Consider the following 112,858-nt stretch of genomic DNA (forward strand, 5'->3'; position numbering starts at 1 on the left):
CCTGCGTCTCGGCGGCGGCATCCGCGCGCAGGCGGCGGCGCTCGGCGGCGGCGGCATCCGCCGCGGCCAAATCGCGCCGGCGCAGCTCCACCGCGTGGACCGCCCCGGCGATGCGCGCCTCCAGCTCGGAGAGAACGCCCTGGCGCGTGCGGGCCTCGGCGAGCTCCGCCTCGTCCTGCCGGTCGCGGGCGGGGGCGGAGAGGCGCGCGAGCCGCTCCTGCGCCGCCTCCAGCGCCTCCAGGGTCCGGGAGAGGTCGGTGCGGCGGGCGGTGAGCACGGCGATCTCGCCGGCGAGCGCCTCGGCCGCCTCGTTGGCCTTGAGGTAGGCGCCGCGCGGCTTGCCGGCCTTGGTGAGCAGGTCGTCGCGCTGCTCCTCGATGGCCTGCGGCAGCGCCAGCCCGCGCTTGCCGCCGAGCACGGCCCCCACCTCGCTCTCCAGCGCCTCGTGGAGGCTGGAGCGCGCGGTCTCCGGCAGCGCGAGGTCGGCGAAGGACAGGCCCTGCTTCACCCACAGCACGCTCCACATGCCGAGCGTGCCGGCCTTGGCGCCGGTCTTGCCCGGCTCCTCGAAGCGCAGCAGGCCGCGCAGCGCATCCTCGGCGGCGTCGCCCTCCAGCGTGCGGCCGTCCGGGCAGTCGAGCCGGGCATAGGGCTTCTTCAGGAAGCGCTTGGTGATGCGATAGAGGCCGCCCTCCACCTCGAACGTCAGCTCCACCACCGGCGCGGCTTGGTTGCGGTCGTTCTGCAAGGCGACGATCTGCTGCGCCTTCGAGGCATGGCGCTCGAACAAAGCGGCGTGGAGCGCGTCGAGCAGGGTGGACTTGCCCATCTCGTTCGCGCCCACCACCACGCTCAGCCCGTCGCCGATGCCGGCAAGGCGCGCCGGGGCGGTGAATTTCTTGAACTGGTTCACGGCGAGCGATCGCAGCTTCATCTGCGTCCCGCCTCCAGCTTCATGTGCTCCACATAGAGCTTCTGCAGCGCCTCGGCGGCGAGCGCGCCCTCGGCGCCGCCGCCTGCCGCCAGCGTGCGCAGGTGCTCGGCCGCCGCGCGCACGAAGCCGCCGCGGTCGATGCGGTCGAGGTCCTCCGCCGTGGGGCTCGGGAACAGGCGGCGCTCGTCCACCCGGAGCACGCACAGGGCCGCCGAGACGCCCTCGACGATCTCGGCCTCGAACGCGCTGCGGTCCTGGAGCGAGAGCGCGCCCTCCACCTCCAGATGCACCAGAACCTTGTCGAGCGCCCCGCCGAGCGCGCGCAGGCGGGCGGCGAGATGGTCGATGTCGGCGCGCGCGTTGAGCTGCGCGTCGAGCGCGAGCCAGCGGAACTGGCCGGTCTCGAACGGGGTGACGCGCGGCCCCGCGCCCGGCCCGTCGATCTCCACCAGCAGCGCCTTGCCCGCCTCCACGTCGAAGGCGTCGGGCTCGGGCGTGCCGCTGTACCAGCAGCGCGGGCCGATCTGCTGCTGCCGGTGCCAGTCGCCCAGCGCGAGATAAGCGAGGTCCGCCGCCTGCGGCCGAAGGGGGGAGATGTAGTTGGGCTGGTCGGTGCCCTCCGGCCCGAACCCGGTGACCGAGCCGTGGGCGAGGCCGATGCGGACCGCCCCCTCTGGCGTCGCCGCACTGTCCATCCAGGCGGTGGGGTCGTCGAGCGTGTGACGGTGGAACAAGGGCGCGGGCAGCAGGAAGGCGCCCGCCTCCAGCGCCACCGGTGCGCGCGACAGGTGGGCGTGGACGTTTTCGGGCAGGCCGCGCCGCACCAATTGGTCCCACAGGCCGTTCGGCCGGTGCGGGTCGTGGTTGGCGGGAATGAGGTGCCAGCGGACGCCAGGGAAGTTGCGCATCCGCTCCAGCGGCTGGTTGAGCGAGCGGGTGGAGAGCGCCTCCATGTCGTAGACGTCGCCCGCCACCAGCACGTGGGTCGCCCCGCGCGCCTGCGCCTCGCCGCCGAGGCGCGTGATCGCGGCAAGGCGCGCCTCCTGGAGCAGCCCCATGGTGGCGGCATCCAGGAAGCGGAAGACCTTGCCGATCTGCCAGTCGGAGGTGTGGATCAGCCTGAGGGGCACCGGTCATCCCGGGTGGCGAGGAGGATTCGCCGCGATCCTAGAGCGCGACCCGAGCAGATGGAACAGACCGCTGCCGTCTCCCGCCGATCTGCCCTTCTTCGCCGCCGGAAACCGTCCTGCCGCTGCACCGAGGGGGACAGCTCACGGCGCAGAAGACGACGCGCGGCGGGGCGAAAGGCCGCGTTCTACCCCAAATGGGTCATGTAGGCTCCCGGCTCCCCCCATACGATGCAGCCCTATTCAGCATTAGGAGGATGCGGTGCGTACTCTTGTCATCGCAATACTGGCGATCCTGGCTCTCTCGGTGGCGCCCGTTCGCGCGGATCCAGGCAGTTCGACCACCCTATCCCTGGCTCAGATCAAGGACCGCATTGCAACGTCACCGTCACCGTCTGACAGCAGGACAAAGGTTGCCGAGCAGGTCTGCTACGGAAAGGGTGGCCGCTTTACCTGCAATGGCGACAAGTGCTGCTACAACGGCAAAGCCAATTGGTGCTGCAAGCCTGGCCAATGGTGCGGCGAGCATTTGGAGTGCGTCTGGCCGCGATAGGCGCGGGGAAAGGCGGGCCGGCGGCTCGTTTGCGTGACGGGCCCTTCCTGCTGCGGAAGGGTGGGCCACCTCCTTGACCCGCCAGGCGCGGCGCATCCGCCGCCGCATTTTGGACGCGGTTGCCTGTCAGCGCGGTCGCCTCCATGGCCGCCACCGATCCTCCTCCCCGCCGCCGCGCCCGCAATCCTCTCCTGAGGGCGCTCGGGCTCGTGTTCCGCATCGTCGCCGGCGCGGTGATCGTGCTCGACGAACTGGTTCGCCCGCTCTACCGCCCGCTGCTGCGGTGGATCGCCGGGCTGCGCCTGATGCAGGCGCTGGAGCGCTGGGTGTCCTCGCTCTCGCCGTATCTCGTGCTGGTGCTCATCGGCGTGCCCTATCTGGTGGTGGAGCCGCTGAAGTTCGTGGCGCTGCTCAAGATTGCCGACGGCCACGTGAAGACCGGCACCATCGCCTTCCTCCTGGCGCACCTCGTCTCGTTCGTGCTGATCGAGCGCATCTTCACCGCCGGGCGGACCCAGCTGATGACGCTGCGTCCGGTGGCCTGGATGGTGACCACCGCCGCCTCGGTGCGCGACGCCATCGCCGCCTTCGTCCACCTGGACCGTCTCAAGGCCCGCCTGCGGGCGCTGGTGCGCTGGGCGCGCATGCACATGCGCTGAGGGGGCGCCCGGCCGTCCGGTCGGCCGAGACCGGCGCGCGAGCGGGGAATTTCCGGCAAGCGGGAACGGGACCGGGGTTCCCGCGTTTCCGCCCTGCCGGGCGGTGGGTCAGCGCGCTGGATACCCCCGCCATCCGCACGAAAGGGACCCCGTCATGCCCACTCCCGCCAAGGAGCGCCGCAAGGCCGCGCTGCGCACCCCCACCGACCTCGGCGACAACGCCACCAAGGACATCGCCGGCGCGCTCACGGGCCTGCTCGCCGACATGTTCGCGCTCTATCTGAAGACCAAGAACTTCCACTGGCACATGTCCGGCCCACACTTCCGCGACTATCATCTGATGCTCGACGAGCAGAGCGAGCAGATCTTCGCCACCACCGACGATCTTGCCGAGCGCGCCCGCAAGGTGGGCGGCACCACGCTGCGCTCCATCGGCCACATCCACCGCCTCCAGCGGCTCGCCGACAACGACGCGGACTTCGTGACCCCCGAGGACATGCTGGCCGAGCTGATGGAGGACAATAAGAGCCTGATCGGCTTCCTGCGCGAGGTCCACGACGTGTGCGACGAATTCAACGACGTCGCCACCGCCAGCCTGATCGAGAATTGGATCGACGAGGCCGAGCGCCGGGTGTGGTTCCTGTTCGAGACCACCCGGACCCGCTGAGGCCGGCCTGCTGCCGGCCCTGCGAATGGCCTTCGCCGCGCCCCGCGGAGCGGCGGAGGCCCGGCTCAGGCGGCGGTCTTCAATTCCGCCGCCAGGGCCTCGACGAACAGCCGCACCTTCGCCGGCACCATGCGGCGGGTGGGATAGACCGCCCAGATGCCGAGCGGCACCGGCACCGCATCGGCGAGCGCCACCTCCTTGAGGGTGCCGGCCGTAAGGTCCGGCCCCACGTTCCAGAGCGAGAGCATGGCGATGCCGAGTCCGCCCCGGCAGGCCGCGTGAAGAGCGTCGATGGAATTGGCGGTGAACCGCCCGGCCACCCGGACGCGGGCGACCTCGCGCCCGCCGCCGAAGCTCCAATGGGTGGCGCCGCTCATGGTCAGGCACGCGTGCCCGTGCAGCGCGGCCAGCGTGGCGGGGGCGCCGTGGCGGGCGATGTAGTCGGGCGCGGCCACCAGCACGCGCGGGCTGTCGCCGAGCCTGCGGCCCACCAGTTCGCTGTCCGCCGGGGTGGCGATGCGGATGGCGAGGTCGATGCCCTCGGCGACGATGTCCAGAACCCCGTCGGTCAGGTGCAGGTCGACCTCGACCTTGGGATGCGCGAGCATGAAGCGCGCCATGAGCGGCACCAGCACGCGCCGGCCGAAGGCGAACGAGGTGGTGACGCGCAGCAGCCCGTGCGCCTCCGCATCGCTGCCGCGCACGCTGGCGCGGGCGGCGGCCTGCTCCTCCAGCATGGCGCGGGCGTGGGGCAGGAGCGCCTGGCCTTCCTCGGTGAGCGAGAAGGCGCGCGTCGTGCGATGGGCGAGCCGCACGCCCAGCTCGCGCTCCAAGGTGGCCAGGAGCCGGCTCGCCGTCATGGGCGAGAGCCGCAGCCGACGGGCGCCTGCCGCGAGGCTTCCGGCCGACGCGGTTTCCACCAGAAGGGCGAGGGCGGTGAGATCGAGCATATCGAATTTAGATATATCAGTGCATCGTTAGCAGAGATTATATCCTGAATTAGGTCAACCTATCTTCCATCCCGACACCGCGGCCCGCGCCGATGCCCTGGCTGGCATCCGCCCGGATGACCGCGGCCGGGAGACCGACATGACAGCGCACAATCCTGCGCCGGCGGACGCGAAGGCGGCCGGTCCGGCCCTCACCTTCGCCATGGCGGCTGCGGCAGGCCTCGCGGTCGCCAACATCTACTACAACCAGCCCATGCTGGCGCAGATCGAGCAGGAGCTTCCGGGCGCGCTCGGCGGCGCGATCCCCACCGCCACGCAGCTGGGCTACGCGCTCGGCCTGTTCCTGCTGGTGCCGCTGGGCGATCTCGTGGAGCGGCGGCGCCTGATCGTCCTGCAGTTCGTGCTGCTCGCGGCGGCGCTGGTGCTGGCGGCGACGGCCCCGAGCGCCGCGGTGCTGGTGCTCGCCTCCCTTTTGGTGGGGCTCGGCGCGACCGTGGCGCAGCAGATCGTGCCCTTCGCCGCGCACCTCGCCGCCCCCGAGCGGCGCGGCGCCACGGTGGGCACGGTGATGGCCGGGCTTTTGTCCGGCATCCTGCTCAGCCGCACGCTCGCGGGCTTCGTCGCCACCCATGGCGGCTGGCGCGAGATGTTCTGGTTCGCGGTGCCGCTCGCGCTCGCCATGGCGGGCGTGATGGCGCTGGTGCTGCCGCGCAGCGCGCCCGACGCACGCATGGGCTACGGCCGCCTCATCGCCTCCATCGGCGAGTTGTGGAGCGCTTTCCCGGCGCTCCGGCTCGCGGCGGCGACGCAGGCGCTGATCTTCGCCGCCTTCTCGGTGTTCTGGACCATCCTCGCCTTCCGCCTGGAGGCGCCGCGCTTCGGGCTCGGCCCCGATGTGGCCGGCCTGTTCGGTCTGATCGGCGCGGTGGGCATCCTGGCGGCGCCGCTCGCCGGGCGCTTCGCCGACCGCCACGGACCGACCGGGGCGGTGCTGATGGGCACGGCGGTGGCGCTCGCCGCCTGGATCGCGCTCGGCGCCTTCGGCACGCTCGCCGGGCTGGTGCTGGGCTGCGTGCTTCTGGATTTCGGCATGCAGAGCGCCCTGGTCGCGCACCAGCACATCGTCTACGCGCTGAAGCCCGAGGCGCGGGCGCGGCTCAACACCGCCTTCATGGGCGTGATGTTCCTGGGCGGCGCCGCCGGCTCGGGCCTCGGCACGCTGGCGTGGGATGCGGGCGGGTGGGAGCTGGTGAGCGCGCTGGGCATCGGCTTCGCACTCGCCGCGGCCCTGCTCCAGGCCCTCGCCTGGCGTGCGCGCCGCGCCAGGCGGGCCGGCGCCGCGGCCGGCTGACGCGCTCAGCCGCGGCGGCGATAGGCGCCGGGGCTCTGCCCGGTCCATTTGCGGAACGCGCGGTGGAATGCGCTCGGCTCGGAAAAGCCCAGATCGGCGGCGATCTCGCCCACCCCGCGCCCGCCGGCGCCGAGCCACTCCAAAGCGAGGGAGCGGCGCACCTCCTCCTTGATGTCGCGATAGGTCTGCCCCTCCGCCTTCAGCCGGCGCCGAAGCGTCAGTTCGGACAGGCGCAGGCGGGCGGCGATGGCGCCGACGCCCGGCCAGGCGGTGGGCGGCGCGGCGCGCAGGTGCACCCGCACCCGCGCGGCAAGCCCGGCATCGTGGCGGTAGCGCACCAGGATGTTGGCGGGCGCGCGGCGCAGGAACTCCGCCAGCGCCTTCTCGTCGCGCCGCGCCGGCAGCTTCAGGAAGGCGGCGTCGAAGGCGAGCACGCTCGCCGGCTGGGAGAAGCGCACCGGCGCGCCGAAGAACAGGCCGTAGTCCGGCCCGTGCGCCGGGCTCGGGGCGCGGAAGTCCACCCCGCGCAGCGGGATGCGCCGGCCCACCAGCCAGCAGGTGATGCCGTGCACGATCACCCAGAAGGTGCGGTAGGCGAAGGCCGAGCGCGCCGGCCCGTCGTCCTCCAGCACGATCCGGGCGAGGCCGTCCGCGACCTCAAGCCGTCCGTGGGGCGCGTCGAGCACCAGGCGCAGGAAGCGCAGCGCACGCTTCAGCGCCTCCTCCAGCGTCGCCGCATGGAGGATGACCTGGCACAGCATGGCGAAGCTGCCGGCGCGCATGGGCCGCGCGCCCATGCCGAAATATTCGTCGTCGAGCGCGCGCGCGATCTCGCGCCACAGCGCGCCGTACTGCTCCGCCGAGACCGAGGCGCCCACGGGGTCGGGAATGCCCGCGCGCGCCAGCAGCGGCGCCACGGGCAGGCCGGCGCGGCGCACCCCGGCGAGGGCGTCCTCGACGAAGCCGGCCGAGATCATGCGCCGCTCCATGGGGCCTCCTGCGGGTCGCGCTCGACATGGCAAAATCAATCAATGAATTATGCCAATAGCGTCATCGCTTGCCATATGAAAGGGCGGCTAGATCGCCGCGAATGCTGGCGCAGAACGCCGCCAAGGCCGCCGGGAGGGCCACAGGATGCAGATCAGGGATCATGTCTTTCTCGTCACCGGCGCCGGCTCCGGGCTCGGCGCGGCGGTGGCGCGCATGCTGGTGGGCGAGGGCGCGCGCGTGGTGATCGTCGACGTGAACGCCGAGGCCGGCGCCGCGGTGGCGGCCGAGCTCGGCGATGCCGCCCGCTTCCAGCGCGCGGACGTAACCAGCGAGGACGACGGCATCGCCGCGGTGAAGCTTGCCCGCGACGCGTTCGGCCACGTCCACGGCCTCGTGAACTGCGCCGGCGTCGCGCCGGGCGAGAAGGTGGTGGGGCGCGAGGGGCCGCATCGGCTGGACAGCTTCGCCCGCGCGGTCGCCATCAACCTCGTCGGCACCTTCAACATGCTGCGCCTTGCAGCCGACGCCATCGTCAAGGAGGCGCCGGACGCCGAGGGCGAGCGCGGCGTGATCGTCAACACCGCCTCCATCGCGGCCTATGACGGGCAGATCGGCCAGGCGGCCTACGCCGCCTCCAAGGGCGGCGTCGCCGCGCTCACTTTGCCGGCGGCGCGCGAGCTGGCGCGCTTCGGCGTGCGCGTCGTGACCATCGCGCCGGGCATCTTCGAGACGCCGATGATGACCGGCATGCCGCAGGAGGTGCAGGACGCGCTGGGCAAGAGCGTGCCGTTCCCGCCGCGCCTCGGCCGGCCGGCGGAATATGCCGCCATGGTGCGGCACATCCTTCAGAACACCATGCTGAACGGCGAGGTCATCCGCCTCGACGGCGCGCTGCGCATGCCGCCGCGCTGAGCGGCACGCGGGACGGTGCGCTCTCTGTCCTGGACTTCACGTCCCGCCGTCATCCCCCCGCCTCGTGCGGTGGATCCCCCCGGCGGCGGGGCGGGTGCCTGGGTGACAAAGGCAGAGCAAGCGGCCCGGTGGATGCCCCGGACGAGCCGGGGCATGACGGAGCTGAAGGGCGGCTGGAGAATCCCGCGCACCGTCATCCCCCCGCCTCGTGCGGTGGATCCCCCCGGCGGCGGGGCGGGTGCTTGGGTGACAAAGGCAGAGCAAGCGGCTCGATGGATGCCCCGGACGAGCCGGGGCATGACGGAGCTGAAGGGCGGCTGGAGAATCCCGCGCACCGTCATCCCCCGGCTTGTCCGGGGGATCCACTCTGCGGCCAGGCGGGTGCTCGGGTGTTGAAGCCGGGGCAAGCGGCCCGGTGGATGCCCCGGACGAGCCGGGGCATCCACCGGCTTGAAGGTACGAGGCCCGTGACCCATGAGGGGCAAGACCGCCTCTCGTCCGGTCTGGAATTCAGGGAGGACCAGAAAATGAGCCACTCCGATCCTATCGTCATCGTCGGCGCCGCCCGCACCCCCATGGGCGGCTTCCAGGGCGACCTGAAGGACGTCGCCGCCCCGGCCCTCGGCGCCGCCGCCATCGCCGCCGCGCTCACGCGCGCCGGCCTCGCGCCGGACCAGGTGGAGGAAGTGGTGTTCGGCTGCGTGCTGCCGGCCGGCCTCGGCCAGGCGCCGGCGCGCCAGGCGGCGCTCGGCGCCGGGCTGCCGCTCGCCACCGGCGCCACCACCGTCAACAAGATGTGCGGCTCCGGCATGAAGGCCGCCATGTTCGCCCACGACCTCCTCGCCGCCGGCTCGGCGCGGGTCGCGGTGGCGGGCGGCATGGAAAGCATGACCAACGCGCCGTACCTCCTCGACCGCGCGCGCGGCGGCTACCGCATGGGCCACGGCAAGGTGCTCGACCACATGTTCCTCGACGGGCTGGAGGACGCCTATGACAAGGGCCGCCTCATGGGCACCTTCGCCGAGGATTGTGCCGAGGCCTACCAGTTCACCCGCGAAGCGCAGGACGCCTTCGCCATCGGCTCGCTCACCAAGGCGCAGAAGGCGATGGACGGCGGCGCGTTCGAGGCCGAGATCGTCCCGGTGACGGTGAAGGCCGGCAAGGCCGAGCGCGTGGTGGCGGCTGACGAGCAGCCGCCCAAGGCGAAGCTCGACAAGATCCCGACGCTGAAGCCCGCCTTCCGCGACGGCGGCACGGTGACGGCGGCCAACTCCTCCTCCATCTCGGACGGCGCGGCGGCCCTGGTGCTGATGCGCCGCTCGGAAGCGGAGCGGCGCGGCCTCGTCCCGCTCGCCGCCATCGTCGGCCATGCCACCCACGCCCAGGCGCCGAACCTGTTCACCACCGCCCCCATCGGCGCGGTTCAGAAGCTCGCCGAGAAGACCGGCTGGGCGCTGGGCGATGTCGACCTCTACGAGATCAACGAGGCGTTCGCCGTGGTGCCCATGGCGGCCATGCGCGACCTTGGCTTGCCGGCGGAGAAGGTGAACGTCCATGGCGGCGCCTGCGCGCTCGGCCATCCCATCGGCGCCTCGGGCGCGCGGGTGATGGTGACGCTGCTGGCGGCGCTCCAGCGCTACGACATGAAGCGCGGCATCGCCTCGCTGTGCATCGGCGGCGGCGAGGCCACCGCCGTCGCCATCGAGCGCCTGCAATAGGCGCCTGCCTGCGCGCCGCGTTCAGCGGATGCCGGCGCGCAGGAAGGCCTGGATGAACTGGCGCTGGAAGATCAGGAACGCCATCATCAGCGGCGCCACCACCATGAGTGTCGCGGCGCTGATGATGGAGATGTTCACCCCGCTCTCCGGCGCGCCGAACAGCGACAGGCCCACCGTGAGCGGGCGCGTCGCCGGCGCGTTGGTGACGATCAGCGGCCACAGGAAGTTGTTCCAGTGGGTCGCCACCGACACCAGGGCATAAGCGAGATAGACCGGCCGCGCGGCCGGCACGTAGACCCGCCACAGCACGCCCATGAAGGAGCAGCCCTCCACCCGCGCCGCCTCCTCCAGCTCCAGCGGCACCGACTTGAACGCCTGGCGCAGCAGGAAGATGCCGAACGCGCTCGCCACATAGGGCAGGCCCATGCCGGCGATGGAGTCGATCAGGCCGAGCCGCGCCGCCATGGCGTAGTTCTCGACGATCAGCACCTCTGGCAGGATGAAGAGCTGCAGCAGCACCAGCACGAACAGCGCCTCGCGCCCCGGAAAGCTGAAGCGCGCGAAGGCGTAGCCCGCGAGGGTGCATAGCACCAGCTGGCCGGCGAGGGTGAAGCTCACCAGGAGCAGCGTGTTCAGCGCGTAGGTGGGCCAGGGCGCCGCGGCCCAGGCGGCGCGGTAATTCTCCAGCGTGAAGGGCGCGTCGAGCGAGAAGTCGAGCGCCTGTCCAGGCGCATGCAGCGAGGCCCAGGCGGCGAACAGCAGCGGCGCGATCCAGACCAGCGCCAGCAGCCAGGCGCCCGCCGCCTCCAGAATGTCGCCGAAGGGGATCGGCCGGGTGGCCTTCACGGACGTCATCGGTAATGAATCCTCTTGTCGAGGACGGCGAACTGGAGCACCGCCACCGCGCCGAGCACCGCCAGCACCAGCACCGTCAGGGCGGCGGCGTGGGCGCGGTCGAAATAGGAGAAGGCCATCTCCCAGATCCAGTAGAGCACCAGCTTGGTGGTGTTGTTCGGCCCGCCTTTGGTGAGGATGAACAGGTGGTCGATCAGCTTCACCGAGTTGATGAGCGCGTTGATGAAGATGAAGGCGGTGGTGGGCATCAGCAGCGGCAGCAGCACGCGCCGCAGATAGGTGAGGCGCCCCGCGCCCTCCACCAAAGCCGCCTCCTTGAGGTCCGGCGGGATGGTCTGGAGCGCGGCGAGGTAGAAGATCATGAAGAAGCCCGCCTCCTTCCACACCGTGACGGCGATCACCGCCCCGAGCGCGGTCTGCGGCTGGCCGAGCCAGTTGACCGGCGGCAGGCCGAAGAGGCCGGTGACGCTGTCGATCACGCCGAGGCCGGGCGTGTAGAAGAACAGCCACAGGTTCGCCGCCGCGATCATCGGCAGGATGGTGGGGGTGAAATAGGCCCCGCGCACGAAGCCGCGCAGCGGCAAGTGCCGGTCCGCCCACAGCGCCATGAGCAGCGCCAGCGCGATCGAGACCGGGATGGTGATGCCGGCATAGACGAGGTTGTTGCCGAGCACGGTCCAGAAGGTGGGATCGGCGAGGAGATCGGCATAGTTCTCGGCGCCGTTGAACATCGAGGGGCGCCGCGCGGTGCCGCGGGAATGGACGCTGGCGATCAGGGTCGTGGCGGTGGGCAGGAAGGCGAACAGCGTCAGCAGGATCAGAGCGGGCGCGAGCAGCATCCAGCCATAGAGCGCATGCAGGCGCCGCTGCCGGGAAGCGATGGGATCAAGCGCGCGGGCGGTGGGCATGGGCTTTCTGGGGTGCTCCGGTGGTGGGTCTGGGAACCGGGCGGAACCCTCCCGCGCATGCGGGGGAGGGCAGGGAGAGGGAACCTGCTGCGCTTGCCTGGCGGTGGGGATGGGGATGGCGTCCCTGCCCCCTCCCCAACCACGCGGAACCCTCCCCCGCGTGCCCGGCGGTGGGTCTGGGAACGACGCGGAACCCTCCCCCGCGTGCGGGGGAGGGCAGGGAGGGGGAACCCTCTGCGCTTGCCCGGCGGTGGGGATGGGGACGGCGTCCCTTGCCCCCTCCCCAACCCTCCCCCGCAAGCGGGAGAGGGAGTCCCGCCGGTGCCCGCCTCCAAGTCCGGGCCAGGCGCCTGCTTCGTCATCCCTCACAACCGTCATCCCTCACACCCGTCATCCCCCGGACAAGCCGGGGGATGACGGTGGTGCAGGCCAGGCGCGGCTCAGCGCTTGTAGGGCTTGAGCAGCTGGGTGGCGGTGGCCTGGGCGTCCTTGAGCGCGTCGGCCGGGCTCTTGGTGCCGGTCAGCGCCGCCTGGATGGCGTTGTTGAGCGCCTCGCGCACGCGGGCGGTCTCCCAGGTGGAGAACTCGGCGATGGCGACCTTGAGCTGGTCGCGCGCCACCAGCGCCTGCGGGAAGTCCTTGCCGTAGGCCTTCAGCTCCTTGGTCTCGTAGGCCGCCGGGCTCACGCCCACATAGCCGGTGGCGATCGACCACTCGGCCGCGCGCTCGGGCGCCGTCATGTAGCGGATCAGCTTGAGGGAGGCGGCGCGCTCGGCCTCCGAGGCGTTGCGGAACAGGTAGAAGTTGCCGCCGCCGGTGGGCGAGCCGGGCTGCTTGTGGGCCGGTAGCTCGGCGACGCCGAAGTCGAACTTCGCCTCGTTCTTCACGGCCGTAAGGTTGCCGGTGGTGTGCCACATCATGGCCGTCTGGCCCTGCACGAAGGCCTGGCGCAGGGTGCCCCACTCGACGATGCCGGCGGGCGAGATCTTGTGCTCGCTGGAGAGCGACTTCCAGAACGCGAGCGCCTCGATCACGGCCGGATCGTCGAAGGCGACGCTGGCGCCGTCCTTGCTCATCAGCTCCTTGCCGTTCTGGATCGCGAAGCACTGGAACATCCAGTAGGGATAGCCGGTGGACGGCACCATCAGGCCGTAGCGGCCGTCCTTGGCGAGTTTCTTGCCGGCGGCCACCATCGCGTCCCAGGTCTTCGGCGGCGCGTTCGGGTCGAGCCCGGCCTCGCGGAACATGTCCTTGTTGTAGAACATGACGATGGTGGAGCGCTGGAACGGGATGCCCCAGGTCTTGCCGTCGATGCGCCCGTTCGCCATCAGCGCCGGGTAGAAGCCGTCGAGCCAGGCCTTGTCCTCGGCGCTCTTCGCCACGTCCTCGAACGGCACGATGAGTTCCTGCTCGATCAGGTCGTAGGCGTCGATGGAGAACAGGACCGAGAGCTGGGCCGGCTGGCCGCTCTTGAGCGCGGAGAGCGCCCGCACGCGGGTGTCGTCGTAATTGCCGGCATAGACCGCCTTCACGGCGACGTCGGGGTTCTCCTTCTGGAAGCCCTCGATCATGCCGTCGATCACCTTGGTGAGCGGCCCGCCCACGGCGATCGGGTAGAACATGGTGAGCTCGGTCTTGGTCGGCTCATTCTTGGCGAAGGCCGGCACCGTGGCGGCGGCGAAAAGGCTCGCCGCCGTCACGGCGGCGGTGAAGAAGCGTCTCATGGTCAGTGTCCTTCTGGCCTTGGGGGAACGCGTACGCGGGTGGAAGTGGGGCTCACACCGCCGCACGGGCGACGGGATCGGCGGCCGTCGCCGGCAGGTCGGGGAAGGGCTCGTCCGGGACGCGCCGGCCGCTGTCGCGCTCGAACCAGTGGGTGGCGGCGGGGTCCCAGCCGAGCGACACCGCCGCGCCGGGCGCCGGCTCGTTGCGGCCGGGCAGGCGGGCGATCACCTGGGCACCGTTTTGCGCGCCGCCGGCGAGCCGCAGATAGACGAAGGTCTCCGCGCCCAGGAACTCGCTCGCCTCCACGGTCGCCGGCAGGAGGCCGGCGCTGGGCGCCGCGAGGCACAGCGCCTCGGCGCGCACGCCGGCCACGAGGCGCGCGGGCGCATGGCCGGGCGGCGGCGGCAGCGGCACCAGAGCGGCCGGCAGCAGCGTCATGGGCGGCGTGCCGACGAAGCCGGCGGCGAACAGCGAGGCCGGGCGCTCATAGAGCGCGGCGGGCGCGCCCTGCTGCTCGACGCGGCCGTCGCGCATGAGGATCACCTGGTCGGCCATGCCCATGGCCTCGGTCTGGTCGTGGGTGACGTAGATCACCGTCATGCCGAGCCGGCGCTGCAAGGCGCGGATGTCCTGGCGCACCGCGTGGCGCAGCTTGGCGTCGAGGTTGGAGAGCGGCTCGTCCATCAGGCAGAGCGGATGATCGGCGACGATGGCGCGCGCCAGCGCCACGCGCTGGCGCTGGCCACCGGAAAGCTGGGCTGGCCTGCGCGCGCCGAGGCCGTCGAGCCCGGTGAGCGCCAGCGCCTCGGCGAGCTTGCGGCCTCGCTCGGCGCGCGGCACCCGGCGCACCTTGAGGCCGAACACGATGTTCTCCTCCACCGAAAGATGCGGGAACAGCGCGTAGGACTGGAACACCACCGAGAGCCCGCGCGCGGAGGGGGCGAGCGCGGTCACGTCGCGCCCGCCGATCTCCACCCGGCCGCGGTCCGGCGTCTCCAGCCCTGCGATGAGGCGCAACGTGGTGGACTTGCCGCAGCCGGACGGGCCGAGCAGCACCGTGAAGCCGCCGCACGGCACCGCGATGGACAGGTCCGCGACGCCCCCGCCGCCGGGGAACAGGCGGGTCACGCCGTCGAGGCGCACGAAGTCGGGGCCGAGCGCGCTCATGCAGCGGCTCCGGTGGCGACGCGCAGGCGCCGGGCCTGGTCCTCGCCGGCGAACAGGGAAACGAATTCGGGCGGGGGCGGCGCATCCACAACCAGCAGGTCGATGTCGGTGAGCCGTCCGCCGCGCGCCGGCGCCGGCCGGCCGAACTTGCTCACGTCCGCTACCAGGATGGAGCGGCGGCAGCTGCCGCGCATGGCGGCGCGCACCAGCACCTCGGCGCGGTCGAAGTCCACCAGCGTGCCGTCCGGCTCGATCCCGCCGACGCCAAACACGCAGACGTCGACCCGGTAGTCGCCGAACATCTCCTCCACGTGCGGCCCGAGCATGTCGCGGTCCGGCAGCCGCACCGCGCCGCCCGGCAGGATGATGCGGTTCGAGCGCGCCACCGAGAGCGCCATGGCGACGTTGAGATTGTTGGTGACGACGGTGAGGTCCGCGTGGCCCTGCATGGCGAGGGCGACGAATTCCGGCGTGGTGCCGATGCCGAAAGAGACCGAGGCGCCGTTCGGGATCATCCCCGCCACCAGCGCGCCGATGGCCTGCTTGGCGAGCGGGTGGATGATGCGGCGCGAATCGTAGGGCAGGTTGATCCGCGGCGCCTCCACATATTCCGCCCCTCCCCGGCGCCGGCGCAGCAGATTGGCGTCGCACAGGGTGTTGATGTCGCGGCGGATGGTCTGCGGCGTCACCGCGAAGTGCCCGGCCAGCATTTCGATGCTGAGGAACCCGCCCTGGCGGGCGATATCGACGATACCGTGCTGCCGCGGTGTGATGTTCATTTCCGTCCGTCGCCATGTTCGTTCGAACATCGGCGGGACCGTAGTCGGGCTCGTTGAAGCTGGAACGTCAGTTCTGTGACGCTCGAATGAACCCGCGGCGCGCCCTCAGCCGCGGGCCTCGGCGAGGATGTCCTTAAGCACCGGCGCCACCCCGGCGCGGAACGCGCGCACCGCGTCGCGCACGATGGGGCCGAGGTCTTCCGGCGTCGTCGTGCCGTACACGTAGCGCCGGATGGCGAGGTAGAAGATGCGCCCGTGCAGTCCCCAGAACAGTTCCGCCTCTCGCTCGCCGATCGGCACCTCGTCCGGCGGCGGCAGCTTCAGCTCGGCGCGCAGCTCGGCGCAGGCGGGCAGGATGATCTCATCGCGCACGATGGCGAGGTAGCGGCTGGTGATGTCGAACGACTTCAGGCCGGAGAAGGCGAAGATGCGGACCCAGTGATAGTCGAACACCCGCTCCACATATTCGAGGTAGAACTGGGTGAGGCGCTCTTCCAGCGGACGTGTGCGGTCGGTCACGAGGAGCGCCCAGCTCGCCTGCCAGCGGCTGAGATAGACGTGCTCGTAGACCCGCTCGATGAGCGCTTCCTTGCTGGGGATGTAGCGGTAGATGGCCGAATGGGTAATCCCCATGCGTTTCGCCAGTTCGCGCGTCTGCCCCTCGAACCCGCGCTCTGCGAAGAAGCGCACCGCCTCCTCGATGATGGCCTGCTCGCGGTCGGCGGCGCGCATGTGGCGCCGGGGCGGGCGCGCGGCGCCGGCTCGATCCGGCTTCTCGGGCAATGGCTTCACCGCGTCTTCCGTCCTTGAACCGCACACGGCGCGCGCCGCGCCACCCCTTGCGATAGCGCAAGCAGCCGCCGGGACCAAGGGGACAGCGGTTCGCGCGCGGTTGAGGAAAAGGCATCGCTTCCACTTGCGGGAGAGGGCGGGGCAGGGGGCAGGACGCTGGGCAGGACGCCCGGCCGGGAGAAACCGCAAGAACTGGCCATGAAAAACGTTATATCCAATTGAATATAACGGCATTCTTCTTCCGTAAAAACAGGCTATTTGCGCACCGCAGCAAGCTTTTCCGCAGATGTCCCGCAAATCCTGTTGACAGGGAAGGGGCGTGGACGTCATGTTGTGACCAAGTGGTCACAAATAGGCCGCGACACCGGGAGAAGCGTCGTGAAGGCTCGCGCTTTCGCATATGTGCGTCCGCGCACGCTGGAGGAGGCCCATGCCGCCTTCGCGGCGGCGGATGGCGATGCCAGCTTCATTTCCGGCGGCCAGAGCCTGGTTCCCGCGCTCGCCATGCGCCTCCAGGCGCCGCAGGTGCTGGTGGACCTTGCGGGCGTGGACGCGTTGCGCGGCGTGCATCTGGACGGGGACGTGCTGCGCATCGGCGCGCTCACCCGCCATGCGGACGCGCTGACCGACCCGCTCATCCGCCGCCATGCACCGCTGCTGGCCGCCGCCGCGCCGTTCGTGGCGCATCCGGCGATCCGCAATCGAGGCACGCTGGGCGGCAGCGTCGCGCTCGCCGATCCCGCGTCCGAATTCCCCGCCATGATGCTGGCCATGGGCGCCGAGATGGAGATTTCCGGCGACGCAGGCCTGCGGCGCGTGCCGGCGGACGAATACTTCCTCGACCTCTACCAGACCGCCATCGAGCCGGGCGAAATCCTGGTGGCGCTCCATGTTCCCGCGGCCGGCCCGCACGCGTGCTGCGCGTTCGACGAGATGGCGCGGCGCAGGGGCGACTATGCCATGGTCGGCGGCGGGCTGATGGCCGAGCGCGACGGCGATGCGCTGCGCGCCGTCCGCATCGCCTTGTTCTCGGTCGGGCCGACGCCGGTGCGCGCCAGGGGCGCCGAGGCGGCGCTGGAGGGCCGCGCGCCCGATGCCGACACCATCGCCGCCGCCCAGCGCGCGCTCGACGGCGACATCGACCCCATGGACGACGCGGAAGTCCCCGCCGCCATGCGGCGCCACCTCGCCCGCGTGCTGCTCGGCCGGCTCATCCGCAAGCTGGAGGCGGACCAATGACAGTTCCGGCCCCGGGTCTCGTCCCGCTCACCCTCACCGTCAACGGCGACGAGGTCGCGCGCATGGTGCCGCCGCGCACCACGCTCGCCGATTTCCTGCGCGCGGAATTGGAACTGACCGCGACCCATGTGGGCTGCGAGATGGGCGCTTGCGGTGCCTGCCTGGTCCTGCTGGACGGCGTGCCGGTGCATGCGTGCCTCGTGTTCGCGGTGCAGGCGGAGGGGCAAAAGGTGGAGACCGTGGAGGGCCTCGTGGCGCGCGGCGCGCTGGCGCGGCTCCAGGCGGCATTCCATGAGCGCAACGCGCTCCAGTGCGGCTTCTGCACCCCCGGCATGCTGGTGAACGCCTACGCGCTGCTGGAGCGCGGCGACGTGCCGGACCGTGAGGAGATCCGCGACGCCCTGTCCGGAAACTACTGCCGCTGCACCGGCTACGAGGCGATCGTCGACGCCATCGAGACCGCCGCCCGCGCGGCGCAAGAGGAAAGCGTCGGATGAACGCGCCCCTGGCCTTCGACCGTCCCGGCCGCCCGTCGCCCGAGGGCGCGGAGCACGCGCCCGCCTCCGGGCGCCATGTGGGCGCGCCTCTGCCGCGCCCGAACGCCAAGCGCCTTCTGGCCGGCCGCGGAGCCTATGTGAGCGACCTGAAGCTGCCGCGCATGCTGCATGCGGCCTTCGTGCGCGCGCCCTTCGCCCATGCCCGCATCGTCCGCATCGGCCTGGATGCGGCGCGTGCCGCGCCGGGGGTCGTGCTGGTGGCGACCGGGGAGGACCTCGCCAAGCTGTGCACGCCCTGGGTCGGAACGCTCGACCATTTCAAGGGCATGAAGTCCGCGCCCCAATTGCCGCTGCCGCTGGAGCGCGTCACCTGGAGCGGGCAGGCGGTGGTGGCCGTGGTGGCCGAGAGCCGCGCCGCCGCCGAGGACGCGGCCGAACTGGTCGAGGTCGGCTACGAGGAACTGCCGGTTCTGGCGGACCTCGACACGGCGCTCGCCCCCGACGCGCCGCGCATCGCGCCCGGCTTCGCGGACAATATCTGCTTCCGCAGCGTGGTGGAGACCGGCGAGGTGGACGACGCCTTCGCCGCCGCCGCTCATGTGGTGGAGGCCGACATGGCGTTCGGCCGCCACACCGGCGTGACCCTGGAGCCGCGGGCGCTGATCGCCGACTTCGACGCCAGCGAGCGCCGCCTCACCGTGCACCACGCCACCCAGACGCCGTTCCAGTTCCAGGACCTCTATGCCCGCCATTACGGCCTGCCCGAGGCCCGGGTGCGGGTGGTGGCGCCGGACGTGGGCGGCTCGTTCGGCATCAAGCTGCACGTCTATCACGAGGACATGGCGGTCATCGGCCTGTCCATGCTGGCGGGCCGGCCGGTGAAGTATGTGGCCGACCGGCTGGAGGCCTTCGTCTCCGACATCCACGCCCGCGACCACCGGGTGCGGGCCAGGGCGGCGCTGGACGCCAACGGCCGCCTCATCGCCATCGCCGCCGAGGACGAGACCGCCATCGGCCCTTTCTCCACCTATCCCCGCACCAGCGCGGTGGAGGGCAACCAGGTGATCCGCCTGATCGGCGCGCCCTACCGGCTCGATGCCTATCGCGGCGACCTGAAGGTGGTGTTCCAGAACAAGACCCAGACCAGCCAGTACCGCGCGGTGGGCCATCCCATCGCCTGCGCCGTCACAGAGCACCTGATGGACCGCGCGGCCGCGCGCCTCGGCCTCGACCCGTTCGACATCCGGGCCCGCAACCTGATCCCGGACGACGCCTATCCCTGCGCCTCCGCGACCGGCTACCGGTTCGAGAAGCTCTCGCACGAGGCCTGCCTCGCGCGGCTGAAGGGGCTGATGGACTATGACCGCCTGCGCGCCGAACAGGCGGAGCTGCGCGCGCGCGGCGTTCATCGCGGCATCGGCATCGCCGCCTTCGTCGAGATCACCAACCCGACGCCCGCGTTCTACGGCGTCGGCGGCGCGCGCATCTCGGCGCAGGACGGCGCGGTGATCGCGATCACGCCGTCCGGCGAGGTGCGCTGCACCATCTCGGTGACCGAGCAGGGGCAGGGGACCGAGGCCATCATCGGCCAGATCGTCGCCGACTATCTCGGCGTGCCGCAGGAGGTCGTGCGCGTCATCACCGGCGACACCGAGACGACGCCCCATGGCGGCGCCACCTGGGCCTGCCGCGGCGCCGGCATCGGCGGCGAGACCGCGCTCCAGGCGGCGAAGAAGCTCAAGGCCAACGTGCTGAAGGTGGCCGCCGCCATCCTTCAGGCGCAGCCGGGCGACCTCGACCTCGTGGACGGCCAGGTGGTGGCGGCGTCCGGCGGCGCGGCGCGGCTGTCGCTTGCCGAGGTGGCGCGCATCGCCTTCTTCCGCTCCGACACGCTGCCGCCGGGCACCGACGCGCAGCTCACCGTGGCGCACCACTTCGCGCCCTCGGGCTATCCCTTCGCCTTCACCAACGGCATCCACGGCTGCCATGTGGAGGTGGATGCCGAGACCGGCCTCGTGAAGATCCTCCGGCACTTCGTGGTGGAGGATTGCGGCCGCATCATCAATCCGCTTCTGGTGGACGAGCAGGTGCGCGGCGGCGTGGTGCAGGGCCTCGGCGCGGCCTTCTTCGAGGAATGCCGCTACGACGGAAACGGCCAGCTGCTCAACGGCTCGCTCGCCGACTATCTCGTGCCCATGGCGTGCGAGATGCCGGACATCGCCATCGCCCACATGGAAACGCCGACCAAGGACACCGAGCTCGGCGCCAAGGGCTGCGGCGAGGCCGGCACCGCCGCCGCCTCCGCCGCCGCGCTGAACGCCGTGAACGACGCGCTGGCGCCCCTCGGCGCGGTGCTGACCCAGATCCCCATGACCCCCGCGCGCATCCTGACGGCGCTCGGGGCCTTTTGACCAGACCATGACCAGAACCAAGAAACGCCACTCCGGGAGGATGACATGACAGGACCCTTCGAGCGTCCCTTCTCAAGCGTATCCCGCCGCGCCGTGCTCGCCGGCATGGGTGCCGGCGTCGGCCTGCTCGCCGCGCCCGCCATCGTGCGCGCCCAGGCGGACACCATCCGCATCGGCTTCCCCACCCCGCTCACCGGCCCGTTCGGCGCCGAGGCGAAGGACCAGGTGAAGAGCGCGGAGCTCGCGGTGAAGCTCGCCAACGACAAGGGCGGCATCGCCGGCCGCAAGGTCGAGCTTCTGGTGCGCGACGACAAGCTGAATGCCGGCGAGGCGGCGACCCGCACCCTCGAACTGATCGAGAAGGACAAGGTCCACGCCGTGGTGGGCGCGCTCTCGAGCGCGGTCCAGCTCGCCGTGAACGAGGTGACGCGCGCCCGCAAGGTGATCTACGTCTCCATCAGCCAGTCCGACACCATCAACGAGGTGAAGGACTTCTCGCGCTACACCTTCCACGAGGCGCTCAACCCGCACATGACCACCGCCGCGGTGGCGCGCGCGACCTTCAAGAAGGGCTCGAAGGTGGCCTTCCTGGTGGCGGACTACGCCTACGGCCACGAGATGCTGCGCGGCTTCAAGCGCGCCGCCGCCGAGATGGGCGCCGAGGTGGTGGGCGAGATCCTGCACCCGTTCGGCACGCCCGACTATTCGACGCTGATGCCGCGCCTGCGCGCCATGAAGCCGGACATCCTCGCGATCTGCAATTTCGGCCGCGACCAGGCCAACGCCATCAAGCAGGCCAACGATTTCGGCATGAACAAGCAGATGCAGATCGTGGTGCCGGTGCTGCTGCACAACCAGCGCATCGCGGTGGCGCCCGAGGTGTTCGAGGGCGTGATCGGCGGCGCCAACTATTATTGGCAGCTGGAGCAGACCGTGCCCACCGCCAAGAGCTTCAACGCCGCCTTCAAGGCGGCCTATGACGACGCCGTGCCCACCGACTACGGCGCCTACGGCTTCACCGGCGTCTCCTCCCTGCTGCTCGCCATGGAGAAGGCCGGCGGCACCGACACCGAGAAGGTGGTCGATGCGCTGGCGAGCCTCAAATACGACGTGGCCAAGGGCCCGCAATATTACCGCGCCTGCGACCACCAGTCGGTGCAGTCGGTGCTGGTGCTGAAGTCCAAGCCCAAGGCGGCGATGACGAGCCCGGTGGACCTGTTCGACATCGTCGCCAACGAGCCCGGCTCGGAGCAGATGCTGCGCACCTGCGCCGAGCTGGGCTTCCCCACCTGAGGGGGCGCCCGGGCGGTTTCGGCCGCCTTCGGCGGAGTTCTTGCGCTGGGCCCCGGCTCTCCTTCCACGGCGCGGTGCGCCGTTGCAGTCGGCCGGGGCGCGAGGCAGGAGCCTTGTCCCTGCCGGCAGCGGTCCCTGGCCAAGCGACGGCGCAGCCGGAGCGCCGAGCCGGGGTCCAGGGGAAAGGTCCTGCGCAGCAGGCGAAATTCCCTTCTCCCCGTGCGGGAGAAGGTGGATCGCGGCGCAGCCGCGAGACGGATGAGGGGGCGGGCGCGCGGGCATTCCGGGCGGCGCGAGCCCCTCACCCCCGACCCCTCTCCCGCAAGGGGAGAGGAGAGAGTGCATTGTCGCTGAAAGAAGCCCGATGGACCTTGAACTCATCCTGATGCAGCTGTTCTCCGGCCTCGCCCTCGGGGCGATCCTGGTGATGGTGGCGCTCGGCCTCACCATCGTCTTCGGCATGCTCGGCATCGTGAACTTCGCCCATGGCGCGCTGTTCATGGTGGGCGCCTATGCCGGCCTGTGGGTCGCTGCGCAGACCGGCAGCTTCTGGTGGGCGCTCCTCGTCGCGCCCATCGCCATCGGCGTGCTGGGCATGGCGATCGAGCGCTTCCTCATCCGCCCACTCTACGGCCGCTCGCCGGACGACCCGCTGCTGCTCACCTTCGGCCTCGGCTATGTGCTGGTGGAGAGCGTGCGCATCACCTTCGGCACCGACGGCATCCCGTTCTCGGCGCCCGAGGCGCTCCAGGGCGTGGTGGACCTGGGCGTCGGCTATTTCCCGCTCTACCGGCTGTTCGTGGTCGGCGTGGTGGCGCTCGTCCTGCTGCTGCTCTGGGTCGCGCTGGAGAAGACCCGCTTCGGCCTGATCGTGCGGGCCGGCGCGCGCGATCCGCTCATCATGAAGGTGCTGGGCGTCGATGTCGGCCGGCTGTGGCTGCTGGTGTTCGGCCTCGGCGTCGGCCTCACCGCGCTCGGCGGGGTGCTCGCCGCGCCGATGCGCAATGTGAGTCCGGAGATGGGCACGCTGGTGCTGGCCGAAGCCTTCGTCGTCACCGTCATCGGCGGCATGGGCTCCCTGCTGGGCGCGGTGGTGGCCGGCCTCCTTGTGGGCATCGCCGTGAGCATGACGGCGCTGTTCGCCCCCGAGATGGCGACCATCGTCATGTTCGCCTTGATGGCCCTCATCCTCCTGGTGCGTCCGCAAGGCCTGTTCGGCCGGCCCGGCGCGGGCGCGTGAGGAGGCGGCGCGTGAGCGGAGACCCCATGATGTCCACCACCGAACTTGCCGCGCCGGGCGCGCTCCCCGCCCACGGCCCGGTCTCCGCCGGCCGCGCGCTCGACCGCTGGCGCGTGCCCCTGACCGTGGCCGTGCTGTGCGTGCTGCCCTTCGTCCTGCCCTCGCAGGCGCTGGCGGTGAACGTGCTGATCTACGGGCTGTTCACGGTCGGCTTCAACCTGCTGTTCGGCTATACCGGGCTGCTCTCCTTCGGCCATGCCGCCTTCTTCGGCGCCGGCGCCTATCTCACCGGCATGTCCATCGTCCATTTCGGCTTCGGCTGGCTCGGCGCCATGCTCACCGGCGTGGTCGGGGCGAGCCTCCTGTCGGCGGTGATCGGCGCGCTCGCCATCCGCACCCGCGGCATCTATTTCTGCATGGTGACGCTGGCGCTGGCGCAGCTCGTCTACTACCTCGCGCTCCAGGCCTCGGGCTGGACCGGCGGCGAGAACGGCCTGCGCGGCTTCACCGTGGCGCGGGCGGAGCTGATCGGCGGGTTCTCGGTGAACCTGCTCGATCCGCTGCAGAAGTACTACTTCCTCATGGTGTTCGCGGCGTTGGCGCTGTGGTTCGTCTCGCGGGTGCTGAATTCGCCGTTCGGCGCCGCCATTGAGGCGGTGCGCGAGAACGAGACGCGGGCGCGCGCCTGCGGCTTCGACGTGGAGCGCACCAAGCTCCTGTCCTTCATCCTCTCCGGCGCGCTGTGCGGGCTCGCCGGCACGCTCTCGGCGCTGCATCTGTCCATCGTGCCGCTCGACGCGCTCAGCGTGCACACCTCGTCCATCGTCGTGATGATGACCATGCTGGGCGGTGCCGGCTCGTTCTTCGGCCCGTTCGTGGGAGCGCTGGTGTTCCTCCTGATCGAGGACGTGGCCTCGCTGTGGACCTCCCACTGGCAGCTGATCGTCGGCATCGTCTTCATCCTGTTCGTGCTGTTCATGCCCAAGGGCATCTGGGGCAGCCTGATCGCGCTCGCGCGCCGCGAGGGGAGGGCGCCGCGATGACCGCCATCATGAGCGTCACGGACGTCGGCCGCTCGTTCGGCGGCTTCGTCGCCCTCGCCGGCATCACCGCGGAGTTCGAGCGCAACAAGGTGACGGCGGTGATCGGCCCCAACGGCGCCGGCAAGAGCACCTTCTTCAACGTGCTCTCGGGCGTGCTCGCGCCCTCCACCGGCTCGATCCGCTTCAAGGGCCAGGAGCTGAAGGGGCTGAAGCAGCACCGCTTCGCCCATCTGGGCATCGCCCGCTCCTACCAGATCACCAACCTCTTCCCGCATCTGTCGGTGGAGGAGAACGTGCGCGTCGCCGCCCAGGCGCTTCGCACCCGCTACGACATCCTGCGCCACCGGGAGAGCTATCCGGAACTGCCGCAGAAGGCCGAGGCGGCGCTCGCCCAGGTGGGGCTGCTCCACCGGCGCGGCCGGCGCGCGCGCGACCTCGCCCATGGCGAGCAGCGGGCGCTGGAGATCGCCATCGCTTTGGTGGCCGATCCCGAGCTGCTGCTGCTCGACGAGCCCACCGCCGGCATGGGGCCGGAGGAGACCAAGGACATGGTGGCGCTGATCGAGCGCCTCGCGGCCGATCGCACCATCCTGCTGGTTGAGCACAAGATGAAGATGATCCTCGGCCTGTCCGACCGCATCCTGGTGCTGCATCACGGCCGGCTCATCGCCGACGGCACGCCGGCTGCGGTGCAGTCCGATCCGGAGGTCCGGCGCGTCTATCTGGGACAGAACGATGGCTATGCTTGAGGTCGAGAAGCTCAACGCCTGGTACGGCCCGAGCCATGTGGTGCACGACCTCTCCTTCGCCGTCGAGGAGGGCGAGATCGTCGCGCTGGTGGGCCGCAACGGTGCCGGCAAGACCTCGACCCTGCGCGCCATCATGGGGCTGATGCCGCGCGCCGAGGGGCGGGTCGCGTTCGACGGTACGAGCCTTCTGCCGCTCGGCGCCCATGCCCGCTTCCGGCTCGGCCTCGGCTACGTGCCGGAGGACCGCCGCATCGTGCCCGGCCTCACCGTGCGCGAGAATCTGGAGCTGGGCCTCGTGGCCGCCGGCCGCACCGACGTGGGCGCCGCCATCGACGAGATCGCCCGGAGCTTCCCGCGCCTCAAGGAGCGGCTCAACCAGCAGGGCACCACCATGTCCGGCGGCGAGCAGCAGATGCTCGCCATCGCCCGCGCCATCATCTCCCGCCCGAAGATGGTGCTGCTCGACGAGCCCTCCGAAGGCATCATGCCGGTGCTGGTGGAGGAGATGGGCACGCTGTTCCGCACCCTGCGCGACCAGGGCACGACGCTGCTGCTGGTGGAGCAGAACGTGGAATGGGCGCTGAAGCTCGCGGGCCGCGCCATCATCATCGACCAGGGCGAGAAGGTGTACGAATCCAGCGCCGCCGCTCTGCTCGCCGACAAGGACATCCAGGACCGCTACTGCGCAGTCTGAGGAGGCCCTTCGGCCTCCGGAAGGAGCACGAGATGGAGATCACCGGCGAATACCGCATCGCCGCCCCCCGCGACGTGGTGTGGCGGGCGGTGCTGGACCCGCAGGTGCTGGCCGCCTGCATCCCCGGCTGCAAGGAGCTGGAGCAGACCGCGGAGGGCGCCTATGCCGCCAAGGTGCAGCTCAAGGTAGGGCCGGTCTCGGCCACCTTCACCGGCACGGTGGAGCTTTCTGACCTCGATCCGCCCGCCGCGTGCCGCATCGTCGGCCAGGGCAATGGCGGCATCGCCGGCTTCGCCAAAAGCGAGGCGAAGGTGACGCTCGCCGAGGACGGCGCCGAGACGGTGCTTTCCTACGTCGCCGACGCGCAGATCGGCGGCAAGCTCGCCTCGCTCGGCGGCCGGCTCATCCAGGCGACGGCGCGGAAGCTCTCCGACCAGTTTTTCTCCGCCTTCGCCGCCAAGGTAGGGGCGGGCGAGACGGCGGCCCCGCCGGCGGGATGACGCGTCCGGCCGGCGCGGGACCAGGCGGGACGAGACTAGGCGGGACGAGACCAGCGGGATTTGCCCGTTGTGCGGCAGGATCAGGCCGGTCCGTCCCGGCGGTCCTCAGGCGCGGCCTACGGCGCGCGGCGCACGGGGCGAAGGGCTGCCCGCGTCGGCGGTCGGGTGGAAGGCCGCCACCTGCGCCAGCTCGCGCTCCACGAAGTCCCCCAGATGCTCGGCGGCGGCGCTCAGCGCCATCGGCCGGCGGTGCAGCACCAGCTCGATCGCCGGCAGGTCCGGCAGCCCGTCCCTCGGCCCCGGACACCGCATCCCCGGCTGCACCGCGCAGCGCGGAAACACCGACACCGCAAGGCCTGCGAACACCGCGGCCTGAAGCCCGGCCAGGCTTTCGCTGAACGAGGTGATGGTCCATCGCCGCCCCGCCCGCCCCAGTGCCTCCAGCGCCCGCTGGCGGTAGACGCTGCCCGGCGGTAGCACCGCGAGCGGCACCACCTCCTCCGCCTCCGGCCGGTCGTGGAGCCCCGCGACCCAGGTCAGGGGCTCCCGCCGCACCACGGTTCCGGTCTTCAGGTCCGGCTGGAGGGTGGCGATGACGAGGTCCAATTCGTCGCGCAGCATCGCCTCGTAAAGATGAACGCTCCGCATGCACCGCATCTCGATTTCCACATGCGGATGGGCCCTCGCGAAACGGCGCAGGAGCTGGGGCAGGAGATAGGCGGCGTAGAGGTCCGGCACGCCGAGGGTGACTGTGCCGCGGATTTCGGACGCATCGAAGCGGGCGCGCGCCTCGTCGTTGAGGCGCATGATGGCGCGGGCATATTCGAGGAACACCTCGCCGTCGGCGGTGAGCTTCAGATGCCGGCGGTCGAGATCGAACAGCGGCCGCCCCAGCGCGTCTTCCAGCCGCTTGATCTGCTGGGTCACGGCCGGCTGCGTTCGGCCCACCACCCGACCGGCCGAAGTGAGGCCGCCCGTGTCGACGATGGCGAGGAAGGTGCGGACCAAAGCGATGTCGAGGTCGGGGATCATAACCATAAGGATCGCGAATGCCGACGATTAGCACAATAGATTTCGGCTAATCGCAGCGCGGATGTACCGTTCGGAAGTCTACCTCGTTGTCGCGTCGGGTCTCAGGGTCACGCCAAGGCATAACGCCAAACCCTCAGGCCATATTCGGACTTTCGGTCAGGAAGCCGGCTGCGCAATCGCAGCTGGTGCGAGTCGCGCATAAATATTCCGGGCAACATCACGCTAGGTAAACCTGCGGATGACAAGGACCCGGAGAGGGAGGAAAGCCAGATGGATCTTTCACGACGCCATTTTCTTTATGCCAGCGGCGCCTTTGTCGCTGCCGGCGCACCGCTGTGCGGCACCGCCTTTGCGGCCGATCCCAAGTATCCGGTGCGGCCGATCGAGATGATCGTGCCGTGGGGCCCGGGCGGCGGCGCCGACCAGCTTGCCCGCCAGGTCGGCAAGCTCGCGGAGCCCATGCTTGGACAGGGCATGCCGGTGGTGAACGTGCCCGGCGGCACCGGCGCGACCGGCATGGCGAAGCTGCTCGCCGCGCCGGCGGACGGCTATTCCGCCGCCATCTACATCGCCGACGCCCACGCGCTGCTGGCCGGCCCGAACCCGCGCTGGCAGCTCTCCGACATCACGCCCGCGGCGGTGATGATCCAGGCGCCGTCCTTCATCTTCGTGGCCCAGGACAGCCGCTTCAAGACCTGGGCCGACTTCGAGAAGGAAGCCCGCGCCAACCCCAACAAGCTCAAGGTGGCCACCCTCGGCTTCGACAGCGTCGACGACTTCTCGCTGAGCTATCTGGCGGGCAAGGGCGTCAAGGTGGTGCAGGTGCCGTTCTCCAAGCCGAGCGAGCGCTACATCTCGATCCTCGGCGGCCATGCCGATGCGCTCTACGAGCAGGCGGGCGACGTCGGAAGCTTCCTCAGCAGCAAGCAGATGCGGCCGCTGATGGTGTTCGGCAAGGAGCGCTTCCCGGACTTCAAGGACATCCCCTGCAGCTACGAACTGGGCTTCCAGGTGGCGCTGCCCCAGTTCCGGGCGGTGGTGATGCGCGCGGGCACGCCGGCGGCAGCGCTGGCGGAATTCGACCAGGTGATGGGCAAGGTGGCGGCGAGCGAGGAATACAAGAAGTTCCTCAAGGATCAGATCGCCGATCCCAAGAGCTACCTGTCGGCGAGCCAGTCTTCGGCCTTCCTCGCCCAGCAGCTCACAGAGATGAAGGCGCTCGCCAAGCCCTCCTGAGCGCACCCGCGTCCCGGCCGCACCGGCCGGGACGCTTCGCCCTTCGTACATTCCCCGCGTCGAGGAGGGTCGCATGACCGCGCTCGCGATGAAGAGCCGTGTCTCGGCTGGACTGCCCTATGTCCTTCTGCTGGTGGTTTCGGCGGTGCTCTGGTACTACGCAAACCACATCGATGTCGCCGCGCGGCCCGGCCAGCTCGGCCCCGATTTCTGGCCCAAGCTCGCCATCGGCCTCATGGCCATCGTCAGCCTGATCGAGCTGGCTCGGGCGGTGGTCTCGCCGAACCATAAGGAGGCGCACGGCATCACCGACCAGCTCGAGTCCGCCGAGCCGTTGGCCGATGCCGACGAGCAGGGGGACCGAAGCCTGCCTCTGCTGCTCGGCGGCATGGCCATGAGCGGCGGCTACGCGCTCTCGCTCGGCATCATCGGCTTTCCGCTCGCGACCTTCCTGTTCCTCGCCGGGTTCATGTATCTCGGCCGGTTCCGCCGCCACACCATGATCTGGACCTCGTCCTTCATCGGCGCCGCGGTGTTCAGCGTCCTGTTTCTGAAGGTGGTCTACGTCTCGCTGCCGCGCGGCATCGCGCCGTTCGACACGATCACCGATCTCATCGTCGGCCTGCACTGAAATCGCGCGGTCCCTGAAAGGGCGTTTCACATGCTCGATACTCTCTCCCAGCTGGGCGCGGGCTTCATTGCCTGCCTGTCGCCGGTCCACATGCTGATGCTGTTCGTCGGCCTCCTCGTCGGCTTGCTGGTGGGCATCCTGCCGGGGCTCACGCTGGTGATGGGCGTGGTGCTGTTCCTGCCCTTCACCTACCAGATGGAGGTGACCTCCGCGATCATCCTGCTGACGGCGATGTATGTCTCCGGCACCTATGGCGGCGCCTTCACCTCGATCCTGTTCCGTATTCCCGGCGAACCGATCCACGTGCCCTTGCTTTGGGACGGCTACGCCATGGCGAAGAAGGGCCAGCCGGCGAAGGCGCTGGGCTGGACGCTGGTGGCGGCGCTCATCGGCGGCCTCGTCTCGGCGGCGATCATGGTGGTGCTCACCAAGCCGGTGGCGCAGTTCGCGCTGCGCTTCTCGTCTCCAGAGTACTTCGCCATCGTCCTGCTCGGGCTCGCCAGCGTGATCTCGCTCGGCAAGGGCTCGCTCTCCTCGGCGCTCATCAGCCTTTCAGTGGGGCTGCTGGTCGCCAGCGTCGGCACGGACGCCATCTATGGTTCGTACCGCTTCACCTTCGAGTCCCCGATCCTCGCCGACGGCATCGAGTTCCTAGTGGTCATGGTGGGCGCCTACGGCGTCGCCGAGGTGCTGGCGCGGCTGGAACTGGGCTTCACCTCCGCCCCGCTCCAGGGGGTGAGCGACACGCGCACCCAACTGCCGAGTCTGAAGGAGATTTCCGGGCTGAAGGGCATGCTGCTGCGCTCGACCCTGCTCGGCCACGTGGTGGGCATCATTCCGGGCGCGGGCGCGACCATCGCCTCGTTCGTGAGCTACGGCGTCGAGAGCCAGTTCGGCCGCCAGCGCGGCCGCATGGGCTCCGGCGTGCCGGAGGGCATCGTCGCGCCGCAGTGCGCGGCCACCGCCTCGGTGGGCGGGGCGCTGATCCCGCTGCTGGCGCTCGGCATTCCCGGCAGCGGCGCCACCGCGGCCATCCTCGGCGCCTTCATGCTGCACGGCGTGCAGCCCGGCCCGCAGGTGATGATGACGTCGCCGGCCATGGTCTACACCATCTTCGCCTCTCTGTTCGTCGGCATCGTCTTCATGTGCGTGCTCGGCTACTTCGCCATCCGGCCGCTGGTGAAGATCATGGACTTCCCGGAGGCCGTGGTCTCGTCCTTCGTCATGGTGTTCTGCTTCATCGGCGCGCTGTCGATCCGCTCCAACGTCACCGACCTGTGGCTGATGCTGGGCTTCGGCGTGGTCGGCTACCTGTTCGAGCGCATGCGCTTTCCCATCGCGCCGATGGTGCTGGGCGTGATCCTCGGCCCGCTCGCCGAGGAGGCGTTCATGAACTCCATGATCTCGTTCCAGAACGACTGGACGGTGTTCTTCACCCGCCCGATCTCCGGCTCGGTCCTGGTGCTCGTGGCGCTGACCCTGCTGCTGCCGGTGATCGGCACCCTGATCCCCCGCCGGCGCGCCGCGCCCGCCGAATAGGGACGCTGGCGACGCGAGCCGTCGCCGGACCTGACGCTCAGCGCTCTGAGGGCGCGTGCAGGCAGCCGAAGGCGGCCGGCATCGAGGAATAACGCAAGGAGGAATTCACATGTCACAGGCCGTCATCATGCCGCTCGACGCGGCGGACGACGCGATCGCCGCGGTCGAGCGCACCATGCGGGCCGCGCGCCGGGCGCAGGAGAGCTTCGCCGACGTGAGCCAGGAGCGCGCCGACGAGGCGGTGCGCGCACTCGCCTGGGCGATCTACGAGCCGGGACGTGCCCGCGAGCTGGCCGAGCTTGCGGTGGACGACACCGGCCTCGGCAACGTGCCCGACAAGGTCGTGAAGAACCAGCGCAAGACCTTCGGCACCCTGCGCGATTTGCTGCGCGGCCGCTCGGTGGGGGTGATCGAGGAGGACCGGGCGAAGGGCATCGTGAAGTACGCCAAGCCCATGGGGGTGATCGGCGCGGTGACGCCGTCCACCAACCCCGCGGCGACGCCCGCCAACAAGGCGATGATGGCGCTCAAGGGCCGCAACGCCATCGTCATCGCGCCGTCGCCGCTCGGCTACCGCACCACGGCGCGGGTGGTGGAGATGATGCGCGCGGAGCTGGCCCGCATCGGCCTGCCGGAAGACCTCGTGCAGATTCTGCCCGAGCCTGTGACGAAGGAGAGCACCACCGCGCTCATGCGCATGGCCGACCTCGTCGTCGTCACCGGGTCGCAGGACAATGTGCGGCGCGCCTATTCGTCCGGTACGCCGGCCATCGGCGTCGGCGCCGGCAACGTGCCGGTCATCATCGACGCCAGCGCCGATCTCGCTGACGCCGCCCGCAAGATCTGCGCCTCGAAGATCTTCGACAATTCCACCTCGTGCTCGTCCGAGAATTCGGTCGTCATCCTCGACGAGGTGTACGACGCGGCCATCGCTGCGCTGGAGGATGCCGGCGGCTTCATGTGCACGGCCGATGAGAAGGAGCGCGTGCGCGCCAATCTGTGGGCCGGCGGCAAGCTGAACCGCAATCTCATCGCCCGCGGCGCGCCGACCCTTGCCGAGGCGTTCCGCTTGCCGGAGGCGGCGCGGGCGGCGAAGTTCTTCATGGTGGAGGAGACCGGCATCGGCCGGGACCATCCCTTCTCCGGCGAAAAGCTCTCGCTGGTGCTGACCGTCTACCGCGCGCGCGACTTCAAGGACGCCAAGCGCCTGGTGCGGGACATCCTCGACCATCAGGGGCGCGGCCACTCGCTCGGCATCCACACCACCGACATGAGCCATGCCCGCGAACTGGCGGAAGACCTCGACGTGGTGCGGGTGCTGGTCAACTTCGCCCACACCTTTGGCAATGGCGGCGGCTTCGATTCCGGCCTCGGCTTCACCCTCTCCATGGGCTGCGGCTCCTGGCAGAAGAACTCGATCTCCGAGAATCTCAGCTTCCGCCATTTCCTGAACATCACCCATCTCGTGACGGTGATCCCGGAGGACAAGCCCTCCGAGGAGGAGCTGTTCGGGCCCTTCTGGGCAAAGTACGGCAAGTGAGGGCTGCGCCATGAACCTCGTCGAACAGGCCGCGAAGGCCCTCGTGCTCGCGCCGGCGGGCATTCCGATCCCGCCCGGCATCCTCGCCCGCTCGCCGCAGGAGGCGGCGGAGGCCTGCCGCGAGATCGGCGCCTGCGTGGTCAAGGCGCAGGTGCCCACGGGCAAGCGCGGCAAGGCCGGCGGCATCAAGGTCGCCGCCACGCCCGACGCCGCGGCCGCTGCCGCAGAGGCGATCCTCGGCATGTCCATCGACGGACATCCCGTCGAGAGCGTGCTGGTGGAGGCCTGCGCCGAGATCGCGCGCGAATTCTACGCCGCCGTGCTGTCCGATTTCGCCAGCCGGCGCCCGCTGGTGCTGTTCTCCACCGAGGGCGGCATGGACATCGAGGAGGTGGCCGCCTCGCAGCCGGACGCGCTGCGGCGCGCGGTGATCGATCCCGAGGCCGGGTTCAGCCGCGAGGATGCCGCCGCCTTGCTGCGCGGCCTCGATCTCGGCGCGGCGCACGACCAGGTGGTGGACATCCTCGCCCGGCTCTATGCCGCCTATGTGGCGAGCGATGCCGAACTGCTGGAGATCAACCCGCTGGCGGTGCTCGGCGACGGGCGCGTGGTGGCGCTCGACTGCAAGTTCACGCTCGACGATTCCGCGGCCTTCCGCCAGCCGGAACTGGCTGGCGCGGCAGCCAGCGACCCCGCCACCGAGCTGGAGCGGCGCGCCGCCGCGGCCGGGCTGAAGTTCATCCAGCTCGACGGAAACGTGGGCGTGCTCGCCAACGGCGCCGGGCTGACCATGACCACCATGGACGCCATCGCCCATTTCGGCGGCCGGCCCGCCAACTTCCTGGAGATCGGCGGCGAGGCCTACACCAAGGCGGAGACGGCGCTCGACCTCGTGCTCTCCAATCCCGGCGTCAAAAGCCTGGTGGTGAACTTCTGCGGCGCCTTCGCGCGCACCGACGTGATGGCCGAGGGCGTGGTGAAGGCCTGGGAGACCCTGCGGCCGACCCTGCCGGTCTATTTCTCGATCCACGGCACCGGCGAGGACGAGGCGGTGCGCCTGGTGCGCGAGCGCCTCGGCATCGAGCCGTTCGATTTCATGGAAGACGCGGTGAAGGCCGCGGTGGAGGCAGCCCGATGATCATCTTTCGCAAGCACCACCGCGTGCTCGTCCAGGGCCTCACCGGCAAGCAGGGCTCGTTCTGGGCCGAGAAGATGATGGGGCAGGGCACCCGCATCGTCGCCGGCGTCAACCCCAAGCGGGCGGGCGAGACCCATCTCGGCGTGCCGCTCTTCGCCAGCGCGCGCGAGGCGGCGCGGGCCCAGCCGTTCGACGTGGCGGTGATGTTCATCCCGCCGGCCGCGGCGCGCGACGCGGCGCTCGATGCCATCGATGCGGGCGCGGGACTGCTGGTGGTGCTCACCGAGCACATCCCGGCGCACGACGTGATGGCCATGCACCGTGCCGCCGCGCGCAGCGGCACCCGCATCGTCGGCCCAAACACCGCCGGGCTGGTGACGCCGGGCGAGGGCTTCGTCGGTATCATGCCGGGCCACAACCCGAACATCTTCCGTCCGGGGCGCATCGGCGTGATCTCGCGCAGCGGCAGCCTCGGCACGCTGGTCTGCCTCAACCTTACCCGCGCCGGGCTGGGCCAGTCGGCCTTCCTCGGCATCGGCGGCGACCCGATGATCGGCACCACCACCCGCGACGCGCTCCAGGCGCTCGACAAGGACCTGGGCACCGATGCGGTGGTGATGGTGGGCGAGATCGGCGGCGCCATGGAGGAGAAGGCGGCCGAGTATGCCGCCGGCATGGAGAAGCCGGTGGTGGCCTTCATCGCGGGCCGCGCTTCGCCGCCCGGCAAAAAGATGGGGCATGCGGGCGCCATCGTCACCGGCAGCGCCGGCGGCTATCCGGCCAAGCGCGCGGCGCTGGAGGCGGCGGGGATCACCGTGGTGGACACCCCCTCGCAGCTCACCGAGACACTCGCCGGCCGGCTTTCGGCGACCCAGCCGAGAGCCATGGCGGCGACCTGAGCGGGGGAGGCGCGGCCGGCCGTCCTGCGAGGGTCGGCTGCGTCTGCCCGCCGGGTCGATAGGGAAGGCCGGGGCGGCTGCGCGGCGCGCTCAGGGCTCGATGCGCTCGATGATGGTCGCGGTGCCGATGCCGCCGCCGCAGCACATGGATTGCAGGCCGAAGCGGCCGCCGCGGCGTTCCAGCTCGCCGATCAGCAGCGTCATCAGCCGCGCCCCGGTCGACCCCAGCGGATGGCCCATGGCGATGGCGCCGCCATTCACGTTCACCCGCGAGAGGTCTGGCTCCAGCTCCTTGATCCAGGCCCCCAGCACGGAGGCAAACGCCTCGTTGATCTCGAACAGGTCGATGTCGCCCAGCGCCATGCCGGCACGGGCCAGGATGCGGCGGGTGGCCGGGATCGGCCCGGTGAGCATGATCTCGGGATCGACGCCGACGACCAGTTGCGCGTGGACGCGGGCGCGGGGCGTGAGCCCCAAAGCGCGCGCCTTGCCCGCGCTCATCAGCAGGAGCGCGGCCGCCCCGTCGGACACCTGGCTGGCATTGCCCGCCGTGATACGTCCCTCCGGCCGGAAGGATGGCTTCAGCGTGGCGAGCTTCTCTACGCTGGACCCCGGCCGCACGCCCTCGTCGTGCGCCAGCGTCACGCCGTCGGCCCCCTCGATCGGGATCATGTCGGCGGCGAACCGGCCGGCCTCCTGCGCGGCGGCGGCGCGCCGGTGGCTCTCGACGGAGATCTCGTCGAGATAGGTGCGGTCGAGCTGCCAGCGCTCGGCGATGCGCTCCGCCGCCTCGCCCATGCTGGGCATGGAGAACCGCTCCACCAGCTCCTTCGGATAGCGCGACCCGTAGCGCGTGTCGTCATTGCCGCCGCGGGTGGCGGACATGACCTCGACGCCGCCGGCCACCACCACGTCGCAGACGTTCGAGCGGATCAGGGTGTCGGCGAAATGCACCGCCTGCTGGGAGGAGCCGCACGCGCGCTGCACCGTGGTGCCCGGAACCTCAACCGGCATGCCCGCCATGAGCAGCGCCGTGCGCGCCACGTTGCCGGCCTGCATGCCGACCTGGGTGGCGCAGCCGGCCACCACGTCGTCCACCTGCGCCGGATCGAGGCCCGTGCGCGCCATGAGGCGGGTGAAGACGTGGCCGAGCAGGGCCGCCGCATGCCATTCGCGCAGGGTGCCGTCGCGACGCCCCACCGGCGTGCGGATGGCATCGATGATGACCGGCTCGCGATCGCCGACCTCGTGAAACCTCATCTCGTCATTCCCCGTCCTGCCGCGTCGTCCGCGCCCGCCTGAGGCGGTTCTCCACATTCACCTGTTCGGCGGCGTCCATGGCGCTTGCCTGGTCGGAGCGGTCGCTGGTGCGCACCATGCGCTTGACCGCGGCAAGCAGTTCCGGCGGGTGGGCGGCAAGCTCTGCCGCCCGACGCGCGACGTCCGATGCGGCATCCGTGCCCGCGGGCAGCACCACGAGGCCCGGAATGGCCGCCTCCGTGGCGGTGAAGATCCGCCCGTTGGCCAGGAGGTCGAAGGCCAGCAGCGGACCGGCGCGCTGCACGATGCCGGGCACCACCAGCGCCGGCACGACCGCATGGCGCATCTCGGGAAACCCGAGCCGTGCGTCGGCGGTGCACACCACCACGTCGCAGGCGAGCGCCAGCGCGCAGCCGGCGCCGAGCGCGAAGCCGTGGACCTGCGCGATCACCGGCTTGTCGATCTCGCCCGGCGCGTCGAGCAGAAGCCGCATGCGGTGCGCATGGGCTGCCGCTGCGGCAGGATCGCTGATGCGGGCCGTCTCCTTCAGGTCGGCGCCGGCAGAAAATCCGGCACCGGCTCCGGCGAGCACCACCACGCGGACCGAGGGATCGGCGCCGGCCGCCGCGATCGCTTCCGCAAGCGCGGCGGCGAGCGCGCCGTCGAGCGCGTTGCGGGCCTCGGGGCGGTCGAGAACGAGCCGCCTCACGCCGTCCGCGTCTTCGACGCGCAGCCTGTCGTCACGGGACATCATTGCCTCCAGCCGGACACCCGCGCGGGGCCGGCAGGCTTGCCGCGGGACCGGACGCGGCCCCGCGGCACCGCCTCACTTGATGGGGTTCTGCACGTCGACCTTGGAATAGATTTCCTCCCACAGGAGGCGCTTGAAGGTCGCCGGGTCGCGGCCGTTCTTCTCCAGCAGGCCGCGCCACTTGTCGGCGAGGCGGGTCAGCTCTGCCGCGATCTTCGCCGGGTCCTTCACGCCGACCTTGCCGCCCTTTTCGACCGCCGTGGCAGTGTACTTCTTGGCGAAGTCCTGGATGAAGGCGCCGAATTCGGCATCGCCCTTGTAGAACTTCGTGCCTTTCTTCGTGTACTCCGCCACGACCTCCTCATCCTCGCGGATGTAGTTGAAGATCGAGTCGGTGACGAGCTGGGGCAGGTTCTCGACGATGGCCTTGCGCTGGTCGACGCTGAGCGCGTTCCACTTATCGATCCGCAGGTCGAACAGGGCCGCGCCGAGGAAGCCGCCGAGGGGATCGAGCAGCACGAACTTCGCCGCCTCGCCATAGGAGCGCGCCTTCTGGGCGGCGATCGAGTGGAGCGCGCAGTCGATGATGCCGCGGTCGAGCGCCTCGTAGGCCTCGTCCGGGCTTACGTTCACCGGCACCGCGCCGAGCGCGCGGGCGAGGTCCGCATAGGCGGAGATGCCGCGCACGCGCTTGCCCTTGAAGTCCGAGAGCTTCTTCAGCTCGGTGCGGCAGTGGTAGACATAGGGCGTCAGCGCGTAGGTAGCGAGGAAGCGGGTATTGAACTTCTTGAATTCCTCGGTGCACTGCGGGCAGTTGAACAGCTCCAGCTCGTTGAGCACCGCCGTCATGACGAGCGGCTCGTCGTTGAGCAGGCTGAACTCGGCGAGGAAGTTGTCCACCGGCATCTCGGTCGGAATGTAGGCGCCGACGAAGTAGCCGGCATCGGCGATGCCGTCGCGCACGCCGCCGGGAATGTCCTTGCCCGACAGGAGCGAGGAGCCGAAGTGATACTCGAACTTCAGCGTGCCCTTGGAATCCCGCTCCACGTCCTGGAAGTAGCGCAGGAGCACCGGATTGGTGATGTGCTTGGGGTTCAGGTAGTTGGCATAGACGATCTTGGTGGGATCGGCTGCCAGGGCCGGCACCGCAAGCAACGGGGCCGTGCCGCAGGCTGCCGCCAGGCCGGCGGCGAGGAGTGCGCGTCTCATCGTGGGTCCTCCCAGTTTTATTTTCATTTCATGATATTCGGCAAGAACAGCGAGATCTGCGGAAAGGAGATCAGCAGGATGAGCGTGATGATGTCCGTGGCGATGAACCACATGACGCCCTTGAAGATGGTCTCCAGCGGCACCGTCTTTCCGACCACGCTCTTGATGACGAAGACGTTGAGGCCCACCGGCGGCGTCACGAGCCCGATCTCCAGGTACTTGATGACCAGGACGCCGAACCAGATGAGGTCGAGGCGGGCGGCCTCCAGCACCGGCAGCATGATCGGCAGGGTCAGCAGCATGATGCCGATGGAATCCAGGAACATGCCGAGGATGATGTAGACCACCGAGGCGCCGATGATGATGGAGAGCCAGTGCAGCTCCATGCCGTCGACCACGTGCGCCACATAGGCCGGCAGGCCGGACACCGCCATGAAGCGCGAAAGCAGGAAGCCGCCGAGGGCGATGAACAGGATGGTGGCGGTGGAGTTCACCGATTCCACCACCGATTCCTTGATGACCTTCCAGTTCAGGCCGCCGCGCAAAGCGACGATGACGAAGGTCATCAGCGCGCCGCCGGCGGCGGCTTCGGTGGCGGTGAAGACGCCCACATACATGCTGCCGATCACCGCCAGCACCAGCACCGGAAGCGGCCACACCGCCGCGAGCACCGCCCAGCGGTCGGCCCAGCTCACCTCCTCCTCGATCGGCGGGGCGAGGGACGGATTGAGCTTGCAGCGGATCGCGATCATGGTCGCGAACATGATCGCCGACAGGATGCCGGGGATGACGCCCGCCACCAGCGCCTGGCTTACCGAGACCTCGGCGAAGATGGCGTAGAGCACCATGAGGATGCTCGGCGGAATGAGCGAGCCGAGCGTGCCGGCGGCCGCGACCGCGCCGGTGGCGAGGCCGGGATCGTAGCGGTAGCGCAGCATCTCAGGGATCGCGATGCGCCCCATGGCCGACGCCGTGGCGACGCTGGAGCCCGAGGCGGCGGCGAACATGGCGCAGGCGGCGGTGCTCGCCACCGCGAGCCCGCCGGGCAGGGCACTCAGCCACAATCGCGCCGCCCTGTAGAGGCTCTGGGTGAGCCCGCCGTGGTAGGCGACCGTGCCCATGAGGATGAACATGGGCACCGCCGACAGCGACCAGTGGGCGATGAAGTTGTAGGGCTGCTCGGCGAGCACGCTGAGCGCCGCGGCCGGCCCGCGGATGACGAGCATCCCCACCACCGACACCGAGGCCAGCGCGAAGGCGATCGGCACGCGCACGGCCAGCATCAGCAGCAGGATTGCGATCGCGAGAATGCCGACGGTGATCGATGACATGGCTGGCCCTTGAAGACGTCGGTTCGGGGAAAGGCGACGGAGTGCGCGGCGTCAGTCGACGTCGAGGGCGTGGCCATGGCGGGTGCCGCCCGGCGCTGCCCTGCCGGTGATGGCGGTGCGCACTTCCTCCGCGGCGTTCAGCAGGAGATAGAGCGCAAGCACCAGCGCGCCGGCCACCACCAGCCAGCGGGACGGCCAGATGGTGACGATCACCGTGCCGACCGCGTATTCGCCGGCCCGCGTCATGGCGAGGGCCTTGAAGTAGGTCGCGTAGCAGAACACGAGCGTCCCTGCGGCGCAGGCGAGATAGACCACCGCGTCGATCGAGGCCACGGCGCGCGGCGGCATCCAACTGGTGAACAGCTCGATGATGACGTGGCCCTTTTCGCGCTGGACGCAGGCGAGCGGCAGGAATGTCACCGCGACCATGAAGTAATTGGCGGTCAGTTCCTGGCTGCCGGGCACGGTGCCGTTGAACAGGCCGCGCATGCCGGCATCGCCGACGACGATGACCATCATCAGCACGATGCTCACGCCGGCGGCGAGCAGAAGCACATTCGCTATCGGATCGAGGATCCTGCGTGCCAATCCCATCGGTCCCTCCCGGGTGCGCCGACTGTGCCGGTCGCATCTTCGTTGTTCCGAACTATAGCAAAGCCTTGATCCAGATCAATACAATTTGTCCGTATTGATACTTAGTCCGGTGGTGATAATTCCGGAATGGATGCCGCGTGGGCTGCGCGGCACGTCGCCGCTCAGGCCGGAACGGAGGCGCCTTGCGTCGCCGTGACCAGCCCAGACCCGTTGCGGACAATGAAATCCGTGGTGGCCGTCCCATTGCGGAATTCCGGATGGGCGAGCACCGCGCGCAGGAATGCCAGATTGCACCCCACACCATCGATACACGTGGCCGCCAACGCGTCGTCGAGGCGGCGGCGCGCGGTCTCCCGGTCCTCGCCCCAGGCGATCACCTTGGCGATCATGGGATCATAGAAGGGCGTGATCTCGTCGCCAGCCCGGACCCCGGCGTCGATCCGCACGCCGTGCCTGGAGGACGGAAGATCGAGCCGCGTCAGCCGTCCGGGTGTCGGCAGGAAGCCGCGCTCGGGGGCTTCCGCATAGAGGCGGGCCTCGATGGCGTGGCCCTGCGCGCGCGGCGCATCGGGGATCGCAGCCGAGAGGTCTTCGCCGGCCGCGAGGCGCAGCTGCAGCGCCACGAGGTCGAGCCCCGTCACCATCTCCGTCACCGGATGCTCCACCTGGATGCGGGTGTTCATCTCCAGGAAGTAGAACCGCCCCGTCGCGGCATCGACGATGAATTCCACCGTGCCCGCGCCGAGATACCCGACCCGCTCCGCAAGCCGGGCGGCGGCATCCCGCAGCCCCTGGGAGACGACGTCCGGCAGGTTCGCCGCGGGGCTCTCCTCAATCACCTTCTGGAAGCGCCGCTGCACCGAGCAGTCGCGCTCGGGAAAGGCGACCGCCCGGCCCGGCGCGGTGCCGAACACCTGCACCTCCACATGGCGCGCTGCGGCGACGAAATGTTCGAGATAGACGCCGTCATCGCCGAAGCTGCGGGCCGCCTGTTCGCGCGCGCGCTCCACGGCGGCGGCGAGGTCTGCCGGAGCGTCCACCCGGCGCATGCCGATGCCGCCGCCGCCGCCCGTCGCCTTCACCAGCAGCGGGAAGCCGACGGCGGCGGCGCAGACCAGGAGGTCGTCGCCCGTCTCCTGCGGGAGCCGTCCCGATCCCGGCAGAACCGGCACGCCGGCGTCCTCGGCACGGGCGCGGGCCCGCCCCTTGTCGCCCATCTCGGCGATGATCGCGGCGGCCGGCCCCACGAAGACGAGGCCGGCTTCCGCGATCTGCCGCGCGAAGGCGGCATTCTCGGACAGGAAGCCGTAGCCGGGATGTATGGCATCCGCGCCGCCGGCACGCGCGGCGGCAAGGATTGCGCCCGCGTCGAGATAGCTCCGCCGCGCCGGGGCCGGGCCGATGTGAACGGCCTCGTCGGCCAGCTCCACATGCAGCGCGTTGCGGTCGGCATCGGAATAGACCGCGATGCTGCGCAGCCCGAGGCTGCGGCAGGCGCGCACGACGCGGCAGGCGATCTCGCCGCGATTTGCGATGAGGACGCTCTTCATCGATCCTTTCCCGATCTGGCGGAGGTGGCGCCCCTGGCGCAGGGATGGCGGTGGCGACTCCCCTAGCGGGGAAAGGCGAGCGTGGCCGTGCCCTGGAACACGCGCCGTCCTCCGGCCTCGCCGACGATGGCGAGATCGCAGCAGGGCGTGCCATCCCGCATTTCCTTCGCTGTCACCTCGACGCTCATGACCACCACGTCGCCCGGCCGGACCGGGGTGAGGAAGCGGCCCTCGATGTCGCGCACGAATGCACCGGGGCCACCGAACGCGCACACGCTGCGCCCGGCGATCCCCATGGTGAGCATGCCGTGGGCGATGACGCCGCCGAGCCCGGCCTCCTGGGCGTAGGCCTGGTCGTAATGGATGCGGTTGAAGTCGCCGGAGGCGCCCGCATACATCACCAATTGGCGGGTGGTGATGGGATCGCTCGCGAGCGTGTCCTTGTCCCCCACCGCCACATCGTCGAAGCGCCGCATCGCCACGCCTTCGCCCTCAGCGCTGGAGGGTGGAATCGAAGGTTTCGTTCAGCACCGCCTGGCCGACGATCTGCGCCGTGCGGTCATGCCCGGCATGGAGCACATGGGTCTCCAGGTCGCGCAGGTAGCGGGCGAGCGGATATTCGTCGAACAGCGCCGTCGAGCCGACCGCGTGGATCAGCTTGTGGGACAGTTCGAAGGCGACGTGCGCCGCCGTGGACTTGGCGCTCATGGAGAGCAGCTCCGCCTCCACCACCGAGCGCGTCTTGAAGGCGCGGATGGCGTCGTGGAACAGCGCGCCGGCCGCATCGAGGGCGATGCGCATCTCGCCCATGCGCATCTGGATCAGCTCCGCCTTGCCGCGGCCGCGCTCGATCAGATACTGGCGGCACCATTCGTACATGCCCTCGGTGGTGCCGAGATAGTTCGCGGTGAAGCCGAGATGGAACCGGCCCTGCCAGCGGCCGCGCGGATAGGCGCCGGGCTCGCCCAGCACGTGGCTGTCGGGAATGAACACGTTGTCGAGGGTGATGATCGGGCTCGCCGCCGCGCGCATGCCGTTCGGCCGATACCAGTCGTTGTCGATCGTCACGCCGTCCATGCCGGGCTCGACGATGAGCATCTGGTGATTGTCGAGATAGTTGTTCACGCCCTCGATGGCCGCGAAGATGATGGCGAAGCTCATCATCGGCCCGTTGGTGGCGTAGTTCTTCTCGCCGTTCAGGATGAAGCCGCCGTCCACCCGCTTGGCGGAGGTGTTCATCATGTACATGTGCTTGCGCTTGGCCTCGGAGCCGACGAAGCCGGTCAGGGTCGGGCGCGCGAACATGGGCTTGATGAAGCGCTCGCGCTGCTCCGGCGTGCCGAGGTCGTTCACCGCCCAGGCGGTGTGGTTCTGCACCTGGTAGCAATGGGCCGTGGAACTGCAGCCGCGGGCGATGACGCGCAGCGCCTGGAGATAGGTGGAGGGATCGTTCGTGGTGAGGTTCGAGCCCTTGCCGCCCATCTCCTTGGGCAGCGTGGTGGTCAGCCAGCCGCGGGCGAAGAGCGCCTCGATGTTCTCGCGCGGCATGTCGCAATTGGTGTCATAGCGCGCGCCGCGCGGGCGGAACTCGCCGATGGCGAGCGCCTCCAGCTCCTTGATGTCGTCGCGCTCCAGCGCCTCGACGGGATCGATCATCGTCTCCTCCACTTCGTTCTGATTGTTCTTGGCTATTGGGCACTGATGGCGGCATCAGCCGCGCCGCGTCTCCGGGCCGCCGCTGGCATAGACCACCTGCCCGTTGACGAAGCCCGCCTCGTCCGAGCACAGGAAGCAGACGAGGTTCGCCACGTCGCGGGGCACGCCCACGCGGCCGATGGCAATGGTCTTGGCCCGCATCTGGCGATAGGCCTCGGGCTCGTGGCCGAGCCGGCGGGCGGTGATCTGCGTCATCTCGGTGTCGATGAAGCCGGGGGCCACCGCGTTCACATTGATGTTGAAGCGCCCGAGTTCCAGAGCGAGCGTGCGCGTGAAGCCCTGGAGGCCCGCCTTGGCGGTGGAATAGTTCACCTGCCCGCGATTGCCGAGGGCGGAGGTGGAGGAGATGTTGCAGATCTTGCCGTAGTTCTGCGGCACCATGTGGCGCTGGGCGGCGCGGGTGCATAGGAAGGCGCCGCGCAGGTGGACCCCCATGACGAGGTCCCATTCCTCGTCTTCCATCTTGTGGATCAGGTTGTCGCGGGTGACGCCGGCATTGTTCACCAGCACGTCGACGCCGCCGAGCCGCTGCGCCACCTCTTCCACCATGGCGTCCACCCGCTCGCGCACCGCCACGTCGCAGGCGATGCCCACCGCCTGGGTGCCGTAGGCCGCGGCGATCTCCGCCGCCGTGGCCTGCGCGGCCGCGGCATCGAGATCGACGATAGCCACCGCGGCGCCGTCCTCGGCGAACCGTTCCGCCGTCGCCCGGCCGATGCCGCGCGCCGAGCCGGTGACGATCACCCGCCGCCCGGAAAAACGCTTCTCCCCCATCGCGAGCCTCTCCCGTCGGGCACCGCTCCGCAGGTCGGCGGACGCGGCGTCTCCTTTATTGTTGATCTATTCTGAGCACGTTCAAATTAGATTGTCACCAATAATATGGTGATAATAGACGCAATTGATGTGATGCGATGGTAACAATATCGCCGCGCCCTGATCCCGCTTCCGGGGCCCGTCCGCTCACGCCGACGCCGGCTGGGCCGGCGCGGGCGCGGCGAGCCCCAGGCGTTCCAGCGCATCGGCGCGCAGCTTGAATTTCTGCACCTTGCCGGTCCCCGAGGTCAGCGGCAGCGCGTCGATGGAGAACACGCGGGCGGGCATCTTGTAGGAGGCGATCTGCGGCTTCAGGAAACCGAGCAGTTCCGCCTCCTGGGCCGTCGCGCCGGCGGCGGGAACCACGAAGGCGATGCCCACCTCGCCGTGCTGCGTGTCCGGGACGCCGACGATGGCGCAAACCTCCACCGCCGGGTGGCGCTGCAGCACGTACTCCACCTCCGCCGGAGAGACGTTGAAGCCGCGCGACTTGTAGGTGTCGCCCAGCCGGCCGAGCAGCGTCACGCGGCCGGTGTCGTCCTGGCGCCCCCAGTCGCCGGTGCGCAGCCAGCCGTCGGGAGTGAGGGCGCGGGCGGTTTCCTCCGGCTTCTTGTAGTAGCCGAGCATGATGGAATAGCCGCGCACCCAGATCTCGCCCGGCTCGCCCGCCGGCATGGGGGCGAGCGTCTGCGGGTCGACGATGGCCACCTCAAGATCCGGCAGCGGCCAGCCCTGGGTGGCGTGGCGCACCTCGCGCGGATCGTCCCAGCGGTTGCGGGTGACGACCGTGGTGGTCTCGGTCATGCCGTAGCCGGTGATGGTGCCGGGCACGCCCAGTTCGTCCTCCACCTGGGCGAGGATGTCGGGGTCGATGCTGAGCGTGTAGGCGAGGCGAAGGGACGACGTGTCGGTGGTGCGGAAATCCTTGTGCGCGAGGAGCTGGCGCAGGATCGGCGGCAGCACGTGCATGCCGGTGACCTTCTCCCGCGCGATCGCGGCGAGGCAGGCGCCGGCGTCGAACTGCTCGCCCAGAACCACCTTGGCGCCGCGCACCCAATAGGGGGCGATTCCGTTCATGGTGGCCATGGAGCCGAACATGGGAATGGCCAGATAGAGGCAATCCTCGGCGGTCAGTTCGACCCGGATGCCGATGTCCCAGGCCTTGCGCCACAGGCAGTGGGAGATCATCGCCCCCTTGGGCAAAGCGGTGGTGCCGGAGCTGTAGGAGATGATGGCGGGGGAGGCGGGATCAGCCGCTAATCTCGGTATTTCATGCCCGGTCCCCTCAAGTCCGGTCCCCTCAAGTCCGGTCCAGGTGACGGCGCCGGCATAGCCGCGGGTCGTCTCCTCGCAGACCACCACGAAGTCGAGCATCGGCAGCGCCGCGCCGGCGATGGCGCCGGGCGACCCCTCGCGCAGGCCGGGGCACAGCTCCGCCAGCGTTTCGAGGAAGTCCGGGCCGTCCCCCGCATCGGCCACGACCACCGCCCGGCAGTCCGACTGGCCGAGCTGGTAGGCGATCTCGTCGCGCCGCAGCCGGGTGTTGAGCATCACGCAGACCAGCCCCATCTGCGCCGCGCCGAGCCAGGACCAGACGAATTCCGGCCGGTTCGGCATCAGGATTCCGACCTTGTCGCCTGCCTTCAGCCCCAGCGCGGCGAACCGCCGGGAAGCGGCGTCCGCCTCCCGCTTGAGGTCGGCGAAGGAGAAGCGCCGGTCGCGGAACACCAGCGCATCGCGCGCGCCGAAAACCGCCTCCAGCTGCGCCAGGGCCTGGGCATAGGTCGCGTCGCGGAACGGATTGCTCATTGTTGATTCCTTCCCTTCTGTCGGCGCGGCTCGCAATCAGGGGCGGCGCGCCAATTGCTTGATTCGGCCCGAAGCGCCGGCGGCGGCGGGACGCAGGCGGGTGCGGCATGAGGCTGCGCCATTTTCCCGCGCGGGGTGGGAGGACGGACGCTGCGCCCGCAGGGGCGTCCGGCTCCGGAACATCCCTGTATCAATGTAGCCGTCAGATGAGTTACATTAGCCGCCATATTGATCGTCGACCGGAGCACCCGAACGCCATGACTGACGCCGCCGGCGCGGGGGTATGGACACCCGACATTTCGAAGTTCGAAGGCCCCCGCTACCTCGCGCTGGCGGGCGCCATCGCCGAGGCCATCGACAGCGGCGAACTGCCGCTCGGCGCCCAGCTTCCACCGCAGCGCGACCTCGCCGAGCAGCTCGGCGTGACGGTCGGCACGGTGGGGCGCGCCTACAACATCATGAAGCGGCGCCAGCTGGTCTCCGGCGAGGTCGGGCGCGGCACGTTCGTGTGCCGCGGCGTCGAGGCCACCATTCCCAACTATTTGCCCGAGCGCATGCCCGGCACCATCGACTTCGCGTGCTACCGCTCGCCGGTCGCGGGCCTCTCCGAAGAATTGGCGAAGGCCATGGCGCAGGCCACCGCGCGCGCGGCCCTCATGCCGGTGCACAAGTATCCGCCCGCCGAGGGCCTGCTGACCCACCGCACCGCCGGCGCGCAGTGGATCCGCCGTTCCGGCCTCCAGGTGACGCCCGACCGCGTGATCGCCTGCGGCGGCGGCCAGCAGGCGCTGCTGGTGGCGATCAGCGCCACGGTCGGCCCCGGCGAAACGCTGCTGTCCGAGGCGCTGACCTATTCCGGCGTCAATTCCCTCGGCGCGCTGCTCGGGCGCCGCCTGGCGCCGGTGGCCATCGATTGCGAAGGCATCGTGCCCGAGGCGCTGGAGGAGGCGGTCGCCGCCACCGGCGGGCGCTGCCTCTATCTCCAGCCCACGGTGCACAACCCGACCTCGGCCATGATGTCCGAGAAGCGCCGCCAGCGCATCGCCGACCTCGCGCGCCGGCTCGATCTGGTGCTGATCGAGGACGACGCGGCGATCAGCGGCATGACCGAGCGGCCGCTGCCGATCGCCCATTTCGCGCCGGAGCGCACCATCTATCTCAGCTCGTTCGGCAAGAGCGTCACGCCGGCTTTGCGCGTCGCCTACATGGCGAGCCCGCCGGCGCTGTGCGAGCGGCTGGTCCACACCCTCCACGCGCTGATGCTGGCCAACGCGCCGCTGCCGTTGGAGATCGCCGGGGCGATGATCGCGGACGGCTCGGCCGACGCCATCGCCCGCCACAATCTCGCGGAGCTGCGCGCCCGCCACGAGGCGGCGCTGAAGCTGCTGGAGGGCTGGAAGGTGTCGAGCCACCCGGCGGCGTTCTTCCAGTGGCTGCACCTGCCGGCCCACTGGCGGGCGGCGGAATTCTGCGAGGCGGCCCATCGCGAGGGCGTTTCGGTGGTGCCGTCCGAGAACTTCACCATCGGCGGCGCGACGCCGCCGCGGGCGTTCCGCATCTCCGTCAATCCGGCGCAGAAGACGAGCGTGCTCGCCAAGGGCCTCGACATCCTGACCCGCCTCGCCCGCGAGCGTCCGCAGCCGCGCATGGCCGTGGTCTAGGCCGCGCGCCACCGGCGCAGGTGGGCGGCCGAGCCGGGCGCTCATGCCTGCGGTTCCGGCGCGCCGGCAGGACCATGCAGCGCGATTTCCCAGTCGAGATAGGCACGCATGCCGGCGAGGCCGCGCCGATAGGGCGGCTCCACCACGTCGTCGGCGGCCGCGCCATCCGGCAGGCCATCGGCCACAGGCAGGCCTGCCGCGCGCCATGCGGGAACGCCGCCGTCCAGCACCTGGACCTGCGCGAAGCCGAGGCGCGCCAGGGTGCGCGCGGCGAGGATGGACTGCGCCGGCTCGGCAGAGGCGAGCACCACCGCCCGGCCCTGGGGAAGCCCCGGCGCAAGCGCCTCCAGCGAGCCGCGCGGCAGCCAGAGCGCGCCGGGCAGGCGGCCCGCCATCACGTCGCGGCTCGATCCCACGTCCACCACCACCGGCCGGTCTCGCGGCGCGCCTTCCAGGCGGCCCGCGAGGGTCGCCGCATCGATGAAGGCGGTGGCGGCGCGCGCCGCCGCAAGGCCCAAAGGCGCGGGCCGCGGGCGGCCCTTCTCCTCGCCATGGCCCGAGGCCCGCCAGGCGGGCATGCCGCCGGCGAGCACGTGCACGCGGGGAAAGCCCATGCGCCGATACCAGTAGGCCGCGAGCAAGGCGCGGGCGTCGCCATCGTCCACGAACACCATGTCGGCGCCCGGCACGGCGATGAAATCGTCCGCCCGCTGCACCGCCTGCCCGCCGGGCGTGAACGCGGCGCCGACGATGTGCCCGGCGGCGAAGGCCTCTTCCGTCCGCACGTCCAGGATGCGCGCCCCCGCCGAGGGATGCGCCAGGAGCGCCGCGAGCCCCGCGGGCGGGAGCAGGCTCACGCCGACGTCGCGCGCGAGCGCTTCGGCGCGGGCGGCGGCATGCGCGCAACTGGCGGGGGAGGGGGGCGCCGTCGGGGTCTCGCCGTGCGCCAGGGCGCGGCCGGCCAGCCGCCAGCCCATGGTGCCGTTCTCAAGCGCGAACACCGCGCGCGCGCCCAGCAGGGCCAGAGTGGCTGTGCCGATGATGGAGCGGGTGCGGCCGGCGCAATTGACCACCACCGTGTCGCAGTCCGCCTCCAGGTCCGCGAGCCGGAGCGCCAGCTCGAAGCCGGGCGCCGAGTGGGCGGCCGGGATGTGGGCATCGACGAACTCTTCCGCCGTGCGCACGTCCCAGACGGCGATGCGCGCGCCGGCCGCGCGGCGGGCATCGAGCGCCGCCGCATCGAGGTGGCGCACCCCGTCCTCCGCCAGCACGCGCTCGCCGAAGGCCTTGCACGGCACGTTGACGCCGGTGGCCGGCACGCCGCCCAAGGCGCGCCAGCCGTCGAGGCCGCCGTCGAGCACGCTCACGCGGGCGTAGCCGAACGCCCTGAGGTCGTCCGCCGCCAGCCAGGCGCGCCGGTCGTCCCCGCCGTCGTCATAGAGCACCACGGGCGTGGAGCGGGCGGGAACCAGCTCTTCCATGCGGAATTCGAGCCGGCGGCGCGGCAGCGAGGTGGCCCCGGGGATATGGCCGCGTTCGAAGGCGCCGTGCTCGCGCACGTCGAGCAGCGCCCAGTCGCGGCATGGCCAGGTGTGGCGCGGATCGGCCAGCGCCGCGGCGAAGGCGTCCGCCGCCATCAGGGGCGCGGTGGCGATGGCGTCCATCGCTCAGCTCGCCGGGGCGGCGCGATAGACCATCACCCGCCGGTGGCGGTAGACCGGCGCGCCGGAGGCATCGCGGCCGTCGATCTCCTGGATCAGCAGCTCCATGGCGCCGGAGCGCGCCTGCTTCTCCTCCACGCCGACGAAGGTGATGCGGCAGGTGAGGACGTCGCCCACCACGATCGGCCGCACATAATGGAAGCCCTGCTCGCCCGCGAGCACGCGCCGCCGGTCGAGGGGACGCGTCCATGGCGGCTCCTCGGGCGCGAGGAAGGAGACCGGGAAGGTGGGCGGCGCGATGATGCCGGCATAGCCCTGCGCCCGCGCCGCATCGGCGTCGCGGTACACGGGGTTGGGATCGCCGATGGCGTCGGCGAAGCGCCGCACGGCGCCCTTCTCCACCTCGACGACGTAGGGGGCGCTGCGGCTGCCGATGAGCGAGCGGTCGATCTCGACGGTCACGGCGACCTCCCTCAGGCCTTCTTCCACTGGCTGTTTTCGCGCTCCAGGATGGCGGCCGCGATCATGTTCTTGTGGATCTGCATGGTGCCGCCATAGATCGAGCCGCCGCGCACCTCGGCGTAGCGGTGGGCGAGGGGATATTCCTTGGTGTAGCCGTTGGCGCCGAGCACCTGGATGGCGTCGTCGCAGATCTCCTTCGCCGCCTTGGCGGTGAACACCTTGGCGATGGACGTCTCCAGCGGGGCGGGCAGGCCGGTGACCTGAGCCGTCGAGGCTGCTCGCATCACCAGGAGGTGGGCCGCGTCCAGCTTCACGCGCATGTCGGCCAGCATCCACTGGATGCCCTGGAAATCGCAGATCTCGCGGCCGAACTGGCGCCGCTCCTTGGAATAAGCCAGCGCATATTCGTAGGACGCGCGGGCCGAGCCCAGCATGCGCGCCATGCTGCCGAGCCGCTCGGCATTGTAGACGCTGATGAGCTTGCCGAAGGCGCCGCCATCGAGCAGCACGTTCTCCTTCGGCACCCGGCAGTCGTCGAAGTAGAGCTCGAACAGAAGCTCGTCCGCCATGTTGAGCGTGCCGCTGGAATGGCGGAAGCCGGGCGCATCGTGCGGGACGATCACCGCGCCGATGTCGGACGCCTTCCCGGACGTGCCGAAGCGGCAATAGACCAGGGTGAACTCGTTGATGTTCACGAAGCTCACGAACTGCTTCGAGCCGTTGAGGACGACGTGGTCGCCCTCGATGCGGGCGCGGGTCTTCAAAGCGGTGGCGGCCGAGCCCGCCTCGGGCTCGGTGATGCCGATGGAGATGCCGATCTCGCCGCGGCACAGGGGCTCGACGAAGCGCGCGCGCTGGTCGGGCGTGCCGTATTCCGCGACGGCGCCGATCGCGCCGGTGGAGGTGCGGTGGCAGAGGCCGCCGACGATGGGGGCGCAGGCCTGGAGCGTCTGGATCACCAGCAGCGTGTCGAGCAGCGGCAGGCCGAGGCCGCCATGCTCGGGCGGCAGGTTCAGCCCGAGAAGGCCCTGCTCGGCCATGGCGCGGCGCAGGCGGCGCACGCCCTCGACGCTGGTGTCGGCCACCAGCGGCGCGAGCTTGCGCTCATAGGCGCCCTTGGCGGCGTCCATGAGCTCCTTCTGGCGATCGGTCAGCTGAAAATCCATCCCGGCCCTCTTCCTGCCCTGCCGGCGCCTCGTCGGAGGTGGCGCCGAAATGTATCTATTTTTATCGTCACATTGTGTCTTGAACGTTACCCTACATCAAGGCAAATTTGAGTGGATCGCGGGATTGTACCCCCGCCATCCAACCCAGAACGGGAGGACCTGTCCCATGCCGCGCTTCGACGCCGTGCCGGAGGATGACTTCAAGCGCGGCATGCGCCGCCTCGCCGCCGCGGTGAACGTGGTCTCGACCCTGGACGAGGGGCGCCCCGCCGGCCTCATCGCCACCGCGGTGTGCTCGGTGAGCGCCGGGCCGCCGAGCCTCCTGGTCTGCGTCAACCGGGGCACGCGCACCCACGGGCTCATCGTCGAGGCCGGCGTGTTCTGCGTGAACGTGCTCGCCGCCGACCAGATGCCGTTCGCCCGGCAGTTCCTGGCGCGCGACCCGGCGGAGCGGTTCGCGTCCTGCCGCTGGTCCACGCTCGCCACCGGCTCGCCGGCGCTCGACGAGGCGATGACCAATTTCGACTGCGAGGTGTCGTCCCAGTTCAGTTCGGGAACCCACGACATCCTGGTCGGCCATGTGGTGGCGATGCGGCAGCGGGAGAGCGGCAATCCCCTGCTCTATTTCGAGGGGGACTACCGCCACATCGGCCATGGCGAGAGCGCCTGAGCGCGCTCAGTCCTCGACGACCGCCACCACCTGGCCCTCGTCCACGCCGTCGCCGGCGGCCATCAGGAGGCGGGCGACGCGGCCTGCGCGGGGGGCGACGACGGGGATCTCCATCTTCATCGATTCGACCACCACCAGCGTATCGCCCGCCGCCACGGTCGCCCCTTCGGCCACCGCCACCTCGAACACCACGCCGGTCACGCTCGACACCACTTCATGCTGCGCCATGGACCTCATCCCGCCTGTCTGTATGGGTGCGCCCCGCCGAAAATTACCGAGACGAGACGATGACAATATGATCTAAATGAATTGATATTTGAAGGAACAATCAGACCAATTCGCCGCGAAAGACGGCGGCGGCCCGACGGCCGCCAAGCGAGACGGGAGCGAAGCCGGCCCACATGGACGAGGACACGCTGAAGGAACTCGACGCGCGCCGCGCCGCCGCCCGCGCCATGGGCGGCGCGGCCGCGCTCGCCAAGCTGAAGGCCGCGGGCAAGCTCGATGCGCGCGCGCGGGTGGAGCAGCTGCTCGACCCCGGCTCGTTCCGCGAGATCGGCCTGCTCGCCCGCAGCCAGCACGGCGCGCTCAAGGCCCGCACGCCGGCCGACGGCCTCGTCGCCGGCTGGGGCACCATCGACGGGCGCGAGGTCTATGTGGCTTCCGAGGACGCCTCGGTGATCGCCGGGACGCGCGGCCGCGTCGCCGAGGCGAAGAGCCAGCGCGTGCGCGACCTCGCTCTGCGCCACCGCCGCCCCTTCATCGCGCTGATGGAGGCCGGCGCCGGCCGCTTCCAGGAGAACAACGGCGCCATCGCCGCCGGCCTCGGCGCCCGCTTCAAGGAGCATTTCCAGCTCTCGGGCCGGGTGCCGCAGGTGGCGGCGGTGATGGGCGCGTGCTTCGGAGGGCCGTCCTTCACGGCGCTGCAGTCCGATCTCGTCACCATCGTCGCCGGCTCCGGCTTCATGGGCATGTCGGGGCCGCCGGTGGTGAAGGTGGGCATCGGCAAGGAGGTCTCGGCCGAGGACATCGGCGGCGCGCAGAAGAGCGCCGCCGTCACCGGCCAGGCGGACCATCTGGCGCAGAGCGACGCCGAGGCGCTGGCGGCGATCCGCACCTTCCTCTCCTTCCTGCCCTCCAATTGCGACGAGCTGCCGCCCGACGTCGCCCCCCGCCCGGCCGCCTGCGACACGCCGGAGGGCGCAGCGCGGCTCGCCGCCATCGTCTCCGACAACCACCGCCGTGCCTACGACATGGAGGAGCTGATCGGCCTCCTCGTCGATGGCGGCGAGATGTTCCAATACCGCCAGAGCTATGGCCCGAGCCTTATCACCGCGTTCGCCCGCATGGACGGGCACGCGGTCGGCATCCTCGCCAACAATCCCATGAAGCTGGCCGGCGCCATCGACGAGAAGGGCATCCAGAAGGCGCGCAAGTTCGTCGACACCTGCGATGCCTTCCACATCCCGCTGGTGTTCCTGGTGGATTGCCCCGGCTTCATGGTCGGCCCGGAGATCGAGAACCAGCGGATGGTCTCGCTCGCCTCGCGCTTCCTCAACTCCGTCATCGGCGCGAGCGTGCCCAAGGCGACCATCGTCCTGCGCAAGGCGGTGGGCCTCGCCTATCTCGCCATGGGCGGGCGGGTGATGGCGCCGGACGCCCTCGTCGCCTGGCCCACCGCCCAGTTCGACGTGATGGGCCCTGCGGCCGGCGTGGAACTCACCTACGGCAAGGAGATCTCCAAGGCGGCGGACCCGGCCGCGCGGCGCCGCGAGCTGCTCGCCAGCGCGGAGGCGCAGGCCTCGGCCTATCTCGCCGCCGAGATGGCGCTCATCGACGACGTCATCGCGCCGGCGGAGACCCGCGGCGTGATCCTCGACGTCCTCGCCCGCACGCGCTCCGGGCGCGTGCCCTCCTTCAAGCACCGCATCGATCCATGAGGCCGGACACCATGAGGCAGCCGTCGCCCGCATCCTGGGACATGGAGACCGACGTGCTGGTGGTGGGGTTCGGCGCCGCTGGCGCCGTCGCCGCCATCGAGGCCGCCGATCGCGGGGCGCGCACCGTTCTGATCGAGAAGATGGCGTTTTCCGGCGGGCTCTCCGTCGTCTCCGCCGGCGGCATCCGCGTGAGCGCCGACCGCGCGGCGGCGCTCGCTTATCTCGAAGCCACCTGCGGCGGCCGCACCCCGCAGGACATGCTGGAGGCGCTCGCCGCCGGCATGGTGGAGGTGGAAGGCTATATGCGCGGGCTCGCCCGACTCAGCGGCGCGAAGGTGCGCGTCACGCCGGCGCTCGGCAATTATCCGCTGCCGGGATACGAGGCGCTCGGCTATTGCGAGGTCGAGGCGGTGCCGGCGCTGGAGGACGGCACCTGCTTTCCCCAGGCGGGGCCGGTAAAGAACGGCACGCGCCTCTTCAAGGTGCTCGCGGACAATGTGGCCGCCCGCCCGGTCGAGGTGCTGATGTCCACGCCGGCGCGCCGCCTCCTCACCGACGGCGACGGCGCGGTGATCGGCCTCCTCGCCGAGCGTGACGGCCGGCCGTTCGCCATCCGCGCCCATGGCGGCGTCATCCTCGCCTGCGGCGGGTTCGAGGCCGATGCGGAGATGCAGCGGCAATACTTCCAGAAGGGCGCCGTGCTCACCGGCTCGTTCCGCGGCAATACCGGCGACGGCATCCGCATGGCCCAGGCGGTGGGCGCCGACCTCTGGCACATGTGGCACTATCACGGCCCCTACGGCCTCATGCATCCGGACCCGGACTATCCGTTCGGCCTCTATCTCAAGGCGGTGCCCATGTGGACGCCGGCGCCCAGCGGGGCGGGCGCGCTCGGCGCCGCCACCCTCGGCACCGATCCCGCGCCCGGCAAGGCCTCCGAGAAGGTCCTGCCGCGCCTGGCCTGGATCCTCGTCGACCAGGCCGGCCGGCGCTTCATGGACGAGTATCCGCCCTATCCCGGCGATACCGGCGTGCGCCCGTTCGACGCCTTCGACCCGAAGCGGCAGGGCTTTCCGCGCGATCCTGCCTTCCTGATCTTCGACGAGGCCGGACGGCGCATGTATCCGCTGGGACGCTCGGTCCATAACGACCCGCACCCGCACCTCGCCTGGAGCACGGACAATGGGCGCGAGATCGAGGACGGCATCTTCCAGCGCGCCGAGAGCCTCGACGCGCTCGCGGCGCTGATGGGCGTGCCCGCAGCCGAGCTGCGCGCCACGGTGGAGGCCTGGAACGCCGCCGTCGCCGCCGGCCGCGACGCGGCCTTCGGCCGCCTGCCGGAGACCATGGCGCCGATTGGCGAGCCGCCGTTCTATTTCGGGCGGGTGCGGCCGGTGGTCATCAACACCCAGGGCGGTCCGCGCCACGACGTGCGCCAGCGCGTGCTGGACCCGTTCGGCGCGCCGATCCCGGGCCTCTATGCGGCCGGCGAACTCGGCAGCCTGTTCGGCCACATCTATATGAGCGGCGGCAACCTCGCCGAATGCGTCGTCGGCGGGCGCATTGCCGGCCGGCAGGCGGCGGAGGCGCGCTCGCGCGCGCTCCAGCCTCAGACGTAGCAGGGGCCTTCGATGAGGGGGTGCGCGGCGAGGAACGCCTCGTCCACCTCGATGCCGAGGCCCGGCCCCTCGCGGCAGGTCACGGTGCCTTCCGGCGTGAGCGCGTAGGGCAGGCCGCACACCTCGTCGCGGAACGGGTTGTGGTGCGCCACGTCGCCCTCGAAATAGCCGGGATTGTCCACCGCGCACATCAGATGGAGCGTTGCCACCATGTTGATGCCGGTGGCCGAGGTGTGCGGGTTCACCGACAGCTTCCAGGCCGAGGCGAGGATGGCGATGCGGTGGCACTCGGTGATGCCGCCGGCCTTGGAGAGGTCTGGCTGCACGAAGGTCACGGCGCCGTCCGCGATCAGCCGGGTGAATTCGTAGCGGGTATAGTGGTTCTCGCCCGCCGCCAGCGGCACGCGGCCGAGCTTCGCGAGGTCCTGGTAGCTGCGATAGTCCTGCGGCGGGAACGGCTCCTCGAACCAGCCGACATTGGCCGCCTCGTAGGCCGGCATCACCCGGCGCGCATGGTCCGGGGTGCAGCCGGTGTTGCCGTCCACCAGGATGTCCACGTCCGGCCCCACGGCGGCGCGCACCGCCTCCACGCGGGCGATGTCGCGCGCGGGCGCATCGCCGCCGCGCAGCTTCAGCGCGCGATAGCCCTGGGCGACGTAGGACGCCGCCTCCTCGGCCAGCGCCTTGGGGTCCTGCCAGCCGAGCGAGATGCCGCCCGCATAGGCCTTGATCGGCTTCGGCGCGCCGCCGAGCAGACGGTGGATCGGCTGCCCCATGACCTTGCCGCGGATGTCCCACAGCGCGATGTCGAGCCCGCTGAGCGCCAGGGCCGCGGCGGCGCCCATGCCGTGGCTCGCCAGCTGCATGCGGTAGACCTTCTGCCACACGCCCACCACGTCGAGCGCGTCCATGCCGAGCACCAGCTCCGACAGGGTCGTGTCGATCAGCTTCGCCACGGCGCCGGGGCAGCGGCCGTGATGCGCCTCGCCCCAGCCGACCACGCCGTCGCTGGTCTCGACCCGCACCAGCACGGAATCGCGCTTCACCGCGCGGCCGATGCCGAGGGTGACGTTCTTGCCCTCGGGCACGCGGAAGGAGATGGGGACGGCCTTGATGGAGGCGATGCGCATGGGGCTTCTCGGTCTTGAGGCGCCCGCTCAGGCGGCGGGCTTGCGGAAAGCGGGATTGACGAGGTTCTTCGGTTCCTCGCCCTTGAGCATGCGCAGCACCTCCTCGGCCGCGCCGATGCTCATGGCGCGCATGGAGGTGGCGGTGATGCCGGCGCCATGGGGCGTCATGATGAGGTTCGGCAGCGCGAAGAGCGGGCTGTCGGGCGGCACCGGGTGGACGTCGTAGACGTCGGTGGCGGCGCCGGCGATGCGGTCGGACTTCAGCGCCTCGATCAGCGCGGCGGTGTCGACGATCGGGCCGCGCGCCGGGTTCACCAGCACCGCGTCCGGCTTCATGCGGGCGATGAGGCCGGCGCTGACGAGGCCGGTGGTCTCCGGCGTCAGCGGGCAGGCGATGACGATGGCGTCGGACTGCGCGAACAGGTCTTCGAGGCTGACCGGCGTGACGCCGGCAGGCGCCTTGCCGGAGCGAGAGGCGCCGAGCACGCGCATGCCGAAGCCGGCGGTGGCGATGGCGGCGACCCGCTGGCCGATGGCGCCGAGGCCGACGATGCCGAGCGTGGTGGCGCCGATCTCCTGCGTTCCGTCCGCGAGGCTCCGCGCCGGGTTCCAGCCGTCCGCCCTGAGACGGGCGTCCATGCGCGCCAGCGGGCGGCGCAGCGCGAACAAGGCGGCGAAGACGTATTCCGCGACGGTCTGGGTGTTGCTGCCGGGCAGGTTCGCGACCGGGATGCCGAGGGCGGTTGCCTCGGCGACGGGGATGAAGTCCAGCCCCACGCCGTGCCGCACCACGCCCTTCACGCGGGATGCGCCCTCGAACACGCCGGAGGGCAGCTTGGCGCGGACGATCACGGCATCCGCCGCGCGCACGCCGGCGCGCAGTGTGTCGTCGGACGTGTCCGGCCCCACCACGATCTCGGCATGAGGCGCGAGCAATGCCGCGCCGTCCGGGTGGATCGCATTGGTGGAGAACACCACCGGGCGCGTGTCACTGGCCATAGGGGGCTCCCTGGGCGATCGGGTTGGGGAGGGTGCCGAGGCCCTCGACGGTGGCGCGCACCACCGAGCCCGGCCGGAGCCAGGCCGGCGGGGTGCGCATGCCGGCGACGCCGGCCGGCGTTCCAGTGGCGATCACGTCGCCCGGCGCCAGCGCATGGTCCTGCGACAGGCGCGCGACGAGGTCGGCCACGTCGAACACGAGGTTGGAAGACACGCCTTCCTGCAGCCGCACGCCGTCCACCTCCAGGCTCAGAGCGAGGCGGTGGGGGTCGCCGATCTCGTCGGCGGTGGCGAGGAACGGGCCGAGCGGGCCGAAGGTGGGCAGGTTCTTGCCGCGCGTGAAGCCGCCGTCGCGCTTGATCATCTCGCTGGCGCTGATGTCATTGAACACCGCATAGGCGCACACATGCGCCAGCGCGTCCGCGCGGCTCACCTTGTGCGCGGGACGGCCGATGACCGCGGCGATCTCCACCTCGTAGGTGCAGCCGCCGATGTCCGGCGGCAGAAGGATCGGCGCGCCGGGGCCGACCACGGTGGAGGGCTGCTTCATGAACAGCACCGGCGCCGCCGGCGGCGCCATGCCGCGCTCCTCCAGCGCGTCGCGATAGTTGAAGGCCAGGGCGAAGATGCGCGCGGGCACGAAGGGGGCGAGCAGCGCCACCTCGGCGAGCGGCAGCAGGGCCGCGGGCGCAAGGCCGTGCCGGGCGATGTCGGCGGCGGCCGCGGCGAGGCCCGCGCCCACGAGCGCGGAGACGTCGGCCGGGCAGCCCTTGAGGGCGTCGGCCATGGCGGGATGGGCGAGGTCGCAGACCTCATCGTCCGCGCCCGCGCCGTCGCCCTTCAGCACGCCGGCGCGCGGCGTGCCGTCCTTCAGGAAGGTGACGAAGCGCATGTCTCAGGCCACCCGGTAGCGGTCGATGACCGAGCGGTCGATCTCGATGCCGAGGCCGGGGCCGGTGGGGATCTTCACCCGGCCGCGCTCCTGCACGATGGGCTCCTTGGCGAGATGGTCGCGGAACGGGTTCTCGCACTGCTCGAACTCCAGCAGCGGCTCGAACGGGAACAGGCTCGGCGGCTGGTCGGCGAGCGAGCCGAGGAAGTGCAGGGTAGCGGCGATGCCCACCGCCGAGCCCCAGGCGTGGGGCACGCACTCGACGCCGTGGGTGGAGGCGAGCGTCGCGATCTTCTTGCATTCGGAGAGGCCGCCCGCCGCGCACACGTCCGGCTGCACGATGTCCATGGCCTTGCGCACGATGGCGTCGCGGAAGCCCCAGCGGGTGAACTCGTTCTCGCCGCCGGCCACCGCCATGTCGAGGGCGCGGGCGACCTCCACATAGCCGTCGATGTCCTCGGGCGAGATCGGCTCCTCGAACCACTCGATGTCCAGCTCCTCGAGCTTGCGGCCGAGGCGGATGGCGACCGGCACCGAGAAGGCGTGGTTGGCGTCCACCATCAGGCGGATGTCGGGGCCGACCGCATCGCGCACCGCCTTCACGCGCTCATAGTCCTTGTTGATGTTGCCGAGGCCGATCTTCATCTTGATGGCCTTGAAGCCTTCCTCGACATAGCCCGTGGCCTCCTCCACCGCCTCTTCCACGAGGCGGTCGAAGTCGATGAAATAGAGGCCGGTGGCGTAGCAGTCGACCTCGGTGCGGAAGGCGCCGCCGAGCAGCTTGTGCACCGGCTTGCCGCAGCTCTTGCCGACGATGTCCCAGAGCGCGATGTCGATGCCGCTGATGGCGGCGATGGACATGCCCTTGTTCCCGTAGTCCTTGATGCGGTTGTAGAGGTCTTCCCAGATCACCTCCACGTCGAACGGGTCGCGGCCGATGATGCGGGGGCCGAACTGGGTCTCGATGAAGGCCTTGGCCACGGCCGAGGGGCCGTAGCACTCGCCCCAGCCGACGATGCCGTCGGCGGTCTCGATCTCCACGAGGCAGGTGCCGCGCGTCTTGTAGAGCCAGCCCCGCGAGGAGGTGAAGGGCTTCTCCACGGGGGAGGACATCACATGGGCCTTGACGGACTTGATGACGCTCACGACGCGCTCTTTCTGAATAGTTGGAAGGAGGGCGCGGGCAACCCGCACCTTGGTTTCGTCGTGCCCCGGCTTGTCCGGGGCATTGCCTGCACCGCCTGCGCGATGCTTCGGATCGATCCAGCCCGGCCCGACCGTGGATCCCCCGGACAAGCCGGGGGATGACGGCGCCGAGGGGGCGCTCCGATCAGTCCTTGCCCTTGAACACCTGGGTCGCGACGGCGTTCAGCGACTTCTGGACGTCGTTCACTTCCTTGTCGAGCGCGTCGCCGGTCAGGTCGTCCACGAGCACGCCGTTCTCGGCCGCGAAGGCCTTGAAGCGCGGGTCCTGGATCGACTTGCGGAACGCGTCGACCAGGGTCTTGCGCACCGCCGGGGGCATGTTCGCAGGGCCCACCACATAGGCCATCTGCACCACCGGGCCGTAGGGGAACACGTCGAAGCCCTTCTCCTTCATGGTCGGCACGTCGGGGAAGACGTCGAGGCGCTCGTTGGCGAACACCGCGATCGGCCGCACCTGGCCGGCCTTGATCTGGCTGATGCTCTCCGAGGGCTTCAGCACGCCCGCGTCAACCTGGCCGCCGGCGAGATCGACGATCACCTTGGCGCCGCCGGGATAGGGCACGTTGACATAGTCCACGCCCGCCGCCTTGGCGGTCATGGTCGCGAAGATGTGGTTGATGTTGTAGCTGCCCGGCGTGCCGATGGTGACCTTGCCCGGGTTGGCCTTCATCTTCGCCACGAAGGCGTCGATGTCCTTGGGCCCGTCGGTGTGCACCAGCAGCATCAGGGGATCGCTGGAGATGCGGGCGATGCCGGAAAACTGCTCGTTGCGCAGCGGCGTCTTGCCCTGGGCGATCATGGACAGCGTGGACGAGGTGCCCATGCCCAGCGTGTAGCCGTCCGGCGCGGCGCTGGCGACGCGGCCCATGCCGATGGTGCCGGTGCCGCCGGGCACGTTGTCGACGATGATGTTGATGCCGTTCTCGGCGAGAATCGGAGCCAGCTTGCGGGCCGCGATGTCATTGGAGCCGCCCGCGTTCCACGGCACGATCAGGCGCACCTCGCGGGTGGGAAACTTGTCCTGGGCCGCCGCGGGCGCGGCCGTGAGAATCATGGCAGCCGCAGCGGCCGACGCGACGCGAAGGAACATGGCGCTTCTCCCCTTTGTGTTATTTGTTATAACAAACGACAAGTGGTGGACTTGTCAACGGGGTTCTGGAATGGTCCGGTGATGGGATGGAGGCGCTTGTGAATCTAGCCGACCAGAACCTCTCCCGGATCGCCCGCGAGCCGCTGTGGGACCGCGCCCATTCCCAGCTGCGCGAGGCGCTGCTGGCGGGGCGCTTCGAGCCCGGCAGCGCGCTGGTCTTGCGCCAGCTGGCGGAGACCTTCGGCACCTCCATCACCCCGGTGCGCGATGCGGTCTCGCGGCTCGTGGCGCAGGGGGTGCTGGATCAGGGCCCGCGCAATTCCGCCCTCGTGCCGGACCTGAAGTCCAGCGCGCTCACCGATCTCATGGTGGTGCGCACGGAGCTTGAGGGGCGGGCCACCCGCGAGGCCGCCATGAAGGCGTGCGCCGCCGACGTGGACGCGCTGGAGGTGCTGCTGGCGGACATGCGTCGCATGATCGAGAAGCGCCGGCTCGACACCTATCTCGACATCCACCGGCGCTTCCATTTCGGCATCTACGCTTTGGCCGGCATCCCCATCCTGCTGGAGATGATCGAGAATCTGTGGCTGCGCTGCGGGCCGATCCTGTCCTTCGTGGTGCCGCAATACGTGGTGTCGCTGAAGGGCACGGACCACCACCAGGCCGCGCTCGACGCCATCCGCCTCAGGGACGGCACCCGCGCCGAAGCCGAGATCGTGGCGGACATCGAGGAGGCCGGCGCCTATCTGCTCGGTCTCGCCGATGGCACCGGCCGCATCCGGCGTCCGCACGAGGCGCCAGCGGGCGCCCGCTAGAGCGCGCGCCGACCAGCTTGCGCCGCAAGCTGATCGGACAACGCGTCTCTGCCACCAATTTAGAGGGCGATCCCGATTTAGAGGGCGCGTCAGAGCGCCGGTTCGACCACCACCGGGTGGTGCGCGCTCTCGTCCACCCGCAGGCTGAACAGGTCCGGCCGCGCATAGTGGCCGACCGGGTCGAAGTCGAGCCGGGCGCCGAGCAGGTCGTCGAGGTCGATCTCCGCGGTGAGGATGCCTTCCTCGTCGAGCAGCGGGCCGGCGAGAATGTCGCCGAGCGGGCCGACGATCACCGAGCGGCCGTGCATCATCCACTCGCCCGGCTGGGCGTCGATGCGGCTCGCATAATCCTCGGGGAAGTCCGAGCGGCGCATCACCTGGCAGGCGCTGATGACGAAGCAGCGGCCTTCCATGGCCACGTGGCGCATGGTGGGGATCCAGCTCTCGCGGTCGTCGGCGGTGGGCGCGGCCCAGATTTCGACGCCCTTGGCATAATAGGCTGCCCGCATCAGCGGCATGTAGTGCTCCCAGCAGATCGCGCCGCCGAGCTTGCCGAAGGGGGTATCCACCACGCTCAGCGTCGAGCCGTCGCCGAAGCCCCACACCAGGCGCTCGGCCCCGGTGGGCATGACCTTGCGATGCTTGCCGAGCAGGCCCTCCGGGCCGAGATAGAGCGCCGTGCAATAGAGCGTGCCGCCGTCGCGCTCCATCACGCCCACCACCGCATGCATGTCGTGGGCGGCGCAGGCGGCGACCAGCTGGTCGACCTCCGGCCCGGGCACCGGGATGGAGCCGCGCACGTAGCGGGCGAAGTCGGCCCGGCCCTCGGGCGTGCGGCGGCCGACGCAGCAGCCGAAGTCGAGCCCCTTGGGATAGCCGCCGATGAACGCCTCGGGGAACACCGCGAGCTTGGCGCCGGTGGCGGCCGCTTCGGCGATGAGCGCCGCGGTGCGCGCGGTCGCGGCCGCGCCGTCGAAGGGAACCGTCGCGGCCTGGACTGCGGCCACCTTGATCTTGGACATCTCGCTCATTCCTTGCTGGGGATCGCCTTGCTGGGGATCGCGCGGCCGCCCTGCCAGTGCGGGCGGTCGAGGTCGAACAGGTCGCGGGTGCGGGTATAGGCCGAGGCGCCGTGCATGCGCCCGACGAGGTCGAGGGCGGCGGCATCGACGCGCGGCCGGTCGGGATCGCCGGTCAGAACGTGGCGCGCATAATGTGCGTGCAGAACCTCGCCCACCGCCAGGAGCTGGCCGGGGCCGGTCTCCAGCAGATGGGTCAGGCGGCATTCGAAGCCGACCGGCGAGGCGGCGATGCGCGGCGGCCGGACGGCGAGGCTCGGCACGGTCTCAAGCCCGGCGAGCGCGGTCTCGTCCACCTCCGGCGGCGCGTCGACGCAGGTCTGATTCATCGCCTCCGCGAGCGCGAACGGCACGAGGTTCACCACGAACTCGCCGGTGGCGCGGATGTTGGCCGCGGTGTCCTTCGGCCGGCCGGGCCGCGCCAGGATGCCGAGCGCGACCACCGGGCGGTCGCCGCCGAACACGTTGAAGAAGGAATAGGGGGCGGCGTTCACCACGCCGTCCGCATCCGCCGTCACCACCCAGGCGATGGGGCGCGGCATGACGGTGGAGGCGAGCAGCCGGTACCGCTCGTCCGCGGCCATGGCGCCGAAGTCGAAATGCCGGGTCGCGCTGACGCGCGCCGAAAGGGCCGCAGTGGAAAAGGCCGCAGTGTCGGTCATCTCAGTCCTGCTTCGCCCCGCCTCGGCTGGCGAGGCGGGGCGTCATGCCGATGGCGCTCGAACGCCCGAGGGGCGCGCCACCGGCGGCACGGGAAGGAAGGCGATGCGCTCAGGCGCGCAGGATCTTGACGCTCTTGACGTCGAAGCCGCCGGCGGCGATCTCCTTGTCGACCTCGGCGGCGATCGCCGTGTTGACGAACTTCGGCACGTCCGGCAGGCGCGGCAGCAGCTTCTGCTCGAAGCCCCACTTGCCCAGGGTCTCGATCTGGGCGATCTGCTCCGGCGAGAGCGCCACCTTGATGTCGGTGAACTTCTTGGCGCTCCAGGCGGGATCGTAGCTGGAGGCCTTCTGCAGCACCGCCTCGGGGATGTTCTTGGCGGGCTCCAGCGAGCGGAACCAGCCGTTGACCATGTCATTGTTCTGCGAGGCGAAGTACAGCGCCTGGGCGTTCGCCATCAGCAGCCGCTTCAGCGCGTCGGGCTTCTGCTGGAGGAAGCGGTTGTTGGCCGCGAGCGCGATCACCGGGCTGAGATTCTCGGAGATCACCACGGCATGCCCGGTGCTCTCGAAATAGCTCACGAACGGATCGTAGGTGAAGAAGGCGTCGATGCGCTGGGAGCCGACCGCATCGGCCAGCTCGGCGGGGCCGACATTCACGAACGTCATGTCCTTGCCCGGCACCAGCCCGGCCTTGAGCACCGCGTCCTGCGCGTTCTGGAAGGCGGTGATGCCGAAGGTGCCGAACACCTGCTTGCCCTTGAGGTCGGCAAGCTTGGTGATGCCGGACTTCTTGGTCGCCAGCACCGCGGAGCGGAACCGCGCCTGGGAGGAAACGGTGGTCACGGGCGCGCCGATGGCCATGGTGGTCACGGCGGCGAAGTCGGAGAGCGTGCCCACGTCGCCCGCGCCGGACACCAGCGCCTCGGTGATGGCAGGCGATGCGGCGAGCTGGATCATCTCCATCTTGAGGCCGTTGCGGGCCGGGATGTCCGTGCGCATCAGGACATGGGCGATCTGGGCCGACACGGTGGTCGTGTTGAACCAGCACATGCGGACGAGGTCGGCATCCTGCGCCCGCAGGACCGAGGGGGCTGCCAGCGGGAGGGAGGCGGCAAGGCCAGCGGCGAGCTGGCCGAAGCGGCGGCGCGAGATTCCTGAGGTCACGGATTATTCCCCTTTCTGCCATTCCGGCTTGAGCGTCTCCCACAGGTCGTTGACCGTGGAGACGAACCATGGATCGGAGCGCATCTCGGCCGTCCGGGGCCTGGGAAGCGGCACGAGAACCTCCTCGCGCACCCGGCCGGGCCGCGGACTCATCACCACCACGCGATCGGCGAGGAACACCGCCTCGTCGATGCCGTGGGTGACGAAAATCACGGTCTTGCCGGCGTCCGACGAGATGCGGGCGATCTCCTCCTGGAGCAGCACCCGGGTCTGCGCGTCGAGCGCGCCGAACGGCTCGTCCATGAGCAGGATGTCGGGATCGGGCGCGAGCGCGCGGGCGATGGCGGCGCGCTGCTTCATGCCGCCGGACATCTCGTGCGGATACTTGTCCTCGAACCCGGTGAGATGGACGGTGGCGATCAGGGCGCGGGCGATCTCCGCCCGCTCGGCCTTGGGCATGCCCTTGGCCTTGAGCCCGAACTCCACGTTGTGCTGCACCGTCATCCAGCCGAACAGCGCATAGTCCTGGAACACCACGGTGCGCGAGGGGCCGGGCCTGGTGATCGGCCGGCCGTCCTGGAGGATCTGGCCGCTGCTCGCCGCCTGGAAGCCGGCGACGATGCCGAGCAGCGTGGACTTGCCGCAGCCCGAGGGACCGAGCAGCGAGATGAACTCGCCGCGGCGGATCTTCAGCGTCACGCCGTCGAGGGCGATGACGGCGTTGTCCTGGCCCTTGGTGCCGTAGACCTTGCCGACGTTGCGGATGTCGATCTGGATGTCCGCCGGATCGGCTGTCATGGCGTGGCCCTGGTACGGCTGGGAGACGAGTGCGGAAGTCGCGGCCATGGCGGGGCTCCTCAATTGCGCTCGGAGGGCGCCCAGGCGTTCACCTTGCGCTCGACCCGCTCAAGGATCGCGGACATGGCGAAGCCGACCAGGCCGATGGTGACCATGCCGGCCACCACGTTGTTGATCTGGAACAGCATGCGCGACTGCTGGATCAGGTAGCCGAGGCCGGTCTGGGCGGCGATCAGCTCGGCCGTCACCACGCACATCCAGCCCACGCCCAGCGCGATGCGCAGACCCGGCAGGATGATCGGCAGCGAGGCGGGGATCAGCACGTCCCAGAACAGCTGCCAGGGCTTGGCGCCGAGGCACAGGGCCGCGTTCATCTGGTTGCGGTCGAGGCTGCGCACCGCGGTGTAGGTGGCGACGAAGGCGGGGAAGAACGCGCCGAGGAAGACCAGGAAGTAGGACGCCGCGTCGCCCAGGCCGAACCACAGGATGGTGATCGGGATCCAGGCCAGAGGCGGGATCGGCCGCAGCGCCTCGACCACCGGGCGCACATAGTCGGAGATGGTGCGCCACCAGCCGCAGACGAGGCCGAGCGCCAGCCCGGCGATGCAGGCGAGGACGAAGCCGACCGCCACCCGCTGAAGGCTGGCGCCGAGATGGATCCAGAGCGAGCCGTCCACCGCCAGATCCCACAATGCCCGCGCCACCGCCACCGGCGAGGGCAAAAGGAAGTCGTCGATGACGCCGACGCTCGACAGCACCTGCCACAGGCCGAAGAAGGCGGTGAGCCCCAGAGCGGCGCGCACCGACCGGTTGGCGAGGATGCGCGTCAGGGGACGGGGGGAGGCGGACTGGCGCAGGGCGGGCGCGGCCATCAAGGCGCCCGCGTCGGCTTTCGCTTCCATGGGGGCTTTCTCCTTCACGCTGCTGGCCGGAGGGGCGCTTGAGCAGTTGGGCATACGTGAACGATATTTATGTCGGCTATTTCCGTCAATCATAGTTCGGCGGCAGATTGGCGAATGATCGCGCATTTGCGTCTTATTTTTCGGTCAAATGCGCCGTCTGGCGCCCAAAATTTGTGCGGAGCACCAAAATTATGTCGGGTAAAACCGACATTGGACGCCGCTCGCGAGATCGGCGATGTTCCACCCATCGGCAAGGGGCGACGCGTGACGGACGACATCGAAGAGAAGCTGGCGCGGATCGGCATCACCGGCACCCTCTACAAGCTCTATCTGACTGCGGTCGGGCTCGGTGCCGCCTCCATCACCGATGTTGCCGCGCAGGCCGGCCTCGCCCGCACCACGGCGCACGATGCCCTCGCCAAGCTGGAGGAGGAGGGGCTGGTCCGGTTCGTGGACAATGGCAAGCGCCGCTTCGTGGTGGCGCAGGACCCCGGCGTCTTGCTGGAGCGCATCGAGGCGCGCCGGCAGATGATCGAGGACGTGATGCCGGTGCTGCGCTCGATGTATCACCACGAGACCGGCAAGCCGAACGTGCGCTTCCACCCCGGCCCCGAGGGCATCCGCACCACCTTGTGGGACACGCTCTCCGGCGGCGCGACGGTGCTGCGCGCGACGCTTTCGATGAAGGAGCTGATGGCGGAGCCGGGCCTTGAGGAGATGGAGCGCTATCTCACCGAGCGCGCGCGCCGGGGCACCTGGCTGCACGTGATCCGCTCTGAGGAGCGCGACATCGCGCCGATCTGGCCATCGAGCCGCGAGCAGCGGCGCGAGCTGCGCTATGCGCCTCCGGCCTATACGCTGGCGATGACCTGCTTCGTCTACGGCAACAAGGTGGCGCTCATCTCGTCCGCGCGGGAGAGCTACGGCATGATCATCGACAGCGCGGAATTCGCCGCCTTCCAGGCCTCCATGTTCGATGCCATGTGGAGCCTGAGCACGCCTGCGCCCGCTCAGCCCTGAGCCTCGCCCGCCCGCACGAGGCGAAACGCAGGGGGCAGGGTAAACGCGGCGCACGCCACGCACCGGGCGCGGGCGCGCCAGGATTTCGGATGCGGGAGGGCTGCCGGCCCTGGGGGGCGCCCCAGGGCCGGCAGGCAGCGTCACGTCCGAGATCGCGCGGCGCGATCACGCGAGGTCCAGGCCCTTTCCTCCGGCGGCGGACCCTCGGCATTGGGCCGGCCCGCGGGCTGGTCGGCGCCGCGCTTGCCGATCCCGACCATGGCCGCCTCTTCGGTAGGGTAGGGCCCGGCGACAGGCGTGCCCTCCGCCGACACCGCCCACCAACCGGCCATGACGCCGAGGCGGTGGGCTTCGTCGTCGCCGACGAGCTTCGGTTCCAGCCACATGAGCGGCTCCTTCCTTCCGGTGCCTTCAGCCGGTTGGCAGCGCTCAGGCGGCCTTGCGGTTCGTCTCGGCGCCCGCGAGCCGGGTCAGGAGCGCATCGGTCTCCTTCTCCTCCTTCAGCGTCGCGTCGAGCAGCGTCACCGCCTCGGTCATGCCGAGCTGGCCGGCCCAGGTCTTCAGCGTGCCGTAGCGGGCGATCTCATAGTGCTCCACCGCCTGCGCCGACGCCACGAGGCCGGCGTCCAGCGCCTCGCTGCCGCCGAACTCGTCCATGATCTCCTTGCCCTCGTCGATGATGCCGACGATCGCCGGGCAGTGCTTGCCGCGGGCCGCCTTGCCGAGCAGCTCGAACACCTGCTCCAGGCGCTCCACCTGGCCTTCGGTCTGCTCCTGGTGCTTGAGGAAGGCGTTCTTCAGCTCCTCGGACTGGGCGTTCTTCGCCATCTTCGGCAGCGCCCGCAGGATCTGCTTCTCGGCGTAATAGACGTCCTTGAGCGTGTCGCTGAAGAGGTCGTGCAAGGTCTTCTGCTGTGCCATGTCTTGGGTCCTCCGAAGGGGATGTGCTGCGAGCATGCAGTGCTCCCGCCATGAACACGTGCTGGTGAAGAGTGTTCCCCGTGTCGCCGGTCTTGAGGACTGTTTCGATTGAAGCATCTTGAGCGTGACCACGGATACCGCGAAGACGTTGCGCGTTGTTCGCCAATTATTCGCCAAGTAAACGTCAGCGCGGCCGCAGGAGTGCGGCTTTCGGGGGAACTGCCCTGCGCAGGGGCTGTTGGTAGGTCGACCACGGACGTTGACCACAAGGAGATGCCCATGTCCGATGCCGAGAGAACCCGCCACGCCATCGATGCCGGCGCCACCGGCGACAAGGTGCGCGGCCCCGATCTTGCCGCAGCCCCGCTTGGGACCGACGACGAGGCGAGCGGGCACCGCCCGCAGTCCGCATCGCCGCCGCCATACCCGGGCGACCGGATCACGGACGGAGACAGCGACATGGCGCTGTATGAACCGCGCAGCGAGGAGGACAACCGCGCCCCTGCCGACGCGCCGCCAAGCTGGCGCACCTGGGCCTTCGTCGGGCTGGGCCTGCTGGTGCTGGGCGTCGCCGCGGCGAGCCTGTCGAGCTGAGGCTCAGCCGCGCCGGCCGCGATCCTCGCCGATGAGCGTCGCGACCTCGCTGAACGAGGCCGCCCGCGTCTCGTCGAGGCGGGTGGCGGCGAGCAGGAAGCGGATCGGGAAGCGCACGCCTTCGGCCTGGGCCGGGCTGATGTTGCGCTGGGCGGCGTCGCGCGCGGCCGCCGCGTCGGCCTCCTTGAGCGCGGCCTCGATCTCCTGCTGGGTGAGAAGGCCCTTGCGGCGCATCGCCTCCAGCAGGCGCGATGCGGCCAGAAGCAGTCCCTCGATCTGGAGATTTGCAGTGTTCATGGCCTGTCCTCCTGGTCAGCGCCGAGCCAGCGCCTGGGCCGAGCTGACGCTTGTTGTTCAGTCTTCAAGGGCCAACGTCAAGAAAACGGGCGTCGTTCCGAAATTATTTTGCAGTGCATGCAACCGCGGGCCGCGGCCCGCGTTCAGTGGTGCGGAAGACTTCCTGTCCTTCAGCGCCCTGTCCCGACGGCATGACTGCCGGCGGAGGAGACCCCCATGCGCATTGCCCAGATCGCCCCCCTCATCGAAAGCGTTCCGCCGCGCCGCTATGGCGGAACCGAGCGCATCGTCTCCTACCTCACCGAGGAACTGGTGCGCGCCGGCCACGAGGTCACGCTGTTCGCCAGCGGCGATTCCCTCACCGCCGCCGAGCTTGCGCCCATGTGCGAGATGGGCCTGCGCCTCTCGCCGGCCGACGCCGACCCCGTGGTCCACCACCTCATCATGCTGGAGGAGGTGCGGCGCCGCGCCGACGAGTTCGACGTGCTGCACCTGCATGTGGACCTGCTGCAATTCTCGGTGCTGCGCGAACACCGCCAGCGCTGCCTGACGACGCTGCACGGCCGCCTCGATCTGCCGGTGGCGCACCGCCTTTATGCCACCTACGACGACTTTCCCCTGGTCTCCATCTCCGATCACCAGCGCCTGCCCATGCCGCCCGTGAACTGGGCCGGCACGGTGCTGCACGGGCTGCCGACCGACCTCCTGCCGTTCAGCCCTAAGAGCGATGGCTATCTCGCCTTCCTCGGCCGCATTTCGCCGGAGAAGCGGCCGGACCGCGCCATCGAGATGGCGGTCAGAGCAGGCCGCCCGCTGAAGATCGCCGCCAAAGTGGATGCCGCGGACAAGCCCTATTGGGAGAGCGTGATCCGGCCGATGGTGGAGGCGAACCCGAACGTCGAGTTCATCGGCGAGATCGACGAGCGCCAGAAGGCCGACTTCCTCGGCCGCGCCGATGCGCTGCTGTTCCCCATCGACTGGCCGGAGCCGTTCGGCCTGGTGATGATCGAGGCCATGGCGTGCGGCACGCCGGTCATCGCCTTCCCGTGCGGCTCGGTGCCGGAAGTGCTCCAGGATGGGCTGACCGGCTATTTCGTCACCTCGGTGGAGGAGGGCGCGGCGCGCATCGGCGACATCGGCCGCCTTGATCGTGCCGTGATCCGGCGCATCTTCGAGAGGCGCTTCTCGGCCGAGCGCATGGCGCGCGACTATGTCGCCATCTACCAACGGCTCGTCGGTGCGGCGCCGGTCCGGATGCGTCGGCCCGAGCGAGGCCTGTTCAAGGCCGCGAACGGGAGCCGCAATGCCCCACTCTGACGCCGCCGTCTCTCTTCCGGCTCCCGAGCCGGAAGAGCCCGCTTACGTCATCGCCGCCTCCCCCTCGCAGATCGAGAGCACGCCGCGCACGCTCAAGCACGACGACACGTTCGCCGTGTTCGACGCGCACGGCGACGCGGTGCCGGGGCATGCGAGCAACCACGGCCTGTTCCACCGCGACACGCGCCATCTCTCGCTGTTCTTCCTGACCATCGACGGCGCGCGGCCGCTGCTGCTCAGCTCCACCGTGCGCGACGACAATGCGACGCTCGCCTGCGATCTCACCAATCCGGACCTGCCGGGGCGGGGGGAGGGAGGCGCGCTGCTGCACGACCTCATCCACATCCGCCGTGCCCGCTTCCTGTTCCGCTCGGCGTGCCGCGAGTGCCTCAGCGTGCGCAATTTCGACGTGGCGCCGCGCACGGTCGAGATCGGCCTCGATTTCGCGGCCGACTTCGCCGATCTGTTCGAGGTGCGCGGCGCGACACGGGCCCGGCGCGGCACCCGCGCCGACCCGCAGGTGGAGGCCGGACGCGTGCGGCTCGCCTATCGTGGCCTCGACGACAAGGTGCGCGAGACGACGATCAGCTTCGAGCCGGCGCCGTCCCAGCTTTCGGCCGACCGGGCGCTCTACCGCATCCGCCTCGCGCCGGGCGAGACTTTCGCCATCTATGTGGAAGTGTGCTGCGAGCCGGGCACCGGGCGCCCCAGCGCCCATCGCGGCTTCCGCGAGGGGCTCATCAACGCCCGGCGCGAGCTGCGCGCGCGGATGGCGCGCCGCGCGTCCGTGACCTCGTCCAACAACCACTTCAACGAGGGCATGCGGCGCGCGTCGAGCGACCTCAACATGCTCATCACCGAGACGCCCGAGGGGCCCTATCCCTATGCGGGCGTGCCGTGGTTCAGCACGGTGTTCGGGCGCGATGCGCTGATCACCGGCTTCGAGACGCTGTGGATGGACCCCGCCATCGCAAAGGGCGTGCTTTCGCACCTCGCCGCCAACCAGGCCCAGGACTTCGACGGCGAGGCCGACGCCGAGCCTGGAAAGATCCTCCACGAGGTCCGCTTCGGCGAAATGGCGGAGGTGGGGGAGGTGCCGTTCCGGCGCTACTACGGCAGCGTCGATTCCACGCCCCTGTTCGTGATGCTGGCGGGGGCCTATTTCGAGCGCACCGGCGACCTTGCCACCGCCCGCACGCTGTGGCCGGCGGTGACGGCGGCGCTGCAGTGGATCGCCGACCACGGCGACCGCGACGGCGACGGCTTCGTCGAATACGGCCGCCGGCGCGCCGACGGCCTCGTGAACCAGGGCTGGAAGGACAGCTTCGACAGCATTTTCCATGCGGACGGCACGCTGGCCCGCGGCCCCATCGCGCTGGTGGAGGTGCAGGGCTATGCCTATGCCGCCTGGCGCGCCGGGGCGCTGCTCGCCCGCGCGCTGGGCGAGGGCCACCTGAGCGCCGCCTGGCATGCCCGCGCCGAGCGCCTGCGCGCCGCGTTCGACGCGGCCTTCTTCGACGACGAACTCGGCACCTACGTGCTCGCGCTCGACGGCGAGAAGCGGCCCTGCCGGGTGCGTGCCTCCAATGCGGGTCATGCGCTGTTCTCCGGCATCGCCATGCCGCACCGCGCGCCGGCGGTGGCGCAGGCGCTGATGTCGGGCGCCTTCTTCTCCGGCTGGGGCGTGCGCACGCTCGCGGTGGGCGAGGCGCGCTTCAATCCCATGAGCTACCACAACGGCTCGGTGTGGCCGCACGACACGGCGGTGATCGCCTTGGGTCTCGCCCAATACGGCTTCCGCGCCGAGGCGGCGCGGCTGTTCGAGGGGCTGTTCCGGGCCTCGGTCTATTTTGACCTCAGGCGCATTCCGGAGCTGTTCTGCGGCTTCGCGCGCCAGCGCAGCCAGGGGCCGGTGGCCTATCCCGTCGCCTGCACGCCGCAGGCCTGGGCGGCGGCCGCCCCGCTCGCCATGCTCCAGGCGGCGCTGGGCCTCGGCTTCGACATCTCGGAGGGCACGGTGGTGTTCGACCGGCCGGTGCTGCCGTCCTTCCTCGACACGCTCGATCTGCGCGACATCACGCTCGGCGACGGCGCGCTCGACATCCGTGTGGACCGGGGCGCAGGCGGCAGCACGTCGCTGTCCGTGCTCGCCCGGCGCGGCGACGTGGGGCTGAAGGTGGAACTCTGACGCGCCGCGACGGCGCGCCCGGCGGTCTCAGTCCGGCATGTCGGGCAGGTCGCCTTTGTCCTTCGCCCGGCTTGCCCCCGCGTCCGACGCCGCGCGCGCCGCGTCGGCGAGGAGCGCGTATTCGAGCCGCATGCGCTCCAGCGTCTCCTCGTCCAGGTCTTCCAGGTCGAGCAGGATCTGGCGCGGGCCCTCCAGGCGCGCGATCAGTTCGTCGAGCTTGATCTGCAGGGCCATGGTGTCGCGGTTCTGGGCGTTCTGGATCACGAACACCATCAGGAAGGTGACGATGGTGGTCGAGGTGTTGATGACGAGCTGCCAGGTGTCGTTGAAGCCGAAGAGCGGCCCCGACAGGCCCCACACGAGAATGACCGCGACGGCGCCGACGAAGGTGGCCGGCTTGCCCGCATAATGGGCGATGGCCTGGGCGAAGCGCGTGAACAGCCCGCGCTTCGCCCGCCCTTCCTCGACACGCTGCCGAAGCTCGGCGAGGGAATTGTGCCCGTGAGCGGCCATGGTCGGCTCCCTGATCCAAGATGGCGAAGGAAACCCGGGCCGGGGCCTTCGGTTCCCCCGCGCGGCGCGGCAGGGAATGGCGCGGCCGTGCGGCACCCGTGTGTCATGTGGTCTGGGTAGTAGTCCCGCTGCGAACGGGACGCTATGGTTGCATGACATGTGGTGTGAGGGGTCGGGAATGGGCAAGATTGGGCGGGTGCTGATCGTTGCCGCGATGCTGGCGACGGTCGCCGGATGCGGGGCGCTCTCGAACTCCAGGGTTTCCGTGAACTCGCGCTCCCCCCATATGGGGCCTGTCCCGCAGCCGGGAACCGACATCGGCGTGCCGCGGTAAAGCCCATCTGGCCGCGGCCCCACGCACGCGTGGCTAGTTGGGCCCGCCCAGGCCGCTCTTTCCGCGAGCAGGCGGCGCGCCGCGCTCTTGATCCCCCAAGGCGAGCAGGCCCGAGAGCGCGCGATCATCTGCGAGCGCCGCAGCCTTCTCTCTCGGGGACAGCAGCCGCAGCGCCTCGTCGCGCGTTGCGGCATCTTCGATCTTGGCCCGTGCGATGAGCCGCTCGGGACGGACGTCTCCAGCCAGGCGTCGCCCGCGGGCAGGAAGCGCGCCGCGGTGGAACGCGAGCAGATCGGCATCGGCAGCAAGGCGCGCCGCCGCCTCGATCGGCATCTCCGCTGCCGCCCCCGCGGCGCGCAGATCCATCGCGTGGCGCAGAACCGGCGGCGGCGTCTGCCCCTCCGGCGTGGCGAGAAACCAGCTCCGGCCGCGCGGCTTGCTGGTCCATACCGCGAGCGGCACGGCGGCGACCAGGCCCAGGATGACCGGGGACATCCAGGCCATCAGCGGCAGCGAGATGGCGGCCGTGGCCGCAGCAAAGGCGATCCCGAGCAGGGTATGGGGCAGGAACTGGCGCAAGGCGGCCCGCCAGCCGATGCTGCCGTCGTCGCGCTGCTGCGGATGCCATCCGCCGTCCCGCCCCATGAGGACGCCGACCACCGCAAAGGATTGCGAGACCATGGTCACCGGCGCCATGAGGCCGGACAGAAAGATCTCGCCGGTCATGCCGAGGAAGGCCCGCCCCGCGCCGCCGAAACCCTGGCGCACCGCGCGGTCGCGCAGGATCAGGGCGAAGGCGATGACCTTCGGCAGCAGCAGCACGGCCATGGTGCCGCCGAACACCCACGCCGCCCGCACCGGGTCCTGCGCCGGCCAGACCGGGAACAAGGCGGAGCCGGAGGGGAAATAGTTCGGCGGCACGAAGCGGGCCTGAAGCGCGGAGAGGAGCCCGGCCAGCAGCATGATGAGCCACAGCGGCGCCGACACATAGGAGCCGATGCCGGTGAGCAGATGGACCCGGCTCGCCCAGCTCAGCCCCCGCGCCGGCAGCACCGCCGCGTGCTGCAGATTGCCCTGGCACCAGCGCCGGTCGCGCACCGCAAGATCGGTCAGGGAGGGCGGACCCTCCTCGTAGCTGCCGGCAAGCTCCGGCACCATGTGCACGCCCCAGCCCGCGCGCACCAGCAGCGCCGCCTCCACGAAGTCATGGCTGAGGATGTGCCCGCCGAACGGCTTGCGCCCCTTCAGGTGCGGCAGGCCTGCCGCGCCGGCGAAGGCGCGGGTGCGGATGATGGCGTTGTGGCCCCAATAATTGCTCTGCGGCCCGTGCCACCAGGCGAGACCCGCGGCGATGAGCGGCCCGTAGAGACGCCCGGCGAACTGCTGGAGGCGGGCGAACAGGGTGCGCCCGCCGACGATCACCGGCAGCGTCTGGATCAGGCCCACCGAAGGATTGCGCTCCAGCGCCGCCGCCATGCGGACCATGCAGTCTCCGCTCATGACGCTGTCGGCGTCGAGGATCAGCATGGCCTCGTAGGCCGCGCCGAAGCGCGTGACCCACTCGGCGACGTTGCCCGCCTTGCGATCCGTGTTCTGCGCGCGGTGGCGGTAGTGGAAGCGCCCGCCGGTTCGTTCGCGCAAGGCGAGGAAGGCGGCTTCCTCCGCCACCCAGATGTCCGGGTCCGTGCTGTCGCTCAGGATGAACACGTCGAACAGGTCGCCGCGCCCGGTCGCCTCCAGCGAGCGCCAGGTGGCCTCGAGCCCGGCGAGCACCCGGTCGGGGTCCTCATTGTAGCAGGGCATGAGAACGGCGGTGCGGATGCTCAGCGCCGGCAGGGGCGCGCCGGGATCGATGCCGAGCGGCGGCCGGCCGGACAGGAGGCTGACGGCGCCGCCCAGCGCATTGGTGAAGGCAAGGCCGATCCAGGCGAACAGCACCACGAACAGCACCAGAATGGCGTATTCGATCTCGGTGAGCCCGCCCACGTCGAGCACCTTGTGCATCTCGAAGGCGGCCATCGCCGTGAGCTCTGCCGCGCCGCCGAACACGAAGGCGCGGCGCAAGGCGAGCGGCACCCCCAGCGGGGCGGAAGCTACGGCCCGCTCGGGCCGCCGGCCGAGGTCCTGAACCGGCATGGCGAGCGGGGCCTCCGGCGGCACGCCGGCCCGTGGCGCCGCCGTCGCGGGGCGGGCCTGCGCTACGGCGTCCATCGGTAGAGCCAGGTTTCGCTGAGCGGCGTGTCGCCCTTCAGGAGGCGCGCCCTGAGTTCGGACAGGCCCGCCCCCTTCGGCTCGAAGGCGAAGGACAGGCGCACGCCGGACATCTCGGGATTGGGCTGGACAACCACGTCGCGGACCTCTCCGGCGCTCGCGGACACGTCTGCCCGCACCCCGTCCAGCGCCAGCCCTGGCATGGGCCCGTCCACCAGGTCGACGACGAACAGCCGCCGCTCGCCGGTGCCGCCCGCGCGCGTTCCGGCGACGCGGCCGAGGCCGGGCGGCGTCGGCATGTCCCAGACCCAGTGCAGGCGGTAGGTGTAGGTGTATTCGCTGCCCTTGCGCAGGATGTCCTTGGGGCGCCAGAAGGCGACGATGTTGTCGTGGACTTCCTCCGGTGTCGGGATTTCCACCAGATGCACGGCGCCTTCGCCCCAGTCGCCGATGGGCTCCACCCACACGCTCGGACGCTTCTCGTAGCGCGCTTCCAGGTCCTGGTAGTCGAAGAACGAGCGCTGGCGCTGCATCAGGCCGAAGCCGCGCATGTTGGAGCCGGAGAACACGCTGATCTGGAGCCGGACGGGATTGGCGAGCGGGCGCCAGAGGTATTCGCCCGCGCCGCCGATGACCGCAAGACCCTCGGCGTCGCGCACGGCGGGGCGGAAATCGTCGAAGCCGATGTGATCGGCCGGCCCGAACAGGAACATGCTGGTGAGCGGCGCGATACCCGCCTCCGCAAGATCGGTGCGGGGATAGAGCGCCATCTCCACGCTCATCACGGTGGCGTCGCCCGGCCGGATGGTGAAGCGGTGGGCGGCGGTGGCGCTCGGGCTGTCGAGCAATGCGTGCACCACGATGGAGGGCACATGGGCGCGCGGCTGCTCCACATAGAACGCCCTGAACACCGGGAATTCCTCGCCGGAGGGTGCCGCGGTCTTCACCGCGAGGCCGCGGGCCGAGGTGCCGTAGCCCTGGCCTTTCCCGACCGCGCGAAAATAGCTCGCGCCCTGGAACACCGCGATTTCGTCGAGATAGTCCGGCCGGTTGAGGAGGCCATGCAGCCGAAACCCGGAAAACCCGAAATCTGGCCCGGCCGCCGGCGCCTTGAGACCGTGCTCGAACCGGAACAGGCCCGGATCATAGTCGATGCGCCGGGCGCGGCCATCGGCCACCACGAAGACGTCCACCTGGTCGCGAAACAGGAAGCCCCGATGCAGCAGCTGCATCTCGAACGGCAGCTGCTGGCCGCGCCAGACGGCGCGGTCCATGTTGAAGCGGATGTTCCGGTAGTCGTCATAGCTCAGCTTGTCCAATTCCGCCGGCAGCGACCGGTTGCCCTGCTTGAAGGGCTGCGCAGCGAGCTGGCGCGCCATGTTGCGCACCGTATCGGCATTGAACCGCTCGCCGTCCTTGGCCAGCGCGGGACGCGCGGCCACCGCGTCGAGGACCGGGAGCAGCGCGGCCCCCAGCACGAATGACCTGCGGTCGAGCAACGCTTCCCCTCCGCCCAGGATGATCGGACATGCCTCTGGGGCATTCGGACAGGAAGCTTCCAGGACGCGTCCGGGTTCCCAACCGCGGGCGCGACATTGGGTCCGGGTCGCAGGGGCGCGGGCGAAGTCGCGCGATCGGACAGCGTTCGTGCCGCCAGATCCTTCGGCTGCCGACGCCCCGGGGCGAACGTGCGCTGCGGATCATGGCCGCGTGGCGCACCGTCGCGCTGGTGCTCGGTCCATGGCCCGTTCGGGATCCGCCGGGACTGCGCCGGCCGCCGTCAAATGCCGGCGGGGTGCCATAGCGGATGGCGGGCCGTCATCCCGAAGCTTCCACCGTGGTCACCTTGAACCCCGCCAGCGTCGACGGGCCGAAGGAGGTGACAAGCGCCACGTCGGTGGCATCGCGTCCCCTCGCCATCAGGATGCGGCCGATGCGCGGCGTGTTGTGGCGGGCGTCGAACGTGTACCAGCGCCCGCCCAGATAGGCCTCGAACCAGGCGCTGAAATCCATCGGCGCCGGATCGGCCGGAACGCCGATGTCGCCGAGATAGCCGGTGCAGTAGCGGGCGGGGATGTTCATGCAGCGGCAGAGGGTGATGGCGAGGTGGGCGAAGTCGCGGCACACGCCCTGCCGCTCCGTGTAGGCGTCGAACGCGGTCTTCAACGGGCTCGCATGGGCATAGTCGAAGGCGATGTGGCCATGAACGAAATCGCATATCGCCTGGACGAGCGGCCAGCCCTTCGGGGTCTTGCCGAACATCGACCAGGCGATGGCGGTCAGCCGGTCGGTCTCGCAATAGCGGCTGCCCAAAAGGAAGAGCAGCGTGTCCACAGGCAGGTCGCCCAGCGCGAGCTGAGCCGCGTCGGGCGCCACCGGGTCGGGCAACCCGCTGTCGCGGATCACGAAATCCGTGCGCATGGTCAGCTTGCCCGGCGGCGCCTGGATGACGTGGCAGAAATTGCCGAAGCTGTCGTGATACGTGTTGGCCGCAACCGGCGGATCGAACACGGCGCGGTCGGGTTGCATGAGGTCATTGATGCGCGAGGGATGAACGCTCAAGGTGAGGATCATGGGCGTCGGCTGGGGGCAGGAATAGGCAATTTCATAGCCGGAGCGAATGAGCATAAGGACCTCGGAGCAGTGCGGGCGTGGCCCGCGGATCGGCTATGGTGCCTCGAACGCGAAGCCGGACCGCGCGTGCGGCCGGCGCCGGAAGGACCCCGTGAAGTGAGCGGAACTTTCTCTGTACTGGCGGCTGACGACGCGCCGCCTTTCTCGGTACACAATGCCGACGGTCGTTTCCCGTTCCTCATCGTTGCCGATCATGCGGGGAACGCCGTGCCCGGCGCGCTGGATGGCCTCGGCCTGGGGCGCGCCGACCGCGAGCGCCACATCGCGTGGGACATCGGCATCGCCGGGGTCTGCCGATCCCTGTCAGACCTGCTCGGTGCCACGCTCATACAACAGAACTATTCCCGCCTGGTGATCGATTGCAACCGGCCCCCCGGCACGCCGCAGTCCATTCCGGAGGAGAGCGACGGCACCCGCGTGCCCGGCAATCAAGGGCTGGAGCCATCCGCGCGGCGCGCGCGCGAGGCCCAGATATTCGACCCCTACCACGCCCGCATCGCGGCCGAGATCGATCGCCGCATGAACGCCGGTCGGCCCGCCGTCCTGATCGCGATGCACAGCTTCACGCCGGTGTGGGACGGCGCGCAGCGCCCCTGGCATGCGGGCGTCCTTCACCGCGGCGATAGCCGGCTCGCCAACGCGCTGCTGGGCCTGCTCCGCCAGGACGGTGCCCTCACGGTGGGCGACAACGCACCTTACGATATCGGTGACGCGACGGACTGGACCATCCCCGTGCATGGCGAGAGTCGCGGCATTCTCCATGTGGGTATCGAGATTCGCCAGGATCTGATCCAGCACGAGGAGGGTCAGGCCATGTGGGCCGCCCGTTTCGGCGCTTTGCTTCCGCTCGCCCTCTCGGAATGCGGAGCCGCGGCCACGGGCTGATGGTGCCAACGCGCCGGCGGAGGGTGCGCGGGGAGCCTGGTCGCTAATCCTGGATCGTATCGGCGAAGGCCCGGGCGAACCGAACAGCCAAGGCGCGCGTGTCCGCCTCCAACTGCTCTTTGCTCTTGGGCGCGGCCGCGCTGTTGCGAACAGGGATCTCCAGCGTGACCGTTCCGCCACCGCAGTCCTGCTCGCGCCAGATCACGCGGGCGAGGAGGTGGTCCGCATCGCGCGATTGGAAAACGATGCTAAGGCCTTTGTTCATGACGAGCAGACGCCTGTCTCACCAGGAGCTCGGCGTGCAACGCGCCGTGGCCTCGCGGGGGCGGACGCTGGTGACAGCGCCTCAACCCTTCTTCTTGGGCGGGCCGATCGAGACGGGCGTGCCCTTCACGAAGGGCGCCGGCGCTTCAGGCGCTTTGACTTTCTTCGGCTTCTTGGTTTCGCGATTGCTGCGCATCTGTCCCTTGGCCATTTCCGTCTCCTCTGGGGCGCGTCGGTAGATCCTGCGAGAGCGACGAAAAACGCCCTGCGACCTCAAAGGCCGCAGGGCGCCCTGCAGGAGGATGGCGCATCTTGCACGGAGCTGCCGGTACATCCGCGGACAGCACATGGAAGGATGCGCCGGGCCGGCGGTCCCGAGAGGCTCGGGGTGCCGGCCGATCAGGTCAGCTCAGGTCCTTGAGCATGTCGGCCGACATCTTGCCGCTCTTGCGGTCGGGGACCAGCTCGAAGCCCACCTTCTGGCCTTCGCGCAACTGGCCGAGGCCAGAGCGCTCCACGGCGCTGATATGGACGAAGGCATCGCTGCCGCCCGCATCGGGGGCGATGAATCCAAAACCCTTCTGGGCGTTGAACCACTTCACGGTTCCCTCTGTCATGGGGAAACCCTTTCAATATTAATATTTAGCTCACCAGCCATAGGCCGGTCGTCGAAATCGCATTTTCGGGCGAGAATTTATGGATGGGCGCAGAAATAAAATCCTGCACAGAGCCAAGTGATCCGGCTTTCTATCGACTGGATCAATGTGCGCCACAATTCCGTTTGTGGCAAACAATATTTTATAGCGCCTGGTTTGGCCCTGCGTCCGGCGCGGTTTATGCAGAACGAGCAAGAGCCCCGCATATGGCCTGCGCCGCCGCGCGACGGCCAAGCGCTGGCGGCGTTGACGTCGGCACGCAGCACGAGCGTTCGCGTTGAAAGTCAATCCGGCCCCTCTTGCCGCGGGCCGCATGAAGAATGTGCTTACCCTATGGGAATAGGATCAAAAATGGCCGTGGCTATTCACAGACGACACGGATAGCGTTCCGCTGGCCTTCTTCCTGGGCAGTGGGGCTATAGTGGGGCTATCATGGCTGGTCGATCGTTTTCCCGCGACGTGTCTCGCGCACGCGCGCTGGGGCTCTTTGCCATGGGGCTGGGCGCAAGCGGCTTCACCCAGGCGGCTTGGGCCGACCCCCTGCCCACCAGCTACCAGACGCTGAATTACGGGACCAACGGGACGTTTCTCACCGGCATCCGCGGCGACAACATCGTCGGCAACTACACCATTCCGGGCACCACCGAGACGGGCGGTCTCTACTACAACATGACGAGCCAGACGTGGTCGCCCATGCCGGTAGCCACGCCCAACGGCGCGAACTATCCCGGCGCCATCGGCTCGTCCCCCTACGGGCCGAGCTTCGGCAATCCGGGCGGCATTCTGCGCGTGGTGGGCAGCTACCAGACCGCGGAGTCGGCGCCCTATGATCGCAGCTATCTCTACGACGCCGCCGCAGCGCCGGGGCAGACGCTGACGCCCCTGGCCTATCCCGGCTCGGACACGCTCTACACCATCGCGCACAGCAATTTCGGCAACCAGGTGGTGGGCGATTACGACACCCGGCTCGCGACCGGCAATGCCTTCATCTACAACATCGATACCGGCACCTACACGACCAACAACGTGCCCGGCGCCGTCAGCACCACCGCCTATGGCATCTATGGCGACAAGATCGCCGGCGGCTACGGAAAGGTCGAGGTGGGCGGCGGCATCCATGCCGAGCACGGCTACATCTACGACCAGACCACCGGCACATTTACGAGCTATGATCATGTCGGCGCCGTCGCGACCCATTTCGAGGGCATCACCGGTGCCGGCCGGTCGGGCGAATACAATCTCGTCGCCAATTGGGTCACCGCGGACGGCGTGGTGCATCCCGCGGTTATGCATATCGACGCCCTCGGCGTCGTGACATGGTACGAGATCGACATTCCCGGCGCCGTGGTGTCGTCCAACTCGGCCTATGGCGACAACGTCATCGGCATCTATGTCTCGAACGAAGGCGGCGTTGTCAGCATCAACGGCTTCCTCGCCACCATTCCGGGCATTTACAACCCGATCCGCAACACCGCCACGTTGAACTTCGCCGACGAAAACGCCGCGGCTCTTTCGGGGCGCAAGGGCGACGACATCATCAACAGCGGAACCATCCATGCCACCGGCAATGGCGGCCTCGGCATGCGCGGCGAAACCTATGGCGTGCTGACCAACACCGGCACGATCACCGCCAGCGGCATCGCGGGGGCCGCGGTGGAACTGCATGGCATCTACGGCACGTTCCTGAATTACGGCACCCTGCAAACCACGGTCGAGGCCGATGCCCTGCGCACCGGCGTGGACAGCTACGGCTCGGTGATCGTGAACATGGGGGTCATCGATGGCCGGCTGGCGGCGACGGCCGGGCCGGACAAGCGGTTCGAAAACAGCGGCTGGCTCGGTGTGAGCGGCACCGGGCCGACGATCACCCACCTCATCAGCGGCACCTTCGTGCAGACCGGGGCGGGCACCTACGCCGCGCGCGTGATGGAGACCGGCAGCGATTTCCTGGAGGTGACCGGCACGATGCGCCTGGCCGGCACGCTCCAGGCGTCCTTCCCGACCACCAGCTTCGCCCCGACCACGACGCTGATCGTCGCGACGCAGGGCATCACCGGCACGTTCGACGACGTCGTCACGCCGGGCCTGCCGGCTCTGTTCGATGCGAGCGTGACCTACGCGCCGACAGCCGTGACGCTGAACGTCGCCGCCGACCTTGCCGGCATGGCCGGCAACACGCCGAACCAGCGCGCGGTCGGCGGCGCCATCGATCGCGTCATCAACACCACGACGAACGGCCTGTTGACGAGCCTTCCCGCGGCGCTCAGCCCGCTCTACGGCGTCTCCGCGGCCGAGCTGCCAGGCGCGCTCACGGCATTGTCGGGCGAAGCCTATGCCAGCACGCAAACCGTCCTGCTCGGCGACAGCCTCTACAGCCGCCAGGCGGTGATGGGCCGCTTGCGCCAGGGCACCTATGCCGGCGAGGCCGGCCCGACGTCCGCGCTCGGATTTGGCGGGCCGGCGCTCGCTTATGCCGCGCCGACCTCATCCGGCGGGCCGTTCCCGATCAAGGCGCAGCCTTCCGCCGAGCCCGCGTTCAACGGCACCGTCTGGGCGCAGGCATTTGGCGGCTGGAGCGCCTATGGCGGCGGGCGTGATGCCGCCGATGTCGATGCGAGCATCGGCGGCATCATCTCCGGTGCCGATGTTAAGGTCGCGAACTGGATCCTTGGCGCGGCGGTCGGCTACAGCCGCTCCAATGCCAAGATGGATGCGCTGGCGAGCAAGTCCGATGTCGACAGCCTGCTGTTGGCGCTCTACGCCGGCACCAGCTCCGGGCCGTGGAAGCTGCGCCTCGGCGCGAGCTTCGCCTTCAACCAGATCGACGCTTCGCGCATCATCGCCTATCCCGGCTATGTCGGGCAGGCGAACGCCGATTATGACGGCGGCACCGCTCAGGTGTTCGGCGAGCTGGGCTACGGCTTCGCGCTCCAGAAACTGGCGCTGGAGCCCTTTGCGGGCCTCGCTTATGTCCATCTCAATACCGACGGATTCACCGAGCTTGGCGCCGCAGCCGGCTTGACGGGCGCCTCGAACACGATGGGTGTCGGCTATTCCTCGATCGGCCTGCGCGCGGCGACCACGGTCGAGCTGCCGGGTGGCATGGCGCTGGAGCCCAACGCCTCGATCGCGTGGCAATACGCCTTCGGCGACATCACGCCCGACGCGCAACTGGCGTTTCTCAGCGTGCCGAGCGCCAATTTCACCGTAGCCGGCGTGCCGTTGGCACAGAACACCGCGCTGGTGAAAGTTGGCAGCGACCTGCGCGTCAGCGACCAGGTTCGTCTTGGCGTCGCCTATGTCGGCCAGTTCGCCGACCAGGTGACGGTCAATGCCGTGCAGGCCAATCTGGCCTGGCGCTTCTAGGCGGTTTCCCGCGGTTGACCGCGCCAGAACGGGCGTTCCCTTCACGGGCGGCTCACGCCGCTCCAAGAACCGGGACGACCCTCGGCGGAGCGCGATGTGGTAGGCCCGGCCGGACTCGAACCGACAACCAGACCGTTATGAGCGGTCAGCTCTAACCGTTGAGCTACGGGCCCCCGCCGCGCGGCGGCGCACGGTGCTTTCCTCTAGCAAGCGGCGGCGGGTGGAACAACCGCAGCGTTCCGGTCTGCCGGCGCCGGCTTTCGCCGGGCGGCGCGAGCGCCGTTCCGGCTGGGGCGGAGGGAATTCCGCGGCCGCACGGGAGGTTTTCCTTTGGGCGGTCGGCCGGCGCCACGGGAGCGCCCCAATGGCGCCGCCTTCGGGAGATGGTCTCATCGCGCACGATCCGGCTTGCCGGCTTCGATCCGGTCGCGGACGCCCCGTGACCCGAAGGAGCGGCGCGCCGGACAGGTCGATCACGCCTTTCGGGATCGCACCATGATATCGAATGGAGATTCGCTTATGCCCCTCGACAGGGTCCCGCATCTGCCCGCGCACCCGCTGCGCGCCATATCGGGGGCGCTCTGCGCGCTCGCGCTGCTCGCCGCCGCCCCGGTCGCGGCGCACGCCGCCACGCTGACGGTGGTGGGCGAGGGCAGCGCCACGGCGGAGCCGGACATGGCGCTCATCGCCACCGGCGTCGTCACCGCCGGCAAGACGGCGGGAGAGGCGGTTGCCGCCAATTCCAAGGCCGCCACCGCCGTCATCGCCGTCATCAAGGAGGCGGGGATCGCGCAGAAGGACATCGCCACCGCCAACTTCTCCATCTCGCCGCAATATGCGAGCGGCGCGCAGTCGGGTCCGCCGCGCGTCGTCGGCTTCGAGGCGCGCAACACCGTGCGGGTGAAGGTGCGCGACCTCGCCCAGCTCGGCGCGCTGCTGGACAAGATGGTCCAGTCGGGCGCCAACCAGGCCTCCGGCCTCACCTTCATGCTTTCCGAGCCGGACAAGATGGAGGAGGCCGCCCGGGAGGCCGCCGTCAAGGACGCCATGGCCCAGGCCAAGTCGATCGCCGCGGCGGCGGGCATGCGGGTCGCGCGGATCGCGAGCATCGACATGCGGGCGGACCATTCCGGCCCGGAGATGCCGGTGCCGATGATGATGAAGGCGGATGCCGCCCGCTCTGCCGTTCCCATCGAGGCCGGCGAGCTGGAGGTGCGCGCCCGCGCGACCCTGGTCTTCGAGATCGAGCCGCAGTGAGCCGGCGGCCGGTTCGGGTCGGAAGCTGTCACTTGCGCGCCCGGACAAAGTGGTAGAGCCATTGTCCAATCTCTTGCGCCCCCTGATTCGATATCGGATCAGGGGCATCCTCACGGGACATCGGCCATGGGGGCGGGCATCATCGAACGGAACGGGCGGCGCATCCAGTATGCCGCCTTGCCCTACCGGGTGCGCCGGGACGGCACCGTGGAAGTGCGCCTCATCACCTCCCGCGAGACGCGCCGCTGGGTGATCCCCAAGGGCTGGCCCATGAAGGGCCTGACGCCGGCCAAGACCGCCGCGCGCGAGACCTATGAGGAGGCCGGCCTGCTCGGCACGGTGTCGCGCGAGCCGCTCGGCCTCTACACCTACGACAAGCGCCTCGCCAACCGCACCGTGCCGTGCGACGTCATCGTCTTCCCCCTCAAGGTGAAGCGGCGGGCGCGCAACTGGCCGGAGCGCTCGCAGCGGTTCGGCTTCTGGTTTCCCATCGAGAGCGCGGCTGCGGCGGTGCAGGAGGACGAGCTGAAGGTGCTCATCCTCGCCTTCGGCGACCTGATGGCGCAGACATTCGCGGAAAAGCGCGGCGCCTCGGTCGCCGGGGAGGCAGAGGCGTCGGAGGTGGAAGCTGCGTCCCCACGCGCGCCCGTCGCGGCGATCCCCCTGGCCGAACGCGCCGGTAAGAAGGCCAAGTCCGGGGCCGGCAAGCCGGTGCGAGAGAAGGCGGCGAAGGCCAAGCCTGCCAAGGCGAAGCCCGTCGAGCCGGAGATGGCCAAGGCCGATGCCGGCGTAGCCAAGGCGCAGGCCGGCAAGGCGAAGAAATCGGCCAAAGCGGACAAGTTCGCCAAGCCGCCGGTGGAGCAGGTGGCCGGGCCGGCCGGCATGCCGCAGGCGAAGGCCGCGGCGGCCCGGCGTCCGGCCAAGGTGCCTGCGAAGACCGGCGGCAAGCCCGTGCCTGCCGCCAAGGTCGCGGGCGCGGCGAAGCGCGGGGCAAAGCGGGAAGCCGAGCGGAGCGAGAAGCCCGCGGCCGGCAGGGGCGCGGCTGCGGCTCATGCCGAACCGAGGCCCGTCAAGGCGGTCAGAGTCGCGAAGGCCAGGCCGGCCAAAGCCGCTGCGGCCAAGGCAAGCCCGAGCAAGCCAAGTGTGGGCAAGCCAAGTGTGGGCAAGGCCATTGCGCCGAAGGCCGCGAAGGTGGCCAAAGGGGTGAAGGTCGCAAAGGCGCCGGTCGCCAAGGCCGTTGGCAAGGCCTCGGCAGCAAAGGCCGCGGGGCTCAAGGCCATCGGGGCAAAGTCCGGCCCGGCCGCCGCCGGTGGCGGTTCCGAGAAGGTCGCCAAGGACAAGACTGCCAGGGAAAAGGCGGCCAAGGACAAGCCGCCGAAGGACAAGGCCCCCAAGCCGAAGGCAGCCAAGGACAAGGGGCCCAAGGAAAAGGCGGCCAAGGAAAAGGCGGCCAAGGAAAAGGCGGCCAAGGAAAAGGCGGCCAAGCCCGCGAAGGCGCCGGCGGCCAAGGGCTTGAAGAAGTCGGCTTCGCGCCCGAATGAACGCGGGTCCGGCAAGGTATCGCCCCTGCTGCACTGAAGCGGGCCGCGCGCCGTCGCCCCGCAGGCCGTGCGTGGGATAAGCCGGGCCGGGGGCGTCAGGCCGCGGGCGGCTCCACGGCGCGGCGGTAGAGGTGCCAGGTGGTGTGGCCGAGCACCGGCAGGACCACCAGAAGTCCGAGGAACAGCGGCACCACGCCCACCACCAGCATGCCGACGACGATGAGGCCGTAGAGGATCATGGGGCCGGGGCTCGCGAGCACCGCCTGCACGCTGGTGATCATGGCCGTCACCACGTCCACGTCGCGGTCCATCAGCAGAGGGAACGAGATCACCGTGATCGAGAACAGGCCCAGCGCCAGGGCCGCGCCGATCACGTGGCCGACGGCGAGGAAGCTCAGACCGTCCGCCGTGGTGAACAGCACCTGGGCGAAATCCTGCAGCGAGGCGAACGAGGCGAAGCCGAGGAACAAAGCGAGCAGAAGCCGCACCTGGTACATCCAGATGATGAAGGCGAAGATGGTGACGAACGCCATCCAGCCCAGTTCCCGCCGCCGCTGGTCGAGCGCGGTGCGCAGGACGCTCGAGAATGTGGGCTTGCGGCCGGCCTCGATCTCGCGGCTCACCTCGTAGAGGCCGGCGGCGACGAACGGGCCGATAAGGACGGAGCCAGCGGCCAGCGGATAGGCGAGATAGCCGACGTCCAGCGCGAATACGGTGGCGAGGATGAGCAGGCCGCCCAGCGCATAGATGCCGCCGAAGAACAGGCCGATCGCCGGAGCCTTGCGGAAGTCCGCGACGCCGGCCTCCAGCGCCCACGTCAGGTCGGCGAACGACACCGCCCTCACTTTGGGGAAGGCCGTGACGGCATTCCCGCTCTGCTTCACCACGTCCGCCATCTGCGGCCTCCCACGTGCGCCCTCCCCAGGGCTGCTTCGCATGCGGCACGCTGGCCGATGCGCATCTTTTATGAGGAGAGAGTGAGAGCGGTGCTCGCGGATGTAAAGCCCGTAGACTTCCTTAGCGTCTCAGCCAGTCAGCGCGTCGATGCGGGCCGTGGCCATGCGCATGCGTGCCGCCAGCAGCACGGCGAGATTGCGGATGACACGCCGGCCCGCGGCCGGATGGGTGCGCGAGAACTCCTCGAACGCATCCGCGCCCACCTCCAGGCACACCACCTCGGTCTCGCTCCAGATGTCGGCGTTGCGCGGCTGGTCGATGAGGGCAAGCTCGCCGAACGCCATGCCCGGAATCATGGTGGTGATGCGCACGCCGGTCATGGACCGGGCGCTCGCCATGCCCCGCAGCAGGAAGTAGACCTTGGGCGTCGGCTCCACCGCCGAGACGATGCGCACCCCGGCCTCGAACGCCACGCGGGTGCCGAGCTTCGCGAAGGCCGCGGCGTCCTCGTGCGACAGGCCCTCCAGCAGCGCCTGGCCGGAAAGGTCCGCTTCCTCGGCTCCACGCGCGAAGCCGCCGTGGCGGTAGACCACCTGGTCCTCCGCCCATTCGACGGCGGCGTCATAGGTCGGAAAGGCGCGCACCTTGATGCCCTCCTGGACGAGCTGGCGCACCCGCGGCCCCACCTGGGACAGGCCGTCCACGCCGGCCAGAACCACGGTGGTGGAGGGCGGGATCTGGCTCTCGATCATCTGCGTGAACAGGCGCATGCCCGCGTCCGTGATGGTCGCGACGCGGTGCAGGTTCAGGATCAGGAAGTCCGGCAGGTGGTCCGGGTCGGCGAGGCGGCGGGTGACGTAGTCCATGGTGGCGAAGGAGAGCTTGCCGGCCAGCTCCACCACCCGGATCGCGCCCGAACGGTCGTCGAGGATGCGCTGCTCGCCCGCGCGCCGGCCGGGCTTGGCGGGCACGGTGCGGAAGTCGTAGTCCGCCACCAGGCAGGCGCGCACGTCGTCCTGGCGCGAGAGCATGTGCAGGTCGAACGCCTCCGACATGGCCTCGCAGGTCTTGATGCCGCGCACGCTGTTGCCGTGCTGGTCGAGGCGCGGCGAGAAGGTCCCGAGCCCGAGCTGGGAGGGCAAAGCGGCGAGGATGCCGCCGCCGACCCCGCTCTTGGCGGGCACGCCGACGCGGTAGATCCATTCGCCGGCGAAGTCGTACATGCCGGACGAGCTCATCACCGCCAGCGTGCGCGCCACCGCATAGCTGGAGAACACGCGGATGCCGGTGAGCGGGTTGACGCCCTGATTGGCGAGGCTGGCGCCCATCACCGCGAGGTCGCGTGCGGTCACCAGCACCGAGCACTGGCGGAAATAGATGTCCAGCAGGCGGTCCACGTCGCCGGCGACGCCGCCATAGGTGCGCAGCAGATAGGCGATGGCGCGGTTGCGGTCGCCGGTCGTGCGCTCGGACTGGAACACCGCCTCGTCCACCACGAGGTCGCGCCCGGCGAGGCGGCTCAGCGTCGCCCGGATCAGCTCGAAGGTGCCGTCGCCCTCGGCGGTCGCGATCAGGCCGCAGCAGGCGATGGCGCCGGTGTTCACCATGGCGTTGAAGGGCCGGTTGTCGGGCCTGAGGCGGATGGAGTTGAACGCCTCGCCGCTCGGCTCGACGCCGATGGAGGCTTCCACCCGATCCGGCCCAAGGAGGTCGAGCGCCAGCGCGAACACGCCGGCCTTGGAGATCGACTGGATGGTGAAGGGGACGTCGGTGTCGCCCGCCTCATAGACGTGGCCGTCGATGGTCGCCACCGCGATGCCGAAATGATCCGGGTCGGCCTTGCCCAGTTCGGGAATATACTGCGCCACTTCTCCGGAGTGGTCGGCGGCGAAGTCGCGCTGGCAGCGGCGCAGATAGGCGAGAAGCGGAGTCTCGCGGGCAGGCGGGGCGGACGGTGCGGGGGCGGTGGCATCCGGCTTCGGCAAGGACGGGCTCCGGCGATCGGGGGCACGAAGGCCGAGCCTATAGTGATTTGGCGCGCGGTGGATACGGTGCCGGCCGTCAGGCGATCAGCAGTTCCCGTTCCGGCGCCCGCAGGACGCGCGGCGCATGGCGCAGGAAGGCGTCGGCGAGCGGGGAGGCGGGGTCGCGGTCGGAGGTCACGAGGCCCACGGGCTGGGTGCGCACCGGGTCCACCAGCGCGAGCACGTGGAGGCGGTCCTGCGCGCTCAGGGCCTGGACATGGCTCGCCGGCAGGATGCCGCCCCAGGGGCCGGAGCGGATCACGGTCCACACGCCTTCGAAGGAATTCACCTCGATGCGCGGCTCGCAGGCGATGCCGGCCTCGGCGAAGATCTGGTCGACGATGCGCCGGTGCTGCATGTCGCGCGTCAGCAGGCACAGCGGGCGCCGCGCCGCCTCGGACCAGGTGAGGTGATCGCGGCCCTCGAACCACGGGGTGCAGGTGACGAAGACGTAGCTCTCCTCGTAGAGCGGGCGGGTGCGCACCCGCGCCAGCGGCTCGGCGTGCAGGTAGGTGACGCCGGCCTCGATCTCCATCTCGTCGAGCGAGCGCTGGATGGCGGCCGAGGGCATGGACTGCACCTGCACCCGCACCTTCGGGTGGCGCTCGCAGAAGGCGTTCACCAGCGTCGGCAGCGAGGGGAGGGCGCCGGGAATGGCGCCGATCCGCAGCACCCCCGACAGGCCGCCGCCGGGATCGGCCAGTTCCTGGCGCAGGCCGTCGAAGTCCGCCACCATCCGCTGGGCCCAGACCAGTGCCCGCTCGCCGTCCAGGGTGAGCCCCTGATAGCGGTGGCTGCGGACCACCAGCGCGCGGCCCAGTTCCTCCTCCAGCTTGCGGATGCCGGTGGACAGCGCCGGCTGCGACACATGGCAGGTGCGCGCGGCGCGGCCGAAGTGCCGCTCGCGGGCGACGGCGACGAGATATTCGAGCTGGCGGATCAGCATGGCGACCTCCTGATGGGAGGTACGTTATTTTAGTTCGGGAATAACGACAAGGGGCGCCCCTCTTTGCTAGAGTGCTTCAAAAGCGGGGCGGCGGTCCGCCCGCTATAGGCGAGCACCGTTTATGGCATCCTTGAGCGTGCGCATCGACCTGGGCCCCGAGCTCAGGATCGGCCCCGGCAAGATCGAGCTGCTGGAGAAGATTGCGGCGTTCGGCTCCATCTCGGCGGCCGGGCGGGCCATGGACATGTCCTACCGCCGCGCCTGGGAGCTGGTGGAGGAGCTGAACGGCACCTTCGAGAGCCCGGTGGTCTCCGCCCAGACCGGCGGCAAGCGCGGCGGCGGGGCAGTGCTGACGCCGTTCGGCTTGTCTCTGGTGGCGCGCTACCGTGCCATCGAGAGCGCGGCGACCCAGGCGGCGGCGGCGCATCTCGACGCGCTGCAAGGCGAGCTGGCGGCCAAGACCGCTGCAGAATAGTCGGTTGGATATAGCGATTTCTGCCGGAAATCGTCCAAATCTGCAGAATTGAACCTATACTGTCTTGACAGGCGTGGGGGTCTCGGGTGCATCGTTATGTTCATATGAACATCACGTAAGGCTTCGCCGTGGTCGCCTCTCCGGTCCTCTCCCCGGTCCTTTTGGGCCATTTCGCCGCGCGGGCCGGAATCTTGCCCTCGTCGCGCAAGGCGCTCGACCTCGCCGATGGCGCGCCGCGCCGGGAGCGGCTGTGGGAGCTGTCCTCCAACCTCCACTGCTCGGTGATCGGCACCTGCCTGTCCACGGCGGACCTGCGCCAGTTCTTCACCAAGCTGAAGGACCCGCTGGCGCGGACCGCCTCGGAGCACGAGATCCACTCGCTCGCCGTCGCCGGGGCAGGCCGGCGCGACCTGCCGGGCAAGCTGCTGCAGAAGCTGCTCGACAAGAAGCACGAGGCCCAGCTGCGCCGCTTCTCCAGGGCCGCGAGCCTCGAAGAGGTGCGCGCGCTGTGGCGCGACAGCCTGGAGAAGGGCGAGGTGCCGGGCGCCTACTGGGCGACGCTGACCCATCCCTTGACCGACCAGGCGCTGGCGCGCGAGGCGTTCTGCGAGGTGCACATGCTCTCGCACCTGATGGGCCAGTCCAACCGCGCCGACATCAAGCGCCTGCGGACGCTGGAGGCCGAACTCGGCGCCCGCGACGAGAAGATCGCGCGCCAGGAGCAGCGCCTGTCGCAGATGGCCGCTTCCCAGGCGGCGCTGGCACGCGAGGCGGCGCAGCTCAAGGCGGACCTGCGGCACGCCCTTGAGCAGGGCACCGGCGTTGCCGCGCCGGTGGCGGACGGCGAGGCGGTCGCGGCGCTGCGGCGCAGGCTGGGCGACGAGCAGGCCCGCTCCGCGGCCCTGGCCGAGCGGCTCGCGGCGCGCGATGCCGCACTTTCCGAGAATGCCCGGCGCATCGCCGCCTTGGAGCGGGAGGCGCAGGAGCTATGCCGCGAGGTGGAGGCGCTGGAAGGCACGCTGGCCTGCGCCGCCGAGCCCGCCGCCGCCGAGCCGGAGGCGCCGCGCGGGCTCGCCGGCCTGCGCTTCCTCTATGTGGGCGGGAGGCCCAAGCAGCTCGACCAGCTGCGCGCCTTCGCCGACAAGGCCGGCGGCGTGCTGCTCACCCATGACGGCGGCATGGAGGAGACGGTCACGCTCCTGCCCGGCCTCGTCAGCCAGGCCGACATCGCCTTCTTCCCGGTGGACTGCGTCAGCCACCTCGCCTCCTCGCAGGTCAAGCGCCTGTGCCGGGATGCGGGCAAGCCGTTCATTCCGCTGCGGACCTCCGGCCTGGCGAGCTTCGCCGCCGCGCTCGATGCCCTGGCCGCACAGAGCGCGGAGGCGGCCCAGTGAGCGCGCCCGCCGCTCCCCCCACCCGCGCCCCGGTGTTCCGTGGCGGCGGGCCGGCCGCGCCGCTGTTCGACGCGGAAAGCGACGTCGCCGCTTTGGTCTACACGCCCGACGAGGCGCCCGACGCGATCCTCACCGCCTTCGCCCGCGACCTCGGCGCACGCGGCTTCGATGCGGTGGGCGTGATCCAGGGCCGCAAGACCGCCCGGGGCCGGCCCTGCGGCCTCACGCTCATCCCCGAGGGCCGCGAGCTGTCCGTGACCGACTGCGGCGCGCGCCATGCGCCCGACTGGCGCGACACGCTGGGCCGGATCGAGGGATCGCTGCTGGAAGCGGCGCACCGCCGTCCCGATCTCCTCATCCTCAACCGCTTCGGCGCGGCCGAGCGGGCGGGCGGCGGCCTGATCGCGGTGATCTGCGCCGCGGTGGAGCGGGATGTGCCGGTGCTGCTGCCGGTGCCCGCCGCCTTGTTCCCGGACTGGCTGCGCTTCACCGAGGGCCTGTGCGTGCGGCTCGCTTGCTCGCGCGCGAGCCTCGAGGGCTGGTGGAGCAGCCTGCGCCCGCCGGCCACCCGCGCCCCCGCCCGCCGCTTCTGCGAGAGCGGGAAATAGCGTTCAGGCTGCCTCCAGGGTGATGAGCAGGCCCACATGGTCGGAGATCCGCCGGCCCGTCGCAGCCACGTTCGGAAGCGGGACCACGCTGCGGCAGCGCAGGCACGCGCGCTGCGACACCGTGGCCCTCCGCAGGGGAAATCTGGACGCGGGCGGCAAAATCGCTAAGTTCCCGCGGCCCGGGGGTCGCCACCCGCGGGCGCGCCAGACCGTGCCGATCGAGCCGTGCCGATCGAAACCGTGCGAAGCCGAGTGCGGCTTGCCGCACGCTCGCCTCCGGTCCGCGCCGCCACCGCCGAAGGACGCCGAGCCCGTGAACCACAGCCAAACCCAGATGCCGCAGCTCTCGCTGGCCAAGGACAAGATCAAGGTCCTGCTGCTGGAGGGCGTGAACGACAGCGCCGTCGAGCTGATGCGCGCCGCGGGCTACACCAACCTCACGCGCCTTCCCAAGGCGCTCGACGGCGACGCGCTCAGGGAGGCCATCAAGGGCGTCCACATCCTCGGCATCCGCTCGCGCACCCAGATCACGGCACCGGTGCTGGAGGCGGCCGACCGGCTGATCGCCATCGGCTGCTTCAGCGTCGGCACCAACCAGGTGGACATCGACGCCACGCGCGCCCACGGCATCCCGGTGTTCAACGCGCCTTTCTCCAACACCCGCAGCGTGGCGGAACTGGTGATCGGCGAGATCGTCATGCTGCTGCGCCGCATCCCCGAGCGTTCGCGCGCGGCGCACGAGGGCCGGTGGGACAAGTCGGCCACCAACAGCCTGGAGGTGCGCGGCAAGACGCTCGGCATCGTCGGCTACGGCAATATCGGCTCGCAGCTCTCGAACCTCGCCGAGGCGATGGGCATGCGGGTGATCTTCCACGACCTCACCGACAAGCTGCGCCACGGCAACACCGAGCCGGTCAACAGCCTGCGCGACCTGCTCGCGCAGGCCGACGTGGTCAGCCTGCACGTGCCGGAGACGCCCGGCACCCACGGCATGATCGGCCGCGCCGAGATCGCCGCCATGAAGAAGGGCGCCTATTTCATCAACAACAGCCGCGGCACGGTGGTGGACCTCGAAGCCCTCGCCGAGGCGCTGCGCGAGGGCCGGCTGCGCGGCGCGGCGGTGGACGTGTTTCCGGTGGAGCCGAGCGCCAATGGCGAGCGCTTCGTCACCCCGCTCCAGGGCCTCGACAACGTCATCCTCACCCCGCACATCGGCGGCTCCACCGAGGAGGCGCAGGAGCGCATCGGCGCCGAGGTGGCACGCAAGCTGGTGGACTATTCCGACAGCGGCACCACGGTGGGCGCGGTGAACTTCCCGCAGGTGCAGTTGCCGGCGCGCCCGCTGGGCACGCGCTTCATCCAGGTGCAGCGCAACCTGCCGGGCATGCTCGGCCGCCTCAACGAGGTGCTGGCGCGCCACCACGTCAACATCGCCGCGCAGTATTACGAGACCGCCGCCGACATCGGCTACGTGGTGCTCGACGCCGATGCCTCGGCCGCCGACAGCCAGCGCGTACTGGAGGACATCCGTGCGCTGGAAGGCACCATCCGCGCGCGCCTGCTCTACGAATACAAGATCTGAACGACAAGAATCGGCGCGGGCGGACGCCGCGCGTCCGCACCGACGCTCGCAAAGGGAGACGAGAAGGATGCCGAGCCCTCACGCCGAGAGCTATGCCGACATCCGCGCGGCCGTGCGCCGGCTGTGCGCCGACTTCCCGGGGCCCTACTGGCGCGCGCTCGACCGGGAGATGGCCTACCCCTCCGCCTTCGTCGAGGCGCTCACCCGCTCGGGCTTCCTTGCCGCCCTGATCCCGGAAGCCTATGGCGGCGCCGGCCTGCCGCTCTCCGCCGCGGCGGCGATCCTGGAGGAGATCCAGCGCGCGGGCTGCAACGGCGGCGCCTGCCATGCCCAGATGTACACCATGGGCACGGTGCTGCGGCATGGCAGCGAGGCGCAGAAGGAGCGCTGGCTGCCGGAGATCGCCGCGGGGACGATCCGCCTCCAGGCGTTCGGCGTCACCGAGCCCACCTCCGGCACCGACACCACCGCGCTGAAGACCACCGCCCGGCGGGAGGGCGACCATTATGTGGTGAACGGCCAGAAGATCTGGACCAGCCGGGCCGAGCATTCCGATCTGATGCTGCTCCTCGCCCGCACCACGCCGCGCGATCAGGTGGCGAAGAAGACGGAGGGCCTCTCCGTGTTCCTGCTCGACATGCGCGCGGCGCGGCAGGAGGGCCTCTCCATCCGCCCCATCCGCACCATGATGAACCACGCCACCACCGAGGTGTTCTTCGACAATGTGAAGGTCCCGGCGGAGAACCTCGTGGGCGAGGAGGGCAAGGGCTTCCGCTACATCCTCTCGGGCATGAATGCCGAGCGCATCCTGATCGCCGCCGAGTGCATCGGCGATGCCAAGTGGTTCCTGGAGAAGGCCGCCGCCTATGCCCGCGAGCGGGTGCTGTTCGGCCGGCCGATCGGCCAGAACCAGGGCGTCCAGTTCCCGCTGGCGAAGGCCTATGCGGAGATGCGCGCGGCCGAGCTGATGGTGAACGAGGCGGCGCGCCTCTACGAGGCCGGGCTCGATTGCGGCGCCGAGGCGAACATGGCCAAGATGCTGGCGGCGGATGCCTCCTGGGCCGCGGCCAATGCCTGCGTCCAGACCCATGGCGGGTTCGGCTTCGCGGAGGAGTACGACGTCGAGCGCAAGTTCCGCGAGACGCGGCTCTACCAGGTGGCGCCCATCTCCACCAACATGATCCTGTCCTATCTGGCCGAGCATGTGCTCGGCCTGCCCCGGTCCTATTGAGGAGGCGCCGCAATGGCCGAACTCGACATCGCCCATCTGCGCACCTGGATCGGCCGGGAGGAGCGCGTCAGCGACCTCGTCACCGCGCGCGGCGTGCGCGAGATGCGCGCGACGCTGGACATGGCGCCGGGAGAGCCCCTGCCGGGCGACGCGGCGCCTCTCGCCGCGCAATGGTGCCTCGCGCCGCCGGCCGTGCCCAATTCCGGCCTCGGCCCGGACGGCCACCCGGCGCGCGGCGGCTTCCTGCCGCCGGTGCCGCTGCCGCGCCGCATGTGGGCCGGCGGCGAACTCGCCTTCCATGATGCGCTGCGGGTCGGCGACACTGTTGAACGCCGCTCCACCATCGAGGACGTGGCGGTGAAGGAGGGGCGCACCGGCACGCTGTGCTTCGTCACCGTGAAGCATCTCTATGCCACCGGGCGCGGCCTCGCGGTCGAAGAGCGGCAGGACGTGGTCTATCGTGGCGCCGATGCGCCGTCCGGCGGGGCCGGCGCCGGCACGGTGCGCACGGCGGAGCACAGCGAGACCATCGTGCCGACACCGACCCTGCTGTTCCGCTATTCCGCCATCACCTTCAACGGCCACCGCATCCATTACGACCGCGACTATTGCGTGCGCGAGGAGGGCTATCCCGGCCTCATCGTCCACGGGCCGCTGCAGGCGACGCTGCTTGTCGGCTTCGCCGCGCGCCTGCTGGGCCGGCGCCCGGCGCGCTTCTCGTTCCGTTCGGTGCGGCCGATCTTCGACGGGCCGCCGATGACGCTGAACGCCGCGGCGGGGGGCGACGGCCTGGAACTGTGGACCGCCGACCACGAGGGCCGGCCCGCCATGCTGGCCGAGGCGAACTGACGGGACAATTGAGGCTGGCCCCGTGATCGCCGTGCGTGGACCGGGAGCCGCCGAGAACCCTCTCCCGCTTGCGGGGGAGGGCAGGGAGGGGGAACGCGGAGCCCTCGCCATCCGCCCTGCGCTAAAGAAGAGGGCTGCCCCTCACCAATTCCACCCCGCAAGCGGGAGAGGGAGCTTGGTCTGCTCTCAATTTCACCGCTCCACGACCTGCGCGGCTTTCTGTTGCGTTGCAGCACGGGATGCTCTAGCAACCGACCCCTCTTTCCCGCCCCCGCATGATGCAAGGAGGTCCCGTGACCGCCTGCGGCCTCGATTTCGGCACCTCCAACACCACGCTCGGCTTCGTCGGTGGCAATGGCCCGCGCCTCGCGCCGCTGGAGGACGGGGCCGACACGCTGCCGAGCGCCATCTTCTTTCCGCGCACCGGTGCGCCGCTGGTGGGGCGTGCCGCCATGGCCGCCTATGTGGGCGGCGAGCAGGGCCGGCTGATGCGGGCGCTGAAATCCGTGCTCGGCACCGCGCTGATCGACGAGACCACGCCGGTGGGCCGCCAGCGGCTCGGCTTCAAGGCGGTGATCGCGGAATTCCTCGCCACCGTGAAGGCGCGCGGCGCCGAGGCCGCCGGGTGCGCGCTCGACAAGGTGGTGCTCGGCCGGCCGGTGCATTTCGTCGACGGCGATGCGGCCGGCGACGCGCGGGCCGAGCGCGTCCTGGGCGAGATCGCCCGCGACATCGGCTTTGCCGACCTGTCGTTCCAGTTCGAGCCGATCGCCGCCAGCCTCGACTATGAGCGGCAGGTCTCTGGGGAGGAACTGGCGCTGATCGCCGACATCGGCGGCGGCACCTCGGATTTCTCCATCGTGCGCATCGCGCGCGGACACCAGGACCGGGCCGACCGGGCGTCCGACATCCTGGCCAATGAGGGCGTGCGGGTCGGCGGCACGGATTTCGACCGGCAGCTCTCGCTGGCGATGGTGATGCCGCTGCTCGGCCACGGCACCCCGCTGAAGCGCCGGGGCCTCTCCATGCCGGTCGGCCTCTACCAGGACCTGGCCACCTGGTCCGCCATCAACCGGCTCTATGACGGCAAGACCGCCCGCACCATCCGCGAGCTGGAGCGCGAGGCGGCGCAGCCCGACCTCGTCGGGCGCCTCGCGCGGGCGGTGGAGGACGAGCGCGGCCACGCTCTGGCGCTCGATGTGGAGGCGGCGAAGATCCGGGTGGCCGAGGCGGGGGCGACACGGCTCGACCTCGCGGTTCTGGAGGCCGGCCTTTCGGTCGGCATCGACCACGGCGACCTCGTGCGCCACACCGGCCTCCTGGCGGAGCGCATCGCCGCGCGCATCGGCGCCTGCCTCAAGGCGGCGGGCCTTCAGGCGGAGGCTATCGACGCGCTGTTCCTCACCGGCGGCTCCACCCGGCTCGCCCATGTGCGCGCCGCCATCTGCGCCTGCGCCCCTCAGGCGCGGGTGATCGAGGGCGATACGTTCGGCTCTGTCGGCACGGGGCTCGCCATCGAGGCGCAGCGGCGCTACGGGTGAACGGGACGAAACTTGGCAGGATCAGGCATGACCAGCGGCGACGAAGATTACGTCTATGACGAGGCCACCGGCGAGTGGCTCAGCCCCGGCGAGGCCGCCCAGAAGGCGGGACCGGCAGGCGTCGAGGTGCGCGATTCGGTCGGCAATCTGCTGGCCGACGGCGACAGCGTCGCCCTCATCAAGGACCTCACGGTGAAGGGCGCCAACCAGACCCTGAAGCGCGGGACGGTCATCAAGGCGATCCGCCTGACCGGCGACGCGCAGGAGATCGACTGCCGCCATCCCGGCATCAAGGGGCTGGTGCTGCGCGCGGAATTCGTGCGCAAGGTGTGAGGCGGCAGGCCGCCGGAACGGGGGCGATGGGCATGGGCAAGCGTCTCGTCTGGATCGCCCGCTGGGTCGCGTCGCTCGTCGTGGTGGCGCTCGCGACCGTGTTCGTGGTGCGGGCGGTGGATTCCCAGCGCGGCGCCCCGCTCGAACTCTGGCACACATTGGAGCCGAAGGAGCTCAGCCGCGCCGAACTCGACCGCGCGAGCTTCGCCGACTATCTCGCCGCGGAGGACCGCCTGTTCGCGCAGGTGCGGAAGGAGGTCACCGACAAGCTGCCGCCCCGCGCCCGCGTGCCCTATGACCGCTATTATGCGCTCAGCCCGATCTTCCCGGCGCGCTTCGCCCAGGACTTCAACCGCTCGTTCGTGATCGAGCCGGAAGGGCCGGCGCGGGGCGTCGCAGTGCTGCTGCATGGGCTGACCGATTCCCCCTACAGCCTGCGCCATGTGGCGCGGCGCTATGCGGCGCTGGGCTTTCTCGCCATCTTCATCCGCCTGCCGGGCCATGGCCTGGTGCCGGGCGCGCTGATGGGCGTCGACCATGACGACTGGCGCGCCGCGACCCGGCTCGCCGTGCGCGAGGCCAAGCGCCGGGTGCCGGACGGCCCGTTCCACCTTGTCGGCTATTCCAACGGCGGCGCGCTGGCGCTGATGCATGCGCTCGACGCGCTGGACGACCCGGCGCTGGGCCGCCCGGATAAGATCGTCCTCGTCTCGCCCATGGTGGGAGTGACGGCGTTCGCCCGCTTTGCCGGCGTCGCCGGCTGGCCCGCGATCTTCCCGGCGTTTGCCAAGGCGGCGTGGCTGTCCATCATCCCCGAGTTCAACCCCTTCAAGTACAACTCGTTTCCGGTGCACGCCGCGCGTCAGTCCTGGCTTTTGACGCAGGCGCTCAACGAGAATATGCGCCGGCATCTGAAGGAGGGTGTGCTGGCGGGCCTTCCCCCCGTTCTGACCTTCCAGTCGGTCCTCGACCACACGGTGAGCACGCGCGCGGTTATCGAGCAGCTGCACAGGCGCCTGCCGGACAATGGCAGCGAGCTGGTGCTGTTCGACATCAACCGCGACACCGCCTTCGAGCAGCTTCTCACCGTGCGGGCGGATACCGCGCTCGACCGCCTGCTGCCGCCGGCGCCGCGCCCGTTCCGCGTCGCGGTGGTGGCGAACGCCGCGGCCGACAGCGCGCAGGCGGAAGTGCGCGAGACGCCGGCCCACGCCACGGAGGAGGTGCGGCGCACGCTCGGCGCCGCCTATCCGCGCGACGTCTATTCGCTCTCCCACGTGGCGGTGCCGTTCCCGCTCAGCGACGGGCTCTACGGCCTTGAGCCGGACCCCAAGGACGCGTTCGGCATCAGCCTCGGCAACATCGCCGCGCGGGGCGAATACGGGGCGCTGGTGGTGAACGTGGACATGCTGGTGCGCATGTCGTCGAACCCGTTCTTCCCCTATCTCCTGGAGCGGGTCGAGGCGGGCATCGCGCCCGCCCGCTGACGGCTCAGCCGCGCGCCTTCGCCCTGAGCGCGGAGATGGTGGTTCGGGTTGAGACGATCTCCGGATCGACGGCAAGCTCGATCAGCGCCGCGCGCCCGGCCGCCAGCGCGCGGTCGAGCGCCGGGGCGAACTCTTCCGTCCGCGTCACCCGCTCGGCATGAGCGCCCATGGCGGCGGCCATGGCGACGAAGTCCGGATTGACGAGGTCGGTGCCGACCACGCGGCCCGGATGCTCGCGCTCCTGGTGCATGCGGATGGTGCCGTAGGTCGAATTGTTGAACAGGAGCACGATCGGCTTTCCGCCGTGCTGCACGGCGGTGGCGATCTCCTGCCCGCTCATCATGAAGCCGCCGTCGCCGACGCAGCTCACCACCACGCGGTCGGGGTGGACCAGCGCCGCGGCCACCCCCGCCGGCACCGAATAGCCCATGGCGCCGCTGGTGGGGCCGAGCAGCCGTCCCGGCCGGCCGAAGGGGAGGAAGCGCTGCGGCCAGCCGGTGTGGTTTCCGGCATCCACCGTGACAATGCCGTCGGCCCCGAGACGCCCGGCGAGCGCCGCCATGCAGGCGGGAAGATCGAGTTCGCCCGGCGGGTGGCTCGGGCGCAGCGCGTCCAGATAGCCCGTCCGCAGCCGTTCGCGCCAGGCGGCCCAGCGCGCGGGCGAAAACCAGCGCCGTTCGCCGAGCGCCGCCGCCATCGCCCCGGCGGTGGCGGAGACCGCGAGATCCGGCGCGTAGACGCGCCCCAGTTCGTCCGGATCGGGATGGACATGGACCAGCACCTGCCGCGGCTGCGGACTGTCCAGTACCGTGTAGCCCTGGGTGGTCATCTCGCCCAGCCGGGCGCCGACGACGAGGAGGAGGTCCGCTTCCTTCACGTCCCGCACCAGGGACGGCGGCCCGGAGGTGCCGAGATCGCCGGCGAAGCTCTCCGAGCGGTGGTCGAAGGCATCCTGACGGCGGAAGGAGGTGGCCACCGGCAGGCCGTTCGCCTCGGCGAAGACGCGGATGGCGGCGGCGGCCGCGTCGGTCCAGCCGGGACCGCCGATCAGGACCAGCGGCCGCTCCGACTTATCCAAAAGAGCGCGCAGCGTCTCCAGGGCCGCCTCGGGCGGAGGCGTCGGCTCGACGGGGCGCCAGGGGGCGGCGTCGGGCGTGTCGGCGGTCTCGGTCAGCATGTCCTCGGGCAGCGCCAGGACGACCGGCCCCGGCCGCCCGGAGGTGGCGACGCGGAAGGCGCGCGCCATGTATTCCGGGATGCGGGCGGTGACGTCGATCTGCGCCGCCCATTTGGCGACCGGGCCGAACATCTGCCGGTAGTCGATCTCCTGGAACGCCTCCCGGTCCATCATGTCGCGCCCCACCTGCCCGATCAGCAGGATCATGGGGGTCGAATCCTGGAACGCCGTGTGCACCCCCACGGCCGCATGGCAGGCGCCGGGCCCGCGCGTCACCATGGCGATGCCGGGCCGCCCCGTGAGCTTGCCGTAGGCCTCGGCCATGTTGGCGGCGCCCGCTTCGTGGCGGGCATTGACGAGACTGAAGCGGTCGCGCGCGTCGAACAGCGCATCGAGCACCTCAAGATAGCTCTCGCCCGGCACGCAGAAGGCGGTGTCGGCGCCGTGGATGAGAAGCTGGTCGACGAGAATGCGCCCGCCGGTGCGGGAATTGGGCTTTGGCGTCATGGTCGCGATCCTGCCCGAGAGGACTTCACCCGCGCAAGGGCGGAAGGCGCGCACGATCGCCCAGGGCTTCGGGACCGGCCGACCGCAGCTGTCGGGCCGGAGTGCCCGATATGCCCCGGCGAAAAAAATCACATTCTGGGGAAACCAAACGCTCACTCCGGCGTTTCCGGCTTTCGGATGGTCTTTTCCCGTCGATCAGGATGCCCGGTGCCAGCGTGAATGGCGTCGGGCGCAGCGCTATCAGGTGCCCCCATGACTCGTTGAGCGAGACGCCGGTATTGATCCGAGCGCCAAGATCGAACATTGCATCGTCACATCTTGTTCCAGAAGGTATTTCCATGGCCGGCGCGCGCACGTCCAGAGCCGACTTGATCCTTGCCCTTTCGCTTGTCGCCCTGACCCTGTGCACGCTCGTCGTGGATATGTTGAAGCCGATCGGCGCGGCGGTGTGGGTGATCTATGTCCTGCCGGTGGCGCTCGCCTATCTCGGCCGCAACAGATATCTGCCGATCGCCCTCGCCGCCCTCGCCAGCGTGCTGGTGATCGGCGGTCTGATCTATGCGCCGCCGCTCGGCGTAGATCCCGTGCTGGCCTTGACCAACCGCACGCTCGGGCTCGGCACCGCCTGGATCATCGCGGCGACCGGCTACTACTTCATTTCCAGCAAGGTGAAGCTGGAGCGCCAGGAATGGTTCCAGTCGGCGCAGGCGGGCCTTGCCGCGCGCATGTCGGGCGAGCTGACGCTTGACCAGCTGAGCGATCGCGTCATGACCTTCCTGGCCGAGTATCTGGATGCCCAGGTGGCCGCGCTCTATCTGGTGCAGGCAGACGTGCTCAGCCGCGGCGCGACCTACGCGCTGCCGGACGCCGGCGCGGCACCGAGCAACCTCAAGCTGGGCGAAGGCCTGATCGGCCAGGCGGCGCGCGACCGGCGCTCGTTCTTCGTTCGCGAGGTGCCGGAGGGATACATTTCCTATGGGTCGAGCCTCGGGCGGGCGCGGCCGTCCAATCTCCTGATCGTGCCCGCCGAAGCCGACGGGCTGCTGAAGGCGGTGCTGGAGTTCGGCTTTGCGCGGCAGGTCGGGGCAGACGAGCTCATGCTCCTGGAGCGGCTCGCGCATTCGGTGGCCATCGCCATTCGTTCGGCCCGCTATCGCCACCGGCTCCAGGATCTCGTGGAGGAGACCCAGCGCCAGTCGGAAGAGCTGCAGGCGCAGAGCGACGCTCTGCGCAGCGCCAACGAGGAACTGGAGGAGCAAAGCCGCTCCCTGTCCGAATCCCAGGAGCGGCTGGAGCGCCAGCAGGCGGAGCTGGAGCAGACCAATGCCCAGCTCGAGGAGCAGACGCGGCAGCTCGAGGTGCAGAGGGACGACCTCACGCGGGCGCAGAAGGAGCTGCAGGCGCACGCCCGCGACCTTGCCCAGGCCAACCGCTACAAGTCGGAGTTCGTGGCCAACATGTCCCACGAGCTGCGCACGCCGCTGAATTCGCTGCTCATCCTGTCCCGCCTGCTGGCGGACAACCGCGATGGCAACCTGTCCGACGAGCAGATCAAGTATGCGCAGACCATCGAAGCCTCCGGCAATGACCTTCTGACGCTGATCAACGACATCCTCGACATCTCCAAGATCGAGGCGGGCCACGTGGACGTCCACGTGGCGCCGGTGCGGGTCCCCTCGATGATGCACAAGCTCGCATCGGCGTTTCAGGCCCAGGCGCAGCAGAAGGGGCTCGTCTTCAGGACCCAGACGGCTGCCGACGCACCCGGAGAGATCGAGACCGACAATGTCCGGCTGGAGCAGATCCTGCGCAACTTCCTGTCGAACGCCATCAAGTTCACCGATGCCGGGGAGGTCGTGCTCAACCTGGTGCGGCGGCCGCACGGCTTCGTCGCCTTCTCGGTCCGCGACACCGGCATCGGCATCGCGCCCGAGCAGCATGGGCTGATCTTCGAGGCGTTCCGGCAGGCGGACGGCACCATCGATCGCAAATACGGGGGCACCGGCCTGGGCTTGTCGATCGCCCGCGAGCTGGCACGGCTGCTCGGCGGCTCGGTAGAACTGGACAGCACGCCCGGCAAAGGCAGCACCTTTACCCTCGTCGTTCCGGAGAAATACGACGCCGAGCGCGTGGAGCCGCGCTTGGGAGCCATGGTCGAGGAGACGTCGGCCCCGCCGGCTCCGCCCCCCAGAAATGATCCGCCGCCGCGCGCGCGCGGCCTGTGGGACGACCGGGACGGGCTCGATGCGGAGCGCCGCACGATCCTGGTGGTGGAGGATGACGAGGCCTTCGCGCGCATCCTGTGCGACCTCATCCACGAAGTGCACTTCCAATGCCTCGTCGCCGAAAGCGCGGACGAGGGCGTCGAACTGGCGCGCAAGTATCTGCCCGACGCCGTGATCCTCGACATCGGCCTGCCCGACCATACCGGGCTGTCGGTGCTCGACCGACTGAAGCACGATCCGAAGACGCGGCACATTCCGGTGCACGTGGTCTCGGTGAGCGACTACACCAACACCGCTCTGTCCCTGGGCGCCATCGGCTACATGCTGAAGCCGGTGCGCCGCGACGAACTGGTCGGTGCGCTCGAAGGGATGGAGAAGCGCCTGTCCCAGAGGCTGCGCCGGGTGCTGGTGGTGGAGGACAACGACCGGCAACTGGAGAGCATGAAGGCGCTGCTCGCCACGCGCGAGGTGGAAGTGGAGGGCGCCGGAACCGCCGCCGCGGCGCTGGAGCGGCTCGGCGCCCAGACCTTCGACTGTGTGGTGCTCGACCTCAGCCTGCCCGACGCCTCGGGCTTCGACGTGCTGGAACTGCTCGCCAACGACGACGCTTATTCGTTTCCGCCGGTCATCGTCTATACCGGGCGCGACCTCTCGCAGGACGAGGAACTGCGGCTGCGCCGCTATTCCAAGTCCGTGATCATCAAGGGCGCCAAGTCGCCCGAGCGCCTGCTCGACGAGGTGACGCTGTTCCTGCACCAGGTGGTGGCCGAGCTGCCGCGGGAAAAGCAGCGCATGCTGGCGCTGTCGCTCAACCGGGACTCGACCCTGGAAGGGCGCCGCATCCTGATCGCGGAGGACGACGTGCGCAACGTCTACGCCCTGACCTCGATCTTCGAGCCGCACGGCGCCCACCTGGAGATCACCCGCAACGGCCGCGAGGCGCTGGCCGCGCTCGACCGGATGGAGAGCGGCGAGGTGCCGGCATGCGACATCATCCTCATGGACGCGATGATGCCGGAGCTGGACGGGCTCAGCGCCACCCGGGAAATTCGCACGCGCCAGCGCTGGCGCAACACGCCGGTGATCATGCTGACCGCCAAGGCGATGGTGAGCGATCAGCAGCAGTGCCTGGCCGCCGGCGCCAACGATTATCTCGCAAAGCCGTTCGACGTGGACAAGCTTCTCTCCCTGGTGCGCGTGTGGATGCCCAAATGAGGGCAGCAGCGACGACGATGCGGAACCGGAGTGTGATGGAGTGCGCAAGATGAGCCGCGAAAAACCCGTGCCCATGATCGAGACGAGGTCCGGGAGGTGATGGAAAACATCGCCGACATCGAGCGAGATCTGGTGCTGGAGGCGATCTTTCGCCGCCATCACTACGATTTCCGCGGCTATTCGGCGACCTCCATCGCCCGGCGCCTGGAGCGGGCGCGGCAGGAGTTCGGATGCGCCACGCTGACGGAACTCCAGGGTCGTATCCTCTATGAGCCCCTATTGCTGCCGCGTCTTCTCGATATTCTCACCGTGCAGGTGAGCGAACTGTTCCGTGATCCCTCCTATTTTCGCACGATCCGGGAGACCGTGGTGCCGCATCTGCGCACCTATCCCTCGGTGAAGGTATGGATCGCCGGCTGCGCCAGCGGCGAGGAGGTCTATTCCCTCGCCATCCTGCTGCGGGAGGAAGGGCTCGAAGGCAAGGCCATCATCTACGCCACCGACATCAACCCCGTGGCGCTTCACGGGGCGGAGTCGGGTGTCTACGACCTGGAGCGGGTGGTACAGTTCACCCAGAATCATCGCGCCTCGGGCGGAAAATCGTCGCTGTCCGACTACTACACCGCGGGCTACGGACGCATGGTGTTCGACAAGAGCCTCAGGGACCGGGTGGTGTTCACCTCGCACAATCTCGCCAATGACGAGGTGTTTTCGGAGATCCACTTCGTGTCCTGCCGCAATGTTCTGATCTATTTCGACCGGCCGCTCCAGGACCGGGCGCTCGGCCTGTTCCGCGATGCGCTGGTCCACGGCGGATTCCTCGGGCTCGGCCCGCGCGAGACCCTGCGCTTTTCCCGCTGGTCCGACGCCTTCGCCGATTTTGCCCCGTCGGATCGGATTTACCGCCGCCGGATGACCGCCGACGCCGCGCGGGAGGTGACCCATGTCCTCGCCTGAGCCGATCAAGTTCCTGATCGTCGACGACCTGGAAACCAACCGGATCGCGCTTGAGGCTCTGCTGCGCCGGGACGGCCTCGAACTGCACATGGCGTCGAGCGGCGCGGAGGCACTGGAACTCCTGCTGCGGCACGATTTCGCGCTGCTCCTGCTCGACGTGCAGATGCCCGAGATGGACGGCTTCGAGCTGGCGGAGATCCTGCGCGGGACCGAGCGCACCAGCGCCATCCCGATCATCTTCCTCACCGCCGTCGCCACCGACGAGCACCGCCGTTTCCGCGGCTACGAAACCGGGGCCGTCGACTATCTGCTGAAGCCGGTCGACCCGCTGATGCTGCGCACCAAGGCCAACGTGTTCTACGAACTCGGGCGCCAGCGTCAGGACCTGGCACGCCAGCGGGACGAACTGCGGCGGTCGGCCGATCTGCTGTCCGTCGCGCTGGAGCGCCTCCAGGCGCACCGCGACAATTCCCCGCTGGCGGTGGTGGAGTTCGATGCCGAGCAGCGCATCGCCATATGGTCGAAGGGCGCGGAGCGCATGTTCGGCTTCCCGGCCCGGGACATGATCGGCCGGCCGCTCGCCGAGACCGGCTGGATTTCAAACGCCGATGCCGCGGCGATCGCCGGCATGGCGACGGAGCTTGCGGCCAGCCGCAGCCCGCGCGTGGTCCACCACGCCGCCGCGCAGCGGGCGGACGGCACGCGGGCGGAATGCGAGTGGTGCCTGTCGGTGCTGCTCGACCGCAACGGCCAGACGGCCTCGCTGAATGCCCAGATTCTCGACATCACCGAGCGCCGCCACGCGGAGGACACGCAGCGCCTGCTGATCGGCGAGCTGAACCATCGGGTGAAGAACACGCTCGCCACGGTCCAGGCCATCGCCACCCAGACCCTGCGCCATGCGGCCGACGGAGCCGAGTTCGCCAGCACCTTCTCGAGCCGCATCCAGGCGCTTTCGCGCGCGCACTCGCTTCTCAGCTCCTGCGGCTGGCACGGCGCCAGCGTGTCCGACCTCATCGACGACCAGCTGCGCCTGGGCGCGTTCGATCCGGAGCGGATGTCCGCCTTCGGACCCGACGTGATGCTGCCGCCGCAGCTGGCCTTGCATCTCGCCATGATCGTGCACGAGCTCGGCACCAACGCCACCAAGTACGGCGCCTTCTCCTGCGAGAGCGGCCGGGTCGACATATCCTGGAGGGTGGAGGACGGCCGGCTCGCGTTCGACTGGCTGGAGAGCGGCGCGCCGGCGCCGAAGGCCTTCTCGCGCCGCGGCTTCGGCACCACGCTGGTGGAGCAGGGCGCGCGCGCGGAAGGCGGCGATGCGCGGCTGAGCATCGGCCCGTCCGGCATCTCATGGCACATCCGCCTGCCGCTTCCGCGCGATGCGGCGCCGGCGACCCTCCAGCCCCAGCCGAAGACCGAAGAGCCGCCGCAGGCGGAGCCGCCCGCGCGCGCGGGCCGCCGGCTTGCCGGGTGCCGCTTCGTGGTGATCGAGGACGAGCCCCTGGTGGCGCTGGAGCTTGCCAGCGTGCTGGAGGATGCCGGTGCGCAGATCGTCGGCCATGCCGGCACCTGCGCGCAGGCGCTGGAGATCATAGAGAGCGTGCCGCTGGACGGCGCCTTCCTTGACGGCAACCTGCGCGGCGAGCCGGTGGGCGAGGTGGCGGAGGCACTGGCGCGGCGCAAGGTGCCGTTCCTGTTCGTCAGCGGCTACGACCGCGCCAACCTGCCGAGCGCGTTCGGATCCGTGGCCGTGCTGCAGAAGCCCTTCCTGCACCACGACCTGCTCGATGCGGCGGCGCAATTGTTTCCGCGCGCACGCGGCGTGGCCTGACCGGCGCACCCCCTCCGGTCGCCCGCGCCGCCGGCCTCGCCCGCCGCGCCGAACTCGCGCGCGGGGCGAACATGGTTTAATGCGGCGTCCAAGGTTCACAGCGCCGGCCGCCGACATGCACGATTCCGCCGTCTTCGCCTGGATGCTGTTCGCCGCGCAGGCCGTGCTCCAGCTTGTCTTCATCGTGCGCGCGCTGCTGCGCCCGCATCGCGAGCCGGCCTCGCGCTTCGCGTGGGTTCTGGTGATCGCGCTGGCTCCGGTGGTGGGCGTTCTCGCTTACGTCCTGTTCGGGGAGGTCAATCTCGGCCGCGGCCGCGTCGCGCGGCTGCATGCTGCCCTGAAGACGCTTCCACCGGCGGAGGGCATCGCCGGACCCTCGGCCGAGGCGGCCGTGCCGGAGCGATATATCCCGCTGTTCCGGGTCGGCCATTCGGTGAACGGGTTTCTTCCGGTGGCCGGAAACCGGGCGGCTCTGACCCCCGATTCGGCCGCGGCCGTCGAAGCGATGGTCGCCGACATCGATGCGGCCCGGCACAGCGTCCACGTGCTGTTCTACATCTGGCTCGCCGATGGCAGCGGGCTGAAGGTGATGGCGGCGGTGAAGCGGGCCGCTGCGCGCGGCGTCGTCTGCCGGGTGATCGTCGACGACCTCGGCTCGCGCGCGCTGGTGCGCTCCGTCCACTGGCGCGACATGGCCGAGGCCGGGGTGCGCCTCGCGGCGGCGCTGCCGGTGGGCAATCCGCTGCTGCGCCCGCTGAAGGGGCGCATCGACATGCGCAACCATCGCAAGATCGTGGTGGTGGACAACCGCATCGCCTATTGCGGCAGCCAGAACTGCGCCGACGCGGCGTTTGCGGTGAAGGCGAAATATGCCCCCTGGGTGGATGTGCTGGCACGGTTCGAGGGGCCGATCGTGCGGCAAAAGCAGCATCTGTTCGCCGCGAACTGGATGTCGCAGGTCGACGAGGACCTGAGCCCGCTGTTCGCCGAGCCGCTGCCGGGCGACGCGCCCGGCTTCGTCGCGCAGGCCATCGGCTCGGGCGCGGGCGTGCGCTATTCGGCCATGCCGGAGACGTTCGTGGCGCTGATGAACGCGGCGCGGCGCGAACTGGTCATCACCACGCCCTATTACGTGCCCGACGAACCGATCCAGGCGGCCCTGTGCGGCAGCGCCCGGCGCGGGGTCTCGACCACCATCGTGTTCCCCGCCCGCAACGACTCCTGGATCGTGGCGGCGGCAAGCCGGAGCTACTACCGGGACCTGATCGAGGCCGGCGTCCAGATCCGCGAATATGAGGGCGGGCTGCTGCACGCCAAGACGCTCACCCTCGACGGCGAGGTGACGCTGATCGGTTCTGCCAATATCGACCGCCGCAGCTTCGAGCTGAACGCGGAGAACAACATCCTGCTCTACGATCCCGCCTTCACCGTCCAGATGCGGGCGCGCCAGCAGGTGTTCATGGACGCCGCCACAGCGGTGACGCGTGCGGAGGTGGAGGCCTATGGCCGCCCGCGCCAGCTTTGGAACAACGCGATCGCCATGCTCGGCCCAGTTCTCTGACAGGGCGCATGGCGCGGGCAGGCACCGCGCGTCCGGGACGCCGCACCCCCGCGCACGGCGCCCCGGCCACAGCCTCCGGCTTCGACCGTCGCCGGTGCGAAGCCAGGAGCGGGATCCGGCCCGGCTGAAGAGCCGCCGGGCCGGGTGTGACGTCGTTCGTCAGGTCAGAGCGCCACCACGGCGCCAATCTCAAAGCGCGGCGCGACGCGGGTGATGGCGTTCACCAGCGGCTTGCCGAACTCCGGAATCTCGATCTCGAACACGTCGCCCTCCTGGGTCCGGATGCCGTCGGCAAAGGACGCCACGGAGGTGCCGAAGAACTGCACGTGGACGTCGCCCGGTCGCAGGAACTGGTCGTACTTGAAGTGGTGGTATTCGAGGTTGTCCAGCGAGTGGCACATATTGTCCTCGCCGGTGGGGAACGGCTTCTCCCAGATCACCTCGCTGCCGCGGCGGATGCGCGCCGTGCCCACCAGATGGCGCGGCAGGGGGCCCACATAGAGCTCCGGCCCGTAGGAGCAGTGGCGCAGCTTGGAGTGGGAGAGATAGAGATAGTTCTTCTTCTCCATCACATGGTCCGTCGCCTCGTTGCCGATGGCGTAGCCGAGCCGGTAGGCCCTGCTGTCCGGGCCGATCACATAGAGGCCGACCACCTCCGGCTCCTCGCCCTCGTCGTCGGCGAAGGCCGGCACCGGATAGGGCGCGAACGGGCGCACCACGATGGCGCCGTCGCCCTTGTAGAACCATTCTGACTGGACGCCCGGCTTGCCGTCCGTGGGCTTGCCGCCTTCCAGGCCCCACTTGAACATCTTCATGGAATCGGTGAGCGTCTCGGCCTCATCCTTCAGCTTCTGGTGCATCTGGCTGCGGGCGGCGGCGCTCGCGAGGTGGGTGAGGCCCGTTCCCGCGATCAGGCAGTGGGCCGGGTCGTCATGGTCGAGCGGCGGCAGGATGCGGCCTTCGGCGATGAGCTGCTCGTAGTCCAGCGTGCCGTCGGTTCCGAGCGCCTCCACCTTCGCGACGAGCGACACGCCGTCGGCGATCGCCGCCAAAGCGAGCTCGCGGGTGGTACGCGCGCCGGCGATGCGCCGGATCGTCGCCCCGTCCACGACGCCGACGAAGCGCGCGCCATCGGCGGCATCGAACTGAACCAGACGCATGAGGATGCTCTCCATTGATGTTCTGAAAGGCCGCCGGGCGGGCGGGGAGGGGCGCCGGCCGGCCGCGCGGCCGGTTCGGCGCCCCGGGTCAGGTGGGGCTTGTGCCTATTTGGCGTTCGCCATGGCGTCGCGCGCCTGCTTCACCAGGTCCTCGCCGAGGATCTTGGTGTACTTCTCCACCACCGGCTGGACCTTGGCGCGCATGCGGGCGTGCTCTTCCGGGGTGGGGGTGTTCACCTTCATGCCCGCCTTCACCAGCAGGACATTGGCGATGTTGTCGGCGGCATCGCGCGAAAGCTTGCGCTGGTAGACGGCGGATTCCTGCGCGGCCTCCATCACCAGCGCCTTGTCGGCGGCGGGGAGGGCGTCGAACCACTTCTTGCTCGCGAGTAGCACGAAGGGCGTATAGACGTGGCCGGTGAGGCTCAGGAACTTCTGCACCTCGTAGAACTTGCTCGCATAGATGAGGCCGACCGGGGTCTCCTGCGCGTCGACCGTGCGGTTCTCCAGGGCGTTGAACAGCTCCGGATAGGGCAGGGGCACCGGGTTGGTGCCGAGCGCGGCGAAGGTGTCGATGAACAGGGGGTTCGGGATCACGCGGATCTTGAGACCCGCGAAGTCTTCCACCTTCTCGATCGGCCGGCGGTTGTTGGTGGTGTGGCGGAAGCCGTTGTCCCAATAAGCGAGGCCGACGATGTTGAGGCCCTTCAGCCGCTCGAACAGAGCCGCGCCCACCGGGCCGTCCATCACCGCGTCGACCTCCTTGAAGTTCGCGAAGAAGAACGGCAGGTCGAAGATGCCGAATTCCTTGATGGCGCCGACGAGGTTCGAGGTCGGCCCCACCATGATCTCCAGGAAGCCGCCCTGGATGGAGGACTGCATCTGCGGCTCGTTGCCGAGCTTGCCGTCCGAATAGGGGGTGATGGCGATCCGCCCGCCGCTCTTCTGCTTGACGAGTTCGACGAAGCGGTTGACGGCCTGGCCGACCGGGTGGTCCTCGGTGGGCACATAGCCGAGCTTGGTCTGGGCGCTGGCAACGCCCGCCGAGCAGGCGAGGGCGAGCGCGGCGGCGGCGATCTTGAACAGGCGCATGGCTTCCTCCGTTTTGATTATCGTTCAGTGCAACCAGGACGCCGGCACCGTCACCAGCGCCGGGAACAGGACCAGCAGGATCAGCACGGCGACCTCGGCGATGAGGAAGGGCATGACGCCCCTCACCGCGTCCTCCATGCGGATCTTGGTGACGCCGCAGACCGTGTTGAGCACCGCGCCCACGGGCGGGGTGATCATTCCGACCGCGGCGGCGATGATGAAGATGACGCCGAAATAGATCGGGTCGATGCCGGCGATCTTGATCACCGGCATCAGCACCGGCACCAGGATCAGGATGGACGGCGTGAAATCCAGCGCGGTCCCCACCAGCAAAAGCACGATCAGCAGGACGAACATCAGCAGGGTCGGATACTCGATGATTCCGCTGAGCAGCCCGACCACCTGCTGCGGCACGTTGGCGACCGTGATGAGCCAGGCCGAGACCATGGAGGCCGCCACCAGGATCATGATGACCGCGGTCATCTTCGCCGCGCTCAGGAGCGAGACGTAGAGCCAGGCGGGGGTCAGCTCGCGATAGACGACGACGCTGACGAGGAAGGCATAGGCCGCCGCCACCACGCCGGCTTCCGTGGGCGTGAACACGCCGAACTTCAGCCCGCCGACGATGATGACGGGCAGCACCATGGCCCAGCCGGCCGCCTTGATCGCGGCCCACCGCTCCGGCCATGTCGCCTTCGGCAGCGTCTGGTGCCGGTCGCTGCGGCACAGCCACCACCAGGCGATGGTCAGCGCCACGCCGAGCAGGAGGCCGGGGAAGATGCCGGCGATGAAGAGGCGGGTGATGGAGAGGTTCGCGGTCACGCCCAGCAGGATGAAGCCCACCGAGGGCGGGATGATCGGCGCGATGATGCCGGTGGCCGCCATCAGGCCGGCCGAGCGGTCCATGCGGTAGCCGGCCTTGCGCATCATGGGCGCGAGCATCACCGCGAGCGTCGCCGTGTCGGCGATGGCGGAGCCCGACAGGCTCGCCAGGGCGACGCCGGTGGCGATCACCACGTAGCCGAGCCCGCCGCGCAGGTGCCCGACGAGCGACATCGCGGCATTGACGATGCGGCGCGAGAGGCCGCCGGCATTCATCAGCTCGCCGGCGATGAGGAAGAAGGGGATCGCCATCAGCGGGTAGCTGTCGGCGCCGTCGATCAGCTTCTGGGCGAGGATCTGGGCGTCGAGATTGCCCATGAACAGCATCAGCGCCATGGCGCAGACGAGCAGCGCGAAGGCGATGGGCATGCCGATCGCCATCGCCCCGAGGAGCGAGGCGAGGAAGACGAGGACCGTCATGTCAGTCGGCTCCGGCCGCGTGTTCGGGGGGAAGGCCCGCGTCCGCGCGCCCGGCCCTCATGTCCTGGATGGTGCGCCAGATGTCGGCGAGGATGATGAGGCCCATGAAGGCCGCGGCGACCAGGCCGGCGGCATACATGGTGCCGACCGAGATGCCGGAGATGGGCGCGAGGTTGTTCCAGTTGATGACGGTCTGCACCCAGCTGCCCTGCCAGAGCAGCCAGCAGCACCACAGCATCAGCGCGCGGCTGACCCAGAAGCAGGCGAGACGCGGCCCCCGCGGCAGCCATCGGATGAGGGAATCGACGCTGAGATGCGCCCCCTCCTTCAGCGCGAGGATGGCGCCGAGAAAGATGATCCAGACGAAGATCAGCCGGGATACTTCCACCGAGAAGGGGATGCCCGAACTGAAGGCGTAGCGTAGGACCACGTTCAGGAACACCATGAGGCTCATGGCGGCGATGCCGACCACGAGCAGGATTTCGATGAGCTTGAACGGCAGATTGGCGATCTTCTGCATGAGCCTCCCCGGCGAATTCTTTGTTCCCTGTCCCGTTGATGGGCCAGGTTCGGCTTGAGCGGCGCAATGGCAGAAAGAATGGCGGGCGGCGCCGCAATGCAGCATCCGAATTCGTCTGGCGCGGCCGTATTTCCTTTTATATATCGGAAATTTATACCATTTTTATTTGCAATACGCCAATCTGCAGTGCAGTATCCCGCTCAATGTAGAAGATAGGCAAATGTCTACCCTCTGCAAAATGACGGGTGCTGATAGCGATATAACAAAAGGCTATAACGGATGTTGCCCTCGCTCAGCTCCATCGCTGCCCGTCTGCGTCTCAAGCACATCCGCCTGCTGGTGGCGATCGACGACGAAGGCTCGATCCTGAAGGCGGCGAAGCAGGTGGCTCTGAGCCAGCCGGGCGCCACCAAGGCGCTGCAGGAGATCGAGGAGGCGCTGGGGGCGCAGCTCTTCCTGCGCACCAATCGCGGGCTGGAGCCGAACGAGCTCGGCCATTGCGTGATCCGCTATGCGCGCCTCATCTACACCGACCTCGGGCACCTGCGCGAGGACATGGCCGGCATCCTGGAAGGCCATGGCGGCCGCGTCGCCATCGGCATGATCATGGGCGCCGTGCCGTCGACCACGCAGGTGATCGCGCGGCTCCAGGCCAAGCAGCCCACCATGTCCGTGAAGATCGTCGAGGACACCAGCGAGCGCCTGCTCCAGCTCTTGGACGACGGGCGGCTCGACCTCGCGGTGTGCCGCACCAGCATCAGCCATCGCAGCGACGCCTATGACGCGGTTGCGGTGCGCGAGGAAGAACTGGCGGTGGTGGGCCACGTGGACAATCCCTTCGTCCGGGCGCGCGCGTTGTCGTTGCTGGATCTCGCGTCCTCGCCCTGGGTCGCCTTCTCGGCCAACATGCCCATGCACCGCTATCTGGAGCGCGAGTTTCACGACCATGGCCTGCCGTTTCCGCGCGGGGTGGTGGAGACCACGTCGGCATTCGTCACGCTGTCGCTGATCGACCGCAACGCGCGGATGCTGGCGCTGATGGCGACCGACGTGGCTGACTTCTTCCGGCGCGCGGGGATGCTGAGCATCCTGCCGCTGCGCCTGCGCACCCGCAGCGATCCCTACTTCCTGGTGCGGCGGCGCGACCGCACGCTCTCCCCCGCCGCGCAGATGCTGGTGGAGGAGTTCAGCGGGGGCGCACTGGAGGCCGCCGTGCGGTCGGAGG

At 69.8% G+C, this 112,858-nt stretch carries 100 protein-coding genes and 1 tRNA gene (1 of these 101 cut by a window edge); 47 read left to right on the forward strand and 54 right to left on the reverse strand.

Going from position 1 to position 112,858, the window contains the following annotated elements:
• Both D9R14_RS02855 and D9R14_RS02860 read right to left on the reverse strand, forming a co-directional pair.
• Positions 1-934: ATP-binding protein (locus D9R14_RS02855; protein ID WP_147452934.1), on the reverse strand; the 934-nt coding region annotated here is incomplete at its 3' end.
• The gene (locus D9R14_RS02860) at positions 931-2,064 is read right to left on the reverse strand and encodes a metallophosphoesterase family protein (protein WP_121621813.1); all 1,134 of its coding nucleotides are present in this window, start codon (positions 2,062-2,064) and stop codon (positions 931-933) included. The genes D9R14_RS02860 and D9R14_RS02855, both read right to left, overlap by 4 nt.
• Before the next feature lie 693 nt (positions 2,065-2,757).
• Here D9R14_RS02860 and D9R14_RS02865 point away from each other — a divergent pair.
• Both D9R14_RS02865 and D9R14_RS02870 read left to right on the forward strand, forming a co-directional pair.
• Positions 2,758-3,273, forward strand: a complete 516-nt coding sequence (locus D9R14_RS02865; protein WP_121621814.1) for a hypothetical protein — start codon at positions 2,758-2,760, stop codon at positions 3,271-3,273.
• A gap of 154 nt (positions 3,274-3,427) precedes the next feature.
• Positions 3,428-3,940 (forward strand): Dps family protein, encoded by a 513-nt coding sequence (locus D9R14_RS02870; RefSeq protein WP_121621815.1) that lies wholly within the window; start codon positions 3,428-3,430, stop codon positions 3,938-3,940.
• A gap of 65 nt (positions 3,941-4,005) precedes the next feature.
• Here D9R14_RS02870 and D9R14_RS02875 read toward each other — a convergent pair whose 3' ends face one another.
• The gene (locus tag D9R14_RS02875; RefSeq protein WP_121621816.1) at positions 4,006-4,890 is read right to left on the reverse strand and encodes a LysR family transcriptional regulator; all 885 of its coding nucleotides are present in this window, start codon (positions 4,888-4,890) and stop codon (positions 4,006-4,008) included.
• Between the two features lie 139 nt (positions 4,891-5,029).
• Here D9R14_RS02875 and D9R14_RS02880 point away from each other — a divergent pair, with 139 nt between their 5' ends.
• On the forward strand, positions 5,030-6,241 hold the full coding sequence (locus tag D9R14_RS02880; protein ID WP_210210799.1) for an MFS transporter: 1,212 nt from the start codon (positions 5,030-5,032) through the stop codon (positions 6,239-6,241).
• A gap of 5 nt (positions 6,242-6,246) precedes the next feature.
• Here the strand turns inward: D9R14_RS02880 and D9R14_RS02885 are convergent, their stop codons facing one another.
• The gene (locus D9R14_RS02885) at positions 6,247-7,230 is read right to left on the reverse strand and encodes an AraC family transcriptional regulator (RefSeq protein WP_121621817.1); all 984 of its coding nucleotides are present in this window, start codon (positions 7,228-7,230) and stop codon (positions 6,247-6,249) included.
• Positions 7,231-7,375: 145 nt separating this feature from the next.
• On the opposite strand from D9R14_RS02885, the gene D9R14_RS02890 reads away from it, so the two are divergent.
• Together D9R14_RS02890 and D9R14_RS02895 are read left to right on the forward strand one after the other, a co-directional pair.
• A complete protein-coding gene (locus D9R14_RS02890) occupies positions 7,376-8,143 on the forward strand; it encodes a 3-hydroxyacyl-CoA dehydrogenase (RefSeq protein ID WP_121621818.1) in 768 nt (255 codons plus the stop codon).
• A 527-nt stretch (positions 8,144-8,670) separates the two neighbouring features.
• On the forward strand, positions 8,671-9,861 hold the full coding sequence (locus tag D9R14_RS02895) for an acetyl-CoA C-acyltransferase (protein ID WP_121621819.1): 1,191 nt from the start codon (positions 8,671-8,673) through the stop codon (positions 9,859-9,861).
• Between the two features lie 21 nt (positions 9,862-9,882).
• Here D9R14_RS02895 and D9R14_RS02900 read toward each other — a convergent pair whose 3' ends face one another.
• From D9R14_RS02900 to D9R14_RS02925, 6 genes are all read right to left on the reverse strand, one after another.
• Positions 9,883-10,716, reverse strand: a complete 834-nt coding sequence (locus D9R14_RS02900; protein WP_121621820.1) for a carbohydrate ABC transporter permease — start codon at positions 10,714-10,716, stop codon at positions 9,883-9,885.
• Positions 10,713-11,624, reverse strand: a complete 912-nt coding sequence (locus tag D9R14_RS02905) for a carbohydrate ABC transporter permease (RefSeq protein ID WP_121621821.1) — start codon at positions 11,622-11,624, stop codon at positions 10,713-10,715. Before D9R14_RS02905 ends, D9R14_RS02900 begins: the two co-directional genes overlap by 4 nt.
• A gap of 440 nt (positions 11,625-12,064) precedes the next feature.
• Positions 12,065-13,348, reverse strand: coding sequence for an ABC transporter substrate-binding protein (locus tag D9R14_RS02910; RefSeq protein ID WP_121621822.1), 1,284 nt, complete (start codon positions 13,346-13,348; stop codon positions 12,065-12,067).
• A gap of 52 nt (positions 13,349-13,400) precedes the next feature.
• The gene (locus tag D9R14_RS02915) at positions 13,401-14,516 is read right to left on the reverse strand and encodes an ABC transporter ATP-binding protein (RefSeq protein ID WP_121621823.1); all 1,116 of its coding nucleotides are present in this window, start codon (positions 14,514-14,516) and stop codon (positions 13,401-13,403) included.
• Positions 14,513-15,295 (reverse strand): DeoR/GlpR family DNA-binding transcription regulator, encoded by a 783-nt coding sequence (locus tag D9R14_RS02920; RefSeq protein WP_121621824.1) that lies wholly within the window; start codon positions 15,293-15,295, stop codon positions 14,513-14,515. The genes D9R14_RS02915 and D9R14_RS02920 overlap by 4 nt, the downstream gene beginning before the upstream one ends.
• Positions 15,296-15,400: 105 nt before the next feature.
• Positions 15,401-16,027 carry a TetR/AcrR family transcriptional regulator gene (locus D9R14_RS02925; RefSeq protein WP_121622087.1) on the reverse strand — a complete coding sequence of 209 codons (627 nt, stop codon included), beginning with the start codon at positions 16,025-16,027 and terminating at the stop codon, positions 15,401-15,403.
• A 438-nt stretch (positions 16,028-16,465) separates the two neighbouring features.
• On the opposite strand from D9R14_RS02925, the gene D9R14_RS02930 reads away from it, so the two are divergent.
• The 9 genes from D9R14_RS02930 (at position 16,466) to D9R14_RS02970 (ending at position 25,753) form a co-directional block, all read left to right on the forward strand.
• The gene (locus D9R14_RS02930) at positions 16,466-17,326 is read left to right on the forward strand and encodes an FAD binding domain-containing protein (RefSeq protein ID WP_121621825.1); all 861 of its coding nucleotides are present in this window, start codon (positions 16,466-16,468) and stop codon (positions 17,324-17,326) included.
• Positions 17,323-17,823, forward strand: coding sequence for a (2Fe-2S)-binding protein (locus tag D9R14_RS02935; RefSeq protein WP_121621826.1), 501 nt, complete (start codon positions 17,323-17,325; stop codon positions 17,821-17,823). Before D9R14_RS02930 ends, D9R14_RS02935 begins: the two co-directional genes overlap by 4 nt.
• Entirely contained in the window at positions 17,820-20,234 is a 2,415-nt protein-coding gene (locus D9R14_RS02940; protein ID WP_121621827.1) for a xanthine dehydrogenase family protein molybdopterin-binding subunit, read from the forward strand. The genes D9R14_RS02935 and D9R14_RS02940 overlap by 4 nt, the downstream gene beginning before the upstream one ends.
• Before the next feature lie 45 nt (positions 20,235-20,279).
• Entirely contained in the window at positions 20,280-21,527 is a 1,248-nt protein-coding gene (locus D9R14_RS02945) for an ABC transporter substrate-binding protein (RefSeq protein WP_121621828.1), read from the forward strand.
• A gap of 364 nt (positions 21,528-21,891) precedes the next feature.
• The gene (locus D9R14_RS02950) at positions 21,892-22,767 is read left to right on the forward strand and encodes a branched-chain amino acid ABC transporter permease (RefSeq protein ID WP_121621829.1); all 876 of its coding nucleotides are present in this window, start codon (positions 21,892-21,894) and stop codon (positions 22,765-22,767) included.
• A 26-nt stretch (positions 22,768-22,793) separates the two neighbouring features.
• Positions 22,794-23,810 (forward strand): branched-chain amino acid ABC transporter permease, encoded by a 1,017-nt coding sequence (locus tag D9R14_RS02955; protein ID WP_394010344.1) that lies wholly within the window; start codon positions 22,794-22,796, stop codon positions 23,808-23,810.
• The gene (locus tag D9R14_RS02960) at positions 23,807-24,559 is read left to right on the forward strand and encodes an ABC transporter ATP-binding protein (protein WP_121621830.1); all 753 of its coding nucleotides are present in this window, start codon (positions 23,807-23,809) and stop codon (positions 24,557-24,559) included. The genes D9R14_RS02955 and D9R14_RS02960 overlap by 4 nt, the downstream gene beginning before the upstream one ends.
• Positions 24,552-25,253: an ABC transporter ATP-binding protein gene (locus D9R14_RS02965; protein ID WP_121621831.1), complete on the forward strand. Its 702-nt coding sequence runs from the start codon at positions 24,552-24,554 to the stop codon at positions 25,251-25,253. The genes D9R14_RS02960 and D9R14_RS02965 overlap by 8 nt, the downstream gene beginning before the upstream one ends.
• A 32-nt stretch (positions 25,254-25,285) precedes the next feature.
• Positions 25,286-25,753 carry an SRPBCC family protein gene (locus D9R14_RS02970; RefSeq protein ID WP_121621832.1) on the forward strand — a complete coding sequence of 156 codons (468 nt, stop codon included), beginning with the start codon at positions 25,286-25,288 and terminating at the stop codon, positions 25,751-25,753.
• Positions 25,754-25,858: 105 nt separating this feature from the next.
• Here the strand turns inward: D9R14_RS02970 and D9R14_RS02975 are convergent, their stop codons facing one another.
• The gene (locus D9R14_RS02975; RefSeq protein WP_342634771.1) at positions 25,859-26,791 is read right to left on the reverse strand and encodes a LysR substrate-binding domain-containing protein; all 933 of its coding nucleotides are present in this window, start codon (positions 26,789-26,791) and stop codon (positions 25,859-25,861) included.
• A gap of 264 nt (positions 26,792-27,055) precedes the next feature.
• Between D9R14_RS02975 and D9R14_RS02980 the strand changes: the two genes are divergently transcribed.
• The 6 genes from D9R14_RS02980 (at position 27,056) to sucD (ending at position 33,768) form a co-directional block, all read left to right on the forward strand.
• Positions 27,056-28,021 (forward strand): tripartite tricarboxylate transporter substrate binding protein, encoded by a 966-nt coding sequence (locus D9R14_RS02980; RefSeq protein ID WP_121621834.1) that lies wholly within the window; start codon positions 27,056-27,058, stop codon positions 28,019-28,021.
• A 73-nt stretch (positions 28,022-28,094) separates the two neighbouring features.
• Positions 28,095-28,652, forward strand: coding sequence for a tripartite tricarboxylate transporter TctB family protein (locus tag D9R14_RS02985; RefSeq protein WP_245420524.1), 558 nt, complete (start codon positions 28,095-28,097; stop codon positions 28,650-28,652).
• Between the two features lie 30 nt (positions 28,653-28,682).
• Complete coding sequence (locus D9R14_RS02990) at positions 28,683-30,191, forward strand: tripartite tricarboxylate transporter permease (RefSeq protein ID WP_121621835.1); 1,509 nt, start codon at positions 28,683-28,685, stop codon at positions 30,189-30,191.
• 109 nt (positions 30,192-30,300) lie between these two features.
• On the forward strand, positions 30,301-31,731 hold the full coding sequence (gene sauS, locus D9R14_RS02995; protein WP_394010223.1) for an acylating sulfoacetaldehyde dehydrogenase: 1,431 nt from the start codon (positions 30,301-30,303) through the stop codon (positions 31,729-31,731).
• 10 nt (positions 31,732-31,741) lie between these two features.
• The gene (sucC, locus tag D9R14_RS03000) at positions 31,742-32,869 is read left to right on the forward strand and encodes an ADP-forming succinate--CoA ligase subunit beta (protein ID WP_121621836.1); all 1,128 of its coding nucleotides are present in this window, start codon (positions 31,742-31,744) and stop codon (positions 32,867-32,869) included.
• Positions 32,866-33,768, forward strand: coding sequence for a succinate--CoA ligase subunit alpha (gene sucD, locus D9R14_RS03005; RefSeq protein WP_184759538.1), 903 nt, complete (start codon positions 32,866-32,868; stop codon positions 33,766-33,768). The genes sucC and sucD overlap by 4 nt, the downstream gene beginning before the upstream one ends.
• A 90-nt stretch (positions 33,769-33,858) precedes the next feature.
• Here the strand turns inward: sucD and D9R14_RS03010 are convergent, their stop codons facing one another.
• The 10 genes from D9R14_RS03010 to D9R14_RS03055 all read right to left on the reverse strand — a co-directional run bounded on the left by D9R14_RS03010 (position 33,859) and on the right by D9R14_RS03055 (position 44,801).
• Positions 33,859-35,028 carry a thiolase family protein gene (locus tag D9R14_RS03010; protein ID WP_121621837.1) on the reverse strand — a complete coding sequence of 390 codons (1,170 nt, stop codon included), beginning with the start codon at positions 35,026-35,028 and terminating at the stop codon, positions 33,859-33,861.
• Between the two features lie 4 nt (positions 35,029-35,032).
• Entirely contained in the window at positions 35,033-35,779 is a 747-nt protein-coding gene (locus D9R14_RS03015; RefSeq protein ID WP_170168464.1) for an enoyl-CoA hydratase/isomerase family protein, read from the reverse strand.
• 75 nt (positions 35,780-35,854) lie between these two features.
• On the reverse strand, positions 35,855-36,988 hold the full coding sequence (locus tag D9R14_RS03020; protein WP_170168465.1) for a C4-dicarboxylate TRAP transporter substrate-binding protein: 1,134 nt from the start codon (positions 36,986-36,988) through the stop codon (positions 35,855-35,857).
• A 23-nt stretch (positions 36,989-37,011) separates the two neighbouring features.
• Entirely contained in the window at positions 37,012-38,319 is a 1,308-nt protein-coding gene (locus tag D9R14_RS03025) for a TRAP transporter large permease (RefSeq protein ID WP_121621840.1), read from the reverse strand.
• 51 nt (positions 38,320-38,370) lie between these two features.
• Positions 38,371-38,913 carry a TRAP transporter small permease gene (locus tag D9R14_RS03030; protein ID WP_121621841.1) on the reverse strand — a complete coding sequence of 181 codons (543 nt, stop codon included), beginning with the start codon at positions 38,911-38,913 and terminating at the stop codon, positions 38,371-38,373.
• 161 nt (positions 38,914-39,074) lie between these two features.
• Positions 39,075-40,463: an acetyl-CoA carboxylase biotin carboxylase subunit gene (locus tag D9R14_RS03035; RefSeq protein ID WP_121621842.1), complete on the reverse strand. Its 1,389-nt coding sequence runs from the start codon at positions 40,461-40,463 to the stop codon at positions 39,075-39,077.
• Positions 40,464-40,525: 62 nt separating this feature from the next.
• Positions 40,526-40,939 carry a MaoC family dehydratase gene (locus tag D9R14_RS03040; RefSeq protein WP_121621843.1) on the reverse strand — a complete coding sequence of 138 codons (414 nt, stop codon included), beginning with the start codon at positions 40,937-40,939 and terminating at the stop codon, positions 40,526-40,528.
• Between the two features lie 16 nt (positions 40,940-40,955).
• Positions 40,956-42,119, reverse strand: a complete 1,164-nt coding sequence (locus D9R14_RS03045) for an acyl-CoA dehydrogenase family protein (RefSeq protein ID WP_121621844.1) — start codon at positions 42,117-42,119, stop codon at positions 40,956-40,958.
• A 54-nt stretch (positions 42,120-42,173) separates the two neighbouring features.
• Positions 42,174-42,953: a 3-oxoacyl-ACP reductase FabG gene (fabG, locus tag D9R14_RS03050; protein ID WP_121621845.1), complete on the reverse strand. Its 780-nt coding sequence runs from the start codon at positions 42,951-42,953 to the stop codon at positions 42,174-42,176.
• A gap of 186 nt (positions 42,954-43,139) precedes the next feature.
• Positions 43,140-44,801 (reverse strand): class I adenylate-forming enzyme family protein, encoded by a 1,662-nt coding sequence (locus D9R14_RS03055; protein WP_121621846.1) that lies wholly within the window; start codon positions 44,799-44,801, stop codon positions 43,140-43,142.
• Between the two features lie 257 nt (positions 44,802-45,058).
• Between D9R14_RS03055 and D9R14_RS03060 the strand changes: the two genes are divergently transcribed.
• Positions 45,059-46,462 (forward strand): aminotransferase-like domain-containing protein, encoded by a 1,404-nt coding sequence (locus D9R14_RS03060; RefSeq protein WP_170168466.1) that lies wholly within the window; start codon positions 45,059-45,061, stop codon positions 46,460-46,462.
• Between the two features lie 41 nt (positions 46,463-46,503).
• Here D9R14_RS03060 and D9R14_RS03065 read toward each other — a convergent pair whose 3' ends face one another.
• From D9R14_RS03065 to D9R14_RS03075, 3 genes are read right to left on the reverse strand one after another with little or no spacing between them, the layout of a single operon-like run.
• Positions 46,504-48,126, reverse strand: a complete 1,623-nt coding sequence (locus tag D9R14_RS03065; protein WP_121621848.1) for a rhodanese-like domain-containing protein — start codon at positions 48,124-48,126, stop codon at positions 46,504-46,506.
• Between the two features lie 3 nt (positions 48,127-48,129).
• Positions 48,130-48,585 (reverse strand): FAS1-like dehydratase domain-containing protein, encoded by a 456-nt coding sequence (locus D9R14_RS23015; RefSeq protein WP_170168467.1) that lies wholly within the window; start codon positions 48,583-48,585, stop codon positions 48,130-48,132.
• 11 nt (positions 48,586-48,596) lie between these two features.
• Positions 48,597-49,751, reverse strand: a complete 1,155-nt coding sequence (locus D9R14_RS03075) for an acyl-CoA dehydrogenase family protein (RefSeq protein ID WP_121621849.1) — start codon at positions 49,749-49,751, stop codon at positions 48,597-48,599.
• Between the two features lie 166 nt (positions 49,752-49,917).
• Between D9R14_RS03075 and D9R14_RS03080 the strand changes: the two genes are divergently transcribed.
• The gene (locus D9R14_RS03080; protein ID WP_170168468.1) at positions 49,918-50,421 is read left to right on the forward strand and encodes a flavin reductase; all 504 of its coding nucleotides are present in this window, start codon (positions 49,918-49,920) and stop codon (positions 50,419-50,421) included.
• A 6-nt stretch (positions 50,422-50,427) separates the two neighbouring features.
• Here D9R14_RS03080 and D9R14_RS03085 read toward each other — a convergent pair whose 3' ends face one another.
• Positions 50,428-50,649 carry a biotin/lipoyl-containing protein gene (locus tag D9R14_RS03085; RefSeq protein WP_121621851.1) on the reverse strand — a complete coding sequence of 74 codons (222 nt, stop codon included), beginning with the start codon at positions 50,647-50,649 and terminating at the stop codon, positions 50,428-50,430.
• A gap of 173 nt (positions 50,650-50,822) precedes the next feature.
• On the opposite strand from D9R14_RS03085, the gene D9R14_RS03090 reads away from it, so the two are divergent.
• Together D9R14_RS03090 and D9R14_RS03095 are read left to right on the forward strand one after the other, a co-directional pair.
• On the forward strand, positions 50,823-52,361 hold the full coding sequence (locus D9R14_RS03090; RefSeq protein ID WP_121621852.1) for an acyl-CoA carboxylase subunit beta: 1,539 nt from the start codon (positions 50,823-50,825) through the stop codon (positions 52,359-52,361).
• An 11-nt stretch (positions 52,362-52,372) separates the two neighbouring features.
• On the forward strand, positions 52,373-53,980 hold the full coding sequence (locus D9R14_RS03095) for an FAD-dependent oxidoreductase (protein ID WP_121622093.1): 1,608 nt from the start codon (positions 52,373-52,375) through the stop codon (positions 53,978-53,980).
• On the opposite strand, the gene D9R14_RS03100 is transcribed toward D9R14_RS03095, so the two are convergent.
• The 5 genes from D9R14_RS03100 to D9R14_RS03120 all read right to left on the reverse strand — a co-directional run bounded on the left by D9R14_RS03100 (position 53,971) and on the right by D9R14_RS03120 (position 59,297).
• Entirely contained in the window at positions 53,971-55,110 is a 1,140-nt protein-coding gene (locus tag D9R14_RS03100) for a mandelate racemase/muconate lactonizing enzyme family protein (RefSeq protein WP_121621853.1), read from the reverse strand. The two genes, D9R14_RS03095 and D9R14_RS03100, sit on opposite strands and share 10 nt — an antisense overlap.
• A gap of 27 nt (positions 55,111-55,137) precedes the next feature.
• A complete protein-coding gene (locus D9R14_RS03105) occupies positions 55,138-56,109 on the reverse strand; it encodes a hydroxyacid dehydrogenase (RefSeq protein WP_121621854.1) in 972 nt (323 codons plus the stop codon).
• Positions 56,099-57,001, reverse strand: coding sequence for a fumarylacetoacetate hydrolase family protein (locus D9R14_RS03110; RefSeq protein ID WP_121621855.1), 903 nt, complete (start codon positions 56,999-57,001; stop codon positions 56,099-56,101). The genes D9R14_RS03105 and D9R14_RS03110 overlap by 11 nt, the downstream gene beginning before the upstream one ends.
• A 3-nt stretch (positions 57,002-57,004) precedes the next feature.
• Positions 57,005-58,147: a mandelate racemase/muconate lactonizing enzyme family protein gene (locus D9R14_RS03115; protein ID WP_121621856.1), complete on the reverse strand. Its 1,143-nt coding sequence runs from the start codon at positions 58,145-58,147 to the stop codon at positions 57,005-57,007.
• Positions 58,148-58,331: 184 nt separating this feature from the next.
• The gene (locus D9R14_RS03120) at positions 58,332-59,297 is read right to left on the reverse strand and encodes a Bug family tripartite tricarboxylate transporter substrate binding protein (protein WP_121621857.1); all 966 of its coding nucleotides are present in this window, start codon (positions 59,295-59,297) and stop codon (positions 58,332-58,334) included.
• A 98-nt stretch (positions 59,298-59,395) separates the two neighbouring features.
• Here D9R14_RS03120 and D9R14_RS03125 point away from each other — a divergent pair, with 98 nt between their 5' ends.
• Positions 59,396-60,112 (forward strand): GntR family transcriptional regulator, encoded by a 717-nt coding sequence (locus tag D9R14_RS03125; RefSeq protein ID WP_170168469.1) that lies wholly within the window; start codon positions 59,396-59,398, stop codon positions 60,110-60,112.
• Between the two features lie 89 nt (positions 60,113-60,201).
• On the opposite strand, the gene D9R14_RS03130 is transcribed toward D9R14_RS03125, so the two are convergent.
• The 5 genes from D9R14_RS03130 to D9R14_RS03150 all read right to left on the reverse strand — a co-directional run bounded on the left by D9R14_RS03130 (position 60,202) and on the right by D9R14_RS03150 (position 64,718).
• Positions 60,202-61,134, reverse strand: coding sequence for a carbon-nitrogen hydrolase family protein (locus D9R14_RS03130; protein WP_121621859.1), 933 nt, complete (start codon positions 61,132-61,134; stop codon positions 60,202-60,204).
• Positions 61,135-61,139: 5 nt separating this feature from the next.
• A complete protein-coding gene (locus D9R14_RS03135; RefSeq protein ID WP_121621860.1) occupies positions 61,140-61,853 on the reverse strand; it encodes a flavin reductase family protein in 714 nt (237 codons plus the stop codon).
• A gap of 109 nt (positions 61,854-61,962) precedes the next feature.
• Complete coding sequence (locus tag D9R14_RS03140) at positions 61,963-63,018, reverse strand: ABC transporter substrate-binding protein (RefSeq protein WP_121621861.1); 1,056 nt, start codon at positions 63,016-63,018, stop codon at positions 61,963-61,965.
• Between the two features lie 3 nt (positions 63,019-63,021).
• Positions 63,022-63,864, reverse strand: a complete 843-nt coding sequence (locus D9R14_RS03145) for an ABC transporter ATP-binding protein (RefSeq protein WP_121621862.1) — start codon at positions 63,862-63,864, stop codon at positions 63,022-63,024.
• A gap of 11 nt (positions 63,865-63,875) precedes the next feature.
• Complete coding sequence (locus tag D9R14_RS03150; RefSeq protein WP_121621863.1) at positions 63,876-64,718, reverse strand: ABC transporter permease; 843 nt, start codon at positions 64,716-64,718, stop codon at positions 63,876-63,878.
• A gap of 264 nt (positions 64,719-64,982) precedes the next feature.
• Between D9R14_RS03150 and D9R14_RS03155 the strand changes: the two genes are divergently transcribed.
• Positions 64,983-65,738: a TrmB family transcriptional regulator gene (locus D9R14_RS03155; protein ID WP_245420526.1), complete on the forward strand. Its 756-nt coding sequence runs from the start codon at positions 64,983-64,985 to the stop codon at positions 65,736-65,738.
• A 140-nt stretch (positions 65,739-65,878) separates the two neighbouring features.
• On the opposite strand, the gene D9R14_RS03160 is transcribed toward D9R14_RS03155, so the two are convergent.
• The gene (locus D9R14_RS03160) at positions 65,879-66,124 is read right to left on the reverse strand and encodes a hypothetical protein (RefSeq protein WP_121621865.1); all 246 of its coding nucleotides are present in this window, start codon (positions 66,122-66,124) and stop codon (positions 65,879-65,881) included.
• A gap of 43 nt (positions 66,125-66,167) precedes the next feature.
• Entirely contained in the window at positions 66,168-66,659 is a 492-nt protein-coding gene (locus tag D9R14_RS03165) for a YciE/YciF ferroxidase family protein (RefSeq protein WP_121621866.1), read from the reverse strand.
• Between the two features lie 279 nt (positions 66,660-66,938).
• Here D9R14_RS03165 and D9R14_RS03170 point away from each other — a divergent pair, with 279 nt between their 5' ends.
• A complete protein-coding gene (locus D9R14_RS03170) occupies positions 66,939-67,253 on the forward strand; it encodes a hypothetical protein (protein ID WP_121621867.1) in 315 nt (104 codons plus the stop codon).
• A 3-nt stretch (positions 67,254-67,256) separates the two neighbouring features.
• Here the strand turns inward: D9R14_RS03170 and D9R14_RS03175 are convergent, their stop codons facing one another.
• Complete coding sequence (locus tag D9R14_RS03175) at positions 67,257-67,550, reverse strand: hypothetical protein (RefSeq protein ID WP_121621868.1); 294 nt, start codon at positions 67,548-67,550, stop codon at positions 67,257-67,259.
• A 216-nt stretch (positions 67,551-67,766) separates the two neighbouring features.
• On the opposite strand from D9R14_RS03175, the gene D9R14_RS03180 reads away from it, so the two are divergent.
• Complete coding sequence (locus tag D9R14_RS03180; protein WP_121621869.1) at positions 67,767-68,867, forward strand: glycosyltransferase family 4 protein; 1,101 nt, start codon at positions 67,767-67,769, stop codon at positions 68,865-68,867.
• A complete protein-coding gene (locus D9R14_RS03185) occupies positions 68,854-71,055 on the forward strand; it encodes an amylo-alpha-1,6-glucosidase (protein ID WP_121621870.1) in 2,202 nt (733 codons plus the stop codon). Before D9R14_RS03180 ends, D9R14_RS03185 begins: the two co-directional genes overlap by 14 nt.
• 27 nt (positions 71,056-71,082) lie before the next feature.
• On the opposite strand, the gene D9R14_RS03190 is transcribed toward D9R14_RS03185, so the two are convergent.
• The 4 genes from D9R14_RS03190 to D9R14_RS03205 all read right to left on the reverse strand — a co-directional run bounded on the left by D9R14_RS03190 (position 71,083) and on the right by D9R14_RS03205 (position 76,741).
• On the reverse strand, positions 71,083-71,568 hold the full coding sequence (locus D9R14_RS03190; protein ID WP_121621871.1) for a low affinity iron permease family protein: 486 nt from the start codon (positions 71,566-71,568) through the stop codon (positions 71,083-71,085).
• Between the two features lie 367 nt (positions 71,569-71,935).
• Positions 71,936-74,113, reverse strand: coding sequence for a glucans biosynthesis glucosyltransferase MdoH (mdoH, locus tag D9R14_RS03195; protein WP_121621872.1), 2,178 nt, complete (start codon positions 74,111-74,113; stop codon positions 71,936-71,938).
• Entirely contained in the window at positions 74,101-75,612 is a 1,512-nt protein-coding gene (locus D9R14_RS03200) for an OpgD/OpgG family glucan biosynthesis protein (RefSeq protein ID WP_210313833.1), read from the reverse strand. The genes mdoH and D9R14_RS03200 overlap by 13 nt, the downstream gene beginning before the upstream one ends.
• Positions 75,613-75,931: 319 nt before the next feature.
• The gene (locus D9R14_RS03205) at positions 75,932-76,741 is read right to left on the reverse strand and encodes a transglutaminase-like domain-containing protein (protein ID WP_121621873.1); all 810 of its coding nucleotides are present in this window, start codon (positions 76,739-76,741) and stop codon (positions 75,932-75,934) included.
• A gap of 102 nt (positions 76,742-76,843) precedes the next feature.
• Between D9R14_RS03205 and D9R14_RS03210 the strand changes: the two genes are divergently transcribed.
• Complete coding sequence (locus tag D9R14_RS03210; protein ID WP_210210801.1) at positions 76,844-77,632, forward strand: N-formylglutamate amidohydrolase; 789 nt, start codon at positions 76,844-76,846, stop codon at positions 77,630-77,632.
• 43 nt (positions 77,633-77,675) lie between these two features.
• Here D9R14_RS03210 and D9R14_RS03215 read toward each other — a convergent pair whose 3' ends face one another.
• The 3 genes from D9R14_RS03215 to D9R14_RS03220 all read right to left on the reverse strand — a co-directional run bounded on the left by D9R14_RS03215 (position 77,676) and on the right by D9R14_RS03220 (position 78,513).
• Positions 77,676-77,897: a hypothetical protein gene (locus D9R14_RS03215; protein ID WP_121621875.1), complete on the reverse strand. Its 222-nt coding sequence runs from the start codon at positions 77,895-77,897 to the stop codon at positions 77,676-77,678.
• Positions 77,898-77,978: 81 nt separating this feature from the next.
• A complete protein-coding gene (locus D9R14_RS23465) occupies positions 77,979-78,107 on the reverse strand; it encodes a hypothetical protein (protein WP_281041993.1) in 129 nt (42 codons plus the stop codon).
• 193 nt (positions 78,108-78,300) lie between these two features.
• Positions 78,301-78,513 carry a cold-shock protein gene (locus tag D9R14_RS03220; RefSeq protein WP_121621876.1) on the reverse strand — a complete coding sequence of 71 codons (213 nt, stop codon included), beginning with the start codon at positions 78,511-78,513 and terminating at the stop codon, positions 78,301-78,303.
• A gap of 531 nt (positions 78,514-79,044) precedes the next feature.
• Between D9R14_RS03220 and D9R14_RS03225 the strand changes: the two genes are divergently transcribed.
• The gene (locus tag D9R14_RS03225; RefSeq protein ID WP_245420528.1) at positions 79,045-81,918 is read left to right on the forward strand and encodes an autotransporter outer membrane beta-barrel domain-containing protein; all 2,874 of its coding nucleotides are present in this window, start codon (positions 79,045-79,047) and stop codon (positions 81,916-81,918) included.
• 97 nt (positions 81,919-82,015) lie between these two features.
• Here D9R14_RS03225 and D9R14_RS03230 read toward each other — a convergent pair.
• A tRNA-Ile gene (locus D9R14_RS03230) sits at positions 82,016-82,091 on the reverse strand.
• A 346-nt stretch (positions 82,092-82,437) separates the two neighbouring features.
• Here D9R14_RS03230 and D9R14_RS03235 point away from each other — a divergent pair.
• Both D9R14_RS03235 and D9R14_RS23535 read left to right on the forward strand, forming a co-directional pair.
• Positions 82,438-83,175, forward strand: a complete 738-nt coding sequence (locus tag D9R14_RS03235) for an SIMPL domain-containing protein (protein ID WP_121621878.1) — start codon at positions 82,438-82,440, stop codon at positions 83,173-83,175.
• Between the two features lie 126 nt (positions 83,176-83,301).
• Positions 83,302-84,753: an NUDIX domain-containing protein gene (locus tag D9R14_RS23535; protein ID WP_210210802.1), complete on the forward strand. Its 1,452-nt coding sequence runs from the start codon at positions 83,302-83,304 to the stop codon at positions 84,751-84,753.
• A gap of 58 nt (positions 84,754-84,811) precedes the next feature.
• On the opposite strand, the gene D9R14_RS03245 is transcribed toward D9R14_RS23535, so the two are convergent.
• The 3 genes from D9R14_RS03245 to D9R14_RS03255 all read right to left on the reverse strand — a co-directional run bounded on the left by D9R14_RS03245 (position 84,812) and on the right by D9R14_RS03255 (position 88,583).
• Positions 84,812-85,612 (reverse strand): DUF2189 domain-containing protein, encoded by an 801-nt coding sequence (locus tag D9R14_RS03245; protein WP_121621879.1) that lies wholly within the window; start codon positions 85,610-85,612, stop codon positions 84,812-84,814.
• A gap of 129 nt (positions 85,613-85,741) precedes the next feature.
• Positions 85,742-87,598, reverse strand: a complete 1,857-nt coding sequence (gene glsA / locus D9R14_RS03250) for a glutaminase A (RefSeq protein ID WP_170168470.1) — start codon at positions 87,596-87,598, stop codon at positions 85,742-85,744.
• 76 nt (positions 87,599-87,674) lie between these two features.
• A complete protein-coding gene (locus D9R14_RS03255) occupies positions 87,675-88,583 on the reverse strand; it encodes a LysR family transcriptional regulator (protein WP_121621880.1) in 909 nt (302 codons plus the stop codon).
• A gap of 121 nt (positions 88,584-88,704) precedes the next feature.
• Here D9R14_RS03255 and D9R14_RS03260 point away from each other — a divergent pair, with 121 nt between their 5' ends.
• The 9 genes from D9R14_RS03260 to D9R14_RS03300 all read left to right on the forward strand — a co-directional run bounded on the left by D9R14_RS03260 (position 88,705) and on the right by D9R14_RS03300 (position 98,083).
• Positions 88,705-89,058: a winged helix-turn-helix domain-containing protein gene (locus D9R14_RS03260; RefSeq protein WP_121621881.1), complete on the forward strand. Its 354-nt coding sequence runs from the start codon at positions 88,705-88,707 to the stop codon at positions 89,056-89,058.
• A gap of 191 nt (positions 89,059-89,249) precedes the next feature.
• On the forward strand, positions 89,250-90,452 hold the full coding sequence (locus tag D9R14_RS03265; protein WP_147452936.1) for a DUF2325 domain-containing protein: 1,203 nt from the start codon (positions 89,250-89,252) through the stop codon (positions 90,450-90,452).
• On the forward strand, positions 90,449-91,060 hold the full coding sequence (locus D9R14_RS03270) for a DUF2478 domain-containing protein (RefSeq protein ID WP_210210803.1): 612 nt from the start codon (positions 90,449-90,451) through the stop codon (positions 91,058-91,060). Before D9R14_RS03265 ends, D9R14_RS03270 begins: the two co-directional genes overlap by 4 nt.
• A 334-nt stretch (positions 91,061-91,394) precedes the next feature.
• Complete coding sequence (gene serA / locus D9R14_RS03275) at positions 91,395-92,642, forward strand: phosphoglycerate dehydrogenase (RefSeq protein ID WP_121621883.1); 1,248 nt, start codon at positions 91,395-91,397, stop codon at positions 92,640-92,642.
• A 67-nt stretch (positions 92,643-92,709) separates the two neighbouring features.
• Entirely contained in the window at positions 92,710-93,873 is a 1,164-nt protein-coding gene (locus tag D9R14_RS03280) for an acyl-CoA dehydrogenase family protein (protein ID WP_121621884.1), read from the forward strand.
• A 12-nt stretch (positions 93,874-93,885) separates the two neighbouring features.
• Positions 93,886-94,722, forward strand: coding sequence for an HTD2 family dehydratase (locus D9R14_RS03285; RefSeq protein ID WP_121621885.1), 837 nt, complete (start codon positions 93,886-93,888; stop codon positions 94,720-94,722).
• Positions 94,723-95,015: 293 nt separating this feature from the next.
• Positions 95,016-96,263 carry an Hsp70 family protein gene (locus D9R14_RS03290; protein WP_121621886.1) on the forward strand — a complete coding sequence of 416 codons (1,248 nt, stop codon included), beginning with the start codon at positions 95,016-95,018 and terminating at the stop codon, positions 96,261-96,263.
• A gap of 27 nt (positions 96,264-96,290) precedes the next feature.
• A complete protein-coding gene (locus D9R14_RS03295) occupies positions 96,291-96,596 on the forward strand; it encodes an alkylphosphonate utilization protein (protein ID WP_121621887.1) in 306 nt (101 codons plus the stop codon).
• 32 nt (positions 96,597-96,628) lie between these two features.
• Complete coding sequence (locus D9R14_RS03300; RefSeq protein ID WP_121622097.1) at positions 96,629-98,083, forward strand: alpha/beta hydrolase; 1,455 nt, start codon at positions 96,629-96,631, stop codon at positions 98,081-98,083.
• Positions 98,084-98,087: 4 nt separating this feature from the next.
• On the opposite strand, the gene D9R14_RS03305 is transcribed toward D9R14_RS03300, so the two are convergent.
• Positions 98,088-99,767, reverse strand: coding sequence for a thiamine pyrophosphate-binding protein (locus D9R14_RS03305; RefSeq protein WP_121621888.1), 1,680 nt, complete (start codon positions 99,765-99,767; stop codon positions 98,088-98,090).
• Positions 99,768-100,135: 368 nt separating this feature from the next.
• Between D9R14_RS03305 and D9R14_RS03310 the strand changes: the two genes are divergently transcribed.
• The 4 genes from D9R14_RS03310 to cls all read left to right on the forward strand — a co-directional run bounded on the left by D9R14_RS03310 (position 100,136) and on the right by cls (position 107,559).
• Positions 100,136-103,207, forward strand: coding sequence for a response regulator (locus tag D9R14_RS03310; protein WP_245420529.1), 3,072 nt, complete (start codon positions 100,136-100,138; stop codon positions 103,205-103,207).
• Between the two features lie 99 nt (positions 103,208-103,306).
• Entirely contained in the window at positions 103,307-104,164 is an 858-nt protein-coding gene (locus tag D9R14_RS03315) for a CheR family methyltransferase (protein ID WP_121621890.1), read from the forward strand.
• Positions 104,151-105,998: a response regulator gene (locus D9R14_RS03320; protein WP_121621891.1), complete on the forward strand. Its 1,848-nt coding sequence runs from the start codon at positions 104,151-104,153 to the stop codon at positions 105,996-105,998. The genes D9R14_RS03315 and D9R14_RS03320 overlap by 14 nt, the downstream gene beginning before the upstream one ends.
• A gap of 115 nt (positions 105,999-106,113) precedes the next feature.
• Entirely contained in the window at positions 106,114-107,559 is a 1,446-nt protein-coding gene (gene cls / locus D9R14_RS03325) for a cardiolipin synthase (protein WP_121621892.1), read from the forward strand.
• 164 nt (positions 107,560-107,723) lie between these two features.
• Here cls and araD1 read toward each other — a convergent pair whose 3' ends face one another.
• The 4 genes from araD1 to D9R14_RS03345 form a co-directional block, all read right to left on the reverse strand.
• Positions 107,724-108,719, reverse strand: coding sequence for an AraD1 family protein (gene araD1 / locus D9R14_RS03330; protein WP_121622098.1), 996 nt, complete (start codon positions 108,717-108,719; stop codon positions 107,724-107,726).
• A 105-nt stretch (positions 108,720-108,824) separates the two neighbouring features.
• A complete protein-coding gene (locus D9R14_RS03335) occupies positions 108,825-109,811 on the reverse strand; it encodes a TRAP transporter substrate-binding protein (RefSeq protein ID WP_121621893.1) in 987 nt (328 codons plus the stop codon).
• Between the two features lie 24 nt (positions 109,812-109,835).
• Entirely contained in the window at positions 109,836-111,113 is a 1,278-nt protein-coding gene (locus tag D9R14_RS03340; protein WP_121621894.1) for a TRAP transporter large permease, read from the reverse strand.
• 1 nt (position 111,114) lies between these two features.
• The gene (locus D9R14_RS03345; RefSeq protein ID WP_170168471.1) at positions 111,115-111,633 is read right to left on the reverse strand and encodes a TRAP transporter small permease; all 519 of its coding nucleotides are present in this window, start codon (positions 111,631-111,633) and stop codon (positions 111,115-111,117) included.
• A 279-nt stretch (positions 111,634-111,912) separates the two neighbouring features.
• On the opposite strand from D9R14_RS03345, the gene D9R14_RS03350 reads away from it, so the two are divergent.
• On the forward strand, positions 111,913-112,858 hold the 5' portion of the coding sequence (locus D9R14_RS03350) for a LysR family transcriptional regulator (protein ID WP_121621896.1). Its footprint extends 44 nt past the window's final position; 946 of the gene's 990 nt are visible here — the first part of the coding sequence; its start codon is at positions 111,913-111,915; its stop codon lies beyond the right edge, outside the window.

Origin of the sequence: Xanthobacter tagetidis, assembly GCF_003667445.1 — a bacterium.
Classification (GTDB): Bacteria; Pseudomonadota; Alphaproteobacteria; order Rhizobiales; family Xanthobacteraceae; genus Xanthobacter; species Xanthobacter tagetidis.

What these genes read in the sequence shown, in the direction of transcription:
- D9R14_RS02865 (WP_121621814.1), top strand. Translation starts at nt 2,758, where the DNA reads ATGGCCGCCACCGATCCTCCTCCCCGCCGCCGCGCCCGCAATCCTCTC.
- D9R14_RS02870 (WP_121621815.1), top strand. Translation starts at nt 3,428, where the DNA reads ATGCCCACTCCCGCCAAGGAGCGCCGCAAGGCCGCGCTGCGCACCCCC.
- D9R14_RS02875 (WP_121621816.1), bottom strand. Translation starts at nt 4,890, where the DNA reads ATGCTCGATCTCACCGCCCTCGCCCTTCTGGTGGAAACCGCGTCGGCC.
- D9R14_RS02880 (WP_210210799.1), top strand. Translation starts at nt 5,030, where the DNA reads ATGACAGCGCACAATCCTGCGCCGGCGGACGCGAAGGCGGCCGGTCCG.
- D9R14_RS02885 (WP_121621817.1), bottom strand. Translation starts at nt 7,230, where the DNA reads ATGGAGCGGCGCATGATCTCGGCCGGCTTCGTCGAGGACGCCCTCGCC.
- D9R14_RS02890 (WP_121621818.1), top strand. Translation starts at nt 7,376, where the DNA reads ATGCAGATCAGGGATCATGTCTTTCTCGTCACCGGCGCCGGCTCCGGG.
- D9R14_RS02895 (WP_121621819.1), top strand. Translation starts at nt 8,671, where the DNA reads ATGAGCCACTCCGATCCTATCGTCATCGTCGGCGCCGCCCGCACCCCC.
- D9R14_RS02900 (WP_121621820.1), bottom strand. Translation starts at nt 10,716, where the DNA reads ATGACGTCCGTGAAGGCCACCCGGCCGATCCCCTTCGGCGACATTCTG.
- D9R14_RS02905 (WP_121621821.1), bottom strand. Translation starts at nt 11,624, where the DNA reads ATGCCCACCGCCCGCGCGCTTGATCCCATCGCTTCCCGGCAGCGGCGC.
- D9R14_RS02910 (WP_121621822.1), bottom strand. Translation starts at nt 13,348, where the DNA reads ATGAGACGCTTCTTCACCGCCGCCGTGACGGCGGCGAGCCTTTTCGCC.
- D9R14_RS02915 (WP_121621823.1), bottom strand. Translation starts at nt 14,516, where the DNA reads ATGAGCGCGCTCGGCCCCGACTTCGTGCGCCTCGACGGCGTGACCCGC.
- D9R14_RS02920 (WP_121621824.1), bottom strand. Translation starts at nt 15,295, where the DNA reads ATGAACATCACACCGCGGCAGCACGGTATCGTCGATATCGCCCGCCAG.
- D9R14_RS02925 (WP_121622087.1), bottom strand. Translation starts at nt 16,027, where the DNA reads ATGCGCGCCGCCGACCGCGAGCAGGCCATCATCGAGGAGGCGGTGCGC.
- D9R14_RS02935 (WP_121621826.1), top strand. Translation starts at nt 17,323, where the DNA reads ATGACAGTTCCGGCCCCGGGTCTCGTCCCGCTCACCCTCACCGTCAAC.
- D9R14_RS02940 (WP_121621827.1), top strand. Translation starts at nt 17,820, where the DNA reads ATGAACGCGCCCCTGGCCTTCGACCGTCCCGGCCGCCCGTCGCCCGAG.
- D9R14_RS02945 (WP_121621828.1), top strand. Translation starts at nt 20,280, where the DNA reads ATGACAGGACCCTTCGAGCGTCCCTTCTCAAGCGTATCCCGCCGCGCC.
- D9R14_RS02950 (WP_121621829.1), top strand. Translation starts at nt 21,892, where the DNA reads ATGGACCTTGAACTCATCCTGATGCAGCTGTTCTCCGGCCTCGCCCTC.
- D9R14_RS02955 (WP_394010344.1), top strand. Translation starts at nt 22,794, where the DNA reads ATGATGTCCACCACCGAACTTGCCGCGCCGGGCGCGCTCCCCGCCCAC.
- D9R14_RS02960 (WP_121621830.1), top strand. Translation starts at nt 23,807, where the DNA reads ATGACCGCCATCATGAGCGTCACGGACGTCGGCCGCTCGTTCGGCGGC.
- D9R14_RS02965 (WP_121621831.1), top strand. Translation starts at nt 24,552, where the DNA reads ATGCTTGAGGTCGAGAAGCTCAACGCCTGGTACGGCCCGAGCCATGTG.
- D9R14_RS02970 (WP_121621832.1), top strand. Translation starts at nt 25,286, where the DNA reads ATGGAGATCACCGGCGAATACCGCATCGCCGCCCCCCGCGACGTGGTG.
- D9R14_RS02975 (WP_342634771.1), bottom strand. Translation starts at nt 26,791, where the DNA reads ATGGTTATGATCCCCGACCTCGACATCGCTTTGGTCCGCACCTTCCTC.
- D9R14_RS02980 (WP_121621834.1), top strand. Translation starts at nt 27,056, where the DNA reads ATGGATCTTTCACGACGCCATTTTCTTTATGCCAGCGGCGCCTTTGTC.
- D9R14_RS02985 (WP_245420524.1), top strand. Translation starts at nt 28,095, where the DNA reads ATGACCGCGCTCGCGATGAAGAGCCGTGTCTCGGCTGGACTGCCCTAT.
- D9R14_RS02990 (WP_121621835.1), top strand. Translation starts at nt 28,683, where the DNA reads ATGCTCGATACTCTCTCCCAGCTGGGCGCGGGCTTCATTGCCTGCCTG.
- sauS (WP_394010223.1), top strand. Translation starts at nt 30,301, where the DNA reads ATGTCACAGGCCGTCATCATGCCGCTCGACGCGGCGGACGACGCGATC.
- sucC (WP_121621836.1), top strand. Translation starts at nt 31,742, where the DNA reads ATGAACCTCGTCGAACAGGCCGCGAAGGCCCTCGTGCTCGCGCCGGCG.
- sucD (WP_184759538.1), top strand. Translation starts at nt 32,866, where the DNA reads ATGATCATCTTTCGCAAGCACCACCGCGTGCTCGTCCAGGGCCTCACC.
- D9R14_RS03010 (WP_121621837.1), bottom strand. Translation starts at nt 35,028, where the DNA reads ATGAGGTTTCACGAGGTCGGCGATCGCGAGCCGGTCATCATCGATGCC.
- D9R14_RS03015 (WP_170168464.1), bottom strand. Translation starts at nt 35,779, where the DNA reads ATGTCCCGTGACGACAGGCTGCGCGTCGAAGACGCGGACGGCGTGAGG.
- D9R14_RS03020 (WP_170168465.1), bottom strand. Translation starts at nt 36,988, where the DNA reads ATGAGACGCGCACTCCTCGCCGCCGGCCTGGCGGCAGCCTGCGGCACG.
- D9R14_RS03025 (WP_121621840.1), bottom strand. Translation starts at nt 38,319, where the DNA reads ATGTCATCGATCACCGTCGGCATTCTCGCGATCGCAATCCTGCTGCTG.
- D9R14_RS03030 (WP_121621841.1), bottom strand. Translation starts at nt 38,913, where the DNA reads ATGGGATTGGCACGCAGGATCCTCGATCCGATAGCGAATGTGCTTCTG.
- D9R14_RS03035 (WP_121621842.1), bottom strand. Translation starts at nt 40,463, where the DNA reads ATGAAGAGCGTCCTCATCGCAAATCGCGGCGAGATCGCCTGCCGCGTC.
- D9R14_RS03040 (WP_121621843.1), bottom strand. Translation starts at nt 40,939, where the DNA reads ATGCGGCGCTTCGACGATGTGGCGGTGGGGGACAAGGACACGCTCGCG.
- D9R14_RS03045 (WP_121621844.1), bottom strand. Translation starts at nt 42,119, where the DNA reads ATGATCGATCCCGTCGAGGCGCTGGAGCGCGACGACATCAAGGAGCTG.
- fabG (WP_121621845.1), bottom strand. Translation starts at nt 42,953, where the DNA reads ATGGGGGAGAAGCGTTTTTCCGGGCGGCGGGTGATCGTCACCGGCTCG.
- D9R14_RS03055 (WP_121621846.1), bottom strand. Translation starts at nt 44,801, where the DNA reads ATGAGCAATCCGTTCCGCGACGCGACCTATGCCCAGGCCCTGGCGCAG.
- D9R14_RS03060 (WP_170168466.1), top strand. Translation starts at nt 45,059, where the DNA reads ATGACTGACGCCGCCGGCGCGGGGGTATGGACACCCGACATTTCGAAG.
- D9R14_RS03065 (WP_121621848.1), bottom strand. Translation starts at nt 48,126, where the DNA reads ATGGACGCCATCGCCACCGCGCCCCTGATGGCGGCGGACGCCTTCGCC.
- D9R14_RS03075 (WP_121621849.1), bottom strand. Translation starts at nt 49,751, where the DNA reads ATGGATTTTCAGCTGACCGATCGCCAGAAGGAGCTCATGGACGCCGCC.
- D9R14_RS03080 (WP_170168468.1), top strand. Translation starts at nt 49,918, where the DNA reads ATGCCGCGCTTCGACGCCGTGCCGGAGGATGACTTCAAGCGCGGCATG.
- D9R14_RS03085 (WP_121621851.1), bottom strand. Translation starts at nt 50,649, where the DNA reads ATGGCGCAGCATGAAGTGGTGTCGAGCGTGACCGGCGTGGTGTTCGAG.
- D9R14_RS03090 (WP_121621852.1), top strand. Translation starts at nt 50,823, where the DNA reads ATGGACGAGGACACGCTGAAGGAACTCGACGCGCGCCGCGCCGCCGCC.
- D9R14_RS03095 (WP_121622093.1), top strand. Translation starts at nt 52,373, where the DNA reads ATGAGGCAGCCGTCGCCCGCATCCTGGGACATGGAGACCGACGTGCTG.
- D9R14_RS03100 (WP_121621853.1), bottom strand. Translation starts at nt 55,110, where the DNA reads ATGCGCATCGCCTCCATCAAGGCCGTCCCCATCTCCTTCCGCGTGCCC.
- D9R14_RS03105 (WP_121621854.1), bottom strand. Translation starts at nt 56,109, where the DNA reads ATGGCCAGTGACACGCGCCCGGTGGTGTTCTCCACCAATGCGATCCAC.
- D9R14_RS03110 (WP_121621855.1), bottom strand. Translation starts at nt 57,001, where the DNA reads ATGCGCTTCGTCACCTTCCTGAAGGACGGCACGCCGCGCGCCGGCGTG.
- D9R14_RS03120 (WP_121621857.1), bottom strand. Translation starts at nt 59,297, where the DNA reads ATGTTCCTTCGCGTCGCGTCGGCCGCTGCGGCTGCCATGATTCTCACG.
- D9R14_RS03130 (WP_121621859.1), bottom strand. Translation starts at nt 61,134, where the DNA reads ATGTCCAAGATCAAGGTGGCCGCAGTCCAGGCCGCGACGGTTCCCTTC.
- D9R14_RS03135 (WP_121621860.1), bottom strand. Translation starts at nt 61,853, where the DNA reads ATGACCGACACTGCGGCCTTTTCCACTGCGGCCCTTTCGGCGCGCGTC.
- D9R14_RS03145 (WP_121621862.1), bottom strand. Translation starts at nt 63,864, where the DNA reads ATGGCCGCGACTTCCGCACTCGTCTCCCAGCCGTACCAGGGCCACGCC.
- D9R14_RS03150 (WP_121621863.1), bottom strand. Translation starts at nt 64,718, where the DNA reads ATGGAAGCGAAAGCCGACGCGGGCGCCTTGATGGCCGCGCCCGCCCTG.
- D9R14_RS03160 (WP_121621865.1), bottom strand. Translation starts at nt 66,124, where the DNA reads ATGTGGCTGGAACCGAAGCTCGTCGGCGACGACGAAGCCCACCGCCTC.
- D9R14_RS03165 (WP_121621866.1), bottom strand. Translation starts at nt 66,659, where the DNA reads ATGGCACAGCAGAAGACCTTGCACGACCTCTTCAGCGACACGCTCAAG.
- D9R14_RS03170 (WP_121621867.1), top strand. Translation starts at nt 66,939, where the DNA reads ATGTCCGATGCCGAGAGAACCCGCCACGCCATCGATGCCGGCGCCACC.
- D9R14_RS03175 (WP_121621868.1), bottom strand. Translation starts at nt 67,550, where the DNA reads ATGAACACTGCAAATCTCCAGATCGAGGGACTGCTTCTGGCCGCATCG.
- D9R14_RS03180 (WP_121621869.1), top strand. Translation starts at nt 67,767, where the DNA reads ATGCGCATTGCCCAGATCGCCCCCCTCATCGAAAGCGTTCCGCCGCGC.
- D9R14_RS03185 (WP_121621870.1), top strand. Translation starts at nt 68,854, where the DNA reads ATGCCCCACTCTGACGCCGCCGTCTCTCTTCCGGCTCCCGAGCCGGAA.
- D9R14_RS03190 (WP_121621871.1), bottom strand. Translation starts at nt 71,568, where the DNA reads ATGGCCGCTCACGGGCACAATTCCCTCGCCGAGCTTCGGCAGCGTGTC.
- mdoH (WP_121621872.1), bottom strand. Translation starts at nt 74,113, where the DNA reads ATGGACGCCGTAGCGCAGGCCCGCCCCGCGACGGCGGCGCCACGGGCC.
- D9R14_RS03205 (WP_121621873.1), bottom strand. Translation starts at nt 76,741, where the DNA reads ATGCTCATTCGCTCCGGCTATGAAATTGCCTATTCCTGCCCCCAGCCG.
- D9R14_RS03215 (WP_121621875.1), bottom strand. Translation starts at nt 77,897, where the DNA reads ATGAACAAAGGCCTTAGCATCGTTTTCCAATCGCGCGATGCGGACCAC.
- D9R14_RS23465 (WP_281041993.1), bottom strand. Translation starts at nt 78,107, where the DNA reads ATGGCCAAGGGACAGATGCGCAGCAATCGCGAAACCAAGAAGCCGAAG.
- D9R14_RS03220 (WP_121621876.1), bottom strand. Translation starts at nt 78,513, where the DNA reads ATGACAGAGGGAACCGTGAAGTGGTTCAACGCCCAGAAGGGTTTTGGA.
- D9R14_RS03225 (WP_245420528.1), top strand. Translation starts at nt 79,045, where the DNA reads ATGGGGCTGGGCGCAAGCGGCTTCACCCAGGCGGCTTGGGCCGACCCC.
- D9R14_RS03235 (WP_121621878.1), top strand. Translation starts at nt 82,438, where the DNA reads ATGCCCCTCGACAGGGTCCCGCATCTGCCCGCGCACCCGCTGCGCGCC.
- D9R14_RS23535 (WP_210210802.1), top strand. Translation starts at nt 83,302, where the DNA reads ATGGGGGCGGGCATCATCGAACGGAACGGGCGGCGCATCCAGTATGCC.
- D9R14_RS03245 (WP_121621879.1), bottom strand. Translation starts at nt 85,612, where the DNA reads ATGGCGGACGTGGTGAAGCAGAGCGGGAATGCCGTCACGGCCTTCCCC.
- D9R14_RS03255 (WP_121621880.1), bottom strand. Translation starts at nt 88,583, where the DNA reads ATGCTGATCCGCCAGCTCGAATATCTCGTCGCCGTCGCCCGCGAGCGG.
- D9R14_RS03260 (WP_121621881.1), top strand. Translation starts at nt 88,705, where the DNA reads ATGGCATCCTTGAGCGTGCGCATCGACCTGGGCCCCGAGCTCAGGATC.
- serA (WP_121621883.1), top strand. Translation starts at nt 91,395, where the DNA reads ATGCCGCAGCTCTCGCTGGCCAAGGACAAGATCAAGGTCCTGCTGCTG.
- D9R14_RS03280 (WP_121621884.1), top strand. Translation starts at nt 92,710, where the DNA reads ATGCCGAGCCCTCACGCCGAGAGCTATGCCGACATCCGCGCGGCCGTG.
- D9R14_RS03285 (WP_121621885.1), top strand. Translation starts at nt 93,886, where the DNA reads ATGGCCGAACTCGACATCGCCCATCTGCGCACCTGGATCGGCCGGGAG.
- D9R14_RS03295 (WP_121621887.1), top strand. Translation starts at nt 96,291, where the DNA reads ATGACCAGCGGCGACGAAGATTACGTCTATGACGAGGCCACCGGCGAG.
- D9R14_RS03300 (WP_121622097.1), top strand. Translation starts at nt 96,629, where the DNA reads ATGGGCAAGCGTCTCGTCTGGATCGCCCGCTGGGTCGCGTCGCTCGTC.
- D9R14_RS03305 (WP_121621888.1), bottom strand. Translation starts at nt 99,767, where the DNA reads ATGACGCCAAAGCCCAATTCCCGCACCGGCGGGCGCATTCTCGTCGAC.
- D9R14_RS03315 (WP_121621890.1), top strand. Translation starts at nt 103,307, where the DNA reads ATGGAAAACATCGCCGACATCGAGCGAGATCTGGTGCTGGAGGCGATC.
- D9R14_RS03320 (WP_121621891.1), top strand. Translation starts at nt 104,151, where the DNA reads ATGTCCTCGCCTGAGCCGATCAAGTTCCTGATCGTCGACGACCTGGAA.
- cls (WP_121621892.1), top strand. Translation starts at nt 106,114, where the DNA reads ATGCACGATTCCGCCGTCTTCGCCTGGATGCTGTTCGCCGCGCAGGCC.
- araD1 (WP_121622098.1), bottom strand. Translation starts at nt 108,719, where the DNA reads ATGCGTCTGGTTCAGTTCGATGCCGCCGATGGCGCGCGCTTCGTCGGC.
- D9R14_RS03335 (WP_121621893.1), bottom strand. Translation starts at nt 109,811, where the DNA reads ATGCGCCTGTTCAAGATCGCCGCCGCCGCGCTCGCCCTCGCCTGCTCG.
- D9R14_RS03340 (WP_121621894.1), bottom strand. Translation starts at nt 111,113, where the DNA reads ATGACGGTCCTCGTCTTCCTCGCCTCGCTCCTCGGGGCGATGGCGATC.
- D9R14_RS03345 (WP_170168471.1), bottom strand. Translation starts at nt 111,633, where the DNA reads ATGCAGAAGATCGCCAATCTGCCGTTCAAGCTCATCGAAATCCTGCTC.